The organism is Rhodococcus zopfii NBRC 100606 = JCM 9919 (assembly GCF_001895025.1).
In the GTDB taxonomy this organism is placed as follows: Bacteria; Actinomycetota; Actinomycetes; order Mycobacteriales; family Mycobacteriaceae; genus Rhodococcus; species Rhodococcus zopfii.
Map to the genome: position 1 here is coordinate 1 of NZ_BCXI01000001.1, position 115343 is coordinate 115343.

94 protein-coding genes, 1 tRNA gene, 3 rRNA genes, 1 pseudogene and 1 riboswitch (1 of these 100 running past the window's edge) are annotated in these 115343 nt (G+C 69.6%); of the genes and pseudogenes, 59 read left to right on the plus strand and 40 right to left on the minus strand.

What is annotated here, in order from left to right:
- The first annotated feature begins 11 nt into the window (after nt 1–11).
- The 26 genes from RZ1_RS00005 (at nt 12) to RZ1_RS00130 (ending at nt 29437) form a co-directional block, all read left to right on the plus strand.
- Nucleotides 12–1534: ribosomal RNA gene (locus RZ1_RS00005) — 16S ribosomal RNA — on the plus strand.
- Between the two features lie 300 nt (nt 1535–1834).
- Nucleotides 1835–4965, plus strand: a 23S ribosomal RNA gene (locus RZ1_RS00010).
- Between the two features lie 112 nt (nt 4966–5077).
- A 5S ribosomal RNA gene (gene rrf, locus RZ1_RS00015) occupies nt 5078–5194 on the plus strand.
- The 16S, 23S and 5S rRNA genes sit together here, the layout of an rRNA operon.
- A gap of 67 nt (nt 5195–5261) precedes the next feature.
- Nucleotides 5262–6629 carry a hypothetical protein gene (locus RZ1_RS31795; protein ID WP_072807996.1) on the plus strand — a complete coding sequence of 456 codons (1368 nt, stop codon included), beginning with the start codon at nt 5262–5264 and terminating at the stop codon, nt 6627–6629.
- Between the two features lie 59 nt (nt 6630–6688).
- Nucleotides 6689–7669 carry an HAD-IIA family hydrolase gene (locus RZ1_RS00025; RefSeq protein ID WP_283236379.1) on the plus strand — a complete coding sequence of 327 codons (981 nt, stop codon included), beginning with the start codon at nt 6689–6691 and terminating at the stop codon, nt 7667–7669.
- Between the two features lie 52 nt (nt 7670–7721).
- Nucleotides 7722–7949, plus strand: coding sequence for a hypothetical protein (locus RZ1_RS00030; RefSeq protein WP_072808680.1), 228 nt, complete (start codon nt 7722–7724; stop codon nt 7947–7949).
- 1 nt (nt 7950) lies between these two features.
- Nucleotides 7951–8775 (plus strand): TlyA family RNA methyltransferase, encoded by an 825-nt coding sequence (locus tag RZ1_RS00035; RefSeq protein WP_072808001.1) that lies wholly within the window; start codon nt 7951–7953, stop codon nt 8773–8775.
- A complete protein-coding gene (locus tag RZ1_RS00040; RefSeq protein WP_072808004.1) occupies nt 8772–9716 on the plus strand; it encodes an NAD kinase in 945 nt (314 codons plus the stop codon). The genes RZ1_RS00035 and RZ1_RS00040 overlap by 4 nt, the downstream gene beginning before the upstream one ends.
- Before the next feature lies 1 nt (nt 9717).
- Nucleotides 9718–11505 (plus strand): DNA repair protein RecN, encoded by a 1788-nt coding sequence (gene recN, locus RZ1_RS00045; protein WP_072808006.1) that lies wholly within the window; start codon nt 9718–9720, stop codon nt 11503–11505.
- A 102-nt stretch (nt 11506–11607) separates the two neighbouring features.
- The gene (gene steA / locus RZ1_RS00050) at nt 11608–12792 is read left to right on the plus strand and encodes a putative cytokinetic ring protein SteA (protein ID WP_072808009.1); all 1185 of its coding nucleotides are present in this window, start codon (nt 11608–11610) and stop codon (nt 12790–12792) included.
- Nucleotides 12789–13736 carry a copper transporter gene (locus RZ1_RS00055; RefSeq protein WP_072808682.1) on the plus strand — a complete coding sequence of 316 codons (948 nt, stop codon included), beginning with the start codon at nt 12789–12791 and terminating at the stop codon, nt 13734–13736. Before steA ends, RZ1_RS00055 begins: the two co-directional genes overlap by 4 nt.
- A 171-nt stretch (nt 13737–13907) precedes the next feature.
- Entirely contained in the window at nt 13908–15641 is a 1734-nt protein-coding gene (gene pyrG, locus RZ1_RS00060; protein WP_072808012.1) for a CTP synthase, read from the plus strand.
- Between the two features lie 3 nt (nt 15642–15644).
- Nucleotides 15645–16286, plus strand: a complete 642-nt coding sequence (locus RZ1_RS00065; protein WP_072808015.1) for an NUDIX domain-containing protein — start codon at nt 15645–15647, stop codon at nt 16284–16286.
- A 4-nt stretch (nt 16287–16290) separates the two neighbouring features.
- Nucleotides 16291–17208 (plus strand): site-specific tyrosine recombinase XerD, encoded by a 918-nt coding sequence (gene xerD, locus RZ1_RS00070; RefSeq protein ID WP_072808019.1) that lies wholly within the window; start codon nt 16291–16293, stop codon nt 17206–17208.
- A 153-nt stretch (nt 17209–17361) separates the two neighbouring features.
- A complete protein-coding gene (locus RZ1_RS00075) occupies nt 17362–18306 on the plus strand; it encodes a ParA family protein (RefSeq protein ID WP_072808021.1) in 945 nt (314 codons plus the stop codon).
- A gap of 3 nt (nt 18307–18309) precedes the next feature.
- Nucleotides 18310–19179 (plus strand): segregation and condensation protein A, encoded by an 870-nt coding sequence (locus tag RZ1_RS00080; RefSeq protein WP_371306484.1) that lies wholly within the window; start codon nt 18310–18312, stop codon nt 19177–19179.
- A 74-nt stretch (nt 19180–19253) separates the two neighbouring features.
- Entirely contained in the window at nt 19254–19886 is a 633-nt protein-coding gene (scpB, locus tag RZ1_RS00085; protein WP_072808686.1) for an SMC-Scp complex subunit ScpB, read from the plus strand.
- Nucleotides 19887–19896: 10 nt separating this feature from the next.
- A complete protein-coding gene (locus RZ1_RS00090; RefSeq protein WP_174565139.1) occupies nt 19897–20931 on the plus strand; it encodes a pseudouridine synthase in 1035 nt (344 codons plus the stop codon).
- A gap of 17 nt (nt 20932–20948) precedes the next feature.
- Nucleotides 20949–21611: a (d)CMP kinase gene (gene cmk / locus RZ1_RS00095; protein ID WP_072808688.1), complete on the plus strand. Its 663-nt coding sequence runs from the start codon at nt 20949–20951 to the stop codon at nt 21609–21611.
- Nucleotides 21608–23026: a ribosome biogenesis GTPase Der gene (der, locus tag RZ1_RS00100; RefSeq protein WP_072808023.1), complete on the plus strand. Its 1419-nt coding sequence runs from the start codon at nt 21608–21610 to the stop codon at nt 23024–23026. Before cmk ends, der begins: the two co-directional genes overlap by 4 nt.
- Before the next feature lie 91 nt (nt 23027–23117).
- Nucleotides 23118–23191, plus strand: a tRNA-Pro gene (locus tag RZ1_RS00105).
- 327 nt (nt 23192–23518) lie between these two features.
- Nucleotides 23519–26194 (plus strand): bifunctional acetaldehyde-CoA/alcohol dehydrogenase, encoded by a 2676-nt coding sequence (gene adhE / locus RZ1_RS00110; RefSeq protein ID WP_072808025.1) that lies wholly within the window; start codon nt 23519–23521, stop codon nt 26192–26194.
- Entirely contained in the window at nt 26184–26621 is a 438-nt protein-coding gene (locus tag RZ1_RS00115) for an SRPBCC family protein (protein ID WP_072808027.1), read from the plus strand. Before adhE ends, RZ1_RS00115 begins: the two co-directional genes overlap by 11 nt.
- A 26-nt stretch (nt 26622–26647) precedes the next feature.
- Nucleotides 26648–27649: an RNA polymerase sigma factor SigJ gene (gene sigJ, locus RZ1_RS00120; RefSeq protein WP_083583442.1), complete on the plus strand. Its 1002-nt coding sequence runs from the start codon at nt 26648–26650 to the stop codon at nt 27647–27649.
- Between the two features lie 78 nt (nt 27650–27727).
- Nucleotides 27728–28936 (plus strand): NAD(P)/FAD-dependent oxidoreductase, encoded by a 1209-nt coding sequence (locus RZ1_RS00125; protein WP_072808030.1) that lies wholly within the window; start codon nt 27728–27730, stop codon nt 28934–28936.
- Nucleotides 28937–29020: 84 nt separating this feature from the next.
- On the plus strand, nt 29021–29437 hold the full coding sequence (locus tag RZ1_RS00130) for a VOC family protein (RefSeq protein WP_072808694.1): 417 nt from the start codon (nt 29021–29023) through the stop codon (nt 29435–29437).
- 9 nt (nt 29438–29446) lie between these two features.
- Here the strand turns inward: RZ1_RS00130 and RZ1_RS00135 are convergent, their stop codons facing one another.
- Entirely contained in the window at nt 29447–30139 is a 693-nt protein-coding gene (locus RZ1_RS00135; protein ID WP_072808033.1) for a Clp protease N-terminal domain-containing protein, read from the minus strand.
- Between the two features lie 170 nt (nt 30140–30309).
- Between RZ1_RS00135 and RZ1_RS00140 the strand changes: the two genes are divergently transcribed.
- The 5 genes from RZ1_RS00140 to RZ1_RS00160 all read left to right on the plus strand — a co-directional run bounded on the left by RZ1_RS00140 (nt 30310) and on the right by RZ1_RS00160 (nt 38153).
- Entirely contained in the window at nt 30310–31311 is a 1002-nt protein-coding gene (locus RZ1_RS00140; protein WP_072808036.1) for an SMP-30/gluconolactonase/LRE family protein, read from the plus strand.
- A gap of 434 nt (nt 31312–31745) precedes the next feature.
- On the plus strand, nt 31746–33668 hold the full coding sequence (locus RZ1_RS00145) for a hypothetical protein (RefSeq protein ID WP_083583444.1): 1923 nt from the start codon (nt 31746–31748) through the stop codon (nt 33666–33668).
- On the plus strand, nt 33665–35116 hold the full coding sequence (locus tag RZ1_RS00150; protein WP_072808042.1) for an archaeosortase/exosortase family protein: 1452 nt from the start codon (nt 33665–33667) through the stop codon (nt 35114–35116). The genes RZ1_RS00145 and RZ1_RS00150 overlap by 4 nt, the downstream gene beginning before the upstream one ends.
- Entirely contained in the window at nt 35110–36531 is a 1422-nt protein-coding gene (locus tag RZ1_RS00155) for a glycosyltransferase (RefSeq protein ID WP_072808045.1), read from the plus strand. Before RZ1_RS00150 ends, RZ1_RS00155 begins: the two co-directional genes overlap by 7 nt.
- Nucleotides 36528–38153, plus strand: coding sequence for an ABC transporter (locus tag RZ1_RS00160; protein WP_244899305.1), 1626 nt, complete (start codon nt 36528–36530; stop codon nt 38151–38153). Before RZ1_RS00155 ends, RZ1_RS00160 begins: the two co-directional genes overlap by 4 nt.
- Nucleotides 38154–38172: 19 nt before the next feature.
- Here RZ1_RS00160 and RZ1_RS00165 read toward each other — a convergent pair whose 3' ends face one another.
- On the minus strand, nt 38173–39219 hold the full coding sequence (locus tag RZ1_RS00165) for a beta-mannosidase (RefSeq protein WP_072808048.1): 1047 nt from the start codon (nt 39217–39219) through the stop codon (nt 38173–38175).
- 203 nt (nt 39220–39422) lie between these two features.
- Between RZ1_RS00165 and ubiG the strand changes: the two genes are divergently transcribed.
- Nucleotides 39423–40211: a bifunctional 2-polyprenyl-6-hydroxyphenol methylase/3-demethylubiquinol 3-O-methyltransferase UbiG gene (ubiG, locus tag RZ1_RS00170; RefSeq protein WP_072808698.1), complete on the plus strand. Its 789-nt coding sequence runs from the start codon at nt 39423–39425 to the stop codon at nt 40209–40211.
- Between the two features lie 33 nt (nt 40212–40244).
- Here ubiG and RZ1_RS00175 read toward each other — a convergent pair whose 3' ends face one another.
- Nucleotides 40245–40640: an MmcQ/YjbR family DNA-binding protein gene (locus tag RZ1_RS00175; RefSeq protein WP_072808051.1), complete on the minus strand. Its 396-nt coding sequence runs from the start codon at nt 40638–40640 to the stop codon at nt 40245–40247.
- Between the two features lie 150 nt (nt 40641–40790).
- Here RZ1_RS00175 and RZ1_RS00180 point away from each other — a divergent pair, with 150 nt between their 5' ends.
- From RZ1_RS00180 to RZ1_RS00240, 13 genes are all read left to right on the plus strand, one after another.
- Entirely contained in the window at nt 40791–41408 is a 618-nt protein-coding gene (locus RZ1_RS00180; protein WP_072808053.1) for an NUDIX hydrolase, read from the plus strand.
- 79 nt (nt 41409–41487) lie between these two features.
- Nucleotides 41488–42111 (plus strand): cardiolipin synthase ClsA, encoded by a 624-nt coding sequence (gene clsA / locus RZ1_RS00185; RefSeq protein ID WP_072808700.1) that lies wholly within the window; start codon nt 41488–41490, stop codon nt 42109–42111.
- On the plus strand, nt 42111–42971 hold the full coding sequence (locus RZ1_RS00190) for a DUF881 domain-containing protein (RefSeq protein ID WP_072808055.1): 861 nt from the start codon (nt 42111–42113) through the stop codon (nt 42969–42971). Before clsA ends, RZ1_RS00190 begins: the two co-directional genes overlap by 1 nt.
- On the plus strand, nt 42968–43333 hold the full coding sequence (locus RZ1_RS00195; RefSeq protein ID WP_072808057.1) for a small basic family protein: 366 nt from the start codon (nt 42968–42970) through the stop codon (nt 43331–43333). The genes RZ1_RS00190 and RZ1_RS00195 overlap by 4 nt, the downstream gene beginning before the upstream one ends.
- Before the next feature lie 3 nt (nt 43334–43336).
- Entirely contained in the window at nt 43337–44077 is a 741-nt protein-coding gene (locus RZ1_RS00200; RefSeq protein WP_072808058.1) for a DUF881 domain-containing protein, read from the plus strand.
- Nucleotides 44078–44120: 43 nt separating this feature from the next.
- Nucleotides 44121–44525 carry a glycine cleavage system protein GcvH gene (gcvH, locus tag RZ1_RS00205; protein ID WP_072808060.1) on the plus strand — a complete coding sequence of 135 codons (405 nt, stop codon included), beginning with the start codon at nt 44121–44123 and terminating at the stop codon, nt 44523–44525.
- Nucleotides 44526–44702: 177 nt separating this feature from the next.
- Nucleotides 44703–45170, plus strand: a complete 468-nt coding sequence (garA, locus tag RZ1_RS00210; RefSeq protein WP_072808062.1) for a glycogen accumulation regulator GarA — start codon at nt 44703–44705, stop codon at nt 45168–45170.
- Complete coding sequence (gene ftsR, locus RZ1_RS00215; protein ID WP_072808064.1) at nt 45170–45910, plus strand: transcriptional regulator FtsR; 741 nt, start codon at nt 45170–45172, stop codon at nt 45908–45910. The genes garA and ftsR overlap by 1 nt, the downstream gene beginning before the upstream one ends.
- A gap of 190 nt (nt 45911–46100) precedes the next feature.
- A complete protein-coding gene (locus RZ1_RS00220) occupies nt 46101–46574 on the plus strand; it encodes a bifunctional nuclease family protein (protein WP_072808065.1) in 474 nt (157 codons plus the stop codon).
- Between the two features lie 249 nt (nt 46575–46823).
- Nucleotides 46824–47453 (plus strand): MerR family transcriptional regulator, encoded by a 630-nt coding sequence (locus RZ1_RS00225; RefSeq protein WP_072808067.1) that lies wholly within the window; start codon nt 46824–46826, stop codon nt 47451–47453.
- 88 nt (nt 47454–47541) lie between these two features.
- A riboswitch (glycine riboswitch) is annotated at nt 47542–47635 on the plus strand.
- A 171-nt stretch (nt 47636–47806) separates the two neighbouring features.
- The gene (gcvP, locus tag RZ1_RS00230; RefSeq protein WP_072808069.1) at nt 47807–50665 is read left to right on the plus strand and encodes an aminomethyl-transferring glycine dehydrogenase; all 2859 of its coding nucleotides are present in this window, start codon (nt 47807–47809) and stop codon (nt 50663–50665) included.
- A 195-nt stretch (nt 50666–50860) separates the two neighbouring features.
- Nucleotides 50861–51316, plus strand: a complete 456-nt coding sequence (locus RZ1_RS00235) for a helix-turn-helix transcriptional regulator (protein WP_371306491.1) — start codon at nt 50861–50863, stop codon at nt 51314–51316.
- 84 nt (nt 51317–51400) lie between these two features.
- Nucleotides 51401–53818: an ATP-binding cassette domain-containing protein gene (locus RZ1_RS00240; protein ID WP_072808074.1), complete on the plus strand. Its 2418-nt coding sequence runs from the start codon at nt 51401–51403 to the stop codon at nt 53816–53818.
- Nucleotides 53819–53834: 16 nt separating this feature from the next.
- Here the strand turns inward: RZ1_RS00240 and RZ1_RS00245 are convergent, their stop codons facing one another.
- The 13 genes from RZ1_RS00245 to RZ1_RS00305 form a co-directional block, all read right to left on the minus strand.
- Nucleotides 53835–54986 (minus strand): metallophosphoesterase, encoded by a 1152-nt coding sequence (locus RZ1_RS00245; RefSeq protein WP_072808077.1) that lies wholly within the window; start codon nt 54984–54986, stop codon nt 53835–53837.
- Between the two features lie 4 nt (nt 54987–54990).
- On the minus strand, nt 54991–56733 hold the full coding sequence (locus RZ1_RS00250) for a substrate-binding domain-containing protein (RefSeq protein ID WP_244899306.1): 1743 nt from the start codon (nt 56731–56733) through the stop codon (nt 54991–54993).
- 107 nt (nt 56734–56840) lie between these two features.
- The gene (locus tag RZ1_RS00255; protein ID WP_072808080.1) at nt 56841–59024 is read right to left on the minus strand and encodes a malate synthase G; all 2184 of its coding nucleotides are present in this window, start codon (nt 59022–59024) and stop codon (nt 56841–56843) included.
- Nucleotides 59025–59098: 74 nt separating this feature from the next.
- A complete protein-coding gene (locus tag RZ1_RS00260) occupies nt 59099–60043 on the minus strand; it encodes a 3-methyladenine DNA glycosylase (protein WP_072808083.1) in 945 nt (314 codons plus the stop codon).
- Between the two features lie 10 nt (nt 60044–60053).
- A complete protein-coding gene (locus RZ1_RS00265; RefSeq protein WP_072808086.1) occupies nt 60054–61145 on the minus strand; it encodes a hemolysin family protein in 1092 nt (363 codons plus the stop codon).
- Nucleotides 61142–62560, minus strand: coding sequence for a hemolysin family protein (locus RZ1_RS00270; protein WP_072808089.1), 1419 nt, complete (start codon nt 62558–62560; stop codon nt 61142–61144). Before RZ1_RS00270 ends, RZ1_RS00265 begins: the two co-directional genes overlap by 4 nt.
- A 214-nt stretch (nt 62561–62774) precedes the next feature.
- On the minus strand, nt 62775–63686 hold the full coding sequence (locus RZ1_RS00275) for a DMT family transporter (RefSeq protein ID WP_072808704.1): 912 nt from the start codon (nt 63684–63686) through the stop codon (nt 62775–62777).
- A 13-nt stretch (nt 63687–63699) separates the two neighbouring features.
- Nucleotides 63700–65160, minus strand: coding sequence for an NADP-dependent phosphogluconate dehydrogenase (gnd, locus tag RZ1_RS00280; RefSeq protein WP_072808092.1), 1461 nt, complete (start codon nt 65158–65160; stop codon nt 63700–63702).
- 68 nt (nt 65161–65228) lie between these two features.
- The gene (locus RZ1_RS00285) at nt 65229–66182 is read right to left on the minus strand and encodes a M56 family metallopeptidase (RefSeq protein WP_072808095.1); all 954 of its coding nucleotides are present in this window, start codon (nt 66180–66182) and stop codon (nt 65229–65231) included.
- 13 nt (nt 66183–66195) lie between these two features.
- Nucleotides 66196–66606, minus strand: coding sequence for a BlaI/MecI/CopY family transcriptional regulator (locus RZ1_RS00290; protein WP_072808098.1), 411 nt, complete (start codon nt 66604–66606; stop codon nt 66196–66198).
- Between the two features lie 36 nt (nt 66607–66642).
- A complete protein-coding gene (locus RZ1_RS00295) occupies nt 66643–67578 on the minus strand; it encodes an ABC transporter ATP-binding protein (protein WP_083583459.1) in 936 nt (311 codons plus the stop codon).
- 11 nt (nt 67579–67589) lie between these two features.
- Entirely contained in the window at nt 67590–68699 is a 1110-nt protein-coding gene (locus RZ1_RS00300; RefSeq protein ID WP_072808706.1) for a FecCD family ABC transporter permease, read from the minus strand.
- 8 nt (nt 68700–68707) lie between these two features.
- The gene (locus tag RZ1_RS00305; protein ID WP_072808101.1) at nt 68708–70135 is read right to left on the minus strand and encodes a FecCD family ABC transporter permease; all 1428 of its coding nucleotides are present in this window, start codon (nt 70133–70135) and stop codon (nt 68708–68710) included.
- Nucleotides 70136–70327: 192 nt separating this feature from the next.
- Between RZ1_RS00305 and RZ1_RS00310 the strand changes: the two genes are divergently transcribed.
- From RZ1_RS00310 to RZ1_RS00325, 5 genes are all read left to right on the plus strand, one after another.
- Nucleotides 70328–71026 carry a hypothetical protein gene (locus tag RZ1_RS00310; RefSeq protein WP_072808708.1) on the plus strand — a complete coding sequence of 233 codons (699 nt, stop codon included), beginning with the start codon at nt 70328–70330 and terminating at the stop codon, nt 71024–71026.
- A 223-nt stretch (nt 71027–71249) separates the two neighbouring features.
- Nucleotides 71250–71684 (plus strand): PaaI family thioesterase, encoded by a 435-nt coding sequence (locus tag RZ1_RS00315; RefSeq protein WP_068160387.1) that lies wholly within the window; start codon nt 71250–71252, stop codon nt 71682–71684.
- Between the two features lie 184 nt (nt 71685–71868).
- Nucleotides 71869–72009, plus strand: coding sequence for a hypothetical protein (locus tag RZ1_RS30370; protein WP_169917816.1), 141 nt, complete (start codon nt 71869–71871; stop codon nt 72007–72009).
- 356 nt (nt 72010–72365) lie between these two features.
- Nucleotides 72366–73460: a ribosome small subunit-dependent GTPase A gene (gene rsgA / locus RZ1_RS00320; RefSeq protein ID WP_072808104.1), complete on the plus strand. Its 1095-nt coding sequence runs from the start codon at nt 72366–72368 to the stop codon at nt 73458–73460.
- Nucleotides 73461–73587: 127 nt separating this feature from the next.
- Complete coding sequence (locus tag RZ1_RS00325; protein WP_174565140.1) at nt 73588–74103, plus strand: GNAT family N-acetyltransferase; 516 nt, start codon at nt 73588–73590, stop codon at nt 74101–74103.
- Between the two features lie 86 nt (nt 74104–74189).
- Here the strand turns inward: RZ1_RS00325 and RZ1_RS00330 are convergent, their stop codons facing one another.
- Both RZ1_RS00330 and RZ1_RS00335 read right to left on the minus strand, forming a co-directional pair.
- The gene (locus tag RZ1_RS00330; RefSeq protein ID WP_072808107.1) at nt 74190–75569 is read right to left on the minus strand and encodes an NAD(P)/FAD-dependent oxidoreductase; all 1380 of its coding nucleotides are present in this window, start codon (nt 75567–75569) and stop codon (nt 74190–74192) included.
- A gap of 139 nt (nt 75570–75708) precedes the next feature.
- Complete coding sequence (locus RZ1_RS00335) at nt 75709–76740, minus strand: tyrosine-type recombinase/integrase (protein WP_072808109.1); 1032 nt, start codon at nt 76738–76740, stop codon at nt 75709–75711.
- A 102-nt stretch (nt 76741–76842) separates the two neighbouring features.
- Here RZ1_RS00335 and RZ1_RS00340 point away from each other — a divergent pair, with 102 nt between their 5' ends.
- Nucleotides 76843–77415 (plus strand): TetR/AcrR family transcriptional regulator, encoded by a 573-nt coding sequence (locus RZ1_RS00340; protein ID WP_072808111.1) that lies wholly within the window; start codon nt 76843–76845, stop codon nt 77413–77415.
- Nucleotides 77416–77507: 92 nt separating this feature from the next.
- Nucleotides 77508–79104 (plus strand): annotated as a pseudogene (locus RZ1_RS00345) (GMC oxidoreductase).
- 36 nt (nt 79105–79140) lie between these two features.
- On the opposite strand, the gene RZ1_RS00350 reads toward RZ1_RS00345, so the two are convergent.
- From RZ1_RS00350 to soxR, 7 genes are all read right to left on the minus strand, one after another.
- Complete coding sequence (locus RZ1_RS00350) at nt 79141–79866, minus strand: urease accessory protein UreD (RefSeq protein WP_072808114.1); 726 nt, start codon at nt 79864–79866, stop codon at nt 79141–79143.
- Nucleotides 79863–80603, minus strand: coding sequence for an urease accessory protein UreG (gene ureG / locus RZ1_RS00355; RefSeq protein ID WP_072808116.1), 741 nt, complete (start codon nt 80601–80603; stop codon nt 79863–79865). The genes RZ1_RS00350 and ureG overlap by 4 nt, the downstream gene beginning before the upstream one ends.
- On the minus strand, nt 80596–81288 hold the full coding sequence (locus tag RZ1_RS00360) for an urease accessory protein UreF (RefSeq protein WP_238072343.1): 693 nt from the start codon (nt 81286–81288) through the stop codon (nt 80596–80598). Before RZ1_RS00360 ends, ureG begins: the two co-directional genes overlap by 8 nt.
- A gap of 1 nt (nt 81289) precedes the next feature.
- Nucleotides 81290–82993, minus strand: a complete 1704-nt coding sequence (locus RZ1_RS00365; protein ID WP_174565141.1) for an urease subunit alpha — start codon at nt 82991–82993, stop codon at nt 81290–81292.
- Nucleotides 82994–82997: 4 nt separating this feature from the next.
- A complete protein-coding gene (gene ureB / locus RZ1_RS00370) occupies nt 82998–83366 on the minus strand; it encodes an urease subunit beta (RefSeq protein ID WP_072808119.1) in 369 nt (122 codons plus the stop codon).
- Between the two features lie 12 nt (nt 83367–83378).
- A complete protein-coding gene (locus tag RZ1_RS00375) occupies nt 83379–83681 on the minus strand; it encodes an urease subunit gamma (protein WP_072808122.1) in 303 nt (100 codons plus the stop codon).
- A 109-nt stretch (nt 83682–83790) separates the two neighbouring features.
- A complete protein-coding gene (soxR, locus tag RZ1_RS00380) occupies nt 83791–84240 on the minus strand; it encodes a redox-sensitive transcriptional activator SoxR (RefSeq protein ID WP_072808125.1) in 450 nt (149 codons plus the stop codon).
- A 104-nt stretch (nt 84241–84344) separates the two neighbouring features.
- On the opposite strand from soxR, the gene RZ1_RS00385 reads away from it, so the two are divergent.
- Nucleotides 84345–84818, plus strand: coding sequence for a nitroreductase family deazaflavin-dependent oxidoreductase (locus RZ1_RS00385; protein WP_072808128.1), 474 nt, complete (start codon nt 84345–84347; stop codon nt 84816–84818).
- Nucleotides 84819–85855: 1037 nt separating this feature from the next.
- On the opposite strand, the gene RZ1_RS00390 is transcribed toward RZ1_RS00385, so the two are convergent.
- Entirely contained in the window at nt 85856–86182 is a 327-nt protein-coding gene (locus RZ1_RS00390; RefSeq protein ID WP_072808131.1) for a hypothetical protein, read from the minus strand.
- A gap of 26 nt (nt 86183–86208) precedes the next feature.
- Complete coding sequence (locus tag RZ1_RS00395; protein ID WP_072808134.1) at nt 86209–87279, minus strand: class I SAM-dependent methyltransferase; 1071 nt, start codon at nt 87277–87279, stop codon at nt 86209–86211.
- Between the two features lie 254 nt (nt 87280–87533).
- On the opposite strand from RZ1_RS00395, the gene RZ1_RS00400 reads away from it, so the two are divergent.
- The 3 genes from RZ1_RS00400 (at nt 87534) to RZ1_RS00410 (ending at nt 88945) form a co-directional block, all read left to right on the plus strand.
- Nucleotides 87534–87887: a VOC family protein gene (locus tag RZ1_RS00400; RefSeq protein WP_072808715.1), complete on the plus strand. Its 354-nt coding sequence runs from the start codon at nt 87534–87536 to the stop codon at nt 87885–87887.
- A gap of 105 nt (nt 87888–87992) precedes the next feature.
- A complete protein-coding gene (locus tag RZ1_RS00405; protein WP_072808137.1) occupies nt 87993–88379 on the plus strand; it encodes a TA system antitoxin ParD family protein in 387 nt (128 codons plus the stop codon).
- On the plus strand, nt 88376–88945 hold the full coding sequence (locus tag RZ1_RS00410) for an ATPase (protein WP_072808140.1): 570 nt from the start codon (nt 88376–88378) through the stop codon (nt 88943–88945). The genes RZ1_RS00405 and RZ1_RS00410 overlap by 4 nt, the downstream gene beginning before the upstream one ends.
- A gap of 30 nt (nt 88946–88975) precedes the next feature.
- On the opposite strand, the gene RZ1_RS00415 is transcribed toward RZ1_RS00410, so the two are convergent.
- From RZ1_RS00415 to RZ1_RS00440, 6 genes are read right to left on the minus strand one after another with little or no spacing between them, the layout of a single operon-like run.
- Entirely contained in the window at nt 88976–90703 is a 1728-nt protein-coding gene (locus RZ1_RS00415; protein ID WP_072808142.1) for a CocE/NonD family hydrolase, read from the minus strand.
- 23 nt (nt 90704–90726) lie between these two features.
- Complete coding sequence (locus tag RZ1_RS00420) at nt 90727–91665, minus strand: MBL fold metallo-hydrolase (RefSeq protein WP_072808145.1); 939 nt, start codon at nt 91663–91665, stop codon at nt 90727–90729.
- 1 nt (nt 91666) lies between these two features.
- A complete protein-coding gene (locus tag RZ1_RS00425) occupies nt 91667–92593 on the minus strand; it encodes an alpha/beta hydrolase (protein WP_072808147.1) in 927 nt (308 codons plus the stop codon).
- A 43-nt stretch (nt 92594–92636) separates the two neighbouring features.
- Nucleotides 92637–93755, minus strand: a complete 1119-nt coding sequence (locus tag RZ1_RS00430; RefSeq protein ID WP_072808150.1) for an FAD-dependent monooxygenase — start codon at nt 93753–93755, stop codon at nt 92637–92639.
- Between the two features lie 44 nt (nt 93756–93799).
- Entirely contained in the window at nt 93800–94756 is a 957-nt protein-coding gene (locus RZ1_RS00435; RefSeq protein WP_072808153.1) for a phosphotriesterase family protein, read from the minus strand.
- A 33-nt stretch (nt 94757–94789) separates the two neighbouring features.
- Nucleotides 94790–95809, minus strand: a complete 1020-nt coding sequence (locus RZ1_RS00440; RefSeq protein ID WP_072808155.1) for a phosphotriesterase family protein — start codon at nt 95807–95809, stop codon at nt 94790–94792.
- Nucleotides 95810–95954: 145 nt separating this feature from the next.
- Here RZ1_RS00440 and RZ1_RS00445 point away from each other — a divergent pair, with 145 nt between their 5' ends.
- Nucleotides 95955–96545 (plus strand): TetR/AcrR family transcriptional regulator, encoded by a 591-nt coding sequence (locus RZ1_RS00445; RefSeq protein ID WP_072808158.1) that lies wholly within the window; start codon nt 95955–95957, stop codon nt 96543–96545.
- Nucleotides 96546–96592: 47 nt separating this feature from the next.
- On the opposite strand, the gene RZ1_RS00450 is transcribed toward RZ1_RS00445, so the two are convergent.
- The 5 genes from RZ1_RS00450 to RZ1_RS00475 form a co-directional block, all read right to left on the minus strand.
- Entirely contained in the window at nt 96593–97531 is a 939-nt protein-coding gene (locus RZ1_RS00450) for a LysR family transcriptional regulator (protein WP_072808716.1), read from the minus strand.
- Between the two features lie 10 nt (nt 97532–97541).
- Nucleotides 97542–98696, minus strand: a complete 1155-nt coding sequence (locus RZ1_RS00455) for an NAD(P)/FAD-dependent oxidoreductase (protein ID WP_072808161.1) — start codon at nt 98694–98696, stop codon at nt 97542–97544.
- The gene (locus tag RZ1_RS00460; RefSeq protein ID WP_072808164.1) at nt 98693–98887 is read right to left on the minus strand and encodes a ferredoxin; all 195 of its coding nucleotides are present in this window, start codon (nt 98885–98887) and stop codon (nt 98693–98695) included. Before RZ1_RS00460 ends, RZ1_RS00455 begins: the two co-directional genes overlap by 4 nt.
- A complete protein-coding gene (locus RZ1_RS00465; protein WP_072808167.1) occupies nt 98884–100059 on the minus strand; it encodes a cytochrome P450 in 1176 nt (391 codons plus the stop codon). The genes RZ1_RS00460 and RZ1_RS00465 overlap by 4 nt, the downstream gene beginning before the upstream one ends.
- A gap of 402 nt (nt 100060–100461) precedes the next feature.
- Nucleotides 100462–100953 (minus strand): ArsI/CadI family heavy metal resistance metalloenzyme, encoded by a 492-nt coding sequence (locus RZ1_RS00475; RefSeq protein WP_072808172.1) that lies wholly within the window; start codon nt 100951–100953, stop codon nt 100462–100464.
- 97 nt (nt 100954–101050) lie between these two features.
- Between RZ1_RS00475 and RZ1_RS00480 the strand changes: the two genes are divergently transcribed.
- Nucleotides 101051–101410: an Rv2640c family ArsR-like transcriptional regulator gene (locus RZ1_RS00480; protein ID WP_072808175.1), complete on the plus strand. Its 360-nt coding sequence runs from the start codon at nt 101051–101053 to the stop codon at nt 101408–101410.
- Here the strand turns inward: RZ1_RS00480 and RZ1_RS00485 are convergent.
- Nucleotides 101341–102042 carry a carotenoid oxygenase family protein gene (locus tag RZ1_RS00485; protein WP_072808177.1) on the minus strand — a complete coding sequence of 234 codons (702 nt, stop codon included), beginning with the start codon at nt 102040–102042 and terminating at the stop codon, nt 101341–101343. The genes RZ1_RS00480 and RZ1_RS00485 overlap by 70 nt on opposite strands.
- Nucleotides 102043–102113: 71 nt before the next feature.
- Between RZ1_RS00485 and RZ1_RS00490 the strand changes: the two genes are divergently transcribed.
- Nucleotides 102114–102377 carry a hypothetical protein gene (locus RZ1_RS00490; RefSeq protein WP_072808180.1) on the plus strand — a complete coding sequence of 88 codons (264 nt, stop codon included), beginning with the start codon at nt 102114–102116 and terminating at the stop codon, nt 102375–102377.
- A 54-nt stretch (nt 102378–102431) separates the two neighbouring features.
- Here the strand turns inward: RZ1_RS00490 and RZ1_RS00495 are convergent, their stop codons facing one another.
- Nucleotides 102432–115343 carry the 3' portion of a non-ribosomal peptide synthase/polyketide synthase gene (locus RZ1_RS00495; RefSeq protein ID WP_072808183.1) on the minus strand. Its footprint extends 9057 nt past the window's final position, so 12912 of the gene's 21969 nt are visible here — the last part of the coding sequence; the start codon falls outside the window, past its right edge; the stop codon is at nt 102432–102434.

The following is a 115343-nucleotide window of genomic DNA, read 5'->3' on the forward strand; positions in this document are numbered from 1 at the left end:
ATCGAGAGTCTTTAACGGAGAGTTTGATCCTGGCTCAGGACGAACGCTGGCGGCGTGCTTAACACATGCAAGTCGAACGATGAAGCCCAGCTTGCTGGGTGGATTAGTGGCGAACGGGTGAGTAACACGTGGGTGATCTGCCCTGCACTTCGGGATAAGCCTGGGAAACTGGGTCTAATACCGGATATGACCAAGGACTGCATGGTTTTTGGTGGAAAGGTTTACTGGTGCAGGATGAGCCCGCGGCCTATCAGCTTGTTGGTGGGGTAATGGCCTACCAAGGCGACGACGGGTAGCCGGCCTGAGAGGGCGACCGGCCACACTGGGACTGAGACACGGCCCAGACTCCTACGGGAGGCAGCAGTGGGGAATATTGCACAATGGGCGAAAGCCTGATGCAGCGACGCCGCGTGAGGGATGACGGCCTTCGGGTTGTAAACCTCTTTCAGCAGGGACGAAGCGCAAGTGACGGTACCTGCAGAAGAAGCACCGGCCAACTACGTGCCAGCAGCCGCGGTAATACGTAGGGTGCGAGCGTTGTCCGGAATTACTGGGCGTAAAGAGCTCGTAGGCGGTTTGTCGCGTCGTCTGTGAAAACCCGCAGCTCAACTGCGGGCTTGCAGGCGATACGGGCAGACTTGAGTACTGCAGGGGAGACTGGAATTCCTGGTGTAGCGGTGAAATGCGCAGATATCAGGAGGAACACCGGTGGCGAAGGCGGGTCTCTGGGCAGTAACTGACGCTGAGGAGCGAAAGCGTGGGTAGCGAACAGGATTAGATACCCTGGTAGTCCACGCCGTAAACGGTGGGCGCTAGGTGTGGGTTTCCTTCCACGGGATCCGTGCCGTAGCTAACGCATTAAGCGCCCCGCCTGGGGAGTACGGCCGCAAGGCTAAAACTCAAAGGAATTGACGGGGGCCCGCACAAGCGGCGGAGCATGTGGATTAATTCGATGCAACGCGAAGAACCTTACCTGGGTTTGACATATACCGGATCGCCTCAGAGATGGGGTTTCCCTTGTGGTCGGTATACAGGTGGTGCATGGCTGTCGTCAGCTCGTGTCGTGAGATGTTGGGTTAAGTCCCGCAACGAGCGCAACCCTTGTCCTGTGTTGCCAGCAAGTAATGTTGGGGACTCGCAGGAGACTGCCGGGGTCAACTCGGAGGAAGGTGGGGACGACGTCAAGTCATCATGCCCCTTATGTCCAGGGCTTCACACATGCTACAATGGCCGGTACAGAGGGCTGCGATACCGTGAGGTGGAGCGAATCCCTTAAAGCCGGTCTCAGTTCGGATCGGGGTCTGCAACTCGACCCCGTGAAGTCGGAGTCGCTAGTAATCGCAGATCAGCAACGCTGCGGTGAATACGTTCCCGGGCCTTGTACACACCGCCCGTCACGTCATGAAAGTCGGTAACACCCGAAGCCGGTGGCCTAACCCCTTGTGGGAGGGAGCCGTCGAAGGTGGGATCGGCGATTGGGACGAAGTCGTAACAAGGTAGCCGTACCGGAAGGTGCGGCTGGATCACCTCCTTTCTAAGGAGCACTTCTCCCGGCGAGGGTCCACACAGGTGGATTCGTCTCGGGCAGAGACTGTTTCGTTCCCACATGTGGAACGGCAGAAGCTCATGGGTGGAACGCTGACAATCATCATCGCGAATGCGTCATCCTCTGTGGTGATGTGCGGTGGTTATATCGGTGCACTGTTGGGTCCTGAGGGAACACGCGAGTGTTTTTTCAGCGACGATGCTCATCAAATCTTCTGCCGGGTGGTGGGGGTGAGTAGTGGGTGTTGTGTGTTGTTTGAGAACTGCACAGTGGACGCGAGCATCTTTGTTGTAAGTGTTTATGAGCGTACGGTGGATGTCTTGGCACCAGGAGCCGATGAAGGACGTGGGAGGCTGCGATATGCCTCGGGGAGCTGTCAACCGAGCTGTGATCCGAGGATTTCCGAATGGGGAAACCCAGCACGAGTGATGTCGTGTTACCCGCATCTGAATATATAGGGTGTGTGGAGGGAACGTGGGGAAGTGAAACATCTCAGTACCCACAGGAAGAGAAAACAACATGTGATTCCGTGAGTAGTGGCGAGCGAAAGCGGAAGAGGCTAAACCATGGTCATGTGATACCCGGCAGGGGTTGTGGTCGTGGGGTTGTGGGGTTCATTGTGTCGGTTCTGCCGGACCGGCCGACAGTAAGAAATCATCGTGTTAGTCGAAATGGTCTGGAACGGCCTGTCGTAGAGGGTGAGAATCCCGTAGACGAAAACATGGTGACTGTCGATGTGAATACCCAAGTAGCACCGGGCCCGTGAAATCTGGTGTGAATCTGTCGGGACCACCCGATAAGCCTGAATACTCCCTGGTGACCGATAGCGGACTAGTACCGTGAGGGAAAGATGAAAAGTACCCCGGGAGGGGAGTGAAATAGTACCTGAAACCGTGCGCTTACAATCCGTCAGAGCCTTCGAGTGACTTGTCACTGGGGGTGATGGCGTGCCTTTTGAAGAATGAGCCTGCGAGTTAGTGGCATGTCGCGAGGTTAACCCGTGTGGGGTAGTCGTAGCGAAAGCGAGTCCGAATAGGGCGTTCGTAGTGGCATGTTCTAGACCCGAAGCGGAGTGATCTACCCATGGCCAGGGTGAAGCGACGGTAAGACGTCGTGGAGGCCCGAACCCACTTAGGTTGAAAACTGAGGGGATGAGCTGTGGGTAGGGGTGAAAGGCCAATCAAACTCCGTGATAGCTGGTTCTCCCCGAAATGCATTTAGGTGCAGCGTCGCGTGTTTCTCACCGGAGGTAGAGCTACTGGATGGTCTAGGGGGCCCACAAGCTTACCGAAATCAGCCAAACTCCGAATGCCGGTGAGTGAGAGCGCGGCAGTGAGACTGCGGGGGATAAGCTTCGTAGTCGAGAGGGAAACAGCCCAGATCGCCGGCTAAGGCCCCTAAGCGTGTACTAAGTGGAAAAGGATGTGGGATCGCTGAGACAACCAGGAGGTTGGCTTAGAAGCAGCCACCCTTGAAAGAGTGCGTAATAGCTCACTGGTCAAGTGGTTCTGCGCCGACAATGTAGCGGGGCTCAAGTACACCGCCGAAGCCGCGGCATTCGCATAAGCCCGCTTTTCTCCTACGGGAGGGGAGCCAGGTGTGTGGATGGGTAGGGGAGCGTCGTGCAGCCAGGGAAGCGCCGGAGTGATCCAGGTGTGGAGGCTGCACGAGTGAGAATGCAGGCATGAGTAGCGAAAGACGAGTGAGAAACTCGTCCGCCGAATGACCAAGGGTTCCTGGGCCAGGTTAATCCGCCCAGGGTGAGTCGGGACCTAAGGCGAGGCCGACAGGCGTAGTCGATGGACAACGGGTTGATATTCCCGTACCCGTGTGAACGCGCCCAGTGGCGAATCAGTTGTGCTAAGTGCCCAAAAGCGGATGGACCTCCTTCGGGAGGCCGGATGTGGCTGCGCACGACCCCGGCTGTAGTAGTCAAGCGATGGGGTGACGCAGGAAGGTAGTGGGGCCGGTCAGTGGTAATACCGGTGTAAGCCTGTAGGGCGAGACGTAGGCAAATCCGCGTCTCATGTGCCTGAGAGGTGATGCGTACCCGTTGAGGGGAATTCCATGATCCTATGCTGCCGAGAAAAGCCTCTAGCGAGCTTTCACACGGCCCGTACCCCAAACCGACACAGGTGGTCAGGTAGAGAATACCAAGGCGATCGAGAGAACTGTGGTTAAGGAACTCGGCAAAATGCCCCCGTAACTTCGGGAGAAGGGGGACCGGCCCTGGTGACGAGTCTTGCACTCCGAGCTGGGGGTGGTCGCAGAGACCAGAGAGAAGCGACTGTTTACTAAAAACACAGGTCCGTGCGAAGTCGTAAGACGATGTATACGGACTGACGCCTGCCCGGTGCTGGAAGGTTAAGAGGACCGGTTAGCCATTTCGGTGGCGAAGCTGAGAATTTAAGCCCCAGTAAACGGCGGTGGTAACTATAACCATCCTAAGGTAGCGAAATTCCTTGTCGGGTAAGTTCCGACCTGCACGAATGGCGTAACGACTTCTCTGCTGTCTCAACCACAGACTCGGCGAAATTGCATTACGAGTAAAGATGCTCGTTACGCGCGGCAGGACGAAAAGACCCCGGGACCTTCACTATAGCTTGGTATTGGTGTTCGGTTCGGTTTGTGTAGGATAGGTGGGAGACTGTGAAGCGGCCACGCCAGTGGTTGTGGAGTCGTTGTTGAAATACCACTCTGATCGTATTGGACATCTAACCTCGGACCATGATCTGGTTCAGGGACAGTGCCTGGTGGGTAGTTTAACTGGGGCGGTTGCCTCCCAAAATGTAACGGAGGCGCCCAAAGGTTCCCTCAGCCTGGTTGGCAATCAGGTGTCGAGTGCAAGTGCACAAGGGAGCTTGACTGTGAGACTGACAGGTCGAGCAGGGACGAAAGTCGGGACTAGTGATCCGGCACCGGCATGTGGAAGCGGTGTCGCTCAACGGATAAAAGGTACCCCGGGGATAACAGGCTGATCTTCCCCAAGAGTCCATATCGACGGGATGGTTTGGCACCTCGATGTCGGCTCGTCGCATCCTGGGGCTGGAGTAGGTCCCAAGGGTTGGGCTGTTCGCCCATTAAAGCGGCACGCGAGCTGGGTTTAGAACGTCGTGAGACAGTTCGGTCTCTATCCGCCGCGCGCGTTAGAAACTTGAGGAAGGCTGTCCCTAGTACGAGAGGACCGGGACGGACGAACCTCTGGTGTGCCAGTTGTCCCGCCAGGGGCACTGCTGGTTGGCTACGTTCGGAAGGGATAACCGCTGAAAGCATCTAAGCGGGAAGCCTGTTCCAAGATGAGGTTTCTCACCCCCTCGAGGGGGTAAGGCCCCCGGCAGACCACCGGGTTGATAGGCCAGAACTGGAAGCACAGTAATGTGTGGAGGTGACTGGTACTAATAGGCCGAGGACTTACCACAAAGAAGCTACGCGTCCACTGTGCGGTATCTGAAACAACACACTCAGGCACCGATCGATTCCGTTGCGGCGGTTCATCGGTCGGGGGTCTGCGTGGTTACTGTTTCATAGAGTTACGGCGGCCATAGCGACAGGGAAACGCCCGGTCCCATTCCGAACCCGGAAGCTAAGCCTGTCTGCGCCGATGGTACTGCACTCGACAGGGTGTGGGAGAGTAGGACACCGCCGAACACCCGTTACCGAAAGGGGACCCACTTACTGGGTCCCCTTTCGTGTTTTTTCGTGAAAGGATTTTTCTGTGTCCGACAACAGCGGTGAGCGTCGATCCTTCCGGGGCGGAGGATCCACCCCGCGGTCGGGACGCGACGACAATCGGGACCGGCGCCGGGACGAGAACCGTTCCGGTCGCAGCGACGATCGCCGGCAGGCTCCGCGCAGCGACCGTCAGGGCGACGATCGCCGGCAGGGTTCGTCCCCGGGCGACCGTCGTCACGGCGAGGGCGAACGGGGACGCTACGGGCGCAGCGGTGAGGGCCGTCCGCCGTATCGCGGAGACGATGCGCGTCAGGGCAGCGACCGTCGTCGCGACGACCGGGGTGATCGCCGCCAGAGCGGAACCGGTGACAACCGGCAGGGTCGCGGCGGCGATCGGCCCAACCGCTACGGCGACGACCGTCGGGCAGGCGACGACCGTCGCGGTAGCTTCGGGGACCGCCCTCGTGGTGAGCGTCCCGAACACGGTCGTGGGGAGCGCGGTCGCGACGATCGTCGCGGTGGCGACGATCGCCCCCGTGGCGACCGGCCTGAGTACAACCGCGGCGACCGTCGGAGCGGTGATGGCCGCGACCGTGGCCCTCGCGACGACCGTGGCAGCCGAGATCAGGGTCCCGACCGTCGCGACGGCGGCGCACCCCGTCGTCGCGGTGGCGAGGGTGGTTTCGGCCCTGCTCGCGGTCGCGAAGGCATGCCCCCGCAGCGTCGGGACGCTCGACCGGACGAGCCGGATCTGCCGGAGGATGTCGAAGCGTCGGAACTGGATCCGACGATCCGTCGCGACCTGCTGAGCCTGGACAAGTCGAACGCGAACACCGTCGCCCGGCACCTGGTGATGGCCGGCAAGCTCATCGACGACGAACCGCGACTCGCCCTCGCCCACGCCCGGGCGGCCCGGCAGCGGGCAGGCCGTATCGCCGTCGTTCGCGAGGCCGCGGGTATCACCGCGTACCACGCGGGTGAATGGGCCGAAGCCCTCTCCGAGCTGCGGGCCGCTCGCCGCATGTCGGGTGGTCCCGGCCTGCTCGCCGTGATGGCCGACTGCGAACGCGGCCTGGGCCGGCCGGAGCGTGCCATCGAGCTCGGGCGCAGTGAGGAAGCCCGCGCTCTGACCGGTGACGAGGCCAGTGAGCTGCGGATCGTGGTGGCGGGTGCCCGCATGGACCTCGGCCAGTTCGATCAGGCCGTCGTGACGCTGCAGAGCCCCGACCTCGACGACTCCCGGACCGGGATCGCTGCCGCACGCCTGTTCTACGCTTACGCGGATGCGCTGGTGGCAGCCGGTCGTACGAAGGACGGCGTCAAGTGGTTCCTCAACGCGGCCGCCGCCGACCTCGACGGTGACACCGACGCCGAGGAACGGGTGGCGGAACTGACCGGCGAGGATCTGTGACCGACCGAGGATCTGTAGCAGCGGAGGCCCGGACCGCGACGACGGCTGGGGCGACGCCGTTGCGGTCGGTGTACGACGTGCTGCTGCTCGACCTCGACGGCACCGTCTACCGCGGCGCCGATCCCGTTCCCGGGGCCGTGGACGCGTTGACCGTCGGTGGCGACCGGTTGTTCTACGTCACGAACAACGCCAGCCGCCGGCCCGGCGACGTGGCCGCGCACCTGCGCGACCTGGGCTTCCCGGCCGACGAGTCCACCGTGGTGACCAGTTCGCAGTCGGCGGCGCGCCTGCTTGCCGAACGTGTCCCCGCCGGTTCCCCGGTCCTCGTGGTGGGAACCGAGGCGCTTGCCGAGGAGATCTCCGGCGTCGGACTGACGCCGGTGCGGTCTGCGGACGAGCGACCGGTCGCCGTCGTGCAGGGGCATTCCCCCGACACGGGCTGGCCGATCCTCGCCGAGGCGACTCTCGCGATCCGGTCGGGCGCGTTGTGGGTGGCGACCAACGTCGACTCCACGCTGCCGACGGAACGCGGCCTGGTGCTGGGCAACGGTTCGATGGTCGCCGCGGTGCGGTCGGCAACCGGGGCGGAACCGGTGGTGGCGGGCAAGCCCGCTGCACCGCTGCTCGAGGATGCGATCTCTCGCAGCGCCGCCGGCCGGCCGCTCGTCGTCGGTGACCGCCTCGACACGGACATCGAGGGTGCGGTCGCCGTCGGCGCCGATTCGCTGCTGGTGCTCACCGGCGTGAGTACCGTCGCCGACCTGCTGCGGGCACCGGTGTCCCAGCGGCCCACCTATGTCGCGGACTCGCTGAGCTGCCTCGACGCCGATGTCGAGACACTGCGTGTCGGTTTCGACGTGTGGTGGACCGCGACCGCCGACGGGCGCGACCTGCACCTCGAGACGACCGGACCGGTCGACCCGATGGCGGCGCTGCGGGCCGTGCTTCCGGTGGCGTGGGCGAACCCGGAGTTCGAACGTGTCGTCGGGGTGAACGACTCGGCCCGGTCCTCGATCGAGGCGTGGAGCCCGGCGGCCTGATCCGGTCGTGCCGCGTGTCCGGTGGGTCGGCGATGCACTAGCGTGGTCAGCGATGAGCACGTCGATTCCACGCCCAGGCCAGCATTTCCCCGGTTCCCCGCCGAGGATCGAACCGGACCGGATCCACGTCGAGGTGGACGGGTTGCTTACCCGTGCCCGGGACGCCGCCTCCGCCGGGGACGCTCAGGACCCGGCTGTTGCGATCTCGCGGCAGGCCCAGTTGCTCGAGCAGGCACACGATGTGCTGGTGCAGGCCCTTGCCACCGTGGACAAGGTCTGACGTGGCGCGCCGAGCACGGGTCGATGCGGAGTTGGTGCGGCGGGGACTGGCCCGCTCCCGCGAACACGCCAGTGAACTGATCGCGGCGGGCCGGGTTCTGATCGCCGGCGCGGTGGCGACCAAACCGGCGACCGCGGTCGAGCCTGGCACGCCGCTGCTGGTCACCGAGATCACCGACGAGGTGTCCTGGGCGTCGCGCGGTGCGCACAAACTGATCGGTGCGCTGGAGGCGTTTGTGCCGCACGGGATGAAGGTCGAGGGTCGTCGCTGCCTCGACGCGGGTGCGTCCACCGGCGGATTCACCGATGTGCTGCTGCACGAGGGGGCTCGTGAGGTTGTCGCGGTCGATGTCGGGTACGGCCAGCTCGTGTGGCGGCTGCAGTCCGACGACCGCGTCCACGTGATCGATCGAACAAACGTGCGTAATATCGACGCGGAGCAAATCGGTGGTCCGGTCGAGCTGGTGGTGGCGGACCTGTCGTTCATTTCGCTGAAGCTGGTGTTGCCGGCGTTCGTGCGATGCGTCGTCGCCGGTGCCGACCTGCTGCCGATGGTCAAACCGCAGTTCGAGGTCGGAAAGGAACGGGTGGGCAGTGGCGGTGTCGTGCGGGATCCTGCGTTGCGGACCGAAGCGGTCCTCGACGTCGCCCGCGAGGCCCAGGTCCTCGGCTTGCGCACGATAGGCGCGGTGGCGAGCCCGCTGCCCGGCCCGTCCGGCAACGTCGAGTATTTCCTGTGGTTGCGTGCCGGTGAACCCGGACCCGCGGAACTCGAGCCGTCGGTGATCGAACTCGTCGAGCGTGCGGTGCAGGAAGGACCCCAGTGACCACAGCCACCGGCGACGCGAAGACCACCGCGCCGCGCCGGGAGATTCTGCTCGTGTCGCATTCCGGGCGGGGTGAGATCGCCGAGACGTCGCAGCGGGTCGCCGCGATTTTCGGGGAGGCCGGAATAGGGCTGCGGGTCCTTGCCGACGAGGCCGCCAGCACCGGGCTCGGGGCGTTCGCCGGACCGGACGGGCGGGTTCTCATCGTCGAGGCGGGACCGGACGCCGCGGTCGGTTGCGAGATGGTGATCGTGCTCGGCGGTGACGGGAGTTTCCTTCGGGCCGCCGAACTCGCGCAGTTCGCAGCGGTCCCGGTTCTCGGGATCAACCTCGGCAGGATCGGTTTTCTCGCCGAGGCCGAGGCCGAGCATCTCGAGGAAGCGCTGGCGCAGGTCGTGCGACGCGAATACCGCATCGAACACCGCATGACGCTCGACGTGACGATCCGGGTCAACGACGAGGTCGTCGATCGCGGTTGGGCGTTGAACGAGGCGAGCCTGGAGAACAAGTCCCGCCTCGGGGTGCTGGAAGTGGTGCTCGAGGTCGACGGCCGGCCGGTGTCCTCGTTCGGCTGCGACGGTGTCCTCATCGCCAGCCCGACCGGATCGACCGCCTATGCGTTCTCCGCCGGCGGTCCGATCGTGTGGCCGGAACTCGAAGCGCTGCTGGTGATTCCGAGCAACGCGCACGCTCTGTTCGCACGCCCGCTGGTGACGAGCCCCGAGTCGATCATCGCCGTGGAGACGTTGCGCGGCAGCCACGACGGTCTCGTGTTCTGTGACGGTCGCCGAACCCTGGACCTGCCGGCCGGGGGCCGCGTCGAGGTGGTGCGTGGCAGGAATCCGGTCCGCTGGGTCCGCCTGGACTCGGCGCCGTTCGCGGACCGGATGGTCCGCAAGTTCGAACTTCCGGTGAAGGGCTGGCGAGGAAGGAAACCCTGACGTGCTCGCTGAGATTCGGATCGACAACCTGGGTGTCATCTCCGAGGCGAGTGCCCAGTTCCACGACGGTTTCACGGTGCTGACCGGTGAGACAGGTGCGGGCAAGACCATGGTGGTCACCAGCCTGCATCTGCTGTCCGGGGCCCGCGCGGACTCGGCCCGGGTGCGGGTCGGCGCCAATCGCGCCGTCGTGGAGGGCCGCTTCGCCGCCGACACCGACGAGACCGCGGGCGCGCTGCCCAGCCACATCGAACGTGAGATCGCCAGACTGCTCGAGGCGGCGGGCGCCGAACGCGACGAGGACGGCAGCATCATCGCGGTGCGCACCGTCGGCAGCGACGGGCGTTCCCGCGCTCACCTGGGTGGCCGCAGCGTTCCGGTGGGGGTGCTCGCCGAGTTCACCGACCCGCTGCTGACCGTGCACGGCCAGAACGATCAGCTGCGGCTGCTGCGTCCCGACCAGCAGCGCGCCGCCCTCGACCGGTTCGCCGGCAAGGGCGTGCTGCCGCTGCTGGCCGGCTATCAGCAGAACCGGAGCAAGTGGTTGTCCGCCCGCGCCGAACTCGCCGAGCGTACCGAGCGGTCACGCGAACTCGCGCAGGAAGCGGACCGGCTGCAGTTCGGTCTGGACGAGATCGACCGGGTCGACCCGCAACCCGGCGAAGACGTCCGGATCGTCGCGGAGGTGCGCCGCCTCGGCGATCTGGATTCGCTGCGGGAGGCCGCGCTGGCCGCGCATGCCGTCCTGACCGGCGGCGACACCGGTGACGGAGACGAGACCGCGGCCGCCCTGGACCTGCTCGGTGAGGCACGCGCCCGTGTCGAAGGGTCGGACGATCCCGCCCTGCGGGAGCTGGGTCCACGGCTGGCCGAGGCGATGGCGGTCGTCACCGATGTGGCCGGCGACCTGTCCGGTTATCTCGCCGACCTGCCGTCGGACCCGGGCGCCCTCGACACGCTGCTGAACCGCCAATCCGAACTGAAGGCCCTGACCCGCAAGTACGCCGCCGACACCGACGGGGTCCTCGCGTGGGCCGAGGAGGCGCGATCCCGGCTGTCGAGGATCGACGTGTCCGCCGACGCACTGGCCGAACTCGCCGCGACCGTCGAGTCCGCGGCCGCGGCGACCGCTGCGGCCGCTGCGGCACTGTCCGAGGCCCGGCACAAGGCCGCGGCCCGGCTCGCGAAGGCCGTGAGCAAGGAACTGTCCGGCCTCGCGATGGGCCGGGCGACCCTCGACGTGCAGGTCCGCGGCCGGGAGGCCGCAGAAAAGGACGCGGCGCCCCTGCCGATCGGGGACCGTGTCCTGCACGCCGGGGAATCCGGTGTCGACGACGTGGAGTTCCGGCTGGCCGCGCACAGCGGTGCCCAGTCGCTGCCGTTGGCACGTAGCGCGTCCGGCGGTGAACTGTCCCGGGTGATGCTGGCGCTCGAAGTGGTGCTCGCCGCATCCGAGCGCGGCGCCACCATGGTGTTCGACGAGGTCGACGCCGGGGTCGGGGGGCGTGCGGCGGTGGAGATCGGGCGGCGGCTGGCCCGGCTCTCGCGCACCCACCAGGTCATTGTCGTCACCCACCTGCCGCAGGTCGCCGCGTTCGCCGACACACATTTGGTCGTCGACAAGGTCGACGACGCCGGCGGGGTCGTCAGCAGCGGAGTGCGCACCCTCGACGACACCGAGCGGGTCGCCGAGCTCGCGCGGATGCTCGCCGGTCTGGACGACACCGAGACCGGACGTGCGCACGCCGAGGAACTGCTGGCGATGGCGCACGCCGAACGACAGAGCTGATCGGACCCGAGGTTGACCGGACCGAGCGTACCGATCGGTCCGGTGCACGCTGTTCGGCGCGCCTCCGTTGCCCCGCCGTGCCCCGGGTTCATCATCGATGCCATGAAGATGCCGGCTCTGCTGTCACGCAATAACGAAACGTTGCCCGGAGTGAGCGGCATTGCCCGGGTCGACAAGAACACCGCGAAGCTGCTGCGCCGGGTCGGTCCCGGCGACATCGTCGTCCTCGACGCGGTCGACCTGGACCGGGTCACCGCCGATGCCCTCGTCGAGGCGGGCGTCACCGCCGTGGTCAACGCCTCGCCGTCGATCACCGGCCGCTATCCCAACCTAGGTCCGGAGGTGCTCGTCGCCAGCGGCGTCGCGCTGGTGGACAACGCCGGCGCCGACCTGTTCAAGAAGGTCAAGGACGGCGCGAAGATCCGCCTGCACGAGGGCGGTGTCTACGCAGGGGAGCGACTGCTGATCCAGGGGGAGGAGCAGACCGAGGCGGAGATCTCCGATCGCATGATCGAGGCGAAGACCGGACTGGTCGACCACCTCGAGGCGTTCTCCGGCAACACCATCGAGTTCATCCGCTCGGAGAGCCCCCTGCTCATCGACGGGGTCGGCGTCCCCGACATCGACGTGGACCTGCAGGACCGGCACGTGGTGGTCGTCGCGGACGGCCCCGACCACGTGCAGGATCTCAAGGATCTCAAGCCGTTCATCAAGGAGTACTCGCCGATCCTCATCGGCGTCGGGGCGGGCGCGGACACGCTCACCAAGGCCGGCTACCGACCGGATCTCATCGTCGGAGACCCCGAGCAGATCGGCACCGAAACCCTCAAGTCCGGCGCCGAGGTGGTGCTGCCCGCCGACCCGGACGGGCACGCCCCCGGCCTCGAACGCATCCAGGACCTCGGGATCGGGGCGATGACGTTCCCGGCGGCCGGGGCCCCGGCGGATCTGGCGCTGCTGCTCGCGGACCACCACGGTGCCGCGCTGATCGTCACCGTCGGCAGCACCGTCTCCCTCGACGAGTTCTTCGACCAGGGACGTCGCGACACCAATCCGTCGGCGTTCATGACCCGCCTGAAGGTCGGACCGAAACTGGTCGACGCGAAGGCCGTCGCCACGCTGTACCGCAGTCGGGTGTCCGGCGGCGTCATCGCGCTGCTCGTGTTCGCCGCGCTCATCGCCGTGATCGCCGCGCTCATCGTCTCGAATCTCGGCGGCGAGGTCGTGGACTGGGCCGTGCAGTTGTGGGACGACCTCGTCGAGTGGGTGCGGGGGCTGCGGGCGTGATCTCCCTGCGCCAGCACGCCGTGTCCATCGCGGCGATCTTCCTGGCACTGGCGGTGGGAATCGTCCTCGGCTCCGGGGTGCTGTCGAGCAGCCTGGTGTCCGGGTTGCGCGACGACAAGGCCCGGATGCGGGACGACCTGCAGGCCGAGCAGGATCGCAACAGCGTGCTCACCGAACGGCTCAACGCCGCGGACGGGTTCGACGCCGCCGTCGCCGGCCGGGTCGTGCGCGACACGCTCACGGAGCGCACGGTGCTGATGGTCGCCGGGCCCGACGCCGACCCCGCGGATCTCGATGCCGTCGTCGCCACGGTCGAGGCTGCCGGCGTGACCGTCACCGGGCGGGTGTCGCTGACCGAGTCGTTCGTCGACGCGGCCGGCGCGGACCTGTTGCGCACCACCGTCACCAACGTCGTCCCGGCCGGGGTGCAGTTGCAGACCGGCGCCGTCGACCAGGGCAGTCTCGCCGGGGATCTGCTCGGCGCGGTGCTGCTCGTCGACCCGGGCACCGGGCAGCCGCGCAGTACCCCCGAGGAACGGACGCTGGCGCTGACCACGCTGCGCAGCGGTGGGTTCGTGTCCTTCGAGGACGGCACGGTCGAACCGGCCCAGGCCGCGATCGTCGTCACCGGAGACGGCGGCGGCGAGGAGGGCAGCGGCAACCGCGGGGCACTGCTCGCCCGGTTCGCCGCGACCTTCGACACGCGCGGCGCCGGGACCGTCCTGGCCGGGCGGCCCGGCGCGGCCACCGGCAACGGCCCGGTCGCGGTGGTCCGTGCCGACACGGCCCTGTCGGCCGGCCTGTCCACCGTCGACAACCTCGACCGCGAAGCCGGCCGGATCACGACCGTCCTGGCATTGCAGGAACAGCTTGCCGGTGGCGCCGGCCGCTACGGTACCGGGCCCGGCGCCGGCGCCGTCACGGTGGGATCGGCGGCCCGCTGACCCGTGGGTATCCACCCCCGACGGCCACGGAAATGTGACGTCGGCACGGATACCAGCGAGTCGTGCACGGTATGGCGGCGCCAGGTGTTACGGTGAGGTTCCGTGGGTCCGCAGGCCCCAGCAGTACCGCCATCAGTCCGAAGTCCTGCACCAGACGTCACGGGAGCTTCTTTGCCACAGTCACGCCACTCGCGTACCGCTACCAAGCACATCTTCGTCAGCGGGGGCGTCGCATCCTCGCTCGGCAAGGGGCTGACCGCATCGAGCCTGGGTGCTCTGCTCACCGCGCGCGGCATGCGCGTAACCATGCAGAAACTCGACCCGTACCTCAATGTCGACCCCGGCACCATGAACCCGTTCCAGCACGGTGAGGTCTTCGTCACCGAGGACGGCGCCGAAACCGACTTGGACGTCGGACACTACGAGCGGTTCCTCGACCGCGACCTGTCCGCCGACGCGAACGTCACCACCGGCCAGGTGTACTCCACGGTCATCGCCAAGGAACGTCGCGGCGAATACCTCGGCGACACCGTCCAGGTGATCCCGCACATCACCGACGAGATCAAGAACCGCATCAAGGCGATGGCGGCCCCCGATGCCGAGGGCAACGTCCCGGACGTGGTGATCACCGAGATCGGCGGCACCGTCGGTGACATCGAATCGCAGCCCTTCCTCGAGGCCGCCCGCCAGGTCCGCCACGACATCGGCCGCGACAACTGCTTCTTCCTGCACGTGAGCCTGGTGCCGTACCTGGGCCCCTCCGGGGAACTCAAGACCAAGCCCACACAGCATTCGGTGGCGGCGCTGCGCAACATCGGTATCCAGCCGGACGCCCTGATCCTGCGCTGTGACCGCGACGTGCCCGACGCGCTCAAGGCCAAGATCGCGCTGATGTGCGACGTCGACGTCGACGGCTGCATCTCCACCCCCGACGCGCCGTCCATCTACGACATCCCGAAGGTGCTGCACAGCGAGGGCCTCGACGCGTACGTGGTGCGTCAGCTCGGCCTGCCGTTCCGGGACGTGGACTGGACCGTGTGGGGCGACCTGCTCGATCGCGTCCACAACCCTCGCGAAACGGTGAAGGTCGCGCTCGTCGGCAAGTACATCGACCTGCCGGACGCCTACCTGTCGGTCACCGAGGCGCTGCGCGCCGGAGGTTTCGCGCACCGCGCGAAGGTCGAGATCAGCTGGGTCGCCTCCGACGAGTGCGAGACCGAGGCCGGCGCGGAACGTCACCTCGGTGACGTCGACGCAGTGCTGATCCCCGGCGGCTTCGGCATCCGCGGCATCGAAGGCAAGCTCGGCGCGATCCGCTTCGCGCGCACCCGCAAGATCCCGCTGCTCGGCCTGTGCCTGGGCCTGCAGTGCGTGGTGATCGAGGCGGCCCGTTCGGTGGGCATCACCGACGCGTCGAGCACCGAGTTCGACCCGGACACCACCCACCCGGTGATCTCCACGATGGCCGACCAGGAACAGATCGTCGCCGGTGAAGCCGACCTCGGCGGCACCATGCGGCTCGGCGCGTACCCGGCGGTGCTCACCAAGGGCTCGGTCGTCGCGAAGGCATACGGCACCGAGCACGTCTCCGAACGGCACCGGCACCGCTTCGAGGTGAACAACGCCTACCGTGACCGCATCGCCAAGTCGGGGCTGAAGTTCTCCGGCACGTCCCCGGACGGCCGGCTCGTCGAGTTCGTCGAATACCCTGCCGACGTGCACCCGTTCTTCGTTGCGACGCAGGCACACCCGGAACTCAAGAGCCGGCCCACCCGCCCGCACCCACTGTTCACCGGCCTGATCGCCGCGGCGCTGCAGTACAAGGCCGCCGAACGGCTGCCCGTCGACGTGCACGGCGATGCGGACACCGCCCCCGCGGAACCGGCGGCGGCGGAGATCGACTAGTCCGTGGCGCAGCGACACGAATTCGAGACGCTGTCCTCGCGTCGCGTCTACACCGGCGCGATCGTGTCGCTGCGCGTGGACGAGGTGCGGATGCCGGACGGGCACGCCGCGCAGCGGGAGGTCGTCGAACACCACGGGGCCGTCGCGGTCGCCGCGGTCGACGACCGGGACCGGCTCGCGCTGGTGCACCAGTACCGGCATCCGCTCGGCCACCGGCTGTGGGAACTGCCCGCCGGTCTCCTCGACGCCCCCGGCGAATCACCGCTCGACGCGGCCCGCCGGGAACTCGCCGAGGAGACCGGGTTCGCCGCCGACCGCTGGAGCCTGCTTGTCGACATCGCCCTGTCCCCGGGGTTCACCGACGAGGCGGTGCGCGTGTTCGCCGCCCGCGACCTGCACCCCGTCGACCGTCCCGACCCCGAGCACGAGGAAGCGGACCTCGAACTGCACTTCGTCCCGGTCGACGAGGCCGTGGCGATGGTGCTGCGCGGCGAGATCGTCAACGCCACCGCCGTCTCCGGCATCCTCGCGCTGGCCGCGACCCGCAGCGCCGGCAGCCCGCCCCGATCACCGGACACCGAATGGCCGGACCGGCCGCGCGCCTTCGCCCGCACCCGCGCCGAGCACACCGAGCTGGGGAACTGACCCGGTGCTGTCCCGGCACATCGACGCGTACCTGAACCACCTCACCGTCGAACGCGGCGCCGCACCGAACACCCTCGCCTCCTACCGCCGGGACCTCGCCCGCTACCGCGAGTACCTCACCGACCGCGGCATCGACGACCTCACCGACGTCCGCGAAGACCACGTCGGTGACTTCGTGACCGTGCTGCGGCGCGGCGACCCGGACCGGAACAGGCGCGCCCTGGCGGCCGGTTCCGCGGCCCGCGCGCTCATCGCGGTCCGCGGTCTGCACCGCTTCGCGACCGCCGAGGGGCACACCCCCGTCGACGTGGCGCGCGCCGTGAAACCGCCCTCACCGGGCCGGCGGCTACCGAAATCGTTGGCCGTCGACGAGGTGCTCGCGATCCTCGACGCGACCGGCAGCGAATCCGCCGGACCCCGCGGGCTGCGCGATCGGGCACTGCTGGAACTGCTGTACTCGACCGGCGCCCGCATCTCCGAAGCCGTCGGCCTGGACGTCGACGACGTCGACACCGAAACCCGGTCGGTGCTGCTGCACGGCAAGGGCGGCCGACAACGCGTGGTGCCGGTCGGCCGGCCCGCCCTCGCCGCCCTCGACGCGTACCTGGTGCGCGGGCGGCCGGGCCTGTCCACCGGACGCACCCCGGCGCTGTTCCTCAACGCGCGCGGCGGCCGCCTGTCCCGGCAGAGCGCCTGGCAGGTCCTGCAGGCCGCCGCCGAACGTGCGGGTGTCACCGCGACCGTCTCGCCCCACACCCTGCGGCATTCGTTCGCCACCCATCTGCTCGACGGGGGCGCCGATGTGCGCGTCGTGCAGGAGCTTCTCGGCCATGCCTCCGTCACCACCACCCAGATCTACACCCTCGTCACCGTCGGTGCGCTGCGGGAGGTGTGGGCCGGTGCGCATCCGCGCGCACGCTGAGCACCACGCCCGGATGCGTGTCCGTCCACGGAACCCGGGGTCGAAGCGGTAGCGTCTGGGCAACGAATCAGTGACGCCGACAGAACCAGCGACGCCGACAGAGCCAGTGACGCCGACAGAGCCAGTGACGCCGAAAAGGGGGAGGACCGGACCGTGGGGACACCACACTCACCCGCAACGGACACGACCTACCCGGCTCCGCCCGCGTCGACCTCGCACGACGGGCCCGACCCGCGGCCGGTGACGCCCGCACCCGAGGCCGATCTCGGGCCGACCGGCCGGCCTCGCCGGCACATTCCGGAACCGTCGCCGCTGGCCGTGCACGGTCCCGCGAAGATCATCGCGATGTGCAACCAGAAGGGCGGGGTCGGCAAGACCACCTCGACGATCAACCTCGGGGCGTCCCTCGCCGAATACGGGCGGCGGGTGCTGCTTGTCGATCTCGATCCGCAGGGCGCCCTGTCCGCCGGGCTCGGCGTCGCCCACCACGACCTGGACCTGACCGTCCACAACCTGCTCGTCGAACCGCGGGTCGGCATCGACGACGTGCTCATGCGCACCCGCGTCGAGGGACTGGACCTGCTGCCCAGCAACATCGACCTGTCCGCCGCCGAGATCCAGCTCGTCTCCGAGGTCGGCCGCGAACAGGCCCTCGGACGTGCCCTGTACCCGGTACTCGACCGCTACGACTACGTGCTCGTCGACTGCCAGCCGTCGCTGGGTCTGCTCACCGTCAACGCCTTGGCCTGTGCGGACTCCGTGATCATCCCGATGGAATGTGAGTTCTTCAGCCTGCGCGGGCTGGCCCTGCTCAACGACACCGTCGCGAAAGTCCGCGACCGGCTCAACCCGCGGCTGACCGTCGGCGGAATCGTCGTCACCATGTTCGACGCGCGCACCCTGCACGCGCGGGAAGTGATGTCCCGCGTCGTGGAGGTCTTCGGCGACCTCGTCTACGACAGCGTCGTCAACCGCACCGTGAAGTTCCCCGAAACCAGCGTCGCCGGCGAACCGATCACCACGTGGGCGCCGAAATCCGGGGGCGCCGAGTCCTACCGGGCGCTCGCCCGCGAAGTCATTCACCGCGTCGGCCGCTGATCCGTGCACGCCGACACCCAGGGTCCGGTCGCCCCGGAGCCCGACGACACCGCGCTGCCCGACGACACCACACCCGTCGAGGAACCCGACACCGGCGGATTCCGGGTCCGGCTGCGCAACTTCGAAGGCCCCTTCGACCTGCTGCTCAGCCTCATTTCGCAACGCCGCCTCGACGTCACCGAGGTCGCGTTGCACGAGGTCACCGACGAATTCATCGCCTACACCCGCGCCCTGGGCCCGCACGCGGGACTCGACCAGACCACCGAATTCCTCGTCGTTGCCGCGACCCTGCTCGACCTGAAGGCCGCGCGGCTGCTGCCGTCCGGGGACGTCGAGGACCCCGAGGACCTGGCGCTGCTCGAAGCCCGCGACCTGCTGTTCGCGCGGCTGCTGCAGTACCGCGCCTACAAGCAGGTCGCGGAACTGTTCGCGGCCCTCGAATCCGCGGCGCTGCGCCGCTACCCGCGTGCGGTATCCCTCGAAGAACGCTACGAGGGGCTGCTACCGGAGGTCAGCCTCGGCGTCGACCCGCAACGGTTCGCGGAGATCGCCGCCGCCGCATTCCGCCCCAAACCACCACCCCAGGTCGGTCTGGACCACCTGCACGTCCCGAAGGTGTCGGTACCCGAGCAGGCCGCGCGGCTGCTCGAGGTGCTGCGCGCCCGCGGCGCCGGCACCTGGACCGGATTCGGTGAGCTCACCGCCGAATGCGACAGCGGACTGCAGATCGTCGCCCGGTTCCTCGCGCTGCTCGAGTTGTACCGCGAACGCGCCGTCCAATTCGAGCAACCCGAACCGCTCGGCGACCTGCTCGTCACCTGGACCGGCGAAACCGACGACGACCCCGTCGACTTCGAGGAGGACTACGGTTGACCGACACCCCCGACCACCCCGCCGACGCGGCCGCGAGCACCGCCGACCGCACCCTCGACGCCGAGCTGCTCGACATGACCGACGACGAGCTCGCCGCCGCCCTCGAAGCCCTGCTGCTCGTCGTCGACACCCCGGCCTCGAGCGAGCAGCTCGCCGCCGCGATCGGCGTCACCGCGACCCGCATCGACACCGCCCTGCACGACATGGCCGCGCAGCTGACCGCGCGCGGCTCCGGCATCGACCTGCGTTACGCCGCGGACGGCTGGCGGTTCTACACCCGCCGCGACTACGCGCCCTACGTCGAGAAGCTCCTCCAGGGCGGCGCCCGCACCAAACTGACCCGCGCCGCGCTGGAAACCCTCGCCGTCGTCGCCTACCGGCAGCCGGTGACCCGCAGTCGGGTCAGCGCCGTGCGCGGGGTCAACGTCGACGGGGTGATGCGCACCCTGCTCGCCCGCGACCTGATCGCCGAATCCGGCACCGATCCGGAGACCGGCGGCACCCTCTACACCACCACCGACCTGTTCCTCGAGCGGCTCGGGCTGGCGTCACTGCAGGATCTGCCGCCCGTCGCGCCGCTGCTTCCGGACGTGGATGTGATCGATGACATTTCCGAGAGTCTCGAGTCGGACCCGCGATTTGCGAGAATAGGAGGGAACTCGCGCACCGAGAACCTCCCGGTTGCGGAGTTCGAGCCAGACAACTGACAGGAAAACGTTGAATACACCCGCTCGCCGTGATGGCACACCGGACCGCAAGAAGAACTCCTCCCGCTCGGGCAAGACGCAGGGCTCGGGCAGGGCACAGGGACCGAAGAGGTCCGACGCCCCCGGCCGGTCGGACGCCCCGAAGAAGGCGCACCGCAAGGGCGGCACCCCGCAGGCCACGCTGAACAAGCGAGGCCGGCCCGCCGCCCCGAAACCGACCGCCAAGCGTCCCGACGCCGTCCCCACCATCAGCAACGCCAAACCCGCCCGGCATCAGCACAGCTCCGCCGCGCCCACCCAGCTTCCCGCCGGTGAGGGCGTGCGCCTGCAGAAGGTGCTCGCCCAGGCCGGGGTCGCCTCGCGCCGCGCCGCCGAGGAACTCATCGCCGCCGGCCGCGTCGAGGTCGACGGCAACATCGTCACCTCCCAGGGCCTGCGCGTCGACCCCGAGAACACCGTCATCCGCGTCGACGGCATCCGCGTCGTCGTCAAGAAGGACCTCGTCCACCTGGTCCTGAACAAGCCCCGCGGGTGGCAGTCCACCATGTCCGACGACCTGGGCCGCCCGTGCGTCGGTGACATCGTCTCCGAACGCGTCGCCGCTGGACAGCGACTGTTCCACGTCGGCCGCCTGGACGCCGACACCGAGGGGTTGCTGCTGCTCACCAACGACGGCGAACTCGCGCACCGGCTCATGCACCCGTCGTTCGAGGTCACCAAGACCTACCTCGCGACCGTCAAGGGAGTGCTCGCCCGCGGCGTCGGCAAGCAGCTGCGCGCCGGCATCGAACTCGAGGACGGCCCCGCCAAGGTCGACAGCTTCGCGCTGCTCGACGTCAACGAAGGCCAGTCCCTCGTGCGCCTGGAACTGCACGAGGGTCGCAAGCACATCGTGCGCCGCCTCCTCGACGCCGTCGGGCACCCGGTGGTGCGCCTCGTGCGCACCGACATCGGGCCCGTCGCGCTCGGCGACCAGCGGCCCGGCACCCTCCGCGTCCTCGGCCGCAAGGAAGTCGGCGGCCTGTACCAGGCGGTGGGCCTGTGACCGCGCTGATCGTCGCGATGGACGGGCCGTCCGGCACCGGCAAGTCCACCGTCTCCAAGCGTCTCGCCCGGCACCTGGGCGCCGCCTACCTCGACACCGGGGCCATGTACCGGGTCGCGACGCTGCACGCGCTGCGCCGCGGCACCGACCTGACCGACCCGGACGCGATCGCCGCCGCCACCGCCGACCTGCCGTGGTCGATCGGTACCGACCCGGAGATCGAGGACATCCGCCTCGACGGGCAGGACGTGCGCGACGAGATCCGCGGCGCCGAGGTCACCGCCGCGGTGTCCGCCGTGTCCGCGGTCCCGCAGGTGCGGGCCATGCTCGTGGCCGCGCAGCAGCGACTCGGCCGCGATGCCGGCCGCATCGTCGTCGAAGGCCGCGACATCGGCACCGTCGTGTTCCCGGACGCGGACGCCAAGATCTACCTGACCGCCTCGGCCGAGGCCCGCGCACACCGACGCAACAGCCAGAACATCGCCGAGGGGCGCGGCGACGACTACGACGCGGTGCTCGCCGCGGTGCAGCGCCGCGACCATCTCGACTCCACCCGGGTGGTGTCCCCGCTGCGCGCGGCCGACGACGCCGTGCAGGTGGACACCAGCGACATGAACATCGACGAGGTGATCGCCGCGCTGGTCGCGGTGGTCGCCGAGCAGACGGGAGCGGCGCTGTGAGCGACGACACCACCATCGAATTCGCCGGCGACGGCACCTGGTCCGAGGAATCGGATTGGGACATCGACCTGGGGGAGGGCGGCGACCTCGAGGAGTTCGTGCCGGTCCCGACCGTCGCGGTCGTCGGCCGCCCCAACGTGGGCAAATCCACCCTGGTCAACCGCATCATCGGCCGCCGCGAAGCGGTCGTGGAGGATGTGCCGGGCGTGACCCGCGACCGGGTGTCCTACGAGGCGAACTGGAACGGGCGGCGCTTCATGGTGCAGGACACCGGCGGCTGGGAACCCGACGCCAAGGGCCTGCAGCAGTCCGTGGCCCGGCAGGCGGAGGTCGCGATGCGCACCGCCGACGCGATCCTTGTCGTCGTGGACGCCACCGTCGGCGCGACCTCGGTCGACGAGGCCGTCGCGAAGGTGCTGCGCCGCTCCAAGACCCCGGTCATCCTCGTCGCCAACAAGGTCGACGACGACCGGGTCGAGGCCGAGGCTGCCGCGCTGTGGTCCATGGGCCTGGGCGAGCCGCACACGGTCTCGGCCACGCACGGCCGCGGCACCGGTGATCTGCTCGACGTGCTGCTCGAGGCGCTGCCGGAAACCCCGCGGGAGGGCACCGGCGGCGGTGGGCCTCGCCGCGTGGCGCTGGTCGGCAAGCCGAACGTCGGCAAGTCCAGCCTGATCAACAAGCTCTCCGGGGACGAACGCTCCGTCGTGCACGACGTCGCCGGCACCACCGTCGATCCGGTGGACTCGATTGTCGAACTCGGCGGCAAGCCGTGGCGGTTCGTCGACACCGCCGGTTTGCGCAAGCGTGTCAACAGCGCGTCCGGCGCCGAGTTCTACGCGTCGCTGCGCACGCGCGGCGCGATCGATGCCGCGGAGGTGGCGGTGCTGCTGATCGACGCGTCGCAGCCGATCACCGAACAGGACCAGCGGGTCATCACGATGGTTGTCGAGTCCGGTCGCGCCATGGTGATCGCGTTCAACAAGTGGGACCTCGTCGACGAGGATCGCCGCTACGAACTGGGCCGCGAGATCGAACGGGATCTGCTTCGGGTGCCCTGGGCTGCGCGGGTGAACATCTCCGCGAAGACCGGACGTGCCGTGCAGAAGCTGGTGCCGGCGATGGAGACGGCGCTCGAGTCGTGGGACAAGCGCATCTCCACCGGCCAGCTCAACACGTGGCTCAAGGAGGTCGTCGCCGCGACCCCGCCGCCGATGCGCGGCGGCCGGCTGCCGCGGGTACTGTTCGCCACCCAGGCGTCCACCCGGCCCCCGACCTTCGTGCTGTTCACCACAGGGTTCCTCGAGGCCGGTTATCGGCGATTCCTCGAACGCCGTTTGCGGGAGGAGTTCGGCTTCGACGGCAGCCCGGTCCGGATCTCGGTGCGGGTGCGGGAGAAGCGCGTGCGGAAATAGAGCTCGCGGCCCGAACGGGCCCCTGACCAGGCGATTGGTGCTTCGGTCCGTCACTGTTGTAATCTCAACGAGCGCTCGACGAGAGCGCGGACGGGCTGTGGCGCAGCTTGGTAGCGCACTTGACTGGGGGTCAAGTGGTCGCAGGTTCAAATCCTGTCAGCCCGACGCAGGAAGAGGCCCTATCCGATCATCGGATAGGGCCTCTTTCGCGTCCGTACCCGATCGGTGACCCCGGACAGTCCTGCGTCCGACCTGTCAGCGCCACCCGAAGTTGCTCGACTCCGGCCGGTACGACGCGACTACGACGCGACGATGGTCTCGTCGTGCTCCAGCGGTGACCTTCCGCACCGGCGGGTTCCAGTTTCCGAGGCGCGCGCCCACGGTAGCCCCGGGATCCGAAGACCGCTGTGAACGCCGGTGCGCGGGAGTACTGTCGCGGAAAGCCTCGTTCACACCGAGGATGGACTGCTATCTCCAGCGCGAGGAGCGATCATGTCCGACACCCGGATCGGCACCGTGTCCCAGGCTGTGAACCGTGCCGGTGACGCCGCCACGGCGGAGACCGCCCCCGCAGCCCAGGGAGATCCTGTCCACCCCGGCGAGATCGATCCCGGCGAGATCGACGCGGTGGTCGATGCCGCCGCCACCGCCGCGGAGGCCTTCCGCGCACTCGACCAGCAGCAGGTCGACACGATCGTCGAAGCGATGGTGCGTGCCGGGATCCGGGCGGCCGCGGAACTTGCCGCGGTGGCCATCGAGGAGACCGGCTTCGGCGTGTTCGAGGACAAGGTCGTCAAGAACTACGTCGCCACCGAGTTCCTTTACGACTACCTCAAGGACAAGAAGTCCGTGGGGGTGATCGAGGAGGATCTCGAGCGCAGCATCGTCCGCGTCGCCGAGCCGATCGGCGTCGTCCTGGCCATCACCCCGGTCACCAACCCCACCTCCACGGTGCTCTACAAGGCGATCGTGGCCGCGAAGACCCGCAACGCGATCATCTTCCGGCCGTCTCCGTTCTCGGTGCGCTCGTGTGAAAGAACCGTTGAGATCCTGCGCGGGGCCGCCGAGGCGGCCGGCATGCCGCCCGGCGCCCTGCAGGTCATCCCGGACGCCGCACACGAAGTGACCCATTACCTGTTCAAACATCCGCGGGTCGATTTCATCTGGGTCACCGGCGGGCAGAAGATCGTTTCCCTCGCCAACGCCGCAGGCAAGCCCGCCCTCGGCGTTGGTCCCGGCAATGCCCCCATCTACCTGCACCGGACGGCCGACATCAAGGGCGCCGTCGTCGACATCCTGATCTCGAAGACCTTCGACGCATCGGTGATCTGCCCCGCCGAACAGACCTGCATCATCGACGACGAGATCTACGACGCCACCGTCGCCGAATTCGAGAGGATGGGCGCGCACCTGCTCACCGAGGAGGAAGCCGACGCGCTCGCCGACTTCGCGTTCGGTTGCCGCGACAAGGTGAACCTCGAAGCCCTCGGCCAGCAGGCCCCCGAGCTCGCGGCACGCGCCGGCTTCACCGTGGACAAGTCGGTCAAGGTTCTCCTGGCTCCCCTGCCCTCGGATCTGGATCGACTCGCCGCGCACCCGCTGGTGCAGGAGAAGCTGATGCCCGTGCTGGGTCTCGTTCGGGCCCGCGACGTCCAGCACGGCATCGATGTCGCCGTCCTGGTCACCGAGCACGGCGGTCTCGGTCACACGTCCGCGATCTACGCGCAGGACCCGGCCGTCATCGACGCGTACGGGCTGGCCGTGCGCACCGGCCGGATCCTCGTCAACGCGCCCACCGCGGTCGGGGCGCTCGGCGGGATCTACAACAACCTGACCCCGACCTTCTCCCTCGGTTGCGGCACGTGGGGGGGATCCAGCACCACCGAGAACGTCAACTACATGCAGTTGCTCAACATCAAGACCGTTTCGCACCGGCGTACGCCGCCGCAGTGGTTCCGCGTGCCGTCCAACACCTTCTTCAATGCCGGCGCGTTGGAAAACCTGCGCGACGTCGCCTGCACCAGCGTCGTGGTGATCACCGATGCGCTCAGCGAACAGCGTGGGGTCGTCGACGAACTGCGCCGCCACCTGCGCGCGGAACATGTCAAGGTGTTCAGCGAGGTCGAGCCGGAGCCGGACGAGGCGACCATTCGCCGTGGCGTCGCGCTGCTCGAGGAGTTTCCGCCGGATCTGCTCGTCGCCATCGGCGGTGGCTCGGTGATCGACGCAGCCAAGGCGATCAGGCTCTTCTACGAACACCCCGAGAAGGAACTCGAGGAGCTGGCCCTGCCGTTCCTCGACCCCCGCAAGCGGATGGCCGACTACCCGCAGGATCCCCACCAGCTGCGGCTGGTGGCGATCCCCACGACCGCCGGGACCGGTTCGGAGGTGTCACCTGCGGCCGTCCTCACGGTCGCCGGGCGCAAGGAGACCCTGGTCGACTACTCGCTGGTGCCGGACATGGCGGTGGTGGACCCGCTGCTCACGATATCCATGCCGCCCACTCTGACGGTCGACACCGGCGTCGACGCGCTGACCCACGCGCTGGAGGCGGCCGCCTCGATCTTCGCCTCGCCCTACACCGACGCGTTCTGTGTCCAGGCCGCGCGCCTGATCTTCGAGGCGTTGCCGAGGGTGTACGACGATCCGCACGACCTGCAGGCCCGCACCGACATGTCCAACGCCGCCACACTCGCCGGTCTGGCGTTCTCGAACGCGTTCGTCGGGACGAACCATGCGCTCGCGCACGCCGTCGGCGCCCGGTTCGGCATCGCCCACGGCCGGGTGAACGGGGTGTTCTTGCCCCACACCCTCCGGTACAACGCGAGCCTGCCCACCAAGTTCATGCCGGCACCTGGCTATTCGGCTTATGTCGCGCCGGACAAGTATGCCCAGCTCGGGCGGATCGTGTTCGGTGGTCGAAAACCCGAGGAGAGTCGCCGCAGGCTCTTCCAGGGCGTCGAAGATCTGCTGCGCCGGGTGGGGATGCCGCGCACCCTCGCCGAGATCGGCGTCCCCGAGGAGGATTTCCTCGGCGCGCTGCCCCAGCTGGCGATGACCGCGTTCCAGGATCTCAGCAACCGCACCAACCCGCGGATGCCGCTGATCAGCGAGCTCACCGACCTGCTCCGGCTCGGCTACTACGGGGAGGGACGAGATGCCCACTGACAGCGCCACCAAGACCGTCCGGATAAAGGCCCCGCTGGGCACCGTACTCGCCACGATCCGCGATCTCGAGAGTCAGACCGAGTGGATACCCGAGATCCTCGCCGCCGAGGTGCTCGAAGTGGAGGAGACGACCGGGCTGCCCCACACCGCCCGGTTCAAGGCGTCCGCCACCGTCGGGACCGACAGTTACGTCCTGACCTATCGGCACCGTGACGACGGGATGAGCTGGACGATGCTCGAAGGACGCATGCAGACGGGGCAGGAAGGCGACTATCAGCTCGAATCGGTGGGACCGGACGCGACGTCGGTGACCTACCGGCTGACCATCCACCACAACCTGCCGCTGCCGGGCTTCCTGCGTAGCCGCGTGATCAAGGGATTGGTCGACAGCACCCTGACCGGACTGACCAAACGGCTCGAGTCCTGACCCTTGAATGCGTTTCATGTAATGAAATGAAACGAAACGCTCGACCGGGGGACATCGACTGCGGCACGGTCGATCGAGCGGCGGCGTCGTCCGGTGGCCGCGACGCCGAACTGTTCGAGCGTTCCCGCAATCGGCTGGAGGCGATCGCCTACCGCCTGCTGGGGTCGGCCGGTGACGCCGAAGACGCGGTGCAGGACACCTATCTGCGCTGGCACGCCGCCGCGCGCGACCGCATCGAGAACCCGGAGGCCTGGCTGACCAAGGTCCTGACCAACCTGTGTCTCAATCAGCTCACCTCGGCGCGAGCCCGGCGGGAAACCTATGTGGGCCAGTGGCTTCCGGAGCCGCTGCTCGCCGGCGACCGGATGCTCGGCCCCGCCGACACCGCCGAGCAGAAGGACACGGTGTCCATGGCGCTGCTCACGCTCCTCGAACGTCTCTCCCCGAACGAACGGGTCGTGTACGTGTTGCGCGAGGCCTTCGGCTACCCGCACCGCGAGATCGCCGGCATCCTCGGGCTCACCGAATCGAACTGTCAGCAGATCCACCGGCGGGCCCGGCAGCATCTCGCCGACGATCGGGTCCGCGCCGACATCGATTCGGTCACCGCAGCGACCATCACCGAACACTTCGTGGCCACGGCGCTGAGCGGCGACACCGAACCCCTGGTCGCGATGCTCACCGCCGACGTCGTCAGCATCGCCGACGGCGGCGGGCGGATGCCGGCCCGCCGGGGCCCGGTCACGGGAGCGGTCGCCGTCGCCCGGTACCTGCGTGGACTGTTCTGCCCGACCGACAGCAAGCGAGCCGTCATCGGCGGCAGCCCCGCGCTGTACGCCGCTGTCGTCAACGGCGGCCCCGCGGTGCTCGTCGAGCTCGACGGCCGGGTGGTCGGCGTGGTCTGCCTCGATCTGCGCGACCGCCGGGTCGCGGGACTGCACCTCCAGGTCAACCCCGACAAGCTCGAGCGGATCACGCGGAGCTGGGCTGCGACGGCACCGCGTGAGCCCCTCGTCGCACGGTGGTGATGCGGATCACAATTCGATGCTGTCAGGAACGGCGCGGCTGCTCGGTTCAGGAGGTGAACCCAACGAAAGGAGCGAGCCGTGAAGCACCGCATCGTCGTCCTGGGAGCCGGATACGCCGGAGCCAACGCCGCCGGCCGACTCGCCAGGCGGCTCCACCGCGACGACGTCGAGATCACGCTGGTCAACGCTGATCCCGATTTCGTCGAACGGGTGCGCATGCACCAACTCGCGAGCGGGCAGGACCTGCCGCGCCGCGTGCTCGGCGATATATTCGGGCACCGGGGTGTCCGCGTGTCGGCCGCGCGGGTCACCGCGGTCGACGTGGACCGGCACACCGTCGACCTCGCGCGACCCCAGGGGGCGGAGACCCTCGGATACGACAGCCTCGTCTACGCACTCGGCAGCACCGTCGCCGATCACGGTGTTCCCGGTGCCGCCGAACATTCGTACAACGTCGCCGGGAAGGACGCGGCGCTGCGGCTGCGGGCGCGACTGGCCGCACTGCCCCCCGGCGGGAGGGTCCTCGTCGTCGGCGGTGGCCTGACCGGCATCGAGACGGCCACCGAGATCGCCGAGTCCCGCCGCGACCTCGCCGTCGCGATCGCCGCCCGCGGCCGCGTCGGCGGCTGGCTCGGCGACAAGGCCCAGCGACACCTGCGCGCCACCCTCGACCGGCTCGGCGTCAGCGTCCGCGACCACACTCTCGTCACGCGCGTCGACTCTCGCGGAGCGGTCGCCGGTGCACTCGCCGATACAGGGGTGTCCGGCGGGGACGGCACGATCCCGGCCGACGTGACCGTCTGGACCGCAGGTTTCGCCGTGCATCCGATCGCCGCCGCCACCACGCTGACGGTGTCCGACACCGGCCGGATCGTGGTGGACGGCACCATGCGATCGGTGTCGCATCCGGACGTGTACGCCATCGGTGACGCGGCGGTCGCCGCAGGCGCCGGCGGAAGGCCGCTGCGCATGTCCTGTGCGTCGGGTATCCCGATGGCCTGGGTGGCGGCAGACGCCCTGGCCGCCCGCCTGACGGGCCGGAAGGTTCCCGAGACCACCATCGGCTACACGATCCAGTGCATCAGCCCCGGGCGAGCCGACGGAATCATCCAGCGCGTGACCCCCGACGACCGGGCCACCTCGACCGCGGTCACGGGCCGGACCGCGGCACGGCTCAAGGAGTTCGTCTGCGCGGGCGCCGCCTGGAGCGTGGCGCACCCGACCGTGCTGCCGCGCCGCCGTCACCTGGTTGCAGCGCGCACCGCCCCGGGGGTCGTCACCCGGTGACGTCATTACCGCCCCCGCGTCGACGACAGCGAGAAGAATCGGGTGGCGAACGAACCGACGAACGTCGATCAGGGAGGTCGTTTCATGGGTGCCCAGCTCAATCCGTATCTCAGCTTTCGCGACAATGCCAGGCAGGCGATGGAGTTCTACCGTTCCGTGTTCGGTGGTGAACTGACCGTCAGCACGTTCGGCGAGTTCCACGCCAGCGATCTGCCGGAGGAACAGGACAAGGTCATGCACTCGGCGCTGACCGCCCCCCACGGTCTCGTGCTGATGGGCGCCGACACCCCGAACGCGATGGATCTGACCCCGGGGAACAACTTCTCGATCTCGCTCAGCGGCGACGACGAGGCCGAACTGCGCGGCTACTGGGACCAGCTGGCCGACGGCGGAACGGTCGCGATGCCGCTGGAGAAGGCGCCGTGGGGCGACATTTTCGGGATGTGCACGGACCGGTTCGGTGTCCCGTGGATGGTGAACATCGCAGGCACTTCCGGGTAGTGCAGGCGGCTACTTCTCGATTTCCGCGAGTGCGGCGATCACGTACGACTCGGTGGCCTCGGTGGTGACGCCGAGGCCACCGAGCAGTTCGGAGGTCGAGCTGCCGGGGGCGAGCAGCGCGAGCAGCAGGTGTTCGGTGCCGACATAGTTGTGGCCCAGGCGCAGCGCCTCGCGCACGGTGAGTTCGAGGACCTTCTTGGCCGCCCCGTCGTAGGGGATCAGGGTGGGGGATTCGTCGTCGGTGCCGGCGGCGGGCTGCGCTGACTCGGCGGCGGCCCGGATCGCCTCCGCGGTGGCGCCCTGCCCGGCGAACGCACGCATCGCGAGGCTCTCCGGTTCCGTCAGTAGCCCCAGCAGCAGGTGTACGGGACTGATCAGGGACAGGTGTGCGGCGCGGGCCACCTCCTGGGACCGCACCACGGCGGTGCGGGCGCGGGGGGTGAACCGGGCGAACATGTTCGCGTCGTTCTTGGGGGTGAAGCGCTGCTGGGCGGCCTGCTTCGTCACGCCCATGCAGCCGCCGATCTCGGTCCAGGACGCGCCGCTCCGGCGGGCCTGATCCACGAAGTGGCCGATCAGATGGTCGGCGATCTCGCTCATGTGTTCAGCGGCGAGCACCGCCGCGGTGAGCTGGTCCAGGGGCTGGTCCGGGTATCCGGTGCGGATGCCGTCGATGAGGTCGTCCAAGCGTGGTGTCGTCATGCGTCAACGGTAGATTGACGGTCGCGCACCGTCAAGAGTGTATTGACGATAGGCGGCGGGCCCGATTCGCCACCGTCGCGCCCTCGCCCCGAATGGTCCGTATCGCCGAACCACCGGCGTGTCCCGCTCGAATCGGTGGGGCCCGACCGCGGGCGCGGCACAATCGTGGCGTGGCCCATCCGAAACCGCCGCTCGATCCCGTCGTTCGCCGCCTGCCGCCGCCCCCACCGCGCGCGGCGCGACGCACCGGACCCGACCCGTTCCCTCCCCACAGGCTCGTGCCGCTGAGCGGCCACGCCCCGGAGGATGTGGTCGTCGACGCGAACGGCCGACTCCTGTGCGGTGTCGACGACGGGCGAATCCTGCGCATCGACCCGGTGACCGGCGCCGAGGAAACTCTCGCGACCACCGGTGGTCGACCGCTCGGTCTCGAAGTGTGTCCCGATCACGCGGTCCTCGTCTGCGACGCCTACCGGGGTCTGCTCCGCCTGGACCCCGGCACCGGCGCTCTCGCCACGGTCGTGGACTCCGTCGACGGCACACCCCTGCGCTTCTGCTCCAACGCCACCATCGCCCGCGACGGCACCATCTGGTTCACCCAGTCCAGCACCCGGCACGATCTCGACCGATACATCGGGGCCGTTCTCGAACACCGCGGCAGTGGCCGCCTGCTACGCCGCGACCCCGACGGCACCGTGCACGTCGTGCTCGACGGACTGCACTTCCCGAACGGCGTCACCCTCACCGAGGACGAAACCGCCGTGCTGTTCGTCGAGACCGACGGATATCGCCTCACCCGCGTCCCCGTCGAGGCCCCGGACGCGCCCGAGGTTCTGCTCGACAACCTCCCGGGCATGCCGGACAACGTCTCCCGGGCGCACGGCGGCAGGCTCTGGATTGCGATGGTCACACCCCGGAACCGGTTGCTGGACCGGCTCGGAACCACCCCGCCGTGGCTGCGAAAGCTGCTCTGGCGGTTGCCCACCCGACTGCTGACCATGCCCGGTCGCACCACCTGGGTGTTGTGTGTGGGGGAGGACGGGCGCATCCTGCACGACCTGCAGGCCGACGACGTCGACTTCCACATGGTCACCGGCGTGGCCGAACACGACGGCGGGGTGTACCTGGGCAGCCTCGACCGGTCCGGGATCCTCGTTCTAGATCCGCCCTGATCGCCGGCCGCGCGGATCGGGTGCCCGCCGGTGGCAGGCAGGCAGGCAGGCACGGGAACGGTGATGACGGTCGAGAAAGCAATCCGGCCAACTCGGGAAGCGGTGCGGTGAATCCATTCTCGGAGTCGACGACCGCTCGGTGGAGACAATGGCGCAGGTGGGTCCAACCGGCTCTGCTCGTCGTCATGAGCGGGATTCCGATGGGCATGGGCATGTAACGCCACCCGAGTCGCGTGATGCGCCCTGATCAGGCTCGATCTCGATCACGGCAGTGGTGGGCGATGTGGGGGAACTCACGTTCCACGGATCGGCTTGCCTGAAAGGGCTTGATTCGGAACAAGATCGGATCCGCACCCGAACAGCACGCGGATGTGCACCGGACTGCACAATTCGTTGTATTTGCGAATCGAATGAGGGTCCGACACCCTTTGCGGGTGCGCGTGATTCGTGGTGTCCCCCCGTTGGCCCTCCTGCTGCTGGCACTGCCGCCGTCCGTGGCCCACGCCGACGACCTGCCGGCCGGGCCGATCACGGTGTCCACCGAGACCCTCGGGTTCGGCCGCGACATCGGCTTCCGGGGCCCCGACGACGCCGTCACCCTGACCCTGCCCGTACCGGCCGGGTTGAGCCCGGACACGCTGCAGGCCACCATCCAGCCACCCGGCAATCTCGACAGCGGCTGGATCGACGTGCTGTCCGACGGGGTGATCCTGCAGCGCATCCCCATAGACACCGGCACCCTCGCAGCCCCGCTGTCGGTGCCGCTCGATCGCGTACCCGTCCGGGGCGGTGCCGCGACCGTCACCTTGCACACCGTGCTCGACCCGGTCGGGGAGACCTGCCCCGCAGGGTGGACTGGGCGTGCCCTCGCGCTGCTCGACACCCGGATCGGCTACAGCGGGACCGTCCTGGACCCCAGGACGGTCGCTGAATTCGTGCCGCCGATCCTCGAACGGGTCGAGCTGTACCTGCCCGAGCAGCCCACGGCGGCCGAATCCGCCGCGGCGGCCTCGCTCACCACCACCATCGGCTCCCGCTACACCGGACGGGCGCCGGACTTCGTCGTCCTGCCGTCACCGCCCGCGCCCGGCGTCGACGGCGGAGCGTTCACCCGCCGGATCGTCGTCGACGAGGACGACGCACCGGCTCGGCTCCGTGTGCTGCCCGGACAGGCGACCCCGACGCTCGAGGTCACCGGACCCGCCGCGGGCCTGGCCGAACAGGTGCGGGCACTGCGCAGCACCCTGTCCACCCTCGCCGTGCAGGACTCGGTGACGCTCGGCGGTGACGCCCCGGTATCCCGGTTGGCGTCCACCGACCTCACGTTCAGCGACCTGGGGATCGGCACACCCTCCGCGAGCGCCGTCGGGGTCGCCGCCGTCGATTTCGGCATCGATCAGAGCCGCATCGGCCGCCGCGTGCACGACGTCAAGCTCGACCTCAGCGGCGTCTACACCCCCGCGACCTCCGTCCGGACCGGCATCCTCACCGTCTCGGTCGGAGGCCGGGTCGTCGATTCGTGGCCCGCCGACGCGAGCGGCCGCATCGACCGCACCATTGCCGTCCCCGACGACCTGCTGTCCCGCGTCACACCCGTCACGGTGTCGCTGCAGACCTCCGGCGGCACCAACGAGTGCGGCCGTGAACAGCCGGTGACCGTGCGGCTCGACTCCACCAGCCGGGTGCTGTCCGCGCCCGCCGGCGCCGGCGCGGACTTCGCGGCACTTCCACAGGCCTTCCTGCCGGACATGCAGGTCGCGACCGCGACCGCGAGCCTAGGCGACACCGCCCGCGCCGTCGGGATCCTCGCCGACCTGCAGGCGCTGAGCACCGCGCCGCTGGTCCCGGAATGGGTGAGCCTCGACGACGCGGTCACCGGCGACAAACCCGCGATCATCGTCAGCCCCGACGCGCCGCCGACCGGCCTGCCCCTGCCGCTGACCCTCACCGGAGGACGCACCCTGACCCTCACCGGCACCGACGGCGGAACCGGCACCGTCACGTTCCCGGCCGACATCGGCTTCGCCTCCCTGCAGGTGTTCGACGACCGCGGTCGCACCGTGCTCGTCGCCTCCTCCACCACGTCCGCGCCCGAGCTGGACCGCACCCTGGCATGGCTGCGGGCCGAACCCGGCCGGTGGGCCGGCCTGTCGGGCAACATCGTCTTCACCGCCCCCGGACAGGAGCCCGTGACGCTCGCATCCGCGACCGTCGCGACCGGCGCGGCCACCGAGTCCGACGACTCGGGTGCCGTCGCGCGGCTGCTGACGATCGGAGGTGCGCTCGTGGTCGTCGGCCTGCTCGTCGCAGGAATCGTCGCGCTCGTCCGCCGCGGACAGCACCGACCGCGATCATGACCGCGGCGCCGACGCTCCGCGCCCCCGAGGACGCGTTCGGCGTCCCGGCCCGCTGGGTCGTCCTGATCGGTGCGACCGCCCTGGCGTTCCACCGCACCGTCCTGCGGATCGTCGACGAGGCCCAGGCCGGCGTGGGCAGCGGCTTCGTGCTCGTCATCCCGGTGTTCGCGGCGTTCGCGGCGTGGGGACTGACCCGCCGGCGACACGGTGAACTGCCGATCCACGACCGCCAGACCGACCGCATCGTCGGAGGTATTGTGCTGGTCGTCGCACTCGCCGTGCGCGCTCTGCTCACACCCCGCTACTCCGAGCAGTACGTCATCATGCACCTGGACGTGCTGGCCATGTGGCTGTTCCTGCTCGGCGGCTGCATCGTCCTGTTCGGACTGCGCGGCACCGGCCGCTTCTGGCCGGTGTGGCTGATGCTCCTGTTCACCTCACCCCTGGCACTGCACCTGGTCGTCGCCGGGGTGGGCGGATCCCGATTCGCCGTCGGCGCGACCGTCACGGTGCTCGCGGCGGTCGGCATCGGCATCGGCACCGGCCGCACCCGGCGGCGGGGAATCGCCGCGGCCGCGGCCACCGTCGCGGTCGGATGGGGCGTCCTCGCGGTGCAGCTCGCGTGCTGGCCGGCGGACCGCGTCATCCTGATCCAAACCGTGCCGCCGATCACTGCGGCCGTGATCGTCGGTGCCGTCTTCCTGGCGATCACCAGGGACGTGCCGCGGCGACCGCGACACTCCCCGATCACACCGCGGGAGGCCACCGGAGCCCTGGCATTGGTGATCCCGCTCGCGGTCGTCGTCGCGGTCCTGCCGTTGCCCGAGCCCGGCGGACCCGCGACGGCGTCCGGCCCCGCCGCGACCACCGACCCCGGCCTCGTGGTGCCCGCGGGCTGGCACGAGACCGGCGTCGTCGACTACGACTGGCAGCGCCGGTTCTACGGACGCTCCGCGACCCTGCACCGGCAGATGCTGCGTGCCACCGAACCCGACCCCGAATGGGACGAGCTGTCCCGGCCACGGTCGGTCGCGGTGCAGACCCTCACGGTCGGCAACCCGGCCCTCTTCGAGGTGTACCCCGTCGAGACCGGCTTCGACCTCAGCCGGGCGCGCGTCGGTGCCGAACAGGTCGTCGACCTCGGTCACGGTGTCGAGGCCCGGTACTTCACCGTCGCGGACGACGAGATGCTCCTGACCTGGAGCCTGCTCTCGTTCAGCTGGACGCGGGGCGCGGACGCGGCCCAGCGGGTCACCCTCCTGACCGTCGACAACCACGAGCACGACGCCGTCTTCCCCGAGGCGTCGCCGAACATGGCATCGAACCTGGGGCGCCTGCTGACCGTGTTCCTCCGCGGAGGCGCCGCCCTCGCCGACACCGAATCCGAGGACAAGGACGTGAACCTGCTGACCACGCTGGGTCGAGAGATCGTCGCCGCGCAATGGTGACCGCCGAATTCCGGGCCGCGGCACTGCACGACGCCGTCAACGGCTTACGAGAGAACAACCCGTCCGCCTCGGCGGCCGTGCCGTTCGTGCGGTGGCAGAAGTGGACCGCGGCGACGGTGCTCGCCGCCGGGCTCGCCGCACTCGTCGCGTGGCCCGTCCCGACCCTGATCGCCGGGACCGCGCTGTGCACCCTCGGATACATCGCCACCCTCGCCGACCGGCTGTTGCTCCTGTCGCGGGGCCTGGCCCGCGACGCGATCATGACCGTCGACGACGCCGAGGCGCTCGCAGTCCCGGACGCCGAGCTGCCGAACTACACGGTGCTCGTACCCGCCTACAACGAGCCCGAGGTGGTCGGGGACCTGATCGCCGCGATGGGCTCGCTCGTGTACCCGGCGGACAAGCTGCAGGTGCTGCTGCTGCTCGAAGAGGACGACACGGTCACCATCGACGCCGCGGAGGCCGCCGGCATGGGGGAGAGCATCGAGATCCTGAAAGTGCCCGCCGCCGACCCGCGCACCAAACCGAAGGCATGCAACTACGGGCTGCACTTCGCCACCGGCGAGATCGTCACGATCTTCGACGCCGAGGACCGCCCCGACCCGCTGCAGCTGCGCCGCGTCGCGGTCGCCTTCGCCCGGCTCGACGACGATGTCGCCTGTGTCCAGGCGAAGCTCGCGTTCCACAACGGCGCGCAGAACATGCTCACGGCGTGGTTCACCGCCGACTACGCCCTGTGGTTCTCGTTCATCCTCCCCGGGCTCATGCGGTCGCGTTCCCCGATCCCGCTGGGCGGCACGTCCAATCACATCCGCAGGTCCGTGTTGGACGAGATCGGCGCCTGGGATCCCTTCAACGTGACCGAGGACGCCGACCTCGGTGTGCGCATCGCCGCGTCCGGAATGCGCACCGCCGTCCTGAACTCGACGACCCTCGAGGAGGCCAACCCCGATCCGATCAACTGGATCCGGCAACGCTCCCGCTGGTACAAGGGCTACCTCCAGACCTGGCTGGTCCACATGCGCGACCCGCTCGCGTTGTGGCGCAGCATCGGCACCGTCGGCATGCTGCGCTTCACGGTCCTGCTCGCCGGCACCCCGATCGTCGCGTGCCTGAACATGGTGTTCTGGCTGATCACCGTGAGCTGGCTGCTGGGCCAACCCGACCTCGTCCAGCGGATCTTCCCCTGGTACGTGTTCTTCCCGGCCCTGATCTCGCTCGTGTTCGGCAACTCCGCAGTGCTCTACATGAACATCGTCGCCTGCCGGGAGACCGGCAACGCCCGACTGTGGCTGTCGTGCCTGACGGTGCCGCTGTACTGGCTGCTGATGTCCGTCGCGGCGATCAAGGGCACCTATCAGCTGATCAAGGACCCCTCCTACTGGGAGAAGACATTCCACGGGTTGTCGTCGTGAGGAGCACCGGCGCACGCCTGTTCTGGGCCGCGACGGCCGTCTACCTCGCCATCGGGATCTGGCTCGCCGTCGACGTCCACTACCTCCAGGGCGACGCGCTCAGCCGCGCCTCCTCGACCCGGGCCGTGCTGTTCAGCAGGGACCCACACCTGGCCGCGATCGGATTCGTCTTCACCCCGCTCACCGCCCTGGTGCAGCTCCCGGTCGTCGCCCTGTCCGACTGGTGGCCGCCGATCACCCGCTGGGGGCTGTCCGGAGTACTGATGTCGGCGCCGTTCATGGCGGGCGCCGTCGTGCAGATCCACGGGATCGCCACCGACCGCGGCTGCCCGGCCTGGCTGCGGTGGACCGTGACCGCGACGTTCGCCCTGCACCCGATGATCCTGTACTACGGCGCCAACGGCATGAGTGAGGCACCGTTCCTGATGCTGCTGTGCTGGGCCCTGCGGCGCCTGATCCGATGGTTCACCACAGACGACGTCCACGACCTCGTGTTCGCCGGACTCGCCCTGGCCCTGGCCTACCTGGCCCGGTACGACGCACTCGCCGCCGCCGCTGCCGCCACCGCCCTCGTCGGCGCCGTGGTGTGGTACCGCCGCCGCGACTCGCGCGCGGCGCTGCTCGACGGGATCATCGTCGCGCTGCCGTCGGCGCTGGCGTTCGCGGTGTGGACGGCGACGAGCTGGCTCATCACCGGGGAGGCGCTGCAACAGTTCTCCTCCCAGTACGGCAACGCGGCCATCCTCGAGCAGTCCGGTGGCGGCTCGGACGGGGGAGCGGCGGCGCTGGCGTTCTCCGCCGCCGAGATCGTGGCCGTGGCTCCGGCACTCGCGTTGCTGCTGCCGGTGGTGGCGGTGCTCGCCTGGCGCCGCCGCGACCCCGAACCGCTCGCGGCGATGATCCTGCTCGCGGTGCTCGGTTTCGCGGCGCTGGCCTACTTCCGCGGCCTGACCTTCCCGTTCCTGCGGTTCTACCTGTGTGCGGTGCCGTTGCTCGCCGCCGCAGCGGTGTTCCTCGCGCCGAGATCGGGGCAGCCGCCGGCCCGCAGACCCGGCGCCCACATGCGACCTCGCCCCGCCGACCCGCCGAATCCGGCCGGTCTCCTGCAGGGCGTCGGCGCGGCCGGGCTGGTGCTCGGACTGCCCATCGCGTTGACGGCCATGTTCTCGCCGACCCTGTCGCAGGAGCAGCATGCGCTGGCCGCGATCTCCGTGCTCGGACAGGACCAGCCGGCAGCACTGCGCAGCGAAAGGGAGCGGACCCTGGGCACCTTCGCCACCGAACGCGCCCTCGCGGACTACCTCGACGCGAAGTCCCTGCCCCCGGGATCGGTGCTGATGGACACGGTTTACGGGTTCGCGGTGTTCGCCGCGAGCGACAACCCGCGCCAGTTCGTGCTTCCGTCGGACGAGGACTTCACCCGCATCCTCAACGACCCGGCGGCCTACGGGGTGCGGTACATCCTGTCCGTGCCGGCGACCGGGCGCGGAACGTCGGACGCGGTGAATCGGCGGTTTCCGACGCTGTACGAGAACGGCGCGCAGCTCGCCACGCTGGACGTGGAGGTGCCCAACAGCGGGCCGAACCAGCCGACCTGGAGGGTGTGGCGGGTCGTGGAGTGACCGGTCCGCGGGGCGGGCATCAGTTCATCTGCGGGATCGCCAGCACCGGATCGTCGGGGCCGATGTCGTACGTGCACAGGTCCGGGCGCGGGTCGGGCACGAACGCCCACAGCAGGGCCCCGGCGGCGCCGAGCTCGGCGTAGGAGTCGAGGCGGGCGCCGATGCGCTCGGCTCGCTCGTGCAGCGGCAGACAACTCCCGGCGTGGATGCCCAGCTCGGTGACGACGAGCGGTTTGGGTGTCTGAGACAGGCGCAGCGGCAGGAAACGGCTGTCGTCGTAGTCGTGGTACTGGACGAAGTCGACATAGGGCGAGTCGGCGATGAGCGCGTATCCCGACCCGGCCGTCCCACACTGATCGCCGCCGAGCAACCCGGCCGTGATCGGGTGGGCGGAGTCGTGGTGGCGGATAAGCGCACCCACCTCGTCGTGCCAGTCACGCAGCACCTGCGGCGCGTCGGCCGGGCACGTGCGCAGCTGCGGGCCGCACGTCGCGTCGTGGCACACCCCGGCCTCGGGTTCGCCGATCGGTTCCCAGGCGGCGATCGCCTGCGAGTCACCCCACCTGGATACCGCCGTGGCCACCCAGTCGCGGTAGCTCAGCGGCCCGGTGGTCTGCGCAGTCCATCCGGTGCGGTACCAGTCGCGGTCCTTGTACGTCTCGTCCTCGCACGCCCCGTCCTGTCCCACCAGTACCGGGATCACGAGCCGGGCGTGCCGCTCGGCGGCGGCGAAGACGGCATCGAGCGGTCCGAAGTCGAGCCGACCGGTGAACTTGTTCACCGCGAGCTGCTGGAAGGCATTGAATCGGGTCACCGATCCCGCCGGCCGCGAAGCGAAGTAGGCGTCGAGGTCGACCTCGGCCCCGCATCCGCGATTGACGCTCCAGTCGGTCGCGAGCTGATACGCATCGAGGCCGGTCGGCCACCACGGAGCGCCGTCGAGTGTCAGGCTGTCCCCGGAAACCGCGACCCGCGAGACAGGCGTGGTGCTCGGCGCCGCAGTGCACGCAACGGTGCCGAGCACCATCGAGAGCACGGTCGCCACGATGGTGGCCGCAATTCGCATGCGACGACGCTAACGGTCTCCGGGGACTCCCGCCGGGGGCGGCGGGTTTCGCCTCCGACGGAAACGAGTAACTATCCAAATTGACCATCCGGTTCCCGTGTCCGCCGACGAACCCGCACCCGATACGGCACCCTGGAACAAGACGGTCCCGGACGGGGCCGTCATCCTGCGTCGAGTCCTCGACCCGAAAGACGGTGACGCTCGTGGCGATCGACAACCACGTCTACGACCGCATCGGCGAGGGCTGGTGGGACGAGTCCAACCCGCTCAACCTGCTGCAGGGCAGCCTCACCCCGGCACGGTACGGCTACTTCCGCGACGTGCTCCGCGAGCGTGGCTTCGCGACCCTCGACGGACTGAGGGCCCTCGACATCGGCAGCGGCGGCGGATTCCTCGCGGAGCGATTCGCGCGTGCCGGATGCGACGTCGTCGGGATCGATCCCTCGACGGTATCGCTCGACACCGCCCACCGGCACGCCGCCGCGAGCGGGCTGAGCATCGACTACCGCAGGGGAGTGGGCGAACGGCTCCCGGTCGGCGACTCCACGTTCGACCTCGCCTACTGCTGTGACGTCCTCGAACATGTCGACGACCTCGACGCCGTCCTCGCCGAAACCGCACGCGCCCTCACGCCCGGAGGCCTGTACTTCTTCGACACGATCAACCGCACGTGGCTCGGCAGACTCGTCGTCATCAAGATCATGCAGGAATGGCGCTGGACTCGGATGTTCGATACCCCCGTCCACGACTGGTCCATGTTCATCACCCCGGCCGAACTGACCGCAGCGCTCGACCGCCACGGACTGCGCCTCACCGGACTCACCGGACTCGGACTGCGCACCGCCGACCCCCGGCGACTGATCGACATGCACCGCGCTCGACAGGGCCGCCTCACCTACGGCGAAGTCAGCCGGCGTCTCAACTTCGGTCGCGTCCCCTATACGGGGGCCAACTACATGGGCTACGCCGTCAAGACCGCCGCGCGCGGCTGATCGGGCGATCGGGCGAGGGGAGGGGCCCGAGGATCACGGTGCGGAGGCGTCCAGCTCGCGAACCAACGTCGCCGGCGCCGTCACCCGGAACGACATGTCGAGCAGTTCACCGATCTCGTCCCAGTCCACGTCGTCGCGGTCCAGGTCGTAGCCCACCCAACCCGCCGGGCCCAGGTAGGCGGGCAGATAGGTGTATGGCTCCTCGAGCAATGCGAGGCGCTCCTCGGGTTCCGGCTTGACGATCACCGACCGCGGATACGGGGTCCCGCCGGGCTTCGCGGAGCCGCCGTACACCGCGAACGCCGTCTTCGTATGGAAGAACGGGCGTCCGTGCGAAATCTTCTCGGCGGCACCGGGAAACGCGAGGGCGAGCGACCGTACGCGGGCCAGCAGCGGATCGGCCTCGTCGAACATGATCGGATGCGGCATGCGGGCAGCCTACCTGCGCGGTCATGCCGTCCCCGCGACCGACCGGAAAGTTTCGGACGATACGGAAACCCAAAATAATCCGAACTTCAAACCACGGCAACAGCACCAGGACTCCCGCGCCCCCCACACCGACGCCGTACTGTCAAGAACATGCTTGTGCCCGAACCTCTCGCCCGTGACACCCTCACGGATGCCTTCGCCGAGTTCGAATCCCGACGTCTCCCGCTCGACGGACGGCGCCACGCTGCAGTGGTCATCGCCGTCCTCGACGACGGGCTGGGCAACTGCGTCATGCCACTCACACGCCGCCCGACACGGCTGCGCGCCCACCCGGGGCAGTTCGCGCTCCCGGGCGGACGCCTGGACCCCGGCGAAACCCCGGAACAAGCAGCCCTGCGCGAACTGCACGAAGAACTCGGACTGCTCGCCGACCACACGCAGATCATCGGCCGCCTCGACGACTACATCACCCGATCCGGATACGTCATGTCCCCGTTCGTGGTGTGGTCCGACATGGCGGTCACCGACCTGCAACCCAGTCCCGACGAGGTCGCCGAACTCTTCGCCGTCACCACCACCGAGATCGACAGCGAACCCCGCTTCGTGCCGATCCCCGAATCCGACAAGCCCGTCATCCAATGGCCGTTCCGCGGCCACCTCATCCACGCACCCACCGCCGCTGTCGTCTTCCAGTTCCGCGAGGTTGCGCTGCACGGCCGGCACACCCGCATCGACGATCTGGAACAACCCGTCTTCGCATGGCGCTGACCCGTCGGACGGGACCCGATACGCGAATATGGAAGGCTGTCGGAACCCGACCATCACCCCACACGAGGCAGGTTCGACGATGAACGACGCGACGAGGACCGCCGGCACCGCGCCGGTCGCGTCCGATCGCATCCTCACCGTCCCCAACCTGCTCAGCTTCGTCCGCCTCCTCGGAATCCCGCTCTTCCTGTGGCTGATGCTCGTCCGGCACGCCGACGGCTGGGCCCTGGCCGTCCTCGTCGTCGGCGCCGTCACCGACTGGGCCGACGGCAAACTCGCCCGGTTGCTCGACCAGAGCTCCCGGCTCGGTGCCATCCTCGACCCGCTCGTCGATCGCCTCTACATCGTGGCCACTCTGGTCGCCCTGGTCGCCCGGGACATCGTGCCGTGGTGGATCGCCGCGATCCTCATCGGACGTGAACTGGTGCTGGCACCGACCCTGGCGGTGTACCGCAGACGCGGACTGCCACCGCCCGAAGTGCTCTACCTCGGCAAAGGCGCAACCTTCCTGCTCATGTGCGCGCTCCCGCTGCTGCTCCTGGCGCTCGCCGTCCCCGCGACCACCGACGTCGCCGAGCCATTCGGCTGGGCCGCGCTCGTCTGGGGAACGGCACTGTACGTGTGGACCGGCGCGCTCTACGTCTACCGCGCCCTCGCCACCGCCCGGGTGACGTCACCGATCGGCGGACACCGGGAACCCTGATGAACCAGCACTGGGAACAGATCCGCCGCAACCCGGTACCGTCGCTGCTCACTGCCCTCCTCGAGGACCACCTCGATCCCGGATATGCGGCGGCCGCCGAAGACCGCACCACGAAACACACCCGGCCCGCCCGCAAGGGCGTACTCGCCTGGCTCACCGTCGGCGCCCTCCTCACCGGCCTCACCATCGGCATCGCCTACTCCGAGACCACCGATCGCGGGCCCGGCTCCGGCCGGGTGCAGGCGGAGATCCTTGCCGGCGTCCGCGCGGCGTCCGAACGCGCCGACACCCTCACCGCGACCCGCGACGACCTCACTGCCGAGATCGACCGGCGCCGCGAGGAACTGTTCGCGGACAACGCCGCCGGCACCGGCATCCTCGACGTGCTCCGGCGGACCGAGGACGCCGCCGCAGCCACCGAGGTGCTCGGTCCCGGCGTAACCGTCACACTCAGCGACCCGGCGGCGAAACCGAATCTGTCGGACTCCGGGCAGCGCGGGAACCCACGCACCGCCGTCTTGCTCGACCGCGACCTGCAATCGGTGATCAACGCGCTGTGGGCCGGCGGCGCCGAAGCCGTCGCGCTCAACGACGTACGCATCGGTCCCGGAGTCACCGTCCGGCAGGCCGGTGGCGCCATGCTCGTCGACAACCGACCGGTGTTCTCCCCGTACGTCGTATCCGCCATCGGATCACCGAGCCGCCTGCAGACCACGTTCGTCGTCAGCGACGCGTACCTGCGGATGTCCGGTGTCCAGCAGCTGTACGGGGTAGGTTTCACCATCGCCGAAGCCGACGACGTGACCATGCCCGCCGCGGCGGTGCGCGACGTCGAATCTGCACTGGAGGGAGATCGTTGAAACGGAACGGCCTCAGGCACGGCCATGCGCTCTACGCGGTGCTGGCCCTCGCGATCGGGATCGCCGCGGGAGTGATCTTCAGCCCACAGGTTCCCGACGTGATCCAGCCCTACCTCCCTATCGCGGTCGTCGCCGCTCTGGACACCGTGTTCGGCGGTCTCCGAGCGTATCTCGACGACATCTTCGACGCCCAGACGTTCGTCGTGTCCTTCGTGTTCAACGTGCTCGTCGCCGCGCTGATCGTCTGGCTCGGCGACCAGCTCGGCGTCGGCACCCAGTTGTCGACGGCCGTGATCGTCGTCCTCGGCATCCGAATCTTCGGCAACGCGTCCGCACTGCGCCGACGCCTGTTCGGAGCGTGACCGATGCCCGAGGGAAGACACGAGTTTCACGACACACCCGAATCAGCGCCGCCGCGTCGTCCCCGACTGCTCTTCCCGGCGCTGGCCGGACTACTGATCGTGCTGCTCGGCGTCGCGATCGCCACCCAGGTCCGCACCACCGAATCCGGTGACGGGCTCGACGCGGCACGCCCGGCCGACCTTCTCGTGCTGCTCGACAACCTGAACCGCACCGAGGCCGCGCTGCGTCAGGAGATCACCGCGCTCGAATCGACACTGACCAGCCTGGAACAGAACGGATCCGAGGCTGCGCTCGACGAGGCCCGCGCGCGGCTCTCGGCCCTGTCCATCCAGGTCGGCACGGTGCCCGCCACCGGCCCGGGCGTCGTGCTGACCGTGACCGACCCGGTGCGCGGCGTCGGGTCCGATGTGGTCCTCGACATGATCCAGGAACTGCGCGCGGCCGGAGCGGAAGCCATCCAGATCGCGGGCGCCGGTGCCCCGCCCGTCCGCATCGGTGTGGACTCGTGGGTGACCGGACCCGGGGGTGCCGTGGTCGTCGACGACGTTCCGCTCGTCGCCCCGTACACGGTCACCGCCATCGGGGACGGGCCCACCCTTGCGGCGGCGCTGAACATCCCCGGCGGAGTTGTGGACACCGTCGCGCGGACCGGAGGAACATTGGTGATCGAACAGTCACCCCAGGTCGACGTGTCCGCCTTGCGGCAGATCGAAGCACGCCAATACTCTCAGCCCGGTAACTGAATCCGACGTTCGTGACGAATGTCGTCGCCGAAAGGACCCTGTCGTGAGTGAGTTCGAAACCCCCGCCGATTTGCGTTACACGGCGGAGCACGAATGGGTGCAGCGGACGAGCGCGACCACCGCGCGGATCGGCATCACCGCATACGCGCAGTCGCAACTCGGCGACGTGGTCTTCGTGCAGTTGCCGGAGGACGGGACCGAGGTGACAGCCGGCGAATCCTTCGGCGAGGTCGAATCGACGAAGAGCGTCTCGGACGTGTATGCACCGCTCACCGCGAAAGTGGTTGCCGTCAACACGGATCTGGAAGCGAACCCGGAGCTGGTGAACTCGGCTCCCTACGGCGGGGGCTGGCTCGTCGACGTCGAGGTCGGTAGCGAGGGTGAGCTGGATGCGGCGCTCGGCGAGACCCTGGACGCCGACGGCTACCGCGCCCTCATCGAGAACTGAGGGTTCCCGTGCGCGACAACCGCGTCCGCCTACGCCGGGAAGCCTGCGCAGGGTACGGTCGTGGCAGGCGTGTGCCGTTGTCGGGGGCGCGGGTCCGTATCGAAAGTGATCGTGGCTGAACGAAACTACGACCGGTCGGGGCAGTTACCCGATCGGTCGAACGGATAAGGAGTAACGGTGAGCGAGAACGGCAACGCGGGATACGAGGAAAGCCCTGCGGAAACCACTTCGGTGTTTCGCGCCGACTTCCTGAGTGAACTGGAAACCGCCGGCTCGGGGGCCGCGACCTCGGAAGCACCGGTCTCCGGTGTCGAGGGGTTGCCCGCCGGATCGGCATTGCTCGTCGTCAAGCGTGGACCCAACGCTGGATCGCGTTTCCTGCTGGACCAGCCGACGACGTCCGCGGGGCGGCACCCCGACAGCGACATCTTCCTCGACGACGTGACCGTCAGCCGTCGGCACGCCGAGTTCCGCCAGGACGAGGGTGAGTTCCAGGTCGTCGACGTGGGAAGCCTCAACGGCACGTACGTCAACCGCGAGCCTGTCGATTCGGCGGTTCTGGCGAACGGCGACGAAGTCCAGATCGGAAAGTTCCGGTTGGTGTTCCTCACCGGTCCGCGGGGAAACCAGGGCGCAGGTAGCTGATGACCGCTGCTGCCCGCCAACCGGCACCGGGCGGAATGTCGATCGGATCGGTTCTCGATCGACTCCGTCCGGAGTTTCCGGACGTGACGATCTCGAAGATCAGATTTCTCGAGGCCGAAGGGCTCATCAGCCCGGAACGCACGCCGTCGGGATATCGTCGTTTCTCGATCGGGGACTGCGAGCGCCTGCGCTATGTGTTGACTGCGCAGCGGGATCAGTACCTGCCTCTGAAGGTGATCAAGGAACAGCTCGAGGCGATCGACCGCGGTGCCGCAACGGTGGGCGCAGGAGATTCCCGCCCGAAGCGTCCACGGCCGCTGGCCGTGGCGCCGGGCGAGGTCTCGCCCGAGGTGCTGCGCACCGACCGTGAGGTCCGGATGAGCCGCGACGACCTGTGCCAGAGCGCCGGTATCGACGTCGCCTACCTGACCGAGCTGGTCCGGGCCGGATTGATCGTGCCGGGTGCGGCCGGTTTCTTCGATGGGGATGCGGTACTTCTCGCGCGCACCGCGAAGGCCATGTCGGAGTTCGGGCTCGAGGTGCGGCACCTGCGGGCGTTCAAGCTCGCGGCGGACCGGGAGGCGAGTCTGGTCGCGCAGATCGCGGGACCGGTCGCGAAGGGCCGCGATGCGGGAGCCCGGGCCCGGGCCGAGGAAATGGTCCGTGAACTGGCGGCGCTGTCGCTGACACTGCATACGTGCTTGGTCAAGGCGGCCGTGCACGGAGCGCTCGACCGCTGACCCGGGCCGTCCACGGCGACTCGCCTGATCCTGTAGACGTGACAGCGAACCGCCGATTTCGGCGGCGGTGAGGCGGCCGTGATCTCCGACGGCCGGGGGTACCTGACGGGTCTGCCGGATCGAACTAGAATTCAGGCAGGATTGTCATGCGGGGTTCATCCCCGGACGGCGGCGGGATGGAGGCACCGGCATGAGCGAGATGCGGATAGTGGGCATTCGGGTCGAACAGCCGCAGAACCAGCCGGTCCTGCTGTTGCGTGAGGCCGACGGCGACAGGTATCTGCCGATCTGGATCGGTCAGATGGAGGCGACCGCGATCGCGCTCGAGCAGCAGGGCGTCGAACCGGCACGTCCCCTGACGCACGATCTGATCAAGAATCTTCTGGAAGCGTTCGGTCATGCCCTGCAGGAGATCCGGATCGTGGATCTGCAGGAGGGGACGTTCTACGCCGATCTGGTATTCGAGGGCGGCGTGCGCGTGTCGTGCCGTCCATCGGACGCGGTGGCTGTAGCGTTGCGCATCGGTGTGCCGGTCTTCGTCGAGGAACCGGTGCTGGCGGAGGCCGGTCTCGTCATGCCCGATGAACGGGAGGACGAGGTCGAGAAGTTCAAAGAGTTTCTCGAATCCGTGTCCCCCGACGACTTCAAGGCGACGGACGGCTGAAATCCGGACGTCACCGGCTGTTTTGCCGCCCTCGGACCGACGCGGTTCGAGCCGCGGAGTACGACTCGAAGGTTTGGCGACCGGTCGGCGTGTTGCTGCCCAACGCTCGATGTGGAGCGTACGCTGAGTAAATCCGCAGTTCGGATCTGCTCGACGGGCCTGACTAGCACGCGACGATCGGATGGGTGGGGGGAATCCGCCCGTCTGTTGTTACGGGCGACGGATGGGCACGCGAGAGGGAGTCACACAGTGCGAGATCGGCCGCAGGGACAGGGGCACGTCGATATCGACGAAGGGAACCGCTCGACCTCGATGTCGTCGACGCACGACGCGGACGACATCCAGCCGGGTCTGTTCCCGGACGATTCGGTTCCCGACGAATTGGTCGGCTATCGCGTCCCCATCGCATGTCAGATCGCCGGAATCAGTTACCGCCAGCTCGACTACTGGGCGCGCACGAACCTGGTTGTGCCGTCGATTCGTGGTGCGGCCGGCTCCGGTAGTCAGCGGCTGTACTCGTTCAAGGACATCCTCGTCCTCAAGATCGTCAAGCGATTGCTGGACACGGGCATCTCGCTCCAGAACATCCGCGTCGCGGTCGATCATCTGCGTGAGCGCGGCGTACGGGATCTGGCGAAGATCACGCTGTTCTCCGACGGCACCACCGTGTACGAATGCACGTCGCCCGAGGAAGTTGTCGATTTACTGCAGGGTGGCCAAGGCGTGTTCGGTATCGCGGTCAGCGGTGCGATGCGTGAGTTGACCGGCAGCATCGCGGACTTCCCGGCCGAGCGCGCCGACGGTGGCGATGCCGAGCAGCGCCCGGAAGACGAACTGGCGTCGCGCCGCCGAAACCGCATCAATCGCCGTATCGGCTAGGTGACGCGGCCTTGGACGTGCGTCACACCGTGAAGCTGTCCGTGGCCGCGTCTGTGGTGGGTGCCGTGCACTAGAATCGCCAGTGCGTCGCCGTCGCACGGGAGAGTTCCGGATCCGATCCGGGCACCGAAGGAGCAGCACCTCCCCGTCAATCTCTCAGGTACCAGGACCGTGCGGGCTCCGACGCCTCTGGAAAGCGGTGGGAGCACCCACCCGCCCACGGGGAAAGGTGTCCGGGCTGTCCGGTCACCGAATCTCTCAGGCGCTCGCCGGTCGAGCTCGCGACAGAGGGGGAGGAAGCACGCCGTGCGACCGCGCGCGGACGTGGACCTCCGATCACCCGGGAATCGCACATGACAGATGCCGCCACCTCCACGTTCGCCGACCGTCACGTCGGACCCGACCAGTCGGCACTCCGCCGCATTCTCGACGTCGTCGGCGTCGATGCCCTGGAAGATCTTGCGGAGAAGGCACTGCCGTCCGGGATCCTGGATCCGGAAGCCGGGGGGATCGCTGACGGTCTCGATGTGCTGGACGCTCCGCTCTCCGAACACGAGGTGCTGGACGCACTGACCGCACTTGCAGCGCAGAACACCGTGGCGACCTCGATGATCGGCCAGGGCTACTACGGCACGCTCACTCCGCCGGTACTCCTGCGCAACATCGTCGAGAACCCCGCCTGGTACACCGCGTACACCCCGTACCAGCCGGAGATCAGCCAGGGCCGGCTCGAAGCTCTGCTCAACTTCCAGACGATGGTCTCCGACCTCACCGGCATGGAGATCGCGAACTCGTCGATGCTCGACGAAGGCACCGCCGCCGCCGAGGCGATGACCCTGCTCCGCCGCGCCAACCGCAAGTCGAAGAGCCCCCGCGTGCTCGTGGATTCCGATCTGTTCACCCAGACCGCGGCCGTCCTCGCGACCCGCGCCGAACCGCTGGGCATCGAGATCGTCACCGCGAACCTCGTCGACGACGGATTGCCCGACGACGACTTTTTTGGCGTGATCCTCCAGATCCCGGGCGCCTCCGGCCGGGTGTTCGACGCCGCCCCGATCATTGCCGCCGCACACGACCGCGGCGCGCTCGTCGCGGTGGGCGCCGACCTGCTCGCGCTGACGTTGATCACCCCGCCCGGCGAGCAGGGCGCGGACGCGTGCTTCGGCACCACCCAGCGCTTCGGTGTGCCGATGGGCTTCGGCGGGCCGCACGCCGGCTACCTCGCCGTGAACGAGGCGCACACCCGTAACCTTCCGGGCCGCCTGGTCGGCCTGTCCGTCGATGCCGACGGCGAGCCCGCCTACCGGTTGGCGCTGCAGACCCGCGAGCAACACATCCGGCGGGAGAAGGCGACGAGCAACATCTGCACCGCCCAGGTCCTGCTCGCGGTCCTGGCCGCGATGTACGCCTCGTACCACGGCGCCGACGGCCTCACCGCGATCGCACGCCGGGTCGCGAAGCACGCCGACACCGTCGCCGCGGACCTGCGCGCTGTCGGCGTCGAGATCGTGCACGCCGAATTGTTCGATACGGTCCTCGCCCGGGTTCCCGGCCGCGCCACGCAGATCGTCGAAAATGCCCGGGCAGCGGGAATCAACCTGCGGCTCGTCGATGCCGACCACGTCGGCATCTCGTGCGACGAAGCGACCACCGTCGCGCACATCGGCGCTGTGCTCGACGCCTTCGAAGCCCCGGACACGGTGCTGTCCGGGAGTTACGGCTCGGCGATCCCGGCGGCGCTTGCGCGCACGAGTGAGTTCCTGCAGCACGAGGCGTTCACGAAGTACCGCACCGAGACCGCGATGATGAGGTACCTGCGGCGGCTCTCCGACAAGGACCTGGCGCTCGACCGGACGATGATCCCGCTCGGCTCGTGCACAATGAAACTCAACGCTGCCGTCGAGATGGAACCGATCACCTGGCCCGAGTTCGCACACCTGCACCCGTTCGCGCCCGCCTCGCAGACCGCCGGTATCCGGCAGCTGATCGCGGACCTCGAGGGCTGGCTCGCGGCGATCACCGGCTACGACCGAGTCAGTCTCCAGCCCAATGCCGGTAGTCAGGGCGAATACGCCGGTCTGCTCGCGATCCGGCACTTCCATCTCGAACGCGGCGACGACCACCGCGACATCTGCCTCATCCCGTCGAGCGCTCACGGCACCAACGCGGCCTCTGCGGTGATGGCCGGGATGCGGGTGGAGGTCGTCGCGTGCCGTCCGAACGGCGACGTCGATCTCGACGATCTGCGCGCGAAGATCGCCGATCACGCCGAGCGTCTCGCCGCGATCATGATCACCTATCCGTCGACGCACGGGGTCTACGAGCACGAGATCGCCGAGATCTGCGGCGCGGTTCACGACGCCGGCGGCCAGGTCTACATCGACGGGGCGAACCTCAATGCGCTCGTGGGCCTCGCCCGGCCGGGCAAGTTCGGTGGTGACGTGAGTCACCTGAACCTGCACAAGACGTTCTGTATTCCGCACGGTGGCGGCGGCCCGGGGGTGGGGCCGATCGGTGTCCGCGAGCACCTCGCGCCGTACCTGCCCGGTCACCCGGCGGCACCCGAGCTCGGTGGCGTCGGGCCGGTGTCGGCCGCGCCGTACGGTTCGGCGTCGATCCTGCCGATCACCTGGTCGTACATCAAGCTGATGGGTGCGCAAGGTCTGCGTCGTGCGTCGCTCACCGCCATCGCGTCCGCCAACTACATCGCGCGTCGTCTCGACGAGTACTTCCCGGTGCTGTACACGGGGGAGAACGGGATGGTCGCGCACGAGTGCATCCTCGATCTGCGTCGGATCACCAAGGACACCGGTGTCACCGTCGACGATGTTGCGAAGCGTCTCGCCGACTACGGCTTCCACGCGCCGACCATGAGTTTCCCGGTCGCGGGCACGCTCATGGTGGAGCCGACCGAGAGCGAGGACCTCGACGAACTCGACGCCTTCATCGACGCGATGATCGCGATCCGAAGTGAGATCGACCGCGTCGGGGCAGGGGAGTGGCCGGTCGAGGACAATCCGTTGCGAGGCGCGCCGCACACGGCCGAATGCCTGGTCGGGGAGTGGGGCCACCCCTACTCGCGTGAGATCGCGGTGTACCCGCTGGGGAAGGGGAGGGCCAAGGTGTGGCCTGCTGTCCGGCGCATCGACGGGGCGCACGGCGACCGCAACCTGGTGTGCTCGTGTCCGCCGCTCGAGGCGTACGGCGACTGAGTTCGGTTCGGGCCGGCGGTCGAGACCGCCGGCCCGAGCTTCTTCGTGAAATAATCTGTATGAGACGGAACTAAAAGAAAAACCGAATTTCGCACAACCTCACAAACCACCAGCTTCACCTCGCGACTCACTTTCCCGACACCCGCTAACAACCCTGAAGAGAGAGCATCCGCAGCAAGATCATGTGGCACGATCGTGCAGGTGGCCAACAGATCCGCCGGCGAACAGCAGCTTCGTGACCTGACCTTGCTGCGCCGGGTCCGTGACCGGATCGACCGTGACTACGCACAACCACTCGACGTCGAGGCGCTGGCCCGCGGGGTGAACATGTCTGCGGGGCATTTGAGCCGTGAGTTCCGGCGCGCCTACGGTGAGCCGCCGTACTCCTATCTGATGACGAGGCGCATCGAACGCGCCATGGCGCTGTTGCGGCGTGGCGACCTGAGTGTCACCGACGTGTGTTTCGCGGTCGGCTGCTCCTCGCTGGGGACGTTCAGCACGCGCTTCACCGAGCTCGTCGGCGTCGCGCCCGGCGTGTACCGGCGACACGGTGCCGGAGTGACCGAGGGGATGCCGGCGTGTCTGGCAAAGCAGGTTGCCCGGCCGATCAGAAATCGAGAAGCACCGGCGGGTCCGTCGCGGTTAGCGTGACCGTTGTCTGCACACGACGGGCGTGCCGATCCGGAACGAAATCCGGATCGGGCGCCGGAACACACTCAGGGAACGGAGACAGGGATGAGCACGGCCACGCGGGTTGTACAGTCCGAACTTCCCCTCGCCGACAGCCACGATCTGATCCGCGTACACGGCGCACGCGAGAACAACCTCCACAACGTCAGTATCGAGATCCCCAAGCGGCGGTTGACCGTGTTCACCGGGGTATCCGGTTCCGGGAAGAGCTCGCTGGTGTTCGGCACGATCGCCGCCGAGTCGCAGCGGCTGATCAACGAGACGTACAGCGCGTTCGTACAGGGATTCATGCCCACCCTCGCGCGCCCGGATGTCGACGTACTCGAAGGGCTGACGACCGCGATCATCGTCGACCAGGAGCGGATGGGCGCGAATCCCCGGTCGACGGTGGGCACCGCGACCGACGCCAACGCGATGCTGCGCATCCTGTTCAGCCGGCTGGGCACGCCGCACATCGGCTCGCAGCAGGCGTTCTCGTTCAACGTCGCATCGGTCAGCGGTGCCGGCGCGATCTCCGTGGAGAAGGGTGGACGGACCGTCAAGGAGCGCCGCAGCTTCACTGTCACCGGCGGCATGTGCCCGCGCTGCGAGGGTATGGGGAAGGTTTCGGACTTCGACCTGACCGCGCTGTACGACGACAGCAAGTCGCTCAACGAGGGTGCGCTGACCATCCCGGGCTACAGCATGGACGGCTGGTACGGGCGGATCTTCCGCGGCTGCGGCTTCTTCGATCCCGACAAGCCGATCTCGAGGTTCACGAAGAGGCAGCTGAACGACCTGCTCTACAAGGATCCGACCAAGGTCAAGGTCGACGGCGTCAACGTCACGTACGAGGGGCTGATCCCGAAGATCCAGAAGTCGTTCCTGTCCAAGGATCGGGAGGCGATGCAGCCGCACATCCGGGCGTTCGTGGACCGGGCGATCACGTTCCAGACCTGTCCCGATTGCGAGGGGACGCGGTTGAGTGCGGAGGCGCGGTCGTCGAAGATCGACGGAAAGAGCATCGCCGATGTGTGTGCGATGCAGATCAGTGATCTGGCCGAGTGGGTACGGGGACTGGCCGAACCCTCGGCGGCGCCGCTGCTGAAGTCGCTGGGCGAGACGCTGGACTCGTTCGTGGAGATCGGACTCGGCTACCTGAGCCTCGACCGTCCCGCAGGTACCCTTTCCGGCGGTGAAGCACAGCGCACCAAGCTGATTCGGCACCTCGGGTCCTCGCTCACCGACGTCACCTACGTCTTCGACGAGCCGACCATCGGTCTGCACCCGCACGATGTGCAGCGGATGAACGATCTGCTGCTCGCATTGCGGGACAAGGGCAACACCGTGCTCGTCGTCGAACACAAGCCGGAGGTGATCGCGATCGCCGACCACGTCGTCGACCTGGGGCCGCGCGCCGGGACCGAAGGCGGCCAGGTCGTGTTCGAAGGCACCGTGGCCGGTTTGCGGTCGAGTGACACGCTGACCGGCAGGCATCTCGACGACCGGGCGTCGGTGAAGGCGTCGGTGCGGACCGCGACGGGAAGCCTCGAGGTTCGCGGAGCCGACACCCACAATCTGCAGAACGTGGATGTGGACATCCCGCTCGGTGTTCTGGTGGTGGTGACCGGGGTGGCCGGATCGGGTAAGAGTTCGCTGATCTCGGGGTCGGTGGCGAAGCGTGACGGCGTGGTGTCGATCGATCAGGGTGCGATCAAGGGTTCGCGACGCAGCAACCCCGCGACATATACGGGCCTGCTCGATCCGATCCGCAAGGCGTTCGCGAAGGCGAACGGGGTGAAGCCGGGTCTGTTCAGCGCCAATTCCGAGGGTGCGTGCCCAAACTGCAACGGCGCCGGGGTGGTGTACTCCGATCTGGCGATGATGGGTGGGGTGTCCGCACCGTGCGAGGTGTGTGAGGGCAAGCGATTCCAGGCGGAGGTGCTCGACTACACCCTCGGCGGCAAGAACATCAGTGAGGTGCTGATGATGTCGGTCGCGCAGGCCGAGGAGTTTTTCGGCGGCGGGAAGCAGCACGGCGACCGGGGAAATGCCACTGCGGAGGCGAAGCTGCCCGCGGCCCACAAGATTCTGGCCCGGCTCGCGGACGTCGGCCTCGGCTACATCAAGATCGGACAGCCGCTGACGACGCTGTCCGGTGGTGAACGACAGCGGCTCAAGCTCGCCACCCACATGGGTGAGAAGGGCGACGTGTACATCCTCGACGAGCCGACCACGGGACTGCACCTGGCCGACGTGGAGAATCTGCTCGGGCTGCTGGACCGGCTCGTGGATTCCGGGAAGTCGGTGGTCGTCATCGAGCATCACCAGGCGGTCATGGCCCATGCGGATTGGATCATCGATCTCGGCCCCGGTGCCGGTCACGACGGTGGCCGGATCGTTTTCGAGGGCACTCCGGCGGATCTGGTCGCCGCGCGCCCGACGGTGACGGGGGAGCATCTGGCGGCGTATGTCGGGCAGTGACCTGCGGGAGTGACCGCTACGCGCTGGCGCTGACGAGTTCGAGGATCGTGATTTCCGGCGGTGTCGCGATCCGTACCGGTGGCCCCCAGGCTCCCACGCCGAGTGAGGTGTAGAGCGTGGTGTCGTCGAACCGGTCGAGGCCGCTGACGCTCGGGTTGGACAGGGGCACGAAGACGCCGAGCGGCCACATCTGGCCTCCGTGGGTGTGTCCGGACAGCTGCAGGTCCACGCCGAGATCGGCAGCCTCGAGCACTTGGCGAGGCTGGTGTGCCGCCAGCAGCACGAAGCGCTCGGGGTCGCGACCGTCGAGGGCCGCGTCCAGGTCCGCGTCGTGCGGGGCGGGTGCGGTCCAGTCGTACACGCCGGCGATGTCGATGCTGTCGGCGCCGCGGGTGAGCGTCACGTGCTCGTTCCGCAGGGTCCGCACGCCGAGGGTTTCCCAGTGGTCGAGCCAGGCCAGGGCGTCGTCGGAGTAGTACTCGTGGTTTCCGCTGACCCCGAACACTCCGAGCGGTGCGTTCAGGTCCCGGAGGGGTTCGATGTCGGGGGCGACGTGAGCGATGGTGCCGTCACTGAGGTCGCCGCCGAGCACGATCAGGTCGGGGTTTTCGGCGGCGGCGAGGTCGACGACCCTGCGGGTGAAGTCTGCGCCGCGCGCCGGGCCGACGTGCAGGTCGGTGATCAGGGCGACGCGCAGTCCGTCGAATCCGGCGGGTAGTCGCTGGAGCGGCACCTGGACATGCGCGACGCGAGGGTTCGATGCTTCGACGGTCCCGTATCCGACGGCGGTGACCGCGGTGACGGCGACGGCGCCGGTGGCGATGCGCAGGGCGCGGCGACGCGACGGGGCGGGGGGTCGTTCGGTGCGTCGCAGGGACCAGGACAGGCGGTTCGCGAGGCGGGTCAGGCCGATTACGGAGGCACCGATCGCCAGGTACAGCACAACGGCGAGCCAGGTCCAGCCGAGATAGCCGACGGGTCGTGCCCAGGCGGGGTCGACGGTGGTGCCGACGAGGGAGGCGGCGAGCGCGAGGACCGCTCCGGCAACGAGGACGGTGGTCGCCGCGACCGCTGCGGCGCCGCGCAGTTCCGGGGCGCGGACGTAGCGCCGGTGCAGCCAGAAGGTGAGGAGGGCGAAGAACGTGCCTATGACAAGGAGTCGGATCACGGTGTCAGAACATCAGCTTTCGGAGTGTGTCGGACAGTGTGGTGCCGTCGTCCGGATCGATCGTGGTGAAGGTGCCGCCGGTGTCGGCGACGAGGGTTTCGAGGTCGCCGCCGTCGGTTGCGGTGGTGGGCGTTGTGGTTGTCGTTGCGGGGGCGTCGAGCATCACGACGTCGATGCGGATGTCCCGGCCGCGGCCGTGTGTCTCGGCGATGAGGTCGAGGAGTTCCTCGCGTGCGGTGGCGTCGTCGTCGATGCCGGTGGTGATGATGAGCAGCGAGTTGGGCCGGTCGGCCGTGTAGCCGTCGGCGGTGTCGCGGTAGGCCTCCGCGATCGCGTCGAAGGTGGTGTTCGTGTTTCCGGTCCCGCGGGCTGCCAGGGCTTGGCTCAGTGCCGCGCGCTGTTCCGCGGTGAGGGCGCCGAGCGCGACCGCGGCGGGGTCGGTGGTGGTCCGGAGTCCGATGGCCGAGTGGTCGGGTGAGCGGTCGAGGATCGCGGCGAGCGTGGTGGTGACGGTGGTCGAGGAGTCCGATCGCGTCGACGCGCTGGTGTCGATCAGGACGGTGGTGGAGCGGGCGGGGACCGGATTGAGCCGGGTGTAGAGCAGGGCGTCGACGGTGGCAGGATCGGGGGCGGCCAGTGCGGGGGCGGTCGGTTCGAACGGCAGTGGTGCCCCGGCGGGTGTGGGTTGTCCGTCGACGCGGAATCCGGCGTCGGCGAGGGCACGTGCCTGTTCGGGTTGCCGGACGTAGTCGACGAACTCGGCGGCAGCGCGGGCGAGGGTCTCGTCGACCCACGGGGCGTCGACGATGGCGGCGGGGTAGTCGGCGTGGGGGGCGGGTCCGGGGGGCCGGTAGGTGGTGATGCCGGCGACGGTGTGGTTCTTCAGCGCTGTGTACAGGCTCTGTTCGACGATGGGCACGGCGTGTACCTCGCCGGTGGCGGTGGGTGCACTTGCGACGGCGATCAGGGCGTCGGCGGTGGTGGGGCCGGCGGCCGCGCCGATCGTGTTGGCGCCGAGCGCGAGTGCGGTGACGGCGGCGACGGCGGGTTGGGATTCGGCGCGGTCGACGGTGAGGGGGCCGGTGCCGGTGGTGGTCACGGCGGCGGCGACGGCCTCGACCGCGGCGGTGGTGGCATCGGTGCCGGCGCCGGTGGGGAGGGCGAGGCGCAGGGTGCCCCATCCGGGGAGTCCGAGCGCGTCCAGTGCGTCGCGTCGGGTTTGCAGTGCGGGCAGTTGGGACCAGTCGGTTCCGGCGCTGGTCAGCGCGTGGGCGAGTTCCGGGGGGACGGCGAGGACGAGGGGGGAGGTCGCGAGGGATTTGGGTTGTCCGTCGACGGCTGGTTCGGCGCGGGTGGTGGCGCGGGTGTCGAGGGGTACCCACAGTGCGGGTTCGGGGCCGAGGGCGGGGTTCCAGGCGGCGTCGGCGAGGGCCGCGGCGGCGGGGGTGCCGGCGGTGGCGGTCACGTGGGCGGTGAGGCAGTGGTCGCGGATGACGCGGGGCGTGTCGGCGGTCCACTGTGCGGCCAGGGTGGTGAGGGTGGGGGCGATTGTGGGGTCGGCGCTGATCTCGAGGACGGCGTCGCCCTCGACGCAGGTCTGGGCGGCCTGGATGCCTTGGTTGTCGATGTGGTCGCGGAGGCGGAACCAGCCGATGGTGGCGAGGACGAGCAGCACGAGGGTGACGACGGCGATGATGGGGCCTTTGCTGATGCCTCTGACGCCGCCGGCGCCGCGATGTCGACTCACGTGTTCGTCCGCCTCGTTTCTTCCCTTTTCCGGCTCCCGCAGTGTACGGAAAATGAGGCGGGGCCCCGGTCCGGGTCGGACGGGGCCCCGCGTTCGCGCTGTGTGGATCAGGCGTTGGCGGCCTTGTATTCGCGGCGGGCGCGGTGCAGGATCGGCTCGGTGTAGCCGCTGGGCTGCTTGGCGCCTTCGAGGATCAGTTCCTTGGCGGCCCGGAAGGCGATGTTGTCGCTGAAGTTCGGGGCCAGGGGACGGTAGCCGGCGTCGCCTTCGTTCTGGCGGTCGACGACGGGGGCCATTCGCTCGAGGGCGGCGACGACGTCGGCTTCGGTGACGATGTCGTGGCGGATCCAGTTGGCGAGGAGCTGGCTGGAGATGCGCAGGGTGGCGCGGTCCTCCATGAGTGCGACGTCGTGGATGTCGGGCACCTTGGAGCAGCCGACGCCCGCGTCGATCCAGCGCACCACGTAGCCGAGGATGGACTGGCAGTTGTTGTCGAGTTCTTCGCGCTTCTCGGCGTCGGACCAGTCGGTGTTGTCGGCGAGCGGGATGGTGAGGATGTCGTCGACGGTGGCGCGGGTCTTGCCCTTCAGCTCGTCCTGGACGGCGAAGACGTCGACCTCGTGGTAGTGGGTGGCGTGTAGGGTCGCACCGGTGGGTGAGGGCACCCAGGCGGTGTTGGCGCCGGCCTTGGGCTGGCCGATCTTCTGCACGAGCATGTCGTGCATGAGGTCGGTCATGGCCCACATGCCCTTGCCGATCTGGGCCTTGCCCTGCAGACCGAGCGCCAGTCCGGTGTCGACGTTCCAGTCCTCGTACGCGAGGATCCACTTCTGCTGCTTCATGGCGGCCTTGCGGACCACGGCTCCGGCCTCCATGGAGGTGTGGATTTCGTCGCCGGTGCGGTCGAGGAAGCCGGTGTTGATGAATGCGACGCGCTCGGATGCGGCCTGGATGGCGGCGGCGAGGTTGACGGTGGTGCGTCGCTCCTCATCCATGATGCCGACCTTGAGGGTGTTGCGGGGCAGGCCGAGGACGTCTTCGACGCGGCCGAACAGTTCGGTGGTGAAGGCCGATTCGTCGGGGCCGTGCTGCTTGGGCTTGACGATGTAGATCGAGCCGGTGCGGCTGTTGCCGAGCGGGCCGTGCGCCTCGTCGGTGTGGAGGCCGTGGATGGCGCACAGGCTGGTGACGAGGGCGTCGAGGATGCCCTCGGGGACCTCGTTGCCTTCGCTGTCGAGGACGGCGGGGTTGGTCATGAGATGACCGACGTTGCGGACGAACAGCAGGGAGCGGCCGTGCAGCTCGAGGTCGCTGCCGTCGATCGCGGTGTAGACGCGGTTGCCGTTGAGGGTGCGGGTGAGGGTCTTGTCGCCCTTGCGGAACGATTCGGACAGGTCGCCGCGGTTGAGGCCGAGCCAGTTGCGGTAGCCGACGACCTTGTCGTCGGCGTCGACGGCGGCGACGGAGTCCTCGAAGTCCATGATCGTGGTGACGGCCGATTCGAGAACGAGGTCCTTGATGCCGGCGGTGTCGGTGCTGCCGATCGGGGACTGCGGGTCGATCTGGATATCGATGTGCAGGCCGTTGTTGCGCAGCAGGATCGAGGTGGGGGCGTTCGTGTCGCCGAGGTATCCGACGAGCTTCTCGGGCTGGGCGAGGGTGGTGACGGTGCCGTCGGCGAGCGTGACCTTCAGTTCACCGTCCTCGATGCGGTAGCCGGTGGTGCCGGTGTGGGAGCCGGTCGCCAGCGGTGCGGCCTTGTCGAGGAAGTCGCGGGCCCACGCGATGACCTTGTCGCCGCGCACCTTGTTGTAGCCGGTGCCCTTCTCGGCGCCGTCTTCCTCGGAGATGGCGTCGGTTCCGTACAGCGCGTCGTACAGCGAGCCCCAGCGGGCGTTGGCGGCGTTGAGCGCGAAGCGGGCGTTGAGGACCGGCACGACCAGCTGCGGTCCGGCGGTGGTGGCGATCTCGGCGTCGATGTTGGCGGTGGTCACCTCGAACGGCGCGGGCACCGGCACGAGGTAGCCGATTTCCTGCAGGAACGCCTTGTAGGCGGCGGCGTCGTGGGGTTGTCCGGCGCGGTCACGGTGCCAGGTGTCGATCTTGTGCTGGAGCTCGTCGCGGATGGCGAGCAGTTCGCGGTTGCGGGGAGCGAGGTCGTGGACCACCTTGTCGGCGCCGGCCCAGAATGCGTCCGCGTCCACCCCGGAGCCGGGGATGGCCTCGTTGTTGACGAAGTCGTAGAGCACCTTGGCGACCTGGAGTCCGCCCACCTGAACGCGTTCTGTCATTGCCTCACTCTTTCCGGTAGCTGTGCACCCGGTTCGGTCGGGCCGACCGGGGCCGCACGAAAACACCAAACATGTTACCCGCCGGTAGTTCTGCGCGTGTCGGTGAGACACGCCGCCAGGGCGGTGCATCGATTCAGCAGCTCCTGACGCAGGGCCGCGGCGCGAGTGGTGAGCGCCGACTGCTCGCGGACGTACTGTGCGCGCCCGGCGGCAGTCTCGATCGTGATGGGCGAGTAGCCGTAATCGCTCAGATCATACGGGCTGGCCCTCATGTCCAGCTCACGTGCCGCCCGGGCGTGCCGAAAGCACTCCAGCAGCAGGTCCGAATCGATGAGCGGGGACAGTTTGTAGCACCATTTGTAGAGGTCCATGCCGGCGTGCAGGCAGCCGGGTTGTTCTCGCGCGATCTGGGTCTGCCGGGTGAGGATGTCGCTGTTGCGGGGTGTCGCGTCGGGAGTGAAGAACCGGAACGCATCGTAATGACTGCAGCGCAACTGCAATGATTCCAGCACGGCGTCGGTGCCGGCGTGCCCGAGCCTCAGCGGTACCGCGTTGTGCCGCACCCCGTCGTCGTCCGTGCGGTACACCATGGCCCACTCGTGCAGCCCGAAGCAGCCCAGCTGCGGCGGCCGGGAAGCAGTTGCCGCGAGCAGATCCCGCACGAACTCGACCGTGCCGAGCCGGTCGAGCGCCGCGCGCCGGGACACCGTGACACCGGGCTTCCCGTCCACGACGACTCGTGTGTAGGCGGGGTGGTCGCGATAGTCGCGGGTGTCGTCGCCCACCAGGACCACCCCGAATCCGGGATGCCAGCGCCGCAGCTGGTTGGGCCGGTGGTTGTAGTAGGTGAACAGGAAGTCGTGCACGGGATGCGGCTGCCGCGCCGCGCGCCGGCGCAGGTGCCCGGCGAGCAACTCGTCGACCGCGGTGCGATGCCGGTCGCGGCGGTCGGTCCAGTCCGATTCGGCCGGAACCGTCGTTGCGTGGGTGCCGGTGTCCACGGCGGTATCGGTGCTCATCGGGGGCGGCTCACGGGGTGCGGGGGTGGCCCGGGGCCGGGTCGGCGATGCGGTGGGTGGCGTCGCGCACGGTCCCGACGAACTCCTCGACGAGGTCCTCGAGGGCCACGATGCCGATCACCGTGCCGTCGGTCCCGACGACACCGCCCAGATGGGAGCTGGTGCGCCGCAGCAGCGCGAGGGCGTCGTCGAGTCCGCTGGTGAGCGCGACCCGGGGAAGGACCCGCACCTCTTCGGTGGGGATGACGGTGTCGGGTCCGGCGTTCTCGTCGCGCACCAGGTCCAGGACGTCCTTGATGTGGAGGTAGCCGGTGACCGTCCCGGCCGCGTCGAGGGTCGGGTAGCGGGAGTAGCCGGTGTCGATGACGGCCTGTTCGACGGCGCCGAGGGTCGTGCCGCGGGTGGTGACCGGCACGGTCCGGACCCGGTCGAGGGGGATCATCACCTCGGTGACGGTGCGGCCGCTGGTTTCCAGGGCCTGGATGAGGCGGCGGTGTTCCTCCGCGTCGAGCAGGCCCTCGGAGCGGGACTCGCCGATCATTTCCGACAGTTCGATCGCGGTGACGGTGACCTCGAGCTCGTCCTTCGGTTCCACCCGCATCAGGCGCAGGGTCCGGTTGGCGCACAGGTTGTAGAACGCGATGAGCGGTTTGGCTACACGCATGAACAGCAGGTGCACGGGGACGAGCAGCATCGCGGTGCGTTCCGGTCCGGCGATCGCGATGTTCTTGGGCACCATCTCGCCGAGCAGGATGTGCAGGATCACCACGAGCGCGAGCGCGATGGTGAACGCGATGGGATGCAGCAGCGAGTCCGGCAGCCCCGCCGCGTGGAGCGGCGCCTCGATGAGGTGAGCGATCGCGGGTTCACCGACGCGGCCGAGCAGGATCGAGCAGATCGTGATGCCGAGCTGGGATCCGGCGAGCATCAACGACAGGTGTTCCCCGGCGTCGATCACGGTTTGGGCGCGTTTCTTACCCTGCGTGACCAGCGCTTCGAGCCGGTCGCGGCGGGCGGTGATGAGCGCGAACTCGGCGCCGACGAAGAAGGCGTTGCCGGCGAGGAGCAGCACGGTGAGCAGGACGCCGAGCAGGTCGTTCATCGCTCGTCTCCGATTCTGTGCTCGTCCGTGCCGGTCTCGTCCGCAGGGGCGTCGGCGGTGTCGGGTTCTGCGGTGTCGGGTTCTGCGCTGTCCGGGGGGACCGGGGTGAGCAGGACCCGGTCGATGCGGTGTCCGTCCATCACGAGGACTCGTGCCAGCCAGCGTTCCGTTTCGGTGCCGGGGCGAGCCGGGAGCAGCATCTCGTCGCCGGTGTCGGGGATGCGGCCCAGTTCGGTGAGGATCAGGCCGCCGACGGTTTCGTAGTCACCGTCGGGTGCCCGGTAGCCGGTGACGCCGGCGATCTCGTCGATGCGCAGCAGCCCGGAACAGGACCAGCCGTCGTCGAGTTGCCGGGCGTCGGGTTCCGGTTCGTCGTGTTCGTCGCGGACGTCGCCGACGATCTCCTCGATGAGGTCCTCCATGGTGATGATGCCTGCGGTGCCGCCGTACTCGTCGACGACGAGCGCGACCTGCATGCCGTCGGCGCGGACGCGTTCCATCACCTCGTCGCCGTCGAGGGTGGACGGGACGACCGGTACCTGGCGGGCCAGGGTGCGCAGCGGGGTGTGGGCGCGGCGGGGGCCGGGGACGGTGAAGGCGTGCTTGACGTGCACGACGCCGATGGTGGCGTCGAGGTCGCCGTCGATCACCGGGAATCGCGAATAGCCGGTGCGATCGGACACGTCGATCAGGTCCAGGACGGTGTCGTGCTGGTCGAGGCATTCGATGGTGACCCGCGGGGTCATCAGGTCTTCGGCGGTGCGATCGCCGAAGCGCAGGGAGCGGTCGACGAGCAGCGCGGTGCGTTCGTCGAGGACGCCGCTCTCCGCGGAGGCCCGGACCAGGGAACCCAGCTCCTGCGGGGACCGCGCCGAGCGCAGTTCCTCGGCGGGTTCGATGCCGAGTCGGCGCACGACCCAGTTCGCGGATCCGTTCAGGCCGCGGATGGCCCATTTGAACGCCAGGGAGAACGCCACCTGCAGTCCCGCGGTGGCGCGGGCGGTGCCGAGGGGGTGGGCGATGGCCAGGTTCTTCGGGACCAGTTCCCCGAAGATCATCGAGAACGAGGTGGCGATGATCAGGGCGAGGGCCAGGGAGATGCCGGCAGCGGCGGATTCGCCGACGCCGACGGCACGCAGCAGCGGGGTCAGGAACCGGGCCAGGACCGGTTCGGCGAGGTAGCCGGTGATCAGGGTGGTGATGGTGATGCCCAGCTGGGCCCCCGACAGCTGGAACGACAGGGTGCGGTGTGCGTGCTGGACCTGACGGGCGCGACGGTCGCCGTCACGGGCATGGGCGTCGACTGTGCTGCGTTCGAGCGCGGTCAGGGAGAATTCGGCGGCCACGAACAGGGCCGTGCCGGCGGTCAGCGCAACGAAGCCGACCAGGGCCAGGAGTGACAGCAGAACGGACATCAGCCGTGCCCCTGCCGGGTTTCGGTTCCGCCGGGTCTGTCACCCGGCTCGCTAGAGGAGCCCTCCGAACCGGCGGAGTCGGAGTCCGCGTCGGCCATCGCGGCCGGGGATAGTGCCGTGCTGGGGATAGTGGGTGCCGTGGGCACCTGGTTCCTCTCGTCGGGCTCGGCGGCGACGTCGCCGCGCGCCGAGCGTGGTCGGATGGGGAACCATTCTACTGGGCGATGTCCGGGTCGGTCGCGCCGTGCGGGTCGGCGTCGCCGGACCCGGTGCCGTCGGGGGTGAGGTGGGCCTGGTCGCGGGACAGGGCGATGGTGGTGGCGAGCATGACGACGACGGCGGCCGCGACCGCGGCGAGGGCGGCTCCGTCGACGCGCAGCCGTTCACCGAGAACCGTCATGCCGAGGAACACCGCGGCGAGGGGTTCGCCGATGGTCAGGGCCGGCAGGGACGCACCGAGCGCCCCGGCCTGGAAGGCGAGTTGCTGCAGGTAGCCGCCGGTGAGGCCGGCGGCGATCAGGGCCCAGGTCTGCCAGGAGCCGAGGACGGCACCCGGGCCGTGTTCGAACAGGTCGGTGACGTGCTTGGTGAAGACGACGGCGACGCCGAAGAGCAGGCCGCCGGCGGTGCCCAGCAGCAGGGCCCGGGTGTGCGGTCCGAGGGGGAACAGGGCGGCGGTGGCGGCCGCGGCGACGACCGCCAGGACCGTCGCGAGCGGCAGCGCCCAGTGCCGGGCGGCCGCGTCGATCTGTCCTTCGGTGGGGTTGCCGACGACGAGGAACACCGCCAGGGACACGCACAGGGCGCTGGCGAGCACCCATGTGGTGCGGTCGATGCGGCGGCCGGTGACGACCGCGGACAGGGGCAGCGCGAACAGCAGCGAGGTCACGAGCAGCGGTTGCACGATCAGGATCGCGCCGAGCGCGAGCGCCGCGACTTGCAGGAGGTAGCCGCCGCCGTCCCCGACGATGCCCGCCCACCACCGGGGGCTGCGGATGAGGGCGCCGAGCAGCGACCGGCCGCCGGGGACGGCCGCTGCCGAGCGTTGCTGGGCGACGCTGGCGGCCGCGAACAGCACGGCGGCGGCGAGCGCGCACGCCGCCGATGCTGCCGCGGTGCCGGTCATGTGCGGGTGCGGGTCAGGCGTCGACTTCGCTGCGGTCGCCACTCCACAGGGTGTGGAACTTGCCGGGCCGGTCGGTGCGCTCGTAGGTGTGGGCACCGAAGAAGTCGCGCTGGCCCTGGGTGAGGGCGGCGGGCAGGCGTTCGGCGCGCAGCCCGTCGTAGTAGGACAGGGACGAGGCGAACGCCGGGACCGGGATGCCGAGGGCGGTGGCGGTGATCACGACGCGGCGCCAGCTGTCGATGCCCGCTTCGATGGCCTGCCGGAAGTACGGTGCCAGGATCAGGCTGGGCAGGGCGGGGTCGGCGTCGTACGCCTCCTTGATGCGGTTGAGGAACTGGGCGCGGATGATGCAGCCGCCGCGCCAGATGGTGGCGAGGGCGGCGCGGTCGACGTTCCAGCCGTATTCGGTGCTGCCGGCGGCGATCTGGTCGAAGCCCTGCGCGTAGGCGACGATCTTCGAGGCGTACAGGGCGGCGCGGATGTCCTCGGTGAACTGGGCGGCGTCGGTGGGGGCGGCGCCGAGGGTGCCGGAGGCCAGCCCGCGGGCCGCGGCCCGCTGGTCGCGGGAGCCGGACAGGGCGCGCGCGAAGACGGCCTCGGCGATGCCGGTGACGGGCACTCCGAGATCGAGCGCGGACTTGACGGTCCAGCGGCCGGTGCCCTTCTGCTCGGCGGCGTCGACGATGACGTCGACGAGGGGTTTGCCGGTGGCGGCGTCGGTCTGGCGGAGCACGTCGGCGGTGATCTCGATGAGGTACGACTCGAGGGTGCCGGCGTTCCATTCGGAGAACACGTCGGCGATGCGGCCGGCGTCGAATCCGAGCGCGTCGCGCAGCAGGTGGTAGGCCTCGCCGATGAGCTGCATGTCGGCGTATTCGATGCCGTTGTGCACCATTTTGACGAAGTGCCCGGCACCGTCGGGGCCGATGTGGGTGCAGCAGGGGGTGCCGTCGACCTGGGCGGCGACCTTCTCGAGCAGCGGCCCGAGCGCCTCGTAGGATTCGGCGGGGCCGCCGGGCATGATCGACGGGCCGTTGAGGGCGCCTTCCTCGCCGCCGGAGATGCCGGCGCCGACGAAGTGCAGGCCGCGGGCGCGCAGCTCGGCTTCGCGGCGGATGGTGTCGGTGTAGAGGGCGTTGCCGCCGTCGATGATGATGTCGCCGGGCTCCATGGCGTCGGCGAGTTCGCCGATGACCGCGTCGGTGGCGTCGCCGGCCTTGACCATGATCAGGACGCGTCGGGGCTTCTCCAGCGCTGCGACGAACTCCTCGACCGTTTCGGTGCGCACGAAGTCGCCGTCGCCGCCGTGCTCGGCGAGCAGCGCGTCGGTCTTGGCGACGCTGCGGTTGTGCAGGGCGACGGTGTAGCCGTTGCGGGCGAAGTTGCGGGCGATGTTCGATCCCATGACGGCCAGGCCGGTGACACCGATCTGGGCACGGGGCGTTGCGGGGGTTGCGGAGTCTTCGACGGTCATGGGTACAGCTTCCCCTCTCGTCGGGTGGTGTGGAGATCGGCGCCGCGGGTTTTGGAACGTGACGTGCGTCACCAGGAGCGCAGGAGGCGGTCCACTTCGACGAGCCAGGGCACCGCGACCGCGAGGGTCGGAACCACGAGGATCGCGGCCGCGGCGGTGTAGGCGACCGCGGCGGTGCGGGTGTCGGCGCCGGGGCCGGCCAGTCGCTGGACGCGCAGCAGCGTCGACGGTCCCCCGACGGCCATTGCCCCGGTAGGGGTGCGCGATTCGGCGCAGGTGACGAGGGCGCGGGCCAGCGGTCCGGGCCCGGTGGCCCGGACCGCCGAGTCGTCGGCGAGCATCTCGATGAGCAGTTGCACCGAGCCGAGTGCCGAACCGGAGCGCACCCACCGAGGGAACGCCTCGTACACCGCGGTGAATGCTTCGAGGACGAGATCGTGCCGGGCCCGCAGGTGGGAGTGTTCGTGGCTGAGCACCGCGCGCAGTTCGGTGTCGTCGAGGTGGTCGAGGGTGCCTTCGCTGAGCACCACGCGGTGCCGCAGGCCGGGCAGGCAGTAGGCGATGGGGTCGGCGCTGTCGAGGATGCGCACGTGCGGGAGCTGGCGGATCGCGGCGCCGCTCTCACGCCGGTCGAGCAGGTCGACGAGCATGCGGTGCCGGGACCGGCGGCGGCGGGTGCGGACCGCCACGCGCAGGGTCGAATAGATCAGCCGTGCCCCGATCAGCAGGGTCGCGGCGAACACGGCGACGTAGGTCAGCCACAGCGGCAGGCCGAGGGCGTCGATTTCGCGCAGCGGTTCGGTGGTGGGACGACCGTCCTGGCCGGGAACCAGCAGCAATGCCGCGATGGCGAGACCGGAACTGAACGCGGACAGCACCGCGGCGAGCGCGACCGCCTGCCACAGCACCAGGGCGGCGCGGGGCGTGCGGTCCGGCCAGGTCGCCCTGCTCAGCAGCGCCGGGACGGGGCCGGCGAGCAGCAGCGCGAGGATGCCGAAGACCAGCGGGGTGGTCGCGTTCATGGCATCGAGTGTGTCAGCTCGCGCGACCGGTGTGTTGCTCGGCCACGCCGGTGGCGGTTTCCTTGGCGTCGAGGGCCGCCAGGGCTTCGCGGAGCGCTGCGGCTTCGTCGGCGCCGACGCGTCCGACGAAGTGGACGAGTGCAGCGGTGCGGCCACGGCGGTCGGCCTGGTCGAGGGCGTCGACCATCAGGCCGGCGACGAGCTCGTCCCGACCGTGCACCGGCAGGTAGCGGTGGGCACGGTCGTCGCGCTGCTGGATGACCAGATTCTTCTTCGCGAGACGCTGCAGGACGGTCATGACCGTGGTGTATGCGAGGGATCGTCGGGTGGACAGGGCCTCGTGGACCTGCCGCACCGTCTGGGGTTCGGTGGAGGCCCAGAGGTGCTCCATCACTGCTCGCTCGAGTTCGCCGAGTGCTGCCATGCGACGATTCTACGGACTCTCCGACGCGCATGCGTACTACCCCTGGTCGTAGGGTCTTTCGGCCTGGTCGCCCCGCGTGTCGTGGGGGTCCCCGACAGCATCCGGACTGTCGGCACCGCCGACGGTGCCGTAGACGTGCCGCGCGCCGATCGGGACGATCAGGGGACGCCCGGACACCGGGTCGTCGATGACGGCGGCGTCGAGTCCGAACACCTCGCGCAGCAGCTCGACGGAGATCACCTCGGCGGGGACACCGGCGGCGACGATCCGGCCGGCTTTCATCACGACGAGGTGGTCGCTGTAGCGCACCGCGAGATTCAGGTCGTGCAGCACCATCACCACGGTGCGGCCCAACTCGCTGTGCAGCCGATCGACGAGGTCGAGGACTTCCACCGAGTGGGCGAGGTCGAGGTAGGTGGTCGGCTCGTCCAGCAGCAGGATGTCGGTGCCCTGCGCGAGGGCCATCGAGATCCAGGCGCGCTGACGCTGACCGCCGGACAGTTCGTCGACGGGACGGTCGGCGAGGTCGGTGATGCCGGTGCGTGCGAGGGCGGCGGAGACCTCGTCCTCGTCGTCGGAGGACCACTGGCGCAGCCACGACTGGTGCGGATGCCGGCCGCGGGCGACGAGGTCGGCGACGGTCAGGCCTTCGGGGGCGACGGGGGCCTGGGGCAGCATGCCGAGGATCCGCGCCACCTCGCGGGTGCGCATCGAGGCGATGGCGTGGCCGTCGAGCAGCACGCTGCCGGCACGCGGGCGCAGCAGCCGGCTCAGGGCGCGCAGCAGCGTCGACTTGCCGCAGCCGTTGGGTCCGATGACGGTGGTGACGACGCCGGTGGGGACGGTCAGGTCGAGATCGTCGACGATGAGACGGTCGCCGTAGCCGAGGGACAGGTGCTCGGCGACCAGTCGCGGTTCGGCGGGCGCCGCCCCGTCGATGCCGGCCGTGCCGGTGCCGGACGTGTCGAACATCGTGATGCCGGTCATATGGAGGCCTTCCGGTTGGAGCGCACGAGGAGGTAGAGCAGGAATGGTCCGCCGAGGGCGGAGGTGACCAGTCCGACGGGCAGGGCGACCGGCAGGACGGTGCGGGCGATGAGGTCGGAACCGGCGACGAGCACCGCGCCGGTGAGCGCGGACGCAATGATCGGGGGGCCGTCGGCGCGGACCAGGCGCACTGCGAGCTGGGGGGCGGCCAGGGCGACGAAGCCGATGGGTCCGGCGGCGGCGGTGGCGATGCCGGCCAGGGCGCACGCCGCGGCGAGCAGCAGACCCTGCTGGGTGTGGAGCCGGATGCCGAGGGAGCGGGCAGTGTCGTCGCCGAGGCGCAGGGCCCCGACGGTGGTGCCGGCGATCAGGGGCCAGGTGCCGATGACGGCCAGGGCGAGCGCGGCCGGCGCCACCTGGCTCCAGGCGGCGCCGTTGAGGGATCCGGTGAGCCACACCTGGGCGCGGGCGACGTCGTTGATGTCGGCGGAGACGAGCATCCAGTTGGTCAGGGCGATGAGCATGGCGTTGGCTCCGATGCCGATGAGGACCAGTCGGAATCCCTCGACGCCGTTGCGCCAGGCCAGCAGGTAGATGACGAAGGCGGTGAGCAGGCCGCCGGTGAGCGCGGCCAGGGGCAGGCCGAGGCCGGCGAGGAACCCGACGATCGATCCACCGCTGGTCACCACGATCAGGGCGACGGCCGCGGCGCCGGCCCCGGCGGTGATGCCGAGGATGTCGGGGCTGGCCAGCGGGTTGCGCGACAGCGACTGGGTGATCGCGCCGGCCACCGCGAGGGCGGCGCCGACCACGAGGGCACCGACGCTTCGGGGCAGGCGCAGGTCCAGGACGATGAACCGGTCGAGGCGTTCGCCGCCGCCGACGAGAACCTCGAGCACCTGCGGCACCGACAGCGGGTAGTCGCCGCGGCCGAGACTCACACACAGCAGCAGAAACGCGGCGGCGGCGAGCAGACCGCACACCGCGACGTGCCGGCCGCGCCACACCAGCGACACGCGTCCGATCCGCAGGGCCGGTCGGGACGGGATCGCGGTGGAGATCTGCACCGGTCGGCGGGTGCGCCGGGACGGGGCCGGCAGCGTGATCGAATCGGTCACAGGGACACCAGCTTCCGTCGGCGGACCAGGGCGATGAAGAAGGGTGCGCCGATCAGGGCGAGCACGATACCGACCTGCAGTTCGCCGGGGCGGACCACGATGCGGCCGACGACGTCGGCGAGCAGCAGCAGCACGCCGCCGAGCAGGCCCGCGTAGGGCACGAGCCACCGGTAGTCGGGTCCGGTGATCGCACGGGCGATGTGCGGGACGATCAGGCCGATGAACGCGATCGGTCCGCACGCGGCGGTGGCGGCCCCGGTGAGCAGGGTGATCGCGACGATCCCGACGGTGCGGCTGACGGCGACATTCGTGCCGAGCGAGCGGGCCACGTCCTCGCCGAGGGCGAGCACGTTGAGGCCGGGGCTGCCGGCGAGGGCGATGATCGCGCCGGCGGCGAGGAACGGCAGCACCTGCCACAGCACGTCGGTACCGCGGCCGGCGACCGATCCGACCACCCAGAAGCGGAAGCCGTCGAGGGTGGTCTGGTCGAGCAGGACCACCGTGTTGGTCATGGCCTGCAGGAAGAACGCGACCGCGGCACCGGCCAGCGCCAGGCTCAGGGGGCTCGCGTGGCCGTTGCCGAGGGAGGCGAATCCGAAGACGGTGACGGCGGCCAGCAGGGAACCGGCGAACGCGAACCACAGGTACTGGGACGGGGTGGTCATCCCGAACAGGTAGATGGAGAGCACGACGAGGAACGCGGCACCGGCATTGATGCCGAGCAGGCCGGCGTCGGCGAGAGGGTTGCGGGTGTGTCCCTGGATGAGGGCGCCGGCGATCCCGAGGGCGACGCCGACGACCAGTCCGAGCACGGTGCGGGGGATGCGCAGGGTGTGCACGATCAGGTCGGTTTCGGAGCCGTCGTCGACGGTGAGCGCGTGGAAGACCTCGGCGAAGGTCATGGGACGGGCCCCGATGGAGATGCTGGCGAGCAGGACCAGGACGAGCAGCACGATGAGGGCGGCCAGACCGAGCAGCCGGCGCCGCCGCATCCCGGTGACGGTGTTGTCCGGCGGGCGGGGGGTGAAGCCGTCGGCGGCGGCGATCTCGGCGGTGACGACCTCGGTGCCCCGGCGTAGCAGGGCGCGCCGGGTACCGACGGGGACGCCGGTGTCGGCGTCGCGGGTGATCAGACCGGTCCAGTGCTTGCCGAGGCTGCTGCCGGTGTGTCCCTCGCGGCGGCCGTTGTTCCACACCAGGAATCCGGCGGCGGCGGCCGCGGCGGCGAATCCGAAGACGATGCGGTCGGTCTGTCCGCCGCCGTTCGCGTCGCCGAGGGTGTCGACGAGCAACGCGCCGATCACCAGCGGTATCGCGAACAGTGCGGTGTCGAGCGCGGTGGCGGTCAGGCGCCGCGCGGGGGTCGCCGGTGGACCCGGATCGGGTGCGGCCGGTGAGGGCCCCGGGTGTCGGATCGTGGTCACGTGCGCGGGTGCTCCTCGGTATCGGTGCCGGGCCGGGGCGGACGAGGTCCGCGGGAAGTTAGGTTACGGAATCCTATCTACTCCCTGGCGTGTCGAGTTGCGCGACCGCCCCAGGCATGCCATGGTTAGGCTAACCTAAGCCCATCGCGGGGTGGCTGCCGATCAGGAGGTGTGTGGGTGTCGACTCTGCTGCTGACCCGTCTCGGGGTCCCGCCGATCCGTGCGGTCGAGGGTGCCGCGTTCGACGACACGCGCGCCCGGCTGCGCGCGTTGACGCCGGATGCCCCTCGCGTCTACGCCGTTGCGCGCGTCGAGGAGGAACCGCGCCGCCGCTGGTGGCGCCTGGCCGGTGAGGATCGGGGTCAGCGCGTCGGACTGCTCTACCGCCGCGTGCTCGAGGACGTCGTGGATCCGCGCATCGCGGTCGAGCAGGTGGCCGGGGCGCTGATCCACGTGGTCGTCGGCCGGGTCCTGGCGCCGTTCCTCGTCGAGGGGCGCGCCTGGGATCCCGGCCTGGACAACCTGTGGGTGCACCAGGACAGCGACGGCGGCATCGACTGGGCCGGTGTCGCCGACGACACCCTGCGCGTGCTGCCGGGCGATCCGGCCGAAGGCGCCCGCGGCGTGGTGGTGTTGCCGTGCGAGCGGGCGCTCGCGATCTGGACCGCCCACCGCGCGGTCACCGCGTTGTCGGCGGTGCATCGGACGCTGCAGGGTTGCGCCCCGATCGACGGCGCGCGTTACTGGTCGCTGGTCGGCCGGGCGGTCGTCACCGGGGCCGCGCAGCTGCCGTTGCTCGCCGATTCGTCGCGGCGGGTCTCCACGCGCCGCGGTCAGCAGCTGCTCGACGCGTTCGTTTCCGCGGGTTTCCCGGTCCGGGGCCTTGCCTGATTAGGGCAGCCTTTCCTACAATGATGATTGTCACCTACTGTCGGACCGCGCCGGAGTCCTGAGGGCTGCAGAGACTCCCGGTCCTTCCCACGGCGGGCCCCGCGAATCCGCGGGGTCCGCCGGATCTTTTTTCCGGGCACCGGCCCGGCCCCGCGCCCCGACGTCGTCGACCGCATGCAAGCGCCTACCATCCGACGAGACAACACGAGACGACGGAGACCTCATGACCGACCAGCTCACCCCCGATCCCGCCGCCACCACCGACGCGAACAACGTCGGATTCGGCACCGTGCTCGGACTCGAATTCGTCGAAACCGGCCCGGAGCGGGTGGTCGCGCAGTGGACGGTGACGCCGAATCATCACCAGCCGTACGGCATCGTGCACGGCGGGGTGTACTGCGCGGTCATCGAGTCGGTGGCGAGCATCGCGGGGGCGCTGTGGTTCGGCGACCGCGGTCACGTCGTCGGCGTCAACAACAACACCGACTTCATCCGCGCCACCCGCGAGGGGGTGCTCACCGCCACCGCGACCCCCGTGCAACGCGGCCGCACCCAGCAGTTGTGGCAGGTCGCGATCGTCGACGAGAAGGACCGCACGGTCGCGCACGGGCAGGTGCGTCTGGCCAACATCGCCGACGCCGACCGGATCGGCCACTAGGACCGCTCGGTCCCGGGACCGCGGCCCGCGGCCTCCGAGTGCCGGGATCGTGATCGGGGTGAGCGCATGCGACTTTCGCCATCGACGGCTTCGTCTGCACAGACAGTCCTGACCGGTTCCCCGCGGCTCCCTGGTTCCTCCTCGGCACGCTCGCGGCGGCAGCATCTTAGGTTCCAGTCCTCCGTTGGCGACTCGGCGGTTGAAGTGCCGTCAGCGGCTGGGCTGTGTCGCGAAGCTCGACGACGTCCCGGCCGTTGTGGTCGAGCACGTCCGCATCGAGACCGGGCTGGCGGCGTGGTGGCCGCGAGCATCCGGACCGAGCTGAACGGCGAATTCTTCGCGATGGCCCCGTCGCGCCCGCGGCGGGATCGGCCCCGCTCGCGCGCCGTGGCCGTAGTGGTCTCCTCTGATATGAAGGTGTTCACAATCTGCGAGCGGGGATCGTTGGCCGCGTGCTAGTTTGGGTCGTCTGTGTTTGACCTGGAGTGCGAGAGAATGGGAGGTGAGTTGATGTTTGCGGTGAAGACCGCTGCGGTGCGCAGCGCCCGGACCATCCTCACGTCCCGGGCCCCGGTCTAGACCCGATTACCCGTTGCCGGTAGTCACCGCGAGCTGTGCTCTCGGTGATGCTGCTGTTGGTTTTCGTGTTCGAACGGGGCTCCTTCATCCAAGGGTCTCATCATGCATTCACCTCACCTTTCTTCGGCTTCCTTATCGTCTTCGCGAGAGCTGTCCGCGCTCGGCTGGGACGAGACGTTCGCGGCGATGTTCGCTGAACATGCCGCCGCCGGGCTGATACCGGCCCGTATCGTGCGGGTCGACCGCGGCCGATGTGACACCCTCACCGCCTCGGGGCCGGTGCGCGCCGGCAGCGGCATGGTCAGCGGCGCGGACCGTGAGCACATGGTGTGCACCGGCGACTGGGCCGCGCTACGCCCGGGACCGCAACCACTGGTGGTGGCCTTGCTTCCGCGCCGCACCGCGATTGCTCGCGCGTCCTCGGACCGAACCTCCCATCAACAAGTGCTCGCGGCCAACGTCGACACCGTCGTCATCGCGGTCTCGCTGGCGGCCCCGGTCAACGCGGGTCGCATCGAGCGGTTGCTGGCGCTGGTTTTCGACAGCGGCGCCCGGCCGGTCATCGTGTTGACCAAGGCCGATCTGGCCGAGCACCCCGGTACGGACGAGGCTGTGGTGGCCGCGCTGGCTCCCGGCGTCGACATCCTCACTACCAGCGCCGCTACCGGTGTGGGCCTCGAGCGGCTGGCCGCAACCGTGACCGGGACCGCAGTGCTGCTGGGTCCGTCCGGGGCCGGTAAGTCGAGTCTGGCCAACGCGTTGCTGGGCCGGGAAGGCATGGGCACCAACGAGGTTCGCGCCGTCGATGGCAAGGGTCGCCACACTACCGTGCATCGCGAGTTGTTGGTGTTGCCCGCTGGTGGGGTGCTCATCGATACTCCGGGCCTGCGGGGCATCGGCGTTCAGGATGTCGCCGACGGGGTCGGGCAGGTGTTCGCCGAGATCGAGGCCTATGCCCGCAACTGCGCCTTCGGTGACTGCGAACACCGCAGCGAACCCGGGTGCGCGGTGCAGGACGCGGTCGTGACCGGCGAGTTGGACCTGGGGCGGCTCGATCGGTACCGCAAACTGATGCGGGAAAGCCAGTGGGCGGCCACCCGCGGTGACGCCCGCCAGAGCGGCAAACGCAGCAAGACCGTCAAGGCGATCACGCGGGATCTGCGCGCGACCTACCGATTCCGCGACCGCCAGCTCTGACACCGGCGTGCCCGCTTCGCGCCCGAGGGCAACCCGGAGGCCCCCGCGCGGTGCCACCGCCCGGGGTCGGAAGGAGACACCGGATGTATTGGCTCACAACATCATTCATCACAGAAAGACAACAATTGTGAATCCTCGTACCGACTGGACCACTCGCGCCGAGACCGGCGCCGATATCGCCGCGATCCGCGAGATCAACCTGGCCGCGTTCGACACCGCTGAGGAGGCCGACCTCGTCGACGCGCTGCGCCGGGACCCCGCCTGGATCGACGGACTGTCGCTGGTCACTCTCGACGACGCCGGCGCCCTCGTAGGCTATGTACTGCTGACCCGCGCGCACATCGGTGATACCCCGGCACTGTGCCTGGGACCGTGCGCGGTGCTGCCGCAGTACCAGAAAACCGGCGTCGGATCGGCCGCGATCCGCGCGGCTTTCGAGGCCGCCAAGGCGAGGGGTGAGCATTTCGTCACCGTCCTCGGCCATCCGGAGTACTACCCGCGTTTCGGGTTCACCCGCGCCAGCACCCACGGCGTCACCATGAAGATGTCCGTCCCTGACGACGCGCTGATGGTGCTGAGCCTGGACACCGAACCCCTGCCCAGTGGCGTCATCCGCTACGCGGCAGCCTTCGGCGACATCTGAACACTTCCGTTCGGCTGGTGACCCGGCGACCCCTGGGGCTCGTCTGCGCACCCGCAGGCGAGCCCCGGCGGTCTGGCCGATCGCGATCAACCGGCTTCGCGGGCCGCGCCGGCCCCGCCCTCCGCCGCCTCGGTGTGCTCGCGGAGCCGGTCGATCGCGATCCGCGCGAACACCTGCTGCTCGGTCGCGGCCATCTCGTTGCGTCCCGTCGAGAGAAACGCCTGGGTCCACGACAGCAGCGTCGACAGTTTCGACGAGAAGCCCACCAGATACAGCAGGTGGATGAACAGCCACGCCACCCAGCCGATGAATCCGCTGATCTCGAGTTTGCCGACCTTCGCGACGGCGCTGAACCGCGAGATCGTCGCCATGCTGCCCTTGTCGAAATACTTGAACGGCTTCCGCTGCCCCGGATCCTGCCCGTCCAGGCCCGCGATGATCTGGTGCGCGGCGTACTTGCCGCCCTGCATCGCGACCTGCGCGAGCCCGGGCAGGTTGTCCAGCGACATCATGTCGCCGACGACGAAGACGTTCGGATGCCCCGGCAGGGTCAGGTCGGGCTGCACCTCGACGCGGCCGGCCCGGTCGGTGCCGGCCCCGGACTGCGCGGCGAGCTGCTTGCCGAGCGGGCTGGCCGCGACCCCGGCCGACCAGACTTTGCACTGCGAATCGATGCGCCGCTCGGTGCCGTCCTTGTCCTTGACGGTCAGCCCGTCGGCGTCGACGCCGGTGACCATCGTGCCCAGCTGGATCTCCACGCCGAGACGTTCGAGGGTGCCGCGCGCCTTGCGGCTGAGCTTGCCGCCGTACACGGGCAGCACCTCGGGGGCGCCGTCGAGCAACACCACCCGTGCCTCGGTCGGATCGATGTGCCGGAACGCGCCCTTGAGGGTGCGGCGCGACAGTTCCGCGATCTGCCCGGCCAGTTCCACCCCGGTCGGGCCGGCCCCGACGACCACGAATGTCAGCAGCCGCGCGCGTTCGTCGTGATCGTCCGACAGTTCGGCCTGCTCGAACGCCCCGAGGATGCGCCCGCGCAGTTCGAGGGCGTCGTCGATCGTCTTCATGCCGGGGGCGAATTCGGCGAACTGGTCGTTCCCGAAGTAGGACTGGCCGGCGCCGGCGGCGACGATGAGGCTGTCGTAGTCGGTGACGGTGACCCGGTCCAGGAATCGGGAGGTCACCGCCTGGGCGTCGATGTCGATCGTCTCGACGTCCCCGAGCAACACCTGTGCGTTCTTCTGTTTGCGCAGCACCATGCGGGTGGCCGGGGCGATGTCGCCGACGGACAGGATGCCGGTGGCCACCTGGTAGAGCAGCGGCTGGAACAGGTGGTGGCTGGTCCGGGCGATCAGTACGACGTCGACATCCGCGCGTTTGAGGGCCTGGGTGGCGAACAGGCCACCGAATCCGGATCCGATCACCACGACCCGATGACGACGTGAACCCACCGGCTGGATGCTCATCTGCTGCTCCCTCGACGTCTGTCAGTGACCGTGCCCACGGTATCGGCGCGGTCCCCGCCTTACTCGGCGAGCAGCCCCAGTCTTGCAGCATTCGGGTGTCGTGACGCGTCGATCCGGGGGTGCGTCCCGACCCGCACCGTCATTCGGGGTCGCGCAGCAGCTCGTACACGGGGTTGTGGCGGGCGGCGTGCCGCACTGCGTCGTTGGTGGCCGAGGTGTAGATCTGCACCGTCTGCAGCGAGCGGTGCCCGAGCAGTTGCTGCAGTTCGACCATCGTGGCGCCGCTGTCGGCGAGGCTGGTGGCGAAGGTGTGCCGCAGCGCGTGCGCGAGCGCACCGCGTTTGCGTTCGGATTCGATGCCGGCCAGCCGGTACATCCGGCGGACCCGGTATTGCAGGGTGCCGCGGGTGATGCGCCGGCCGTCGCTGCCGACGAACAGGGGGTCTTCCGGGGGGAAGCGTTCCCAGATCGCCAGGTCGTCGCGGTCGGCGCGGGCGGTGCGTCGCGCCGCGGGGAATCGGGTGTACCGCTGGTCGAGGTAGGCCGAGACGATCGCCGTCCAGCTGTCCTCGAGCGGGATCTCGCGTTCGGTGGCACCCTTGCCCAGCACGCGCAGGACCGGGGCCTCGAGGCCCCCGAGGATGCTCGACAGGTCGAGCCGGATCAGTTCGTCGGACCGGATGCCGGTGAGCAGCAGCGTCGCGATGAGCGCCAGGTCGCGGCCGGGCCAGTCCCGCGGCCCGGTTTCCGGGCGCTGCGCCTGCGCGGTGAGCGTGTCCACCAGCTGTCCGATCGCGGCCGGTTTGAATGCCTTCGGGGTGTGCTGCGGCCGTTTGGGTTGCGCGATTGACGCCATCGGGTTGCCCTCGGAGATGCCTTCGGAGACCAGAAAATTGCAGAAGCTGTTCCACACGGACCAGGCTCGGCGCACGGAGGCGGGTTGCCGGTCGCGGGCGAACGCCGCGAACGCCGAGCGCAGCGACCGGATCGTGACGTCGTGCACGGTCAGGGCGTCGGGCTCGGTGCGCCGGGTGGCCGCCAGCTGATTGCACACCGCCCGCAGGTCCAGCCGATAGGCCTTGACGGTGTGCGCCGACCGTTTCGCCGTCTGCAGGGTTTCGAGGTACGCCGAGGTCCATTCCAGCAGGCCCGGTTCGTCCCCGCTTCCCATCGTGCGCCCCTTCCGATCGGATTGTGTCGTACGTGTGTGCGAGAACAGTGTGGCATTGCGGTCGGACAGTGTCCGTGCCCGCCGGTGGGAGACAATCGGCGGATGCGGTCGCGCACGAAAATTCTTCAGGCCACACTCGGGCTCATCGCCGACGTCGGCTTCGGGGGCGTCACGATCGTCGGGGCGGCGCAGGCCGCTGGGGTGTCCCGGCAGACCGTGTATTCGATCTTCGGGACCCGGGAAGAGCTGGTCTCCCAGGCGATCAGCGGGCAGCTGCTCGAGGCGTACGCGGAGATGACCTCGCGGCTCGAGCAGATCGAGGACCCGGGGGAGTACGTCGTGGAAACCATCGTGCTCGGGCGCACGGTGGTGCGTGAGCATCCCGTGCTGGCGGTGCTGCTCGGGGGTGGCGGCGAGAACCCGGTGTTCGACGAGGGCATGGTCGATCGCGCCAAGCCGATCGGTCACCAGCTGCTGGCGCCGCTGGTGCGCCGCTGTCCCGAGCTGGAACCGCATGCCGACGACATCGTCGTGATGGCGCTGCTCCTGGGCCTGTCGGTGGTGTTGTTCGCGGGCGACACGATGGGCTCCGACGACGAGCTGCGGATGTTTCTGCGGCGGTGGCTGCTGCCGGCCATGCCGCCCGTGGGTGCACCCACCCCGCGTGATTCTTGACACTTTTGGACTGAACTGTCTAGTTTGGCATCCGCCGGCGACCGTCCGCGCCGCGCGGAGATCCGCGTCGTCGGAACACCTGGGGGATCGATTTGTCCGCACTCACGCGTCGCTCGTTCCTGACGGGGGCAGCCACCGCGGGAATGATCCTGGCCGGCTCGTCCGCCGCCCACGCCACACCCGGCATCGGCGCCCGCGTCCACCGGGTCACCGTCACCCGCGCAGAGCACCGCGTGATCGTCATCGGCTCCGGCTTCGGCGGCGGCGTCACCGCCCTGCGCCTGGCCCAGGCCGGGGTGCCCGTCACCGTCCTCGAACGCGGCCGCCGCTGGCTCACCGGCCCCAACGCCACGACCTTCCCGCGCGTCGCCAGCCCCGACAAGCGCATGCTGTGGCACAAGTCGTTCCCCGAGCTGTTCGGACGGCGGCTGAGCGTCGACCCCTACGTCGGTCTCGTCGAAGCGGTCCCCGGCGATCACATGACCGCCCTGTGCGCGGCCGGCGTCGGCGGCGGATCCCTCGTCTACCAGGGCATGTCCTTGCAGCCCAGCCGGGACGTCTTCGACACGCACTTCCCGAACGAACTCGACTGGGACCTGATGAACCGCGTGCACTACCCGCGCGTGGCGGCGATGCTGGGGCTCGCGACCGCCCCCGACGAGCTGGTCGCCAGCCCCAACTACGCCGCCGCACGCATCTTCGCCGTCCGCGTCCGCGCCGCCGGCATGCCGCTCGACAAGATCCCCATGCCGATCGACTGGAACTTCGCCCTCGCCGAACTCCGCGGCGACATGGCCTCCGCCTACACCAACGGCGCCGGCGCGCTCGGCGTCAACAACGGCGGCAAACACACCGTCGACGTCACCTACCTCGCCGAGGCCGAAGCCACCGGCCTGGCCACCGTCGAGGTCATGCACGACGTCACCGACATCGGAACGTGCCGCCGACGGCCGCTGGACCGTGTACGCCGACCGCACCGACGAATCCGGCACCGTCCTCGAGAACAAGATCCTCACCACCGGCGCGCTCGTGCTCGCCGCGGGCAGCCTGGGCACCACCCGCCTGCTCATGCGTGCCGCCGCCAAGGACCAGATCACGGACCTGCCCGACGACCTCGGCCGCGGCTGGGGCACCAACGCCGACCGCATCTACCTGTGGACGGACATGGCGGAGCACTTCGGGGCGGTCCAGGGTGGCCCCGTCGTCTACGGCAGCAGGAACTGGGCCGACCCGCACACCGCCCACACCGTCATCCAGGCGTCGCTGCCGTCGTTCGAGGTCGACACCCGCACCACCACCCTCGTCGGCTACGGCGTCAGCGACGGCCGCGGCCGGTTCGTCTACGACAGCGGCCGTGACGACGCCGTGCTGCGCTGGCCGCACGAGGGCGACGCCGACATCCAGAACAACCACATCGACCCCGCCGTCCGCCGGATCGCGGGAGAGGCCGCCGTCGTCGTCGACACCCACCGGATCGTCCCGTCCACCTGGCATCCGCTCGGCGGCGCCAACATGGGCAGCGTCTGCGACCTCGACGGCCGCGTGCTCGGGCAGCGCGGCCTGTATGTGCTCGACGGGGCGCTGATGCCCGGCAACGCCGCCGCGTGCAATCCGTCGATGACGATCGCCGCCGTCGCCGAACGCGCCCTCGACAACCTCGTCGCCCGCGACGTCGGCACGATCATCTGACGCACAGACCCGGGGGATGGGGACGGCGGCGTGGCGTCACCACAGGTGACGCCACGCCGCCACATGCTCGTCCACCGCGCCCGACCGGTGCAGCTCACCGCCGAGCCAGCGCACCAGCGTGCCCGGACCGTCCAGCTCGAACCGGTACGCCCCGTCCCGCACGCCGGGCGTGGCCTCGGGACGCCACCCCAACGCCAGCACCGAATCCATCACCCGATGCGACCCGACGACACCGGGGAGCGCCCGCACCCGCGGGGACAGGTCGAGATCCTCGACCAGCAACGGCCGCTCCTCGAGCATCGCGACCGTGTACGAACGCGCCGCCCCGCCCCGCTCCCCGCTGCGGCCGAGCACCAGCGTCTCCCGCAGCACCACCCGCGCGCCGCGCTCCAGCATCAGCTCCGTGCGGCGAGTGACATCTGCGCCGTCCGCCACCACGAACGGCAACCCGTCCCACACCAGCGTCGCACCCGCACCCAGCCGCGCCCGCACCGTCCAGCTCGACGCCCGCCCCGCCGCGTCGTAGGCGACGGTGCCCGCGGTCTCGACGATCTCGAGCCACGCCCCGGCGCCCACCTCGAGGTCGATCACGACGTCGTCGCCGCCGAGCAGCAATGCCCCGGCCGCGACCAACGCGACCCGCGCGCCGTTCGCGTCACCGCCCTGCACCCGCGGGCCGAACGCACCCGGCACGAACCGGCACCGGGCACGGCCGCTCGCGCGCTGTACGGCAACCGTCGTCGGTGTGCTCGGCGCGGTCACTGCGGCGTCGACGCGTGCCCATGGCCGTGACCGTGCCCGTGCCCATGACCGTCGTCGTCGGCATGGAAGTGCGGCGCCATCGGACCCGGATCCACCGGCACCAACCGGCCACCGGCGTGCTCGGCCAGCACCGACCGCACCCACGCGCACAACGCCGCCACCGACGCCGGATCCGTCCGCGAGAGCGCCAGCACCGGCCGGCCCTCCCGCGCGGCCTGCCCGTCCGCCACCATCTGCGGCACATCCACCCCCACATAGGGCGCCAGATCCGTCTTGTTCACCACCAGCAGATCCGCCCGCGCGATCCCCGGCCCACCCTTACGGGCCACGTCACCACCCCCGGCGACATCGAGCACGAAAATCTGCGCATCGACCAGCGCGGGGGAGAACGTCGCCGTCAGGTTGTCCCCCCCGGATTCGACCAGCACCACATCCAGCGGCGCGAACTCCTCCTCGAGGTCCTCCACCGCCAGCAGATTCGCTGTCACGTCGTCCCGGATCGCGGTGTGCGGGCACGCCCCGGTCTCCACCGCCCGGATCCGCTCCGGATCGAGCACCCCCGCCGACCGCAGGAACCGGGCGTCCTCGTCGGTGTAGATGTCGTTGGTGATCACCCCGAGCGCCAGATCACCGGACAACTCACGGCACAACAACGCGATCAGCGAACTCTTCCCGGTCCCCACCGGACCGGCCACCCCGAGACGCAGGGCACGTGTGGAAGAAACGTGGTCAGGCACTGAACAACCTTTCTGTGGTGCGGGCATGATCCTCGGCCCACTGTTCGACGAGCGGCGCCGCGCACGCCGGAATCTGCTGCGGCGCGGTCAACCCCGACACCGCCGTCACGAGCTCCTCGATCAACGACTGCGCCGACAGCACCCACCCCGTCGCCACCGCCGGATCGACCGGCTCGAGCTTGAGCGTCGCCGCCGCGATGGTCTGCGCGTCGTCGTAACCGACCAGACGCGCCGTGTGCTCGGCATCCAACCCGGCCCGGGCCGCGAGCACCCCCAACGCCACCGGACGCGACGGCCGCCACGACCGCGGAATCCGTTCCTGGTCCGGCCACAACCGCCGCAACAAACGCAGATAGCCGCGCCCGAGCTGCCGGGAACTCGCCCTCAGCGCCGCGCTCGGCGTGCGCGCGGCCCACGCCGCCTCCACCGCATCCAGATCCGCACCGGTCACCGCGGAGCCCGAGGTCGCGGCGACATGCCGGGCGACGACCGCGGTCGCCGCCTCGACCACCGTCACCGTCCGCAACCGCGCCGCGATGTACCCCGGCACGGCCGCGGGCGGCAAACCGGCCCGCAGCGCCGGTTCCAGACCGGCGGACTGGGTGTGCGCCCCGGTCGGTAGCCGCGCATCGGCGAGCAACGCCAACAACAGCGACTGGGACGGCCCCGGGATGATCTTGTCCACGTCAGAACAGCGAGTACAGCTGGGCGAGGGGCAGCCGATCGGCCGGCGCCGGCACGATCCGTTCCCCGTCGATGTCGATCTCGAACGTCTCGGGATCGATGTTGATGCGCGGCAAGACGTCGTTGTTGCGCATCTGCGCCTTCCCGACTTCGCGGGTGTCACCGACCGCGACCAACGGCCGGCGCATATCGAGCCGGTCCGCTAGACCGTCCTCGATCGCCGCGGGCGCCACGAACGTCACCGACAACTCCGCACCGATCGCATCGGCCAACGCCGGTCGCTGCAACACCGGCTGCGGCGTGGGGATCGACGCGTTCGGATCCCCGAGCGCACCCCACACCAGGCCACCGCCCTTGATCACCACACTGGGCCGCACCCCGAACAGCTTCGGCTCCCACAACACCAGATCCGCCATCTTCCCGACCTCCACCGAGCCGATGTGCGCATCCACGCCGTGCGCGATCGCCGGATTGATCGTGTACTTCGCGACATACCGGCGCGCCCGCTCGTTGTCCGCCGGCAACGACGACCCCAACGACCCGCGCCGCGCCTTCATCACGTGCGCCACCTGCCAGGTGCGGGTGATCACCTCCCCGATCCGGCCCATCGCCTGCGCGTCCGACGACGTGATCGACATGGCCCCCATGTCGTGCAGCACATCCTCCGCCGCGATCGTCGTCGCCCGGATCCGCGATTCGGCGAACGCCAGATCCTCCGGTACCTGCGGATTGAGGTGATGGCACACCATCAGCATGTCCAGGTGCTCGGCGACGGTGTTCACCGTGTGCGGCAACGTCGGGTTCGTCGACCCCGGCAACACGTACGGTTCACCGGCCAGGCGCATGATGTCCGGGGCGTGCCCACCCCCGGCGCCCTCGGTGTGGAACGCGTGGATCGACCGGCCCCCGATCGCCGCGATCGTCGACTCCAGGAACCCCGCCTCGTTCAGCGAATCCGAATGCAACGCGACCTGCAGACCCCACTCGTCGGCCGCCCGCAACGCCGCATCCAGCGCCGCCGGCGTCGACCCCCAGTCCTCGTGCACCTTGTAGCCGGCCGCCCCGGCGAGCGCCTGCTCCGCCAACCCCGCCATGCTCACCGTGTTGCCCTTGCCGAACAGCAACACGTTGACCGGCAACAACTCCAGGCTCCGATGGATCGTGCCCAGGTGCCACGCACCCGGCGTCACCGTCGTCGCCTTCGTGCCCTCCGACGGCCCGGTACCCCCACCGGCGATCGACGTGATGCCCGTCGCCAGCGCCTCGTGGATCTGTGACGGCGAGATCAGATGCACGTGGGTGTCGAAACCACCGGCGGTCAGGATCCTGCCCTCACCGCTGATGATGTCCGTCGACGGGCCGATCTCCAGATCCGGATGCACCCCGTCGGCGATGTCCGGGTTCCCGGCACGCCCCAACGCCGTGATCCGCCCGTCCCTGATCCCCACATCCGCGCGGACCACACCCCACCAGTCCAGCACGATCACGTTGGTGATCACCGTGTCGGGCGCGCCCAGCGCGCGGGTCGTCGAGCCCTGCGCCATGGATTCGCGGATGGATTTGCCGCCGCCGAACACCGCTTCCTCGCCGCCGGCGGTGCGATCCTCCTCGATCTCGATCCACAGATCGGTATCGCCCAGACGCACCTGGTCACCGACCGTGGGGCCGTAGATCGCGGCGTACCGCTCCCGTGAGATGCGCACCATCGGGTCAGTCTCCGTCCTGCTCGGACCGCGAGCGGTCGAGCGTGCCGTCACCGGGGACACCGATCACGATGCCGGGCACCCGCCGCGCGCCGCGCAATGCGACGGCCTGCACGGTGCGGGACGCGCCCGGTTCGAACCGCTGGGAGGTGCCCGACGGAATGTCGAGGCGGAAACCGTGCGCGGCGGCCCGGTCGAACTCGAGCGCCGGATTCGCATACGGCAGATGCAGATGTGAGCCGATCTGCACGGGACGGTCGCCGGTGTTGACCACGACCAGCTCGAGACGCTCGTCCGGGCCCCGGTCGGCGTTCAGGTCGATGGTGCCTTCGCGGACGCGGATCGCTCCGGGGCCGGTGGTGTTCAGGCCTGCCATGGCGGATGCTCCTCAGGCGATCGGCTGGTGGATGGTGACGAGCTTGCGGCCGTCCGGGAAGGTCGCCTCGACCTGGACGTCGGGGAGCATCTCCGCGACCCCGTCCATCACGTCGTCACGGGTGAGGACCTCACGTCCCGCAACCATCAATTCGGTGACCGACAATCCGTCGCGGGCACGTTCGATCACCCAGTTGGTGAGCAGGGCGGTCGTCTCCGGATAGTTGAGCTTCACGCCGCGCGCGTGCCGATCCCGAGCGACCATCCCGGCGACGGCGAGCAACAGCTTCTCCTGCTCGGAGGGCGTCAGATGCATGGTGCCTCCTCGGTGACAAGCAGCGTGTCCGGTACGCCCGGATGCTTGGCGCCAGCATATGCCGACACATGTTTCGACCGCGTTTCGTCGGAAGGAGATACCGGAGGGATCAGCGGTCGTGCAGGTGCAGGCGGCGGGGTCCGGGACCCTGCTGCGCGAGCACATCACCCGGGTTCGCCAGGGGGCAACTGCTCAGGCTCAGGCAGCCGCAGCCGATGCAGCCGGAGAAGCTGTCGCGCAGCTCGGTCAGTTCCTCGATGCGCTCGGTGAGCCGGTCGTGCCAGCGCTGCGACAATCGGGCCCAGTCCGCGGCGGTGGGCACCCGACTGTCCGGCAGCGAGTCGAGCGCATCGCGGATCTCGTCGAGCGACACCCCGACACCCTGCGCGACACGGATGAACGCCACCCGACGCAACGTGTCCCGCCGGTATCGGCGCTGATTGCCGGACGTGCGGCGGCTGGTGATCAACCCGCGCGACTCGTAGTAGTGCAACGCCGAGACCGCCACGCCGGAACGCTCGGCCAACTGTCCGGGCGTGAGCCACACGGACGCGGTCATCGGCACCGTCCTCGGATTCGGAGAAGAAGTCGACCATCTGCGGTGCACAGTACCGATATGTCGGAGATTCTGGACGACGACAGTCCATCGCACTCGGAGGTCCCGTGAATGCCGACACCCCGCCCGAGCGGCCCGTTCGCCGCTACCGACGAGGGCGCGCGCACCGCCTCGAGAACGCCGTCATGAGCGCTCTGGTCCGCCTGGGCGTGGTACCCCACTCGTATCTGCTGACGACCCGCGGCAGACGCACCGGCCGGTCCCGATCCAACCCGGTCACCGTCGTCGAACACGACGGACACCGGTGGCTGGTCGCCCCGTACGGCCCGGTGTCCTGGGTGCGCAACGCACGTGCGGCGGGCGATGTGAGCCTGACCCGCAGGTTCACGACGCGGCATTACACGGTCGAGGAGGTCTCCGCCCGCGATGCCGGGCCTGTACTGGCGCGGTACGTGGCTGTCGCGTCCGCCACCCGTAGCTATTTCCGCGCCGATCCGGGTGGGCCCGCCGCGGAGTTCGAGGAGGAAGCAGGCCTGCATCCGGTCTTCCGGTTGACCGAGGACCCCGGCCGCTCACGGTGATCGGCAGTGGTGGGGGACGCGGCGCGAAATAGGTCACTGTGACGAATCGATTGGGGGCGGGCCCTGTCGGGCGCCGGGGAGTGGGTCCGCGTCGGACGGGTCGCAGTGGGTGGGTGGGTGGGTGGGTGCTCGCGTCGACCGGGTTCCATGCGGAGGGTGCGGCCGGCTCGTTCGCGGCGGGGATCGATGGTGGGTGTAGCTCGGTGGGGCGGAGCCGTCCCGGCCCGAGATCGATGCGCGGGAACGCCGGCGAACGGAAAGGGAAGTGCTGCAAGATATTTGGTGGATAACGGTGATTATCCATCATCGCGATGGGGGTGACCGGCGGACCGGGCGGGGGTGGGCGGAAGCGGGATGCGCGATCGCCGTCGCGTTGCGGGCGGGGCGGCCGTGGAACCTCGGGCGGCGGCGTCGACTCGGCGCCGTGTACGTGCCGGCGCATGGGCCGTGCCGGTTCCGACGGGTGTGCGCAGCGTGCCGTGCCCGGGGTCGCGATGTGGGGGTGGCCGCGAGCCGAGGCGGGGCGGCTCGGGGTGAGGTGCCTCGGAGTCGCCCGCCCGGCGCCATCGCTCGTTCGGTCGCGATGGGCGGACCGGGTCGCTCCGGGCTACCACCGCGGGCCGGTCGGGAAGGTCCGGATCCCGACTACTTGACATAATGTCGATTATCGGCACTTTATCTACCTGCGGAAACGGCGATCCGGGACGTTCCGGCGCGCCGGCGTTCGGCGCGGGTTCGCCGTTCCTCGACGCGCTGTCGGATGCGTCGTGCTCGGCGCCGGCGCGGGCTGGGTCCGCGATGTGCGACGGCACCGCGGTCGCCTCGCGCGGCGTTCCTCGGGCGATCCACCGGCCGGTTCCGCCGGCTCTGTTGGTTGGCCGGCCGCGCCGTCCGGCATCCGCCGCCGCCGGTCGCCGCACCCCGCCGGTTCGACAGAATGTTCGATCATCGACCCGTCCGGTCCCCTCCGTTGCCCCGCCGACCTCCCCTAAATCGTCACAGTGACGTTTTGGGGCGTGTTCGGCTCCTTCGTCGCCTCACCGTTCGAGGCTGCGTAGTCGGCGTAGCTGGCCGGTCAGGTACTGCCGGGCGCGACGCCGGCCGCCGGTGCGGTCGAGTTCGGCGTCCAGTTCGTCGAGCAGTGTCACGAGCTGCGCGGTCTGCGGCGACCGGTCGGGCCGGCGGCGGCATTCGTCGAGCCATTCGATGGGTCCGGGGTGTCCGCGATCTGCGTTGCAGCGCCGGCAGGCGGCGACCTCGTCGGGCGGCGCGGTCCACTCGTCCGATGCTGCCGAAGGGGCGCCGCGGGCGCCATCGGGCGCGCCGGAACTCTCCCCCGTTTCGGCCGGGAGGCGGCCGTTCAATCGTCACAGTGACGTAAATGGAGAGGTCACGGGCGTGCTTCCAGCACGAGATTGAACGGTGTCTCCGTCGCGCGCCGGAAGGAACCGAATCCGGCCTCGGCGGCGACCTCCGCGAGGCGCCGCTCCCCGGCCTGCGCGCCGAGCCCCAGCGCGACCGGCTGGGCGAGCGAGGACGGCGTGCACAACACCGTCGAGGCCGCGTAGTACATCCGGCCGACCGGATTGAGGTTTTCGGCCAGGCTGTCGTGCGCGTACGGCTCGACGAGCATCACCGCACCGTCGCCGGCCAGTCGCTCGCGGGCGTGTCGCAACGCCCCGACCGGGTCGCCCATGTCGTGCAGGCAGTCGAAGTAGCAGATCAGGTCGTAGTCGTGTCCGGGAAAGTCCGCGGCCGAGGCGATCTCGAAGGAGACATTGCCGATCCCCTCCTGGGCCGCCAGTTCGCGGGCCCGCGCGACGGACGCGTCGTGGTAGTCGAAGCCGTAGACGGTGGACTCCGGGAACGCCTGCGCGAGGATCGTCGTCGACACGCCGTGTCCGCACCCGATGTCGGCGACGGTGGCACCGCTGCGCAATCTGTCGACGACGCCGGCGAGGGCGGGCAGCCATACGTCGACGAGGTTGGCGCGGTAGCCGGGGCGGAAGAACTGTTCGGTGCCGACGAACAGTTCGGGGTCGTGTTCGTGCCAGCCGAAACCGTCGCCGCTGCGGATGCGTTCGGTGATGCGCGGGCGGTCCTTGTAGACCGAACTGATCAGGTGGAAGCCGCCGGCCAGGTAGACCGGGCTGTCCTCCCGGGCCAGGGCCATGGCATGTTCCGGTGACAAGGTGACGGTTCCGGCATCCGGGTCGTAGTTCAGGTATCCGCTCGCCACCTGGGCCGACAACCATTCGCGCAGATACCGTTCGCGGATGCCGGTGCGGGCGGCGAGTTGTTCGCTGGTGGTCGGGCCCGATTCGTCGAGGGCCCGCCACAGTCCGAGATCGACGCCGATCAGCACCAGTGCGCCGTTCATGGCGGCACCCATGTCGACGACGAGTTGTCCGAGGGTCTGTTCGAGTCGTCCTTGATCGAGGTCGTGTGTCTCCGTGGCCATCACGCACCTCCTGCTGATGTGGGGTACCTGCCCACGGTAGGTCGCGGAGGGGCTGATCCGGCGACGGGCCGGGTTCGATCGGGTGTCGATCCGGGTAGCGGCGCGGTGCGCGAGATCACGAACCGGTGATGACGCGTCCGGCAGCCTGGTGTCGATGCCGCCGGAGGTCGCCGGAGACGGGGTCGTCGGACTCTGCTCGAATGCGGTCGAACGGCGTTACGCTGGGCGCACTTTCACCTGAGGAGGACGTGTCCGTGAGTGACCACGAAGTGAAGATGATCATCCTGTCGACCGACGATCTCGACGAGTCGATCAAGTTCTACGGCGACACCCTGGGGATGGCGCTCAAATTCCGCGACGGCACGCATTTCGCCGCCCTCGACGGTGGCGGGGTCACCCTCGCGCTCGCGACCGCGGTCGATCATCCGATCCACGGCCAGGTGGTCGTCGGGATCAAGACCGCCGACGTCGATGCGGCGGCGAAGGCGATCGAAGAGGCCGGCGGCGGCATCGTGAAGGGCCCGTACGACGACGCGCACGAACGGCGTGCGGTGGTGTACGACAACAAGGGCAACGGCCTGGTGTTCTACAGCCCGCTGAAGCGCTGACGCGTACGCACCCTCCCGGTCCGGCGACCTGCGCGGATCGGGAGGGTGCGCACGCTGTAGCACTGCGCTACGATCGGTAGCAATCTGCTACAGCTGGAGGTCGTGATGGCTCCGTACACCGACAAGGTCACCCGCTTCGACGCCGAACTCGTCGACAGCGCCATCGCCGAGGGCGGCCGCCAGAACCGAACCGGACGCCAGCAACTCGAGTACTGGGTGCGGATCGGCCGGGCGATGACCGCCCACGAAACCGCGTCGCTGCACCGTGTGCAGGACGCCCTCGCCGGACACCGCCCGACCGCGGATCTCACCGTCGCCGAGGGACGCCTGTTCAACGCGGAGATCGACGCCCGCATCGCCGACAGCCTCACCCGCACCGACTACGGCAGCGTCCTCGCCGCGCGCGGCGTCACCACCGTCGTGCTCGACGACGAGGGCCGGCTCGTCGAGCAGCGACCCGACGGCACGACGCGGGTGCTCGACGCCGAATGAGGCGTCTGGATCTGATCGTCGGCCCGAACGGCGCCGGTAAATCGACGTTTGTCGAATTGACCCTCGCTCCCCTGCTGCCGCGCAGTGTGTTCGTCAACGCGGATGTCCTCGCGCGGCAGAAGTGGCCGGATCGGGCGGAGGAGATGTCGTACGAGGCGGCGCAGCTCGCGGCCGCCGCGCGGGAGCGGCTGCTCGAGCAGGGCCGCTCGTTCATCGCCGAGACGGTGTTCTCCCATCCCTCGAAGCTTGCGCTGATCGATCGGGCGCAGGCCGCGGGGTTCACGGTGGTGTTGCACGTGATGCTCGTGCCCGAGGTGATGTCGGTGCGGCGCGTGGCGTATCGGGTCGAGTCGGGTGGGCATTCGGTGCCCGAGGACAAGATCCGCTCCCGGTACCGGCGGCTGTGGCCGCTGGTGGTCGAGGCGATACGCCGCGCGGATCAGGCGACGGTGTACGACACGGCCGCGGGCACCCCAGCGGTGGTGGCGCGGTTCGCCGCCGGGGTTCCGGTCGGTGTGGTCCGGTGGCCCGGGTGGGCGCCGTCGGTGCTCACCGAGCTCGGGTGAGACCGGGCCCGGTGAGCGGGGGCGACGGGGTCAGTTCGTCTCGGTGCGTGTGGTGAACGGCAGCACGAGCCGCGAGGGGTGCGCGGCGTCGCGGTAGATCTTGTGCGTGACCGGTCGTCCGACGGGTAGGTGGAAGGCGTCCGGCGGGAGCAGCGCGTTGTGTTCGTCGGCGAGCGGTTCGTTGTTCGACAGTTCCACGACGAGTTTGTGGCCCGGCAGGAAGGTGTTCGCGAACGGGTAGAGCCGCAGCACGTATTCCTCGATGGCGCCGGGCTCGACCGGGACCGCGCGGGTGTGCGGGTGGAAGGGGTTGCCTTCGGTGGTGCGCTCGTCGAGTTCACGGTGCGAGGCCTTGAGGTAGCCGGTGGTGATCAGCTGCCGCTTGCCGTTCGGGGCGTAATCCCACATGCGCAGGATGAAGTTGGTGTCCGGCTGGTCGATCTCCGCGAAGAGGTGCGCGGCGCCGGTACCGATCATCTCGGTGGGCTCGGCGAACACCGGGGTCTCCCACTTCAGGATCTCGACCTTGTCAGTGACCGTCAGCGGCGCCTGGTAGAAGCCGTCCGGGGCGGCGTACCGGGCGCCCATCGGTTCGGGCTCGGTGGACAGTGTGCCGCGCGGACGCAGGTACAGCGACCGGTACTCGACGTTCTTCGGGGGCCACTGGGCGGCGGCGACGCGCTGCCGGGAGCCCTCGACGAAGACGTTCACGGCGGGTTCGTCCATGATGCCGTTGTCGATGCCCTTGATCCAGTAGTCGTACCAGGCGAACATCTTGTCGTGCTCTTCGATGAAGGGCCGCGACTGCATGGGCGGGTAGGGGCCGATGTCGAGTTTCTTCGGTCCCTGCAGGGCGTGGAACAACTCGATGGTGCCGTCCATCGTCCAGCCGCGTCCCTGGTCGATCTGCAGGTAGACGGGGATGTCGATGTTGCGGGCGAGGTTGATGGGGTTGCGTTCCTCGTACCAGGGGCCGTCGAGTTCGTTGGTGACGATGTCGAACCAGGCTTCGTGGTTTTTCGGGTAGTTGAGCACGTGCACGAGGTTCGGCCAGGCGGCGACGTCCGGGTCGGCGAGCCGCTGGGCGACGCGCGCCTCGATCTCCTCGGGGCTGTAGGTCTCGAGCATGCGGGACTTGACGCGGTCGGTGAACGCCCAGCCGGAGTCGCCGCCGCGGCCTTCGCGGGCGGCGCGGGGCATGAACCACATGATGCCGCCGTGGTAGGTGGTCTCGTAGAAGTCGTAGTGGCCGCCGGAGACGAAGATGGCCTTGAGGTGCGGGGGCCGTTCCGCGGCGGCAAGGACCTGCATGGATCCGAAATAGGAGATGCCGATCATGCCGACGTTGCCGTCGCACCAGGGCTGGGCGGCGACCCATTCGATGAAGTCGTAGGCGTCCTGGCCGAGGGAGACGCCGCCGGCGTTGTAGTTGCCGATGTGTTCGCCGCCGGAGTCGCCGGAGCCGCGGAGGTCGCCGATGACGTGGACGTAGTCCTCGGCGACGACGCGGGCGATGTCGCCGGCTTCGATGCAGCCGTCCCACATGGGGCTGGGGCGGCGCTGCGGCGGGGTGGTCAGCGCGAGGGCTTGGAGTTCCTTGCCGTAGGGGCTCAGGGCGACCAGCGCCGGGCGGGGCTTGTCGTCGACGCCCTCGTAGGTGTCCGCGGCCAATTCGATGCCGTCGCGCATCGGGATCCGCAGGTTCTTGCGGATACGGATGGTCTGCCCGCCCGCGTCGAATTCCTGGAGCTCGGCCATGAGTCTGCGACTCCTCTTCTGTGTCAGGACTTCTGGTTGTACTGGGTGCGGTAGCCGTGCAGCGTCGTGAAGAACGGGGACGGTTCGAGGGTCGGATCGCCCCGGTAGCCGAGTTCGTCGGCGACGGGGTCGAACGGCGAGTACGCCGAGTCGGTCTCGAGCAGGCCGCCGCACAGGCAGCGGCGGGCCGCGCCGCGCACTCCCCCTTCGATCTCGATGCTTTCGCGCAGCGCCTCGGCTGCCTGGGCGCGGTCGAGTTCGACGCCGTAGGCGACACCGTCCGCCCGCCGGTACGGGTGCCCCAGGTAGAGGTGCTGCGGGTCGATCTCGTTGCGCAGGTACTGCAGGCTGGTGCGGTAGGCCTCGGGGTTCTCGTAGCCGGGGAATCCGTTGGCGGCGCCGTGGACCTGCACGGCGTCGCCGACGAACACGTCGTTCTGGCCGTCGACGACGTACGCGACCGACCCGGCGGTGTGCCCGGGGATCGAGTGCACCGAGACGGTCACGTCGCCGCCGAGCGCGAGGGTTTCGCCGCCGCGCACGAGCAGCGTCGGTTCCATCTCGCCGGAGATGACGGCCTGCGCCGCCGCGGTCACCTTGGCGGCGCCGTCCGGGTCCTTCAGGTATCTGCCGCGGGCGCCGAGGTATTCGTCGACGTGCGCCTGCCGCGAGCGCAGCAGGTGTGCGTCGGCCTCGTGGATGACCACCTGGGCCCGGCGGCCGGTCGCCTCCCACAGGGCGTGCGCTCCCCCGATGTGGTCGATGTGTCCGTGGGTGAGCAGGATCCAGCGCACATCCTCGATGCGGCGGCCGAGCGCCTCGAGCGCGGGGGCCATGCCCTTGGCCGGGGACGATGCGATGCCGGTGTCGACGATCGCGGGTTCGGGGGCGTCGATGAAGAACGTGTAGAGACCGAACCGGCCCCACGGTGACACGATCGGGTGGATCTTCACATCCGCCATGTCACTTCCCCTGCCGCAGGAATTCAGCGGTCTCGTCGAACACCTGCGCGAATTCGGGGATCCACGAGAAGTTCTGCACGAAGCCGTGGTTCGCGCCCGCATACCGGCGGACGGTCGCCGGGACCCCGGCCTCGGTCAGCCGCGCGCCGTAGAGTTCGCCTTCGTCGCGCATGGGGTCGTACTCGGCGGTGACGATCAACGCCGCGGGCAGCCCGGTGAGGTCGCCGCGTTTGATCGGTGAGACGCGCGGGTCGGCCGGGTCGGCGCCGCTGTCGAAGTAGAAGGAGTTGAAGGCGGGCAGTCCGGCGGTTTCGACGCCGTAGCCTTCGGCGTTCTCCCGCAGCGAGGCGTAGCGGTCGGTGTCGAAGTCCAGGTCGAGGGACGGGTAGTACAGCACCTGGTGGGTGATGCGGTCGAAGCCGTCGTCGTGGGCGAGCGCGGCGACGGCGGCGGCGAAGGTGCCGCCGGAGCTGTCGCCGGCGACGGCGAGGGTGTTCCCGTCCCAGTGCAGTTCGTCGCCGTGGTCGGTGGCCCAGCGCACCACGCCGTAGCAGTCGTCGAGGCCGGCGGGGAACTGTGCTTCGGGGGCGCGGCGGCAGCCGACCGAGACGACCGTGCAGCCGGTGGCCTTCGCGAGCTGCCGGGCGATGTGGTCGTGGGTGTCGAGGCTGCCGAGGAAGAACGCCCCGCCGTGGAAGTAGATCACCAGGCCGGAGGTGTCGGTGCCGGTCGGGGTGTAGACCCGCACCGGCACCTCCCCTGCCGACGTCACGGCGATTGTGTCGCGGACGTCGTGCAGGGGCAGTCGCTCCTCGAGCGGCGGCACCTGGGCCTCTTCACCGGCGCGCATCGCGGCCGGATCGAGCGGTCCGGGCGGCGGGGCGGGCAGGTCGGCGAGGATCCGGGCGATCTCGGGGTGCAACGGCATGGCCGGTCGTCTCCTTGTGGGCGGTGAACGGGCTGGCGGTGAACTACTGGGCGGTGGTCTGCTGCGATGCGGGCTTCTGGCCCGGGAAGACGTCGCTGACCTCGTCTTCGGTCCAGCCCTGGCGGGAGATGCGCTGCAGTTCGTCGGTGACCGGCTTGCGCTGCGCCTGGTAGCGGGCGAGCGCGTCGGCGACGGTGTCGGCGTCGCGGAGGGCGTCGGCGAGGGCACCGGCGTCGAGGATCGCGGAGTTGGCGCCTTGGCCCTGGTGGTGGAGCATGGAGTGGGCGGCGTCGCCGACGAGCACGACGGAGTTGCTGTGCCAGGTGTCGACGGGGTCGATGTCGTAGACGCCGCGGACGTTGACCTTGTCCATGTCGAGGTCACGGGTGATCGCGACGATGCGTTCGTCGAAGCCGTCGACGGTGGCGAGCATGTCGTCCTTGCTCACCTGCGGTGCCCAGTCGGGGTCGGGGCACAGCGCGGTGATGTCGAAGGACACCTGGTTGCGGTGCCGCAGCGGCAGCAGGTACACCTTGGTGCCCTTGCCGATGTACATGCGCAGGTTGTCGTCGGTGATCATGCCGTGGGCGTCGGTGATGTCGATGACGGCCCGGTAGGCGCGTTCGCCGGAGAACACCGGTTCCTGGTCGCTGAACAGCTGCTGGCGCACGACCGATTTGATGCCGTCGGCGCCGACGACGAGGTCGGCCCCGACGGTGGTGCCGTTGGTGAAGGTGAGGGCGGTCTTGTCGCCGCGGTTCTCGACGGTCTCGAGTTTGTGGCCGAGCTTGACCATGCCCTCGGGCAGGACACCGACGAGTGCGTCGATGAAGTCGCCGCGGTGGATGAGGTAGGTGTTGAGCTGGTCGCCGTGGGCCGGCCAGGTGTCTTTCATGATCGGATCGCCGGTGGCGGTGAGGATCTCGAAGTAGTCGCTCGGCGAGCTGACCTTCGCGATGTCGTCGGAGATGCCCCATTCGCGGAAGCGTTCCATGCTCGACGGACGCAGGCCGATGCCGGCGCCGACCTCACGGATCTCGGTGGCCTGTTCGTAGACGGTGACGTTCGCGCCCAGCAGGCTCAGGGCCTTGGCTGCGGCGGCGCCGGCGTAACCGGCGCCGACGATGGCGATGGTGAGGTTCTTCAGATCCGAGGTCTGCATGATGCTGTCGCTTTCGGTGGGCGCGGGGCGCCGGGAGGTTCGGGTCAGGGCTGCGCGATGGTGAGGAAGTCGGCGGGGTTCTCGACGAAGAGCTTGGTGATGGTGGCCTCGTCGAGTCCGGCTTCGCGCAGGTCCGGGATGAGGTCTTCGAACAGGTAGTTCACGGTGTGGCCCTTGACGCCGGGCCAGCCGAGTGGGCTGCAGTTGGCGTCGACGCCGGCGAGCGCCTGATCGAGGTGGCCGGCGTTCAGGAAACGGAGGAAGTGGGCGAGGCGTTCGGCGCGGGGGCGGGCCCAGAACGGGGGGTCCTCGAGTTCGGTTTCGTAGCCGAAGGTGTCGAAGCCGACGCGGCCGCCCTGCTCGGCGATCCAGCTGTCGCGGGTCTTTTCGGCGTTGACGCCGTCGTCGGCGTGCCCGAACAGCACGCGGTGCAGCGGCAGGCCTTCCTCGGTGAAGATGGCGATGGCGTTCTCGGCGTCGATCGCCAGATGGGTGAGGATCGGCACGCCGGTTTCGAGGGCGGCGCGGGCGGCGGCGCGGTAGATGCGCTTGTCGAGTTCGGTCATCTTCCCGCCGCGGGAGACACCGACCTTGATGACGCCGGCGCGGCTGCCGGTGTCGTCGATGCCGACGGTGATCTCGTGCACGAACTGGCGGGTGAGGTAGTCGACGGAGGCGCGTTCGAAGAACGGCAGGGCGGTGTCGCCGCCGACGAAGCCGGTGCACGCGATGATGTGCACGCCGGTCTTGGCGGACAGCGACTTGTAGTAGTCGATGTCGCGGCCGTTGCAGATGCCGGTGACGTCGACGAAGGTGCCGCCGCCGTGCTCGTGGAACTTGCGCAGCTTCGGGACGGTCTCCTCGTAGCGGACCTCGGGGGTCTTCCACCAGCGGGTGTCCAGTTCGGAGCCGGGCATGCCGTACCCGATGTGCTCGTGGATGGCGACGATGCCCAGTTCCTCGGTCGCGATCGGACCCAGAACGGTGTTCACTCTCGACACAACTATTCCCCTTCGGGATCAGATTTTCGGTGGTTACTGATCGGCGCTCGGGCGGGCCGAGGAAACCGTGAGCAGCGCGCGCGGGTTGACGGTGAGGATGCGGGTGAGATCGTCCTCGCCGAGGCCGGCGGCGCGCAGCTGCGGCGCGAACGTGGTGAGCACGTAACCGAAGGCGATGTCGCGGGCGGGATGTCCCTTGGCGACGCCGGTGGCGTTGGACGACAGCAGGATCCGGTGGCCGAGTCCGGCGTCGACGAGGTCGGTCACGAGGGTGACGCGGTCGGCGTCGGAGATGTGGGTCTCGTCCTCGGTGCCGACGTGGTCGATGCCGATGTAGGCGCCGCGGCGGGCGATCTCGGCGGGGGCGCCGGCGGCGACGGCGTCGCGGCGGTCCAGTCCCCCGACGAGCACGCGGTCGGCGGGCAGGTGCTCGTCGAGGGCGACGTCGAGGTCGGCGAGCGGGTCCTTGCCGTAGCGCAGGGACATGGCGACGCCGGTGTCGCGTCCGGCGCGGGCTGCGCCGCGGAACAGGCTTTCCTCGGTGGCGGTCATGCCGTCGGGATTCGCGGCGGTGGCGATCAGACCGGCGGCGCCGCGGCGCTCGACGCGCGGCACGACCATGCCCTCGGTGACCTCCTGGGCGAACAGGTCGGCGAACTTGTCCGCCGGCCACGGGGTGGGCGGGTTGGTCTGCGGGGTCAGGAAGTAGCCGCCGAGCAGGTTCTCCGGGCCGAGGCCGGTGGAGGCGACGATGTGCACTCCGGAAGCGCGGGAGAGGTTTTCGTACATGGGCACGTCGCGGCCGTGGAACATGCCGGTGGCGTCGACGAGGGTGCCACCGCCGGCGGCGCGGAAGTCGCGGAGCTTGCCGAGCAGCGTGGTGAAGATCTCGGCGCGGTCGAAGTCGATGTCGTAGGCGTGCTGGGCGCCGGGCAGCACCGACAGCAGCGCCTCGTGAACGGCGACGACGCCGAGTTCGTCGGTGGAAACCGGACCGAGGACGGTGTGGACGGTGGCGATCTCGGTCTCGGTCTCGGTCTCGGGGCCGGTCATCGCACTTCCTTTCGTCGGCGTCGCACAGATGCGACGTGGTACGTGTCACAATAAAGATTCGGATTACACGCTGTCAAGTGAAGTGTCGAACCGCAGTGTGAATGTACTAGTTGGTAACCCGGGGGCGAGGCTAGGATTCCTGTTCATGTCGCTCCGTGCCGCCCAGAAGCAGATGACCCACGAGCTGTTCCTCGCCAAGGCGCTCGAGCTGTTCGGTACCAAGGGGTACGCCGCGACCACCATCGACGACCTCGCGACCGCTGCGGGCTCCACCCGCACCACGTTCTACCTGCATTTTTCGTCGAAATCCGACGTGATGAGCGCACTGCTCACGAAGGTCGACACGATCCTCACCGCCGCCGACGATCCGACGCTGACCGCGGTCGTCGCCTCCGGCTCACGTGCCCTGATCCGCCAGTGGCTCGACCGCAAATTGTCCCAGTGGGACGAGATCAAGCCCTACATGACGGCGTCCTATCAGGCCGCGTACGACCCGGAAGTGGCCGCGAAGACCGAACAGTGGTTCGAGGGCGCGGTCAACGACATGACCGAGGGACTGAACCGGGCCGATCGGCTCGAACCCACGCGGCGACGCATCCGCTGCGTGCTCGCCTTCGGGCAGCTCGAACACGTGTCCCGGCGCTACTTCTCCCTGGGCTGGCGCACCCCCCGCGAGATCTGCCTCGAGGAACTCACCGACTCGTGGTGCCACCTGCTCGACGCCCGAAACGACTGATCGCCCGTCACCCACCGGTACGGGCGATCGGGACGGGCCGGCCGGGCTCAGCCGGCGCGGGCGTGATCGAATGCGGTCGCCTCGACGAGGATCGCGCGCAGCCACGCGACGAACTCGGCGTCGGCCAGCCGCGGATTCCACACCACATCGATGCCGAGCGGGGCGACCGGCAGCGGGAACTCCTCGATCCGCAACTCCGTCTGCCCGCGCATCTGCATCGCCACCCGGTAGGTGTGCACCGCGACCCCGCCGCCGCGGCCGACCAGATGCGGCACCAGCAGGAAATCCGACACCAACTGCCCGATGCGGTACGGCACGCCGGCCGCGTCGAGTGCGGCATAGGGCGTCACCCGTTGCCGCGCGTCGTAGGCGACGTGCGGCAACGTGGTGAGCAGGTCGAGGGCCGAGGCGTCCGGATCGGTGCCGGCATGGGCGATCACCACCCACCGGTTCTCGTAGAGCCGCTCACGCGGATAGGGCGCGGAGAACGCCTCCGACAGCAGCACGACGTCCACCCCCTCGTCGGTGAAATCGGCCGGCTGCGGTTCGACGAACGTCCGGATCCGCACGGTGGCATGCGGGGCCCGCGCCGCGATCAGTCGCGTCAACGCGGGACCCACCACGAAAGCGGTGCTGTTGGTCATCGCCAGGGTGATGGTGCGGGTGTCGCGGGCCGGATCGAAGCCCGGGAAATTCACCACCCGCGCGGTCTGCCGCAACACCTCCCGCAGCGGGACGATCAACTCCAGGGCACGGGGGGTGAGCACCACGCCGCTCCCCTGCCGGACCACCAGTTCGTCCCCGAGCAACCGGCGCATCCGTCCGAGCGCATGGCTCATCGCCGGCTGGGTCATGCCCACGCGCGCAGCGGCACGGGTGACCGAGCGTTCCTCGAGCAGCGCCAGCAACGGCACCAACAGATTGAGGTTGATCGACGCCAGCCGGGGTAGATCGGGGTCGACCGGGTGGTCCGGCGGTGGATTCACCCACACGAATCTACGCGGCCGTATTCGGAGAGTTCGGCGGTAGTCCGGTGGCTGCGGCGCGCCGCAGCTTCGGGATGGGAATGCGGTGGTTGATCGCCACCGCGACCCCGGATCCGTCCGGATGCCGCCAGTGCAGCAGCGCCGGGCCGTGTGGATCGCCACCGACCAGGAACCCGGGTTCCCCGTCGACCGGCAGATGCCCGACCGCCTTGAGGTTCAACCCGAACTGTTCGGTCCAGAAGTACGGGTCGGCGTCGAACTCGGGTGCGTCGTCGCCGCGCAGCAGCGCGACCGCGGCGACGCGGGCCTGCTCGATCGCGCTGTTCCACAACGGGATCCGGCGCACGCTGCCCCGGATGGGGACGGCGGCGACGTCCCCGGCGGCGACGATGCCCGGCGCGACCCGGCCGCGGGAGTCCGCAACCAGGCGACCGTCGGTGAGCAGCCCGGACCCCTCGAGCCATGCGATGTTGGGGATGTCGCCGACCGCCGCGACCACCAGTTCGGCGTCGACGCGGGTGCCGTCGTCGAGGCGCACCGCGCCGGTCTCGTCGAGGCCGGTGGCGGTGCCGTACACGATCTTCACCCCCGCCGCGGTGGCGGCGGCGGTGAACACCGCCGACAGGAACGGGCCGAACTGCGGGCGCATCGGCGCGACATCGGCGACGACGGTGACCTCGCAGCCGGCCTGCACGGCGGCGGAGGCGACCTCCATGCCGAGCGGGCCCGCGCCGACCACCGCCACCGACGGGCGGGCGGCGAGCCGGTCGCGCAACAGCAGCGCGTCGTCGAGGGTACGCAGGGTCAGCGCCGTGTCCCCGAGGCGCCGGGGCCGGGCACCGGAGGCGATGACCAGCCCGTCGAAGGGCAGGTCGGTGCCGTCGTCGAGACGAACCCGCCGGGCGGCGACATCCAGACCCACCGCGGCGACACCGAGCAGTTCGGTGGCGCCGTGTGCGGGGGCGGCGAGCTCGTGCGATCCACCGTCGACGAGCAGTGCCTTCGACAGCGCGGGGCGCGAGTAGGCCGGACGTGGTTCGTCGCCGACGACGGTCAGCTCGCCGTCGAAACCGGCGGTGCGCAGGCTGTCGCAGGCGGTCTGCCCGGCGATGCCGTTGCCGACCACGACGATCCGGTGCGCGCCCGGTGTCTGGGCGGCACTCATGCGAGCCCGAGGGCAGCGACGGGGCACACCCGCACGGCGGCACCGGCGGCGGCGGCCCGCGGGTCGCCGTCGGGCAGGTCGGCGACATCGATGACCAGTTCACCGTCGTCGTCGAGGTGCATCAGCTCGGGTGCGACCTCCTCGCACAGTCCGTGACCTTCGCAGCGGGGGCGGTCGAGGGTGATCTTCATGACGGGACGACCTCCAGGATCTCGAGTGTCTCGATGGAGCGGGTGGTGTTGCTGGGCAACCGGATCGGGTCGGCGGCGACCAGACGCCGGGTGTGGGTGGCCAGGGCGGCGATCACCGCGTGCGCTTCGAGGCGGGCGAGTCCCTGCCCGGCGCAGCCGTGCGGGCCGTAGCCGAAGGACAGGTGATCGACCGGGTTGCGCTCGACGCGGAAGGTGTCCGGATCGTCGTAGTGGCGCGGGTCGCGGTTGCCGGCGCCCAGCAGGACCGCCGCCTGTGACCCGCCCGGGATCAGGTGGCCGTCGATCTCGACATCACGGGTGACCGCGCGCCCCCACGCGTGCAGCGGCGCCCAGTAGCGCAGCACCTCCGCGAATGCGGCCGGCACCAGCGTCGGGTCGGCGCGGACCAGATCGAACTGTTCGGGGAACGCCGAGAACAGGGCGATGAGGTTGCCGATCGAGGCGATGGTGGTGTCCACCCCGGCCCCGAGGTACTGGTGGATGATGTGGCCGGCGCTGCCGGCGGGGATGGCGCCGCGCGTTTCGGCGTCGAAGATGCCGCGGCCGACCGAGCCGGGGGTCAGGTCCTCGGCGGTGACCTGCGAACACCAGGCGTACAGCTCACCCGCGATGGGGAAGTTCTCGGCCGTGCGCTGGTTCATCGGGCCGAGGACCTCCATGGCGGCCTGTCCCCAGCGGAGCATGTTGTCGCGGACCTCGCCGGTGAAGCCGATGAGGTCCGCGACGACCTCGAGCGGGAAGGCACGCGCGAGTGCGTCGATGGCCTCGAACGAGCCTTTCGCCACCAGGTCGGCGACCAGGGCGTCGGCCTTGGCGGTGATAGTGCCCTTGAGTCCGCGCAGGGCGCGTGGGGACAAGTTTTCGGTGAGGGTGGCGCGCAGTTCGGTGTGGATCGGCGGGTCGGACGCCAGGGAAGTGCCCTGCAGGGCCTCGTTGGCCGCCGGGTTGAAGGCGATGCTGCGGGAGGAGAACGTCGTGGTGTCGGCGAGGGCGTCGCGGATGACGTCGTAGCGGGTCAGGGCGTAGACGTCGTGGGCGGGCAGGTACACCACCGGGCCGAGGTCCCGGAGTTCGGCGAAGGTGGGATAGGGGTCCGTGAGGATCTCGTCGGCGAACAGATCGCGGTCGGCGCGCGGAGGGCTGGTGGTCATGGCTCCAGTGAAGAGGCACCCGCCACATAATTCCAATTCATAATTATGATTTATGACCATTCATTCTGCGCATGAACTGGTTGCCGGGGTCATGCATGGCGCCCGGGCGACCCGGTTCGGGTACGGCGGTCGTTATTGGTGTGCGGCAATCTTCCAGTGGTGGCCGTCGGGGTCGGTGAAGCGTGCGGCGCACTCGCCGTGGCCGGGACGTAGCCGCGGAATCCGGAGGACTTCACCGGCGTGCCGATGGCGGTGGTGGGTGCGTCGAGTTGCTGGACGAGCCGTCCGAGCGCGGCATCGGACGGACGCGGCCGGTCCGCGACGACATCGCCGGCCGACTCCGTCGCTGAAGACACCGATGTCGGCCACCCGATTCGGGTGGCCGACATCGGTGCGTGCTGTTCAGCAGCAGGACGTTGCGGCCGCGGCCTCCGGCTTCTCCTCGGTCGCAGCGGCGGCAGTGCCGCAGCACGCGCCGCCCTCGGCGGCAGCCGGGTCGTCGAGGTGCTGCGGGCTCGACCCGAACGTCTCCGAGTCGGCGAGGACGGTGTAGACCTCCCATTTCTCCCCGGCCGGGCCGGTCACCCACACCTTGTCCTGGGTGGCGAAGCAGCAGGTGGTGCCGATCTCCTCGTCGGTGAACAGCCCTTCGCCGGTCAGGCGGGCGATCTCGGAGTGGACCTTCTCGCTCGATTCGACCTCGACTCCGAGGTGGTTGATGGTGCCGCCCTTGCCGGGGTTCTCGAGCAGCACGAGCTTGAGCGGCGGCTCGGCGATCGCGAAGTTCGCGTAGCCGGGCTTGAGCTTGGCCGGTTCGGTGCCGAACAGCTTCGTGTAGAACGTGACCGCTTCCTGCAGGTCGTCGACGTTGAGGGCGAGTTGTGCGCGGGACATGTCAGCCTCCACCTTTGTGACGTATGTCGAAGTACTTGTGCTCACAGCGTGCCCACCTTTTCGACATAAGTCAAGAATGTTCGGTAGAATTCTCGGCATGCCCAAGGCACTCCCGGTCATCGACGTCACCGCGCCGATCTGCTGCGCCCCCGTCTCGGCCGCACCCATGGGCGACGACGCCGCCCTCGAGGTCGCCCTGCGCCTCAAGGCGCTTGCCGATCCGGTTCGCATCAAGCTGATGTCGATCCTGCTCACCACCGCGGACGGTGCGGTGTGCACGTGCGATCTCGCCACCGGTGTCGAACTCGCCGAATCCACGGTCAGCCATCACCTCGGCCCGCTCCGCAAGGCCGGCATGGTCACCTCCGAACGCCGCGGCATGAACGTCTACCACAGTGCCCGCAGCGACGCCCTCGACGCACTACGCGTCGTGCTGGACCCGAACTGCTGCAAATGATCTTCCGCGAACGACGATCTACATGTGCGTCCGCGTCGATGCGGTCGGCCGGCCACGTGCCACCAGGCGGCGGCTACCCGGGGCGGCGTTTCCCGAACCCGCCCGGATGACGCGGCCGGGCAGATCCGCTGCAGTACGGGCCGGTTCCCCGGCGCGCGCCAGCGCGGCACGAAGGTGCCGTGGAAGGTCGTCGGCACGTGGTGGCGCAACCCGATCGGGGCGGCCGGGCCGGTGTCGGGGCGCGCGGCCGGCAGGATCAGCACCCGGGAGCGCCGCTCGGCCGCGCAGTGTTCGACGGTGAGCAACCATCCGTCGCCCTCGGTGTCCGAGGCCGGCGCGAACAGCGGTTCGCACACCGAGTTTCCGGTGTCGCCGACGAACCGACGGGTCGTGGCCGTCGCATGGTCGACGGTGGCGATCGAGTCGGGGTCGCCCCCGGGGACCGATGCCTCGGCGAGGTAGGTGTAGCGGTGCGCGGTGCCGGTGCGGTAGAGGGTGCCGCGCAGCCCGGCTGGGATGCGGCCGGTGATCTCGTCGACGGCGTAGTCGTGTTCGGGATGCAGGGAATCCCACGGTGAGGTGCCGTGTGGTTCGGTGCGGCGGTGGACCCCGGAGCCCGGTGAGGCAGTCATGGAAGAAACGTCTCATCCTGAGACACTTCGATCAATTGTGTCTCATCAGCGGGGGTCGATAGGATGTCTCGGTGTCCACCGACGACGTGCTCGCGGCCGCACGATCCTTCGTGCAGCGCAAGGGAATTGCGGCTCTGGCCCTGGTCGACATCGTCACCGATCGTGCCCTGGCCCATGTCACCGGATCGCCCCTGGCGCCGCACCTGCACCCGGATCCGGAAGCGGCGGTCGAGTTCATCGTCGGCGTGGTGTTTGCCGAACTGTTGTCCCCGGCGCGGCATCTGACGCACGAGCAGATCGCCGACTACGCCGCCGCGGCGGTACACGGGCGTTAGTCCGCCGGGGTGTCCCTCGGGCGGTTCCCGCAGCCGAAGGGGCGGACCGGCGCGTCAGCGCCGGTGGGTGCCGACCTCGCCCCGCCCCCAGTTCCGGAATGTGCTGTCGCTCTCGGCGAGCCGGGCCGCGAGCACCGCGCCGATCGTCTCGACTGCGGCGGCCGACACCATCTCGTGGTGCTCACAGTCGAGGCGGTACTGGTGGATCTCCCCGGACACCACGTTGTGCCAGGCGGCGACCGCGGGAACCGGCGACGCGGACCGGCTCGCGGTGAAGAACAGCACGTCCCCGTCGAAGGTGTCCGGGGAATGCCGCCGTGCCGCGCGGGACGCCTCGCTCGACCCGGAGTGGATGCGTTCGAGGTGCGCGGCGGTGAGCCCGGTGCTGCCGCCGAGCGACTCGTCGAGGATCGCCGCGGCCCGTTCGAACGTCGGCTCGGGACCGCCGTTGACGGACACGCCCAGGTCCCGGAGCATCTCCCGGACGCCGACCGCCGGGGAGCCGCCGGCGGTCACCAGGTGACTGTCGAGCAGCGCGAGGGTGTCGACGATCTCCCCGGAGCGGCGCAGTTCCACGGCGACCGCGTGGGCGATGACCCCGCCGAGGGACCAGCCGAGCACGTGGTACGGCCCGTGCGGCTGCACCCGCCGGATCTCCTGCACGTACCGGTGCGCCAGCGCCCGGATCGTGTCGATCCGCGGTTCGCCGCTGAGCGCCGGCAGCTGCAGTCCGTACACCGGGCGGTGCCCGTCGAGCCGCTGCGCGAGGGTGGCGTAGCCCCAGGCCAGCCCGGCGGCGGGGTGCACGCAGAACAGGGCCGGTCCGGTGCCCTCGCGCAGCTGCACCAGCACCCGCAGCGCGTCGTCGACGGTTTCCGGCTCGCTCGGTTCGGTCAGGTGCGCCGCCAGCTCCGCCGCAGTCGGATGCACGAAGATCGCCTGCAGCGGCACCCGTCGGCCGAGGCGTTCGCCGAGCGCCGGGAGCATGCGGGTGGCCAGCAGCGAGGTGCCGCCCAGGTCGAAGAATCCGTCGTCCACCGACACCCGGGGCAGGCCGAGGTGCTCGGCGAAGGTCTCGGCGACGAGGCGTTCGAGGTCGTTCGCCGGGGCCCGGTAGCCGGCGCCGGTGGTGCCGAAGTCCGGTGCCGGCAGGGCCCGGCGGTCGAGCTTGCCGGCCGGGGTCAGCGGGATCTCGTCGAGCCCGATCACCACTGTCGGCACCATGTGCGACGGGAGTTGCTGTGCCACATACGCTTTCAGTTCGGATGGGTCGGGCGCGGTGTCCGGTGCGGGCCGCACGTAGGAGACGAGGACGGTCTGCCCGGACGGCGCGGTGTGCCCGACGGTGTACGCGAACACCACATGGTCGTGGCGGCCGAGCGCGGCGTCGATCTCGCCGAGTTCGATGCGGAAGCCGCGCACCTTCACCTGGAAGTCGGAGCGGCCCACGTAGTCGAGCTGGTGATCGCGGGTCCAGCGCACCACGTCCCCGGTGCGGTACATCCGCTGCCCCGGCACCTGCGGGTCGGCGACGAAGCGGGCCGCGGTCAGATCCGGGCGGGCGTGGTAGCCACGCGCCAGGCCGGGACCCGCCACATACAGCTCCCCCGGCACCCCGACCGGCACCGGCCGCAGCCGCGTGTCGAGCACCAGGGCCCGGAACCCGCGGGTGGGCCGTCCGATGGTGACGGCGTCACCCGCGGTCAGGGGCGCGCTCAGCGAGGTCATGATCGTCGCCTCCGTCGGCCCGTACGCGTCGATGACGCGGCGGCCCGGCGACCAGCGGGCCACCAGTTCCGGCGGGCACGCCTCCCCGGCGACCAGCAGCACCCGCAGTGCCGGTACCGCGACCGGATCCAGCGACGCCAGCGCGGTCGGGGTGATGAAACTGTGCGTGACCCGGTGGGCGTCGAGCACCGCGGCCAGGTCCGTCCCGCCGTACACCTCCGGCGGGACGATCACCAGCGTCGCGGCCGCCGACAACGCCATCACCTGCTCGAACACCGACGCGTCGAAACTCGGCGAGGCCAGGTGCGAGACCCGGCTGCACGACTCGACCTGCAGGTGGTCGCGTTCCTCGGCGGCCAGGTCCGCCAGGCCCCGGTGGGTGACGGTCACCCCCTTCGGGCGGCCGGTGGAGCCGGAGGTGTAGATGAGGTACGCCGGATGGTCCGGGTGCAGCGGCGCCGGCCGGTCGCGGTCGGTGACCGCCGTGCCCGCCCGGGCGGCGATCTGGCCGGCGGTGTCCGGGTCGTCGAGCACGATCCAGTCGACGCCGCGCGGCAGGGCGCCGCGGTGCGCGGCGGTGGTCACGCCGAGCCGGGCGGCGCTGTCGTCGAGCATGTACGCGATCCGGTCGGCGGGGTACGCCGGGTCGACCGGCACGAACGCGGCCCCGGATCGGGTGACCGCCCACACCGCGGTGACCGAGTCGACGGAGCGGGTCAGCGCGAGCGCGACGACGGTGTCGGGTCCGGCGCCGCGGTCGAGCAGCAGCCGGGCCAGCCGGTTCGCAGCGGCGTCGAGGTCGCGGTAGGTGACGGTGCGTTCCCCGTCGACGACGGCGACCCCGTCCGGTGCGGTGGCCACGGCGGCGTCGAGCAACTCGGTCCACCGGCCGGTGCCGGCCCCGGCCGGGCCGTACGCCGGCACCAGCGCGCAGGTCTCGTCGGCGGTGACCAGGTCGAGGTCGCCGACGGGGCGGTGCGGGTCGGCGGTGAGCGCGTCGAGCAGCCGCACGAACCGGTCCGCGAACCCGGCGACGGTGTCGGCGTCGAACAGGTCGGTGGCGTACACGAACGCCGCATCCAGCCCGCCGGTGGGGGTTTCGGCGAGCAGCAGTTCGAGGTCGAAGTTGCACACCGTCGGATCCAGTTGCAGCCCGGTCACGGTCAGGTGCGGCAGTTCCAGGCTGGGGCGGGTGTTGTTCTGGAACTCGATCGACACCTGGAACAGCGGCGAGTGCGCGGTCGAGCGGGCCGGGTCCAGTTCCTCGACGACCCGCTCGAACGGGACGTCCGCGTGCGCGAACGCATCGAGGTTGGCGGTGGTGACCCGCGTCAGCAGATCCGCGAAGCCGAGCTGCCCCGGCACCCGGGTCCGCAGCACCAGGGTGTTGACGAACATGCCGACCAGGTCGTCGAGGGCGCGGTCGCCGCGGCCGGCTATCGGGGTGCCCACGGCGATGTCGTCGCTGCCGGACAGCCGCGCCAGCAGCACCGACAGGGCGGCGTGCATCGCCATGAACAACGTGGTGTCCCGGCCGGCGGCGAGCCGCATCAGTTTCGCGTGCAGGTCCGCGTCGATGGGGAACCGGACGATGTCGCCGCGGAAGGACTGTTGCGGCGGGCGTGGGCGGTCGGTGGGCAGGGTCAGCACGTCGGGCAGACCTGCCAGGGTCCGCCGCCAGTATGCGAGCTGCGCGGCGGCGCGGGAGGTGTGATCGCGGGTGTCGCCGAGCCGCTCGTTCTGCCACAGCGCGTAGTCGGCGTACTGCACCGGCAGCGGCTCCCAGGCGGGGGCCTCGCCGCGGGTGCGGGCATGGTAGGCGGCGATCAGGTCGCGGGCCAGCGGCTCGGTGGACGCCCCGTCGGCGGCGATGTGGTGCACCACCAGCACCGCGATGTGCTCGTCGCGGCCGATGGCGAACACCCGGGCGCGCAGCGGCACGTCCACGGTGACGTCGAATCCGGCGCCGACGAAGTCGTGCACCCGGGCGAGCGCGTCCGCCTCCCCGGTGGTGACCACGTCCAGGTTCAGGGGCACGTCGTCGGCGGCGAGGATGCGCTGGCTCGGGCCGTGCGGACCGGCCGGGTAGACGGTGCGCAGGCTCTCGTGCCGGTCGAGCACGTCGTGCAGGGCCGCCGCGAGCGCGGCGACCGACAGGTGCCCGCTCAGACGGATCCCGAGCGGAATGTTGTAAGCGGCCGAGGCGGTGTCGAACTGGTTGATGAACCACATGCGCTGCTGGGCCGGGGACAGCGGGATGCGGTCGGGGCGGGGCTGCGCGCGCAGGGCCCCGGCGGCGGGGGCGGCACCGCTGTCGGCGAGGTGCGCGGCCAGCGCCCGCACGGCCGGTGCCTCGAACAGGGCCCGCACCGGGATGTCGGTGCCGAGCGCGGCCCCCAGCCGCGCGACCGCGCGGGTCGCGATCAGCGAGTTGCCGCCGATGTCGAAGAAGCTGTCGGTCACCGAGATCCGGTCGGTGCCGAGCACCGCGGCGAGTTCGGCGGCGACGACGGTTTCCAGGTCGGTGGCCGGTGCCTGATAGCCGCCGCCGGCGGTGGCGGTCAGGTCCGGCACCGGCAGGGCACGGCGGTCGAGTTTGCCGACCGGGGTCAGCGGGATCTCGTCGAGCGGGACCACCCCCGCGGGCACCATGTGCGCGGGAAGAGACTCACCCACATGCGTTTTGAGGATGTCGGCGTCGACGGTGCGGCCGGGTTCGGGCAGCACGTACGCGACGAGGACGGTGTCCCCGGACGGGGCGGTGTGCCCGAGGGTCACCGCGAACGAGACGTCCGGGTGGGCGGTCAGCGCAGCATCGATCTCGCCCAGTTCGATGCGGAAACCGCGGACCTTGACCTGGAAGTCGGAGCGGCCCACGTACTCGAGTTCGAGCCCGTCGGTCCAGCGGACGATGTCCCCGGTGCGGTACATCCGCTCCCCGGGATGGCCGTGGGGGTCGGCGACGAACCGCGCGGCGGTCAGGTCCGGGCGGGCGTGATAGCCGCGGGCCACCCCCAACCCGGCCAGGTACAGCTCCCCGGGTACCCCGACCGGCACCGGCCGCAGCGCCCCGTCGAGGATCACCGCGTGGACCCCGCGCAGCGGACCACCGAGGGTCATCGGGCCGCCGACGGACATCGGCTCGCTGATCGCCGCCATGATCGTCGTCTCGGTCGGCCCGTACGCGTTGACCAGGCGCCGGCCCGGCGCCCACGCGTCGCGCAGCTCCGGCTGCCAGGCCTCGCCGCCCACGGCGAGTTCGACGAGGTCGGGGAGGTCGGTGGGCCGCAGCGACGCCAGCGCCGCCGGGGTGATGAACCCGTGGGTGACCCGCTGTTCGCGCAGGACCCGGGCCAGTTCGTCGCCGCCGTACACGCTCGGGGGCACCACGACGAGGGTGGCGCCGGACCCGAACGCGGCCAGGTACTCGAAGATCGATGCGTCGAAGCTCGGCGACGAGAAGTGCATGACCCGCGAACCCGGGCCGGCACCGAAGCGGCGCCGCTGGTCCACCGCGAAGTTCTCGAGACTGCGGTGGGTGGTCACCACACCCTTGGGCCGGCCCGTCGAACCGGAGGTGTAGATCAGGTAGGCGGGATGGTCGAGCCGCAGCGTCGCCGGCCGGTCCGCGTCGGTGACCGGGTCGGCGGGCGCGTCCGCGATCCGCGCGGCAAGCGCGGGATCGTCGAGCATCAGCCACGGCACCGCATCCGGCAGCCGGTCCCGGTGCGCGGTGGTCGTCACCCCGACGGTGGCGCCGCAGTCGTCGAGGACGAACGCGATGCGCTCCGGCGGATAGTTCGGATCGACCGGCACGAATGCCGCCCCCGTCTTGGTGATCGCCCACATCGCGGCCACCGATTCGAGGGACCGGGAGATCCCCAGGGCCACGAACGTTTCCGGGCCCACCCCGCCGGCGAGCAGCACCCGCGCGGCGCGGGTCGACCAGTCGTCGAGGTCCCGGTAGGTCAGGTGCCGGTCGCCGGCGGTCACCGCGATCGCCTCCGGATGCGCGGCCGCGGTCGCGGCGAACAACTCCGGCAGGGTGAACGCGGTGCCCCCCTCCGGCCCGGTGACCGGGACCAGCGCGGCGTGTTCGGCGGCGGTGAGCACGTCCACCGCGGCGACGCGGGTGCCCGGATCGCCCGCCAGGATCTCGAGGACCCGTTCGATGCGGTGCGCGATCGTGGTGACCGCGGCCCGGTCGAACACCTCCGGCAGGAACTTCATCTTCAGGTGCAGCGTCGCGTCGCTGTGCGCGACGATGCTCAGCGGATAGTGCGCCGCGTCGCGGCCGACGATGTCGGCCACCCGCATCCCGGCGATATCGGTGTCGGAGGTCAGCCCGGCCGAGTCGATCGGGTACGACTCGAACACCGTCAGCGTGTCGAAGCGGGCCGCGGCCCCGACCCGCTGTTCGAGGGTGCTCAGCCGCACGTGGTGGTGGTCGAACAGGGCGGCCTGCTCGGCCTGCACCCGATCGAGCAGCGTCCCGATCGCCTCGTCCGGGCGAACGGTGATGCGCACCGGCACCGTGTTGATGAACAGGCCCACCATCGTTTCGACGCCGGGAATCTGCGGGGGGCGACCCGAGACGGTCGCGCCGAACACCACGTCGGTGCGGCCGGTCAACGCCCCGAGCACCAGGCCCCACGCCGTCTGCACCAGGGTGTTCACGGTGACACCGCGGTGCGCGGCGACCCCCTCCAAGCGGGCCGACAGATCCGCGGTCAGGTCGACGAGCAGATCCTCGGAGACGCCGCCGGCAGCGGTGCGATGGTCGGGGGCGAGCAGGGTGGCGTCCTCGACCCCGGCCAGCGCCCGGGTCCAGGTGTCGAGGGAATCGTCGACGTCCCGGGCGGCGAGCCAGGCGAGGTAGTCGCCGTAGCTGTTCGGCCGGTCCAGGGCGGCGGGATCGCCGGCGGCGGCGTACAGCACCAGCAGTTCCTTGACCAGCAGCGGGGTGGACCAGCCGTCGAGCAGGATGTGATGGTTCGTCAACGCCAGCCGGTATCGGTCGGCGCCGGTGCGCAGCACCGTGCCGCGCAGCAGCGGCGCGGTGGCGGTGTCGAAGCGGGTGCGCCGGTCGGTGTCGAGGATCCGGTCGGCGTCGCCGTCGGGGTCCTCGTGCCCGGACAGGTCCAGCACCGTCCACGGCAATTCGACGTGCGCCGGGATCACCTGCACGAATCCGCCGGTGCCGTCTCCGGTGAACGCGGCCCGCAGGTTCGGGTACCGCGCGAGCAGCAGCGTCGCGGCCCGGCGCATCCGGTCCGGGTCGACGGTGCCGCGCAACTCGAAGCACAGTTGCACGACATACGCATCGGCGGCGGCGTCGGCGGACTGGCCGGCGAGCAGCGCGTGGAACAGCAGGCCGGTCTGCAGCGGTGCCGGCGGCCACACCGTCTCGAGCGGGCCGTAGCGCTGCTCGAGTCGTTCGACGGTGTCCTGGTCCAGCCGCACCAGCGGCAGATCGGACGGGGTCAGACCGCCGGCGTGCGGGTCGCGCACGTGATCGGCCAGCGCCGTCGCCGCCCGGGTCCAGGCCGCGGTCAGGGCGGTGACGGTCGTGGTGTCGAGCAGCCCGGCCGGGAACGACCAGTGGGCGCGCAGCACCGGCCCGTCGGCGGTGTCGACGGTCACCGCATTGATGTCGACGACCGCGGCAGCCGGCAGGTCCGGGCTCTGCGCGCCGCCGCGATCGAACCCGGTGACCGGCAGCCACGGGGCGTCCCCGCCGGTTTCGGTGCCGGTGGTGACCCGGCCCAGGTAGTTGAAACTCAGCTGCGGGGCCGCGGCCGCGGCCAGGGTGGGGGCGGTGTCCGCGTTCAGGTACCGCAGCAGCCCGTAGCCCAGGCCCTGCCCGGGCACCGCGGCGAGCTGTTCCTTGACCGCCTTGACAGCGCGTCCGGCGGCGGGGCCGCCGCGCAGGGCGTCGTCGAGATCGACACCGGTGACGTCGAGCCGCACCGGGTGGATGGTGGTGAACCAGCCGACGGTGCCGGACAGGTCGGCGCCGGGCACCGCGGTGGTGTCGCGGCCGTGCCCCTCGAGGGAGACCAGCACCGACCCGACGCCGGTGCGGCTCTGGCGCCACGCGGTGACCGCCAGCGCCAGCACGGTGAGCAGCGCATCGTTGACGGTGCCGTGGAACGCCTGCGGCACGGTGGTCAGCAGCGCCTCGGTCACCGGCGCCGGCAGGTCCGTGCTCAGCGTGGTGACGGTCGCGGCGGTGTCGAGATCCGGATCGAGCGGACGATCCCCGAGGAGGGGGTCGCCGTCGGCGGTCACCCCGCGCCAGAAGTCGAGTTCGGCGACCCGCGCCGGGCGCTGCGCCTCCTCGACGAGGGCGTGCGCCCAGCGGCGCATCGACGTGCCGCCGGCCGGTTCGAGCGGCCCGGCCGCCGGATCGAGGGTCGCCGCCCACGCCGCGGCCAGGTCGGGCACCAGAATCCGCCAGGACACCCCGTCGACGGTGAGATGGTGCAGCACCAGCAGCAGCCGGCCGGAACCGGCGGCCGCGTCGAACCACACCGCCTGCACCAGCACCCCGGCGGCCGGATCGAGCCGGTCCGCGGCGGCGTCGAGTTCGGCGCCGGCCAGCGCGAAGAAGTCGTCGCTGTCGGCGGCGGAGGTCACCGGCACCCGATGCACCAGGTCCGCGGCGGTGACGCTGCCGGGCGCCCGCACCTGCAGCGTCACCCCGGCCGGGTCGCCGTCGACGGCCGGGACCAGCCGGGCCCGCAGCATGTCGTGACGGTCGAGGACGGCCTGCAGGACCGCGGTGACGGTGGCCGGGTCGAGGCCGGCCGGCAGGCGCAGCAGCGCCGCCTGCGAGTACCGGTCGAGGTTGCCGCCGCGGTCGATCAGCCACCGCACGATCGGGGTGGCCGGCACGTCGCCGAGACCGCCGCCGGGCAGTTCCGGCAGCGCCGTGCCGGCGGTGGCGCCGAGCGCGGTCACCGCGGCCAGCGCCGCCGGTGTCTTGTGTTCGAACACGTCGCGGGGGGTGAAGTCCAGGCCGGCGGTCTTGGCGCGGGCCACCAGCTGGATCGACATGATGCTGTCGCCACCGAGCGCGAAGAACGAATCGTCCACCCCGACCGTGTCGACGCCGAGCACCTGCGCGAACAGTGCGACGAGCCGGGTTTCGATCTCCCCGGCCGGGGCGCGGGTGCTGGTGGACAGCGCCGCGAAGTCCGGGGCCGGCAGCGCCCGCCGATCCAGCTTGCCGGTCGCGGTGATCGGCAGCGCGTCCAGCACCACCAGGGTGGCGGGCACCATGTAGGCGGCCAGGTCCGCGGCAACCGTCGCCAAGGTCGCCGCGACGTCGACGTCGACGCCGGTTTCCGGGACCACGTAGCCGACGAGCCGGTCGGTGGTGCTGTCGGTGCCGGCGCGGTCGTCGTGGTGCACGACCGCGACCGCGCGGGCGATGCCCGGGCAGCGCATGAGCGCCGCCTCGACCTCGCCGAGTTCGATGCGGAAACCGCGCCACTGCACCTGGAAGTCGCTGCGGCCCAGGTATTCGACGTCGCCGCTGCGGGTGCGGCGCGCCAGATCCCCGGTGCGGTACAGGCGGGAGCCGGGGGCGCCGTGCGGGTCGGCGACGAATCGGGCCGCGGTCAGGTCCGGGCGGCCCAGGTAGCCGTGGGTGAGCTGGTCCCCGGCGACGTACAGGTCGCCGGCCACCCCCGCCGGCACCGGATGCAGGCGGGCGTCGAGGATACGCAGCCGCAATCCCGGCACCGCGTCCCCGATGACGCTGGCGGTGGCGGCGGCCGCGGACCGCCGGTCCAGCGGCAGCGCGGTCACGTGCACCGTCGTCTCGGTGATGCCGTACATGTTCACCAACGTCGGGGCGCTGTCCGGGTGCCGCCGGTACCAGCGTTCGAGCTGCGCCAGATCCAAGGCCTCGCCGCCGAAGATCACCCAGCGCAGCGACAGGCCGCTGCCGGCGGCGGCCCGGTCGGCCTCGACGAGCTGATAGAACGCGGTCGGGGTCTGGTTGAGCACGGTGACGTGTTCGCGGCGCAGCAACTCGAGGAAGCTGTCCGGGGAACGGGCGGTGTCGTGGTCGACGACGACGAGTCGGCCACCGTAGGCGAGGGCACCCCACATTTCCCAGACCGAGAAGTCGAACGCGTACGAGTGGAACATCGTCCACACGTCGTGCCGGTCGAACCGGTACCGCGGTGCGGTGGCGTCGAGCAGGGCCACGACGGTGCGGTGCGGAACCACCACGCCCTTGGGGCGGCCGGTGGAACCGGAGGTGTAGATGACGTAGGCGGGGTGCTCGGGGTGCCGGCGGCCGTGGCGTTCCCGGTCGTCGAGTGCAGTGTCCGGCAGCGCGGCGATCTCGGAGGCGGTGACCGCCTCGTCGAGCATGAGCGTGGGGATACCGGTGCGCGGCAGCGCATCCCAATAGACGCTGGTGGTGACCACGCAGACCGGCCGGGCGTCGTCGAACATGAACGCCAGCCGCTCCGGGGGATACGCCACGTCGACCGGCAGGTACGCGGCGCCGGTGTCGAGGACGGCCAGCAGCACCGCGACCAGATGGGTGGTGCGCGGCAACGCCACCGCGACCAGCGTGCCGGGCGCGGCCCCGCGCGCGGCGAACGCGCGGGCGAGGCGGTGCGCGTGGCTCGACAGCTGCCGATAGGTGAGCTGCCCGTCGACGGCGGTGACGGCGACCGCGTCGGGGGTGGCGGCCGCGGCCCGGTCGAACAGGTCCATCAGGGTCAGCTCGGAACCGGCGGTGGTGGGCACGACCGGCTCGTGTTCGCCGGAGTCGAGCAGGTCGATGTCGCCGACGGGGACGGTCGGATCGGCGGTGACCGCGGTGAGCAGCCGCAGGAACCGCTGCGCGAGGGCGGCGACGGTGTCGGCGTCGAACAGGTCGGTGGCGTAGGTGAACGCGCCGTGCAGGCCGGCGGGTTCGGCGACCCCGGTGGGGGCCTGCTCCCCCATCGTCAACTGCAGGTCGAACTTGGCGACGTGCGGGTCGGCGTCGAGGGCGTCGACGATCAGATCGGGCAGCTCCAGGTGGGGGCGCTCGTTGTTCTGGAACTCGAGGACCACCTGGAACAGCGGGGTGTGGTCGAGCGCGCGGGCCGGGGCGAGCGCGTCGACGAGTTTCTCGAACGGCAGTTCGGTGTGCCCGAACGCGGCGAGGTCGACCTCGCGGGTGCGTTCGAGCTGCTCGGCGAACGAGAGGGCGCCACTGACCGGGGTGCGCAGCACCAGCGTGTTGACGAACATGCCGATCAGGTCGTCGAGGGCGCGGTGTCCGCGACCGGCTATCGGGGTGCCCACGGCGATGTCGTCGCTGCCGGACAGCCGCGCCAGCAGCACCGACAGGGCGGCGTGCACGGTCATGAACAGGGTCGCGCCGTGACGGGCGGCCAGCGCCTGCAGGCCGCGATGCACGGCGGCGGGGACGGTGAAGTGCACCGTGTCGCCGCGGAACGACTGTTGCGGGGGCCGGGGACGATCGGTGGGCAGGGCGAGCACTTCCGGCACGTCGGCGAGGGTGCGTCGCCAGTGTTCGAGGTGCCGGGACGCGAGGGAGTCGGGGTCGTCGGGGTCCCCGAGCAGCTGCCGCTGCCACAGCGCGTAGTCGGCGTACTGCACCGGCAGCGGTTCCCACCCGGGACTCTCGCCGCGGGTGCGCGCCAGATAGGCGGTCATCACGTCGCGGGCCAGCGGTGCCATGGAGGCGCCGTCGGCGGCGATGTGGTGCACGACCAGGACGAGCACGTGGTCGTCGGGTCCGGTGGCGAACAACGCGGCGCGGACCGGGACGGCGGCGGCGACGTCGAAGCCGGCGGTGATCGCGGCGAAGACGCGGCCGGGCAGGTCCGCGGCGGCGACCGGGATCGGATCCAGGTCCGGCATGGCCCGTTCCGGCGGCGCGATCTGCTGGTGCGGGCCGTCCGCGTCGGCGGGGTACCAGGTGCGCAGGCTTTCGTGGCGGGTCAGCACGTCGTGGACGGCGGTGGTCAGCGCCGCGATGTCCAGGCGCCCGGACAGCCGGATGGCCAGGGGAATGTTGTATGCCGCGGAGGCGGTGTCGAACTGGTTGACGAACCACATGCGCTGCTGCGCCGGGGACAGCGGAATCTTCTCGGGCCGCTCCCCGGCGGTGAGCGGGATGCGGGTGCTGCCGCCGTGGTCGTCGAGGATGCGGGCGGCCAGTGTGCGCACGGTCGGGGCCTCGAACAGGGCACGCACCCCGGCATCGGTGCCGAGCGCGGCGTTGATACGGGCCAGCACGCGGGTCGCGAGCAGCGAATTGCCGCCGATGTCGAAGAAGCTGTCGTCGACAGACACCCGGTCGTGGCCGAGAACCTCGGCGACGAGCCCGGCGATGGTTGCCTCGAGGTCGCTGCTCGGCGGGTGGTAGTCGCCGCTCGTGGCGGTCAGATCCGGCACCGGCAGGGCTCGGCGGTCCAGCTTGCCGACCGGGGTCAGCGGGATCTTGTCGAGCACGACGATCGCGGCCGGCACCATGTGCGCGGGCAGCCGGCCGGCGGCATGGGCGCGCACGGCGGCGGTGTCGACGGTGTGGCCGACGTCGGGCAGCACGTAGGAGACGAGCGCGGTGTCCCCGGACGGGGCGGTGTGCCCGAGGGTGACGGCGAAGGTGACGTCCGGGTGGGCGGTGAGCGCAGCGTCGATCTCGCCGAGTTCGATGCGGAAACCGCGGACCTTGACCTGGAAGTCGGTGCGGCCGAGGTATTCGACGGTGCCGTCGGAGAGCCAGCGCACCACGTCGCCGGTGCGGTACATCCGTTCCCCCGCGCTGCCGTACGGGTCGGCGACGAACCGGACGGCGGTCAGGTCGGGGCGGCGATGGTAGCCGCGGGCCACCCCGGCACCGGCGATGTACAGTTCGCCGGCCACCCCCACCGGGACGGGCCGCAGCCGGTCGTCGAGGATGACCTCGTGGAAACCGATGGCCGGACCGCCGACGGTGACCGTTTCCCCGGGATGCATGTCGGGGCTGACGCTGGTTTCGATGGTCGCCTCGGACGGCCCGTAGCCGTTGTACATGCGACGGCCCGCCGCCCAGCGCGCCACCAGTTCCGGGGGGCAGGCCTCCCCGGCGACGACGAGCACCTCCAGGTGCTCGAGCCCGGCCGGATCGAGGGAGGCGAGCGCGGTCGGAGTGATGAACGCGTGGGTGACGTGCTCGTCGCGCAGGATGCGGGCCAGCTCGTCGCCGCCGTACAC

What these genes read in the sequence shown, in the direction of transcription:
- RZ1_RS00430 (WP_072808150.1), bottom strand. Translation starts at nt 93,755, where the DNA reads ATGCAGACCTCGGATCTGAAGAACCTCACCATCGCCATCGTCGGCGCC.
- scpB (WP_072808686.1), top strand. Translation starts at nt 19,254, where the DNA reads ATGACCGACGACGAGCTCGCCGCCGCCCTCGAAGCCCTGCTGCTCGTC.
- RZ1_RS00460 (WP_072808164.1), bottom strand. Translation starts at nt 98,887, where the DNA reads ATGAAGATCACCCTCGACCGCCCCCGCTGCGAAGGTCACGGACTGTGC.
- rsgA (WP_072808104.1), top strand. Translation starts at nt 72,366, where the DNA reads ATGCATTCACCTCACCTTTCTTCGGCTTCCTTATCGTCTTCGCGAGAG.
- gnd (WP_072808092.1), bottom strand. Translation starts at nt 65,160, where the DNA reads ATGACCGTCGAAGACTCCGCAACCCCCGCAACGCCCCGTGCCCAGATC.
- RZ1_RS00130 (WP_072808694.1), top strand. Translation starts at nt 29,021, where the DNA reads ATGGGTGCCCAGCTCAATCCGTATCTCAGCTTTCGCGACAATGCCAGG.
- RZ1_RS00240 (WP_072808074.1), top strand. Translation starts at nt 51,401, where the DNA reads ATGAGCACGGCCACGCGGGTTGTACAGTCCGAACTTCCCCTCGCCGAC.
- RZ1_RS00190 (WP_072808055.1), top strand. Translation starts at nt 42,111, where the DNA reads ATGAACCAGCACTGGGAACAGATCCGCCGCAACCCGGTACCGTCGCTG.
- RZ1_RS00375 (WP_072808122.1), bottom strand. Translation starts at nt 83,681, where the DNA reads ATGCATCTGACGCCCTCCGAGCAGGAGAAGCTGTTGCTCGCCGTCGCC.
- RZ1_RS00290 (WP_072808098.1), bottom strand. Translation starts at nt 66,606, where the DNA reads ATGGCAGCACTCGGCGAACTCGAGCGAGCAGTGATGGAGCACCTCTGG.
- RZ1_RS00410 (WP_072808140.1), top strand. Translation starts at nt 88,376, where the DNA reads ATGAGGCGTCTGGATCTGATCGTCGGCCCGAACGGCGCCGGTAAATCG.
- RZ1_RS00275 (WP_072808704.1), bottom strand. Translation starts at nt 63,686, where the DNA reads ATGACCGGCACCGCGGCAGCATCGGCGGCGTGCGCGCTCGCCGCCGCC.
- RZ1_RS00480 (WP_072808175.1), top strand. Translation starts at nt 101,051, where the DNA reads ATGCCCAAGGCACTCCCGGTCATCGACGTCACCGCGCCGATCTGCTGC.
- RZ1_RS00445 (WP_072808158.1), top strand. Translation starts at nt 95,955, where the DNA reads ATGTCGCTCCGTGCCGCCCAGAAGCAGATGACCCACGAGCTGTTCCTC.
- RZ1_RS00440 (WP_072808155.1), bottom strand. Translation starts at nt 95,809, where the DNA reads ATGACCGGCCCCGAGACCGAGACCGAGACCGAGATCGCCACCGTCCAC.
- RZ1_RS00285 (WP_072808095.1), bottom strand. Translation starts at nt 66,182, where the DNA reads ATGAACGCGACCACCCCGCTGGTCTTCGGCATCCTCGCGCTGCTGCTC.
- RZ1_RS00270 (WP_072808089.1), bottom strand. Translation starts at nt 62,560, where the DNA reads ATGTCCGTTCTGCTGTCACTCCTGGCCCTGGTCGGCTTCGTTGCGCTG.
- RZ1_RS00475 (WP_072808172.1), bottom strand. Translation starts at nt 100,953, where the DNA reads ATGTCCCGCGCACAACTCGCCCTCAACGTCGACGACCTGCAGGAAGCG.
- soxR (WP_072808125.1), bottom strand. Translation starts at nt 84,240, where the DNA reads ATGACCGCGTCCGTGTGGCTCACGCCCGGACAGTTGGCCGAGCGTTCC.
- RZ1_RS00255 (WP_072808080.1), bottom strand. Translation starts at nt 59,024, where the DNA reads ATGACAGAACGCGTTCAGGTGGGCGGACTCCAGGTCGCCAAGGTGCTC.
- RZ1_RS00485 (WP_072808177.1), bottom strand. Translation starts at nt 102,042, where the DNA reads ATGACTGCCTCACCGGGCTCCGGGGTCCACCGCCGCACCGAACCACAC.
- RZ1_RS00030 (WP_072808680.1), top strand. Translation starts at nt 7,722, where the DNA reads ATGAGCACGTCGATTCCACGCCCAGGCCAGCATTTCCCCGGTTCCCCG.
- RZ1_RS00420 (WP_072808145.1), bottom strand. Translation starts at nt 91,665, where the DNA reads ATGGCGGATGTGAAGATCCACCCGATCGTGTCACCGTGGGGCCGGTTC.
- adhE (WP_072808025.1), top strand. Translation starts at nt 23,519, where the DNA reads ATGTCCGACACCCGGATCGGCACCGTGTCCCAGGCTGTGAACCGTGCC.
- RZ1_RS00265 (WP_072808086.1), bottom strand. Translation starts at nt 61,145, where the DNA reads ATGAACGACCTGCTCGGCGTCCTGCTCACCGTGCTGCTCCTCGCCGGC.
- RZ1_RS00455 (WP_072808161.1), bottom strand. Translation starts at nt 98,696, where the DNA reads ATGAGTGCCGCCCAGACACCGGGCGCGCACCGGATCGTCGTGGTCGGC.
- RZ1_RS00260 (WP_072808083.1), bottom strand. Translation starts at nt 60,043, where the DNA reads ATGAGCACCGATACCGCCGTGGACACCGGCACCCACGCAACGACGGTT.
- ureB (WP_072808119.1), bottom strand. Translation starts at nt 83,366, where the DNA reads ATGGCAGGCCTGAACACCACCGGCCCCGGAGCGATCCGCGTCCGCGAA.
- RZ1_RS00465 (WP_072808167.1), bottom strand. Translation starts at nt 100,059, where the DNA reads ATGACCACCAGCCCTCCGCGCGCCGACCGCGATCTGTTCGCCGACGAG.
- RZ1_RS00155 (WP_072808045.1), top strand. Translation starts at nt 35,110, where the DNA reads ATGGTGACCGCCGAATTCCGGGCCGCGGCACTGCACGACGCCGTCAAC.
- RZ1_RS00340 (WP_072808111.1), top strand. Translation starts at nt 76,843, where the DNA reads ATGCGGTCGCGCACGAAAATTCTTCAGGCCACACTCGGGCTCATCGCC.
- RZ1_RS00165 (WP_072808048.1), bottom strand. Translation starts at nt 39,219, where the DNA reads ATGCGAATTGCGGCCACCATCGTGGCGACCGTGCTCTCGATGGTGCTC.
- RZ1_RS00335 (WP_072808109.1), bottom strand. Translation starts at nt 76,740, where the DNA reads ATGGGAAGCGGGGACGAACCGGGCCTGCTGGAATGGACCTCGGCGTAC.
- ftsR (WP_072808064.1), top strand. Translation starts at nt 45,170, where the DNA reads ATGACCGCTGCTGCCCGCCAACCGGCACCGGGCGGAATGTCGATCGGA.
- RZ1_RS00315 (WP_068160387.1), top strand. Translation starts at nt 71,250, where the DNA reads ATGACCGACCAGCTCACCCCCGATCCCGCCGCCACCACCGACGCGAAC.
- RZ1_RS00395 (WP_072808134.1), bottom strand. Translation starts at nt 87,279, where the DNA reads ATGGCCACGGAGACACACGACCTCGATCAAGGACGACTCGAACAGACC.
- RZ1_RS00150 (WP_072808042.1), top strand. Translation starts at nt 33,665, where the DNA reads ATGACCGCGGCGCCGACGCTCCGCGCCCCCGAGGACGCGTTCGGCGTC.
- RZ1_RS00405 (WP_072808137.1), top strand. Translation starts at nt 87,993, where the DNA reads ATGGCTCCGTACACCGACAAGGTCACCCGCTTCGACGCCGAACTCGTC.
- RZ1_RS00115 (WP_072808027.1), top strand. Translation starts at nt 26,184, where the DNA reads ATGCCCACTGACAGCGCCACCAAGACCGTCCGGATAAAGGCCCCGCTG.
- RZ1_RS00330 (WP_072808107.1), bottom strand. Translation starts at nt 75,569, where the DNA reads ATGAGCATCCAGCCGGTGGGTTCACGTCGTCATCGGGTCGTGGTGATC.
- RZ1_RS00295 (WP_083583459.1), bottom strand. Translation starts at nt 67,578, where the DNA reads ATGTTCGACACGTCCGGCACCGGCACGGCCGGCATCGACGGGGCGGCG.
- RZ1_RS00180 (WP_072808053.1), top strand. Translation starts at nt 40,791, where the DNA reads ATGCTTGTGCCCGAACCTCTCGCCCGTGACACCCTCACGGATGCCTTC.
- RZ1_RS00200 (WP_072808058.1), top strand. Translation starts at nt 43,337, where the DNA reads ATGCCCGAGGGAAGACACGAGTTTCACGACACACCCGAATCAGCGCCG.
- sigJ (WP_083583442.1), top strand. Translation starts at nt 26,648, where the DNA reads ATGAAACGAAACGCTCGACCGGGGGACATCGACTGCGGCACGGTCGAT.
- RZ1_RS00220 (WP_072808065.1), top strand. Translation starts at nt 46,101, where the DNA reads ATGAGCGAGATGCGGATAGTGGGCATTCGGGTCGAACAGCCGCAGAAC.
- steA (WP_072808009.1), top strand. Translation starts at nt 11,608, where the DNA reads ATGAAGATGCCGGCTCTGCTGTCACGCAATAACGAAACGTTGCCCGGA.
- cmk (WP_072808688.1), top strand. Translation starts at nt 20,949, where the DNA reads ATGGACGGGCCGTCCGGCACCGGCAAGTCCACCGTCTCCAAGCGTCTC.
- clsA (WP_072808700.1), top strand. Translation starts at nt 41,488, where the DNA reads ATGAACGACGCGACGAGGACCGCCGGCACCGCGCCGGTCGCGTCCGAT.
- RZ1_RS00425 (WP_072808147.1), bottom strand. Translation starts at nt 92,593, where the DNA reads ATGCCGTTGCACCCCGAGATCGCCCGGATCCTCGCCGACCTGCCCGCC.
- gcvP (WP_072808069.1), top strand. Translation starts at nt 47,807, where the DNA reads ATGACAGATGCCGCCACCTCCACGTTCGCCGACCGTCACGTCGGACCC.
- RZ1_RS00365 (WP_174565141.1), bottom strand. Translation starts at nt 82,993, where the DNA reads ATGGTGCGCATCTCACGGGAGCGGTACGCCGCGATCTACGGCCCCACG.
- RZ1_RS00135 (WP_072808033.1), bottom strand. Translation starts at nt 30,139, where the DNA reads ATGACGACACCACGCTTGGACGACCTCATCGACGGCATCCGCACCGGA.
- RZ1_RS00415 (WP_072808142.1), bottom strand. Translation starts at nt 90,703, where the DNA reads ATGGCCGAGCTCCAGGAATTCGACGCGGGCGGGCAGACCATCCGTATC.
- RZ1_RS00175 (WP_072808051.1), bottom strand. Translation starts at nt 40,640, where the DNA reads ATGCCGCATCCGATCATGTTCGACGAGGCCGATCCGCTGCTGGCCCGC.